Source organism: Bradyrhizobium sp. 930_D9_N1_4 (assembly GCF_052076015.1).
Classification (GTDB): Bacteria; Pseudomonadota; Alphaproteobacteria; order Rhizobiales; family Xanthobacteraceae; genus Bradyrhizobium.
The window spans coordinates 1-115,343 of sequence record NZ_CP197236.1; the positions used below are offsets into that span (position 1 = coordinate 1).

At 65.0% G+C, this 115,343-nt stretch carries 99 protein-coding genes and 1 tRNA gene; 66 read left to right on the forward strand and 34 right to left on the reverse strand.

Annotated features, from left to right (window positions below; genetic code table 11):
* The 11 genes from dnaA to AB7532_RS00055 form a co-directional block, all read left to right on the forward strand.
* On the forward strand, positions 1-1,413 hold a 1,413-nt coding region (gene dnaA, locus AB7532_RS00005; RefSeq protein WP_441232803.1), incomplete at its 5' end, for a chromosomal replication initiator protein DnaA.
* A gap of 360 nt (positions 1,414-1,773) precedes the next feature.
* Positions 1,774-2,892, forward strand: a complete 1,119-nt coding sequence (dnaN, locus tag AB7532_RS00010; protein ID WP_441232804.1) for a DNA polymerase III subunit beta — start codon at positions 1,774-1,776, stop codon at positions 2,890-2,892.
* 109 nt (positions 2,893-3,001) lie between these two features.
* The gene (gene recF, locus AB7532_RS00015) at positions 3,002-4,138 is read left to right on the forward strand and encodes a DNA replication/repair protein RecF (RefSeq protein ID WP_441232805.1); all 1,137 of its coding nucleotides are present in this window, start codon (positions 3,002-3,004) and stop codon (positions 4,136-4,138) included.
* Between the two features lie 90 nt (positions 4,139-4,228).
* The gene (locus AB7532_RS00020) at positions 4,229-4,987 is read left to right on the forward strand and encodes a hypothetical protein (protein WP_441232806.1); all 759 of its coding nucleotides are present in this window, start codon (positions 4,229-4,231) and stop codon (positions 4,985-4,987) included.
* 124 nt (positions 4,988-5,111) lie between these two features.
* Positions 5,112-7,274 (forward strand): hypothetical protein, encoded by a 2,163-nt coding sequence (locus AB7532_RS00025; RefSeq protein WP_441232807.1) that lies wholly within the window; start codon positions 5,112-5,114, stop codon positions 7,272-7,274.
* Positions 7,275-7,720: 446 nt separating this feature from the next.
* A complete protein-coding gene (gyrB, locus tag AB7532_RS00030) occupies positions 7,721-10,156 on the forward strand; it encodes a DNA topoisomerase (ATP-hydrolyzing) subunit B (RefSeq protein WP_441232808.1) in 2,436 nt (811 codons plus the stop codon).
* Positions 10,157-10,420: 264 nt separating this feature from the next.
* Positions 10,421-10,888, forward strand: coding sequence for a hypothetical protein (locus tag AB7532_RS00035; protein WP_441232809.1), 468 nt, complete (start codon positions 10,421-10,423; stop codon positions 10,886-10,888).
* Between the two features lie 224 nt (positions 10,889-11,112).
* On the forward strand, positions 11,113-12,408 hold the full coding sequence (murA, locus tag AB7532_RS00040; protein WP_441232810.1) for a UDP-N-acetylglucosamine 1-carboxyvinyltransferase: 1,296 nt from the start codon (positions 11,113-11,115) through the stop codon (positions 12,406-12,408).
* 217 nt (positions 12,409-12,625) lie between these two features.
* Entirely contained in the window at positions 12,626-14,020 is a 1,395-nt protein-coding gene (locus AB7532_RS00045) for an MATE family efflux transporter (protein WP_441232811.1), read from the forward strand.
* On the forward strand, positions 14,017-14,502 hold the full coding sequence (locus AB7532_RS00050; protein WP_441232812.1) for a DUF2867 domain-containing protein: 486 nt from the start codon (positions 14,017-14,019) through the stop codon (positions 14,500-14,502). Before AB7532_RS00045 ends, AB7532_RS00050 begins: the two co-directional genes overlap by 4 nt.
* A complete protein-coding gene (locus AB7532_RS00055; protein ID WP_441232813.1) occupies positions 14,499-15,149 on the forward strand; it encodes a 2-hydroxychromene-2-carboxylate isomerase in 651 nt (216 codons plus the stop codon). The genes AB7532_RS00050 and AB7532_RS00055 overlap by 4 nt, the downstream gene beginning before the upstream one ends.
* Before the next feature lie 34 nt (positions 15,150-15,183).
* On the opposite strand, the gene AB7532_RS00060 is transcribed toward AB7532_RS00055, so the two are convergent.
* Together AB7532_RS00060 and AB7532_RS00065 are read right to left on the reverse strand one after the other, a co-directional pair.
* Positions 15,184-15,597: a barstar family protein gene (locus tag AB7532_RS00060; RefSeq protein WP_441232814.1), complete on the reverse strand. Its 414-nt coding sequence runs from the start codon at positions 15,595-15,597 to the stop codon at positions 15,184-15,186.
* A 22-nt stretch (positions 15,598-15,619) separates the two neighbouring features.
* Complete coding sequence (locus tag AB7532_RS00065; protein WP_441232815.1) at positions 15,620-16,735, reverse strand: FUSC family protein; 1,116 nt, start codon at positions 16,733-16,735, stop codon at positions 15,620-15,622.
* Between the two features lie 124 nt (positions 16,736-16,859).
* On the opposite strand from AB7532_RS00065, the gene AB7532_RS00070 reads away from it, so the two are divergent.
* Positions 16,860-18,227 carry an MmgE/PrpD family protein gene (locus tag AB7532_RS00070; protein WP_441232816.1) on the forward strand — a complete coding sequence of 456 codons (1,368 nt, stop codon included), beginning with the start codon at positions 16,860-16,862 and terminating at the stop codon, positions 18,225-18,227.
* A 175-nt stretch (positions 18,228-18,402) separates the two neighbouring features.
* On the opposite strand, the gene AB7532_RS00075 is transcribed toward AB7532_RS00070, so the two are convergent.
* Both AB7532_RS00075 and AB7532_RS00080 read right to left on the reverse strand, forming a co-directional pair.
* Complete coding sequence (locus AB7532_RS00075; protein WP_441232817.1) at positions 18,403-19,827, reverse strand: serine hydrolase domain-containing protein; 1,425 nt, start codon at positions 19,825-19,827, stop codon at positions 18,403-18,405.
* Between the two features lie 145 nt (positions 19,828-19,972).
* Complete coding sequence (locus AB7532_RS00080; protein ID WP_441232818.1) at positions 19,973-21,034, reverse strand: helix-turn-helix domain-containing protein; 1,062 nt, start codon at positions 21,032-21,034, stop codon at positions 19,973-19,975.
* Between the two features lie 280 nt (positions 21,035-21,314).
* Between AB7532_RS00080 and AB7532_RS00085 the strand changes: the two genes are divergently transcribed.
* The 3 genes from AB7532_RS00085 to AB7532_RS00095 all read left to right on the forward strand — a co-directional run bounded on the left by AB7532_RS00085 (position 21,315) and on the right by AB7532_RS00095 (position 25,826).
* A complete protein-coding gene (locus AB7532_RS00085) occupies positions 21,315-22,232 on the forward strand; it encodes a pirin family protein (protein ID WP_441232819.1) in 918 nt (305 codons plus the stop codon).
* A 61-nt stretch (positions 22,233-22,293) separates the two neighbouring features.
* Positions 22,294-23,208 carry a phosphoribosylaminoimidazolesuccinocarboxamide synthase gene (locus tag AB7532_RS00090; RefSeq protein ID WP_441232820.1) on the forward strand — a complete coding sequence of 305 codons (915 nt, stop codon included), beginning with the start codon at positions 22,294-22,296 and terminating at the stop codon, positions 23,206-23,208.
* Positions 23,209-23,609: 401 nt separating this feature from the next.
* Positions 23,610-25,826 carry an SLC26A/SulP transporter family protein gene (locus AB7532_RS00095; protein ID WP_441232821.1) on the forward strand — a complete coding sequence of 739 codons (2,217 nt, stop codon included), beginning with the start codon at positions 23,610-23,612 and terminating at the stop codon, positions 25,824-25,826.
* Between the two features lie 112 nt (positions 25,827-25,938).
* Here AB7532_RS00095 and AB7532_RS00100 read toward each other — a convergent pair whose 3' ends face one another.
* Both AB7532_RS00100 and AB7532_RS00105 read right to left on the reverse strand, forming a co-directional pair.
* Positions 25,939-27,432, reverse strand: coding sequence for an NAD-dependent succinate-semialdehyde dehydrogenase (locus AB7532_RS00100; RefSeq protein WP_441232822.1), 1,494 nt, complete (start codon positions 27,430-27,432; stop codon positions 25,939-25,941).
* A gap of 119 nt (positions 27,433-27,551) precedes the next feature.
* Positions 27,552-27,872 (reverse strand): hypothetical protein, encoded by a 321-nt coding sequence (locus AB7532_RS00105; RefSeq protein WP_441232823.1) that lies wholly within the window; start codon positions 27,870-27,872, stop codon positions 27,552-27,554.
* 338 nt (positions 27,873-28,210) lie between these two features.
* Here AB7532_RS00105 and AB7532_RS00110 point away from each other — a divergent pair, with 338 nt between their 5' ends.
* Both AB7532_RS00110 and AB7532_RS00115 read left to right on the forward strand, forming a co-directional pair.
* The gene (locus AB7532_RS00110) at positions 28,211-29,404 is read left to right on the forward strand and encodes a serine hydrolase domain-containing protein (protein ID WP_441232824.1); all 1,194 of its coding nucleotides are present in this window, start codon (positions 28,211-28,213) and stop codon (positions 29,402-29,404) included.
* Positions 29,405-29,555: 151 nt separating this feature from the next.
* The gene (locus AB7532_RS00115; protein ID WP_441232825.1) at positions 29,556-31,250 is read left to right on the forward strand and encodes an AMP-binding protein; all 1,695 of its coding nucleotides are present in this window, start codon (positions 29,556-29,558) and stop codon (positions 31,248-31,250) included.
* Between the two features lie 156 nt (positions 31,251-31,406).
* Here AB7532_RS00115 and AB7532_RS00120 read toward each other — a convergent pair whose 3' ends face one another.
* Positions 31,407-32,408, reverse strand: coding sequence for an adenosine kinase (locus AB7532_RS00120; RefSeq protein ID WP_441232826.1), 1,002 nt, complete (start codon positions 32,406-32,408; stop codon positions 31,407-31,409).
* 125 nt (positions 32,409-32,533) lie between these two features.
* On the opposite strand from AB7532_RS00120, the gene murJ reads away from it, so the two are divergent.
* The 4 genes from murJ (at position 32,534) to AB7532_RS00140 (ending at position 36,619) form a co-directional block, all read left to right on the forward strand.
* A complete protein-coding gene (gene murJ / locus AB7532_RS00125; RefSeq protein ID WP_441239160.1) occupies positions 32,534-34,066 on the forward strand; it encodes a murein biosynthesis integral membrane protein MurJ in 1,533 nt (510 codons plus the stop codon).
* A gap of 91 nt (positions 34,067-34,157) precedes the next feature.
* Complete coding sequence (gene trpS, locus AB7532_RS00130; RefSeq protein WP_441232827.1) at positions 34,158-35,210, forward strand: tryptophan--tRNA ligase; 1,053 nt, start codon at positions 34,158-34,160, stop codon at positions 35,208-35,210.
* Between the two features lie 107 nt (positions 35,211-35,317).
* Complete coding sequence (locus AB7532_RS00135) at positions 35,318-35,812, forward strand: universal stress protein (RefSeq protein ID WP_441232828.1); 495 nt, start codon at positions 35,318-35,320, stop codon at positions 35,810-35,812.
* Between the two features lie 237 nt (positions 35,813-36,049).
* The gene (locus tag AB7532_RS00140; RefSeq protein WP_441232829.1) at positions 36,050-36,619 is read left to right on the forward strand and encodes a NifU family protein; all 570 of its coding nucleotides are present in this window, start codon (positions 36,050-36,052) and stop codon (positions 36,617-36,619) included.
* Between the two features lie 89 nt (positions 36,620-36,708).
* Here AB7532_RS00140 and AB7532_RS00145 read toward each other — a convergent pair whose 3' ends face one another.
* Positions 36,709-38,355 carry a PAS domain-containing protein gene (locus tag AB7532_RS00145; RefSeq protein ID WP_441232830.1) on the reverse strand — a complete coding sequence of 549 codons (1,647 nt, stop codon included), beginning with the start codon at positions 38,353-38,355 and terminating at the stop codon, positions 36,709-36,711.
* Positions 38,356-38,719: 364 nt separating this feature from the next.
* Here AB7532_RS00145 and tsaB point away from each other — a divergent pair, with 364 nt between their 5' ends.
* The 12 genes from tsaB to trmB all read left to right on the forward strand — a co-directional run bounded on the left by tsaB (position 38,720) and on the right by trmB (position 49,682).
* Positions 38,720-39,412, forward strand: coding sequence for a tRNA (adenosine(37)-N6)-threonylcarbamoyltransferase complex dimerization subunit type 1 TsaB (gene tsaB / locus AB7532_RS00150; RefSeq protein ID WP_441232831.1), 693 nt, complete (start codon positions 38,720-38,722; stop codon positions 39,410-39,412).
* Positions 39,409-39,894 (forward strand): ribosomal protein S18-alanine N-acetyltransferase, encoded by a 486-nt coding sequence (gene rimI / locus AB7532_RS00155; RefSeq protein WP_441232832.1) that lies wholly within the window; start codon positions 39,409-39,411, stop codon positions 39,892-39,894. Before tsaB ends, rimI begins: the two co-directional genes overlap by 4 nt.
* Positions 39,895-39,932: 38 nt before the next feature.
* A complete protein-coding gene (locus AB7532_RS00160; protein WP_441232833.1) occupies positions 39,933-40,388 on the forward strand; it encodes a Fur family transcriptional regulator in 456 nt (151 codons plus the stop codon).
* A 79-nt stretch (positions 40,389-40,467) separates the two neighbouring features.
* Positions 40,468-41,151 carry an HAD family hydrolase gene (locus AB7532_RS00165; RefSeq protein ID WP_441232834.1) on the forward strand — a complete coding sequence of 228 codons (684 nt, stop codon included), beginning with the start codon at positions 40,468-40,470 and terminating at the stop codon, positions 41,149-41,151.
* A gap of 180 nt (positions 41,152-41,331) precedes the next feature.
* A complete protein-coding gene (gene miaB, locus AB7532_RS00170; RefSeq protein WP_441232835.1) occupies positions 41,332-42,726 on the forward strand; it encodes a tRNA (N6-isopentenyl adenosine(37)-C2)-methylthiotransferase MiaB in 1,395 nt (464 codons plus the stop codon).
* A gap of 4 nt (positions 42,727-42,730) precedes the next feature.
* A complete protein-coding gene (locus AB7532_RS00175) occupies positions 42,731-43,789 on the forward strand; it encodes a PhoH family protein (RefSeq protein ID WP_441232836.1) in 1,059 nt (352 codons plus the stop codon).
* A 79-nt stretch (positions 43,790-43,868) separates the two neighbouring features.
* Positions 43,869-44,357, forward strand: a complete 489-nt coding sequence (gene ybeY, locus AB7532_RS00180; protein ID WP_441232837.1) for an rRNA maturation RNase YbeY — start codon at positions 43,869-43,871, stop codon at positions 44,355-44,357.
* Between the two features lies 1 nt (position 44,358).
* Positions 44,359-45,477: a hemolysin family protein gene (locus AB7532_RS00185; protein ID WP_441232838.1), complete on the forward strand. Its 1,119-nt coding sequence runs from the start codon at positions 44,359-44,361 to the stop codon at positions 45,475-45,477.
* The gene (gene lnt / locus AB7532_RS00190; RefSeq protein WP_441232839.1) at positions 45,474-47,087 is read left to right on the forward strand and encodes an apolipoprotein N-acyltransferase; all 1,614 of its coding nucleotides are present in this window, start codon (positions 45,474-45,476) and stop codon (positions 47,085-47,087) included. The genes AB7532_RS00185 and lnt overlap by 4 nt, the downstream gene beginning before the upstream one ends.
* Positions 47,088-47,318: 231 nt before the next feature.
* The gene (locus tag AB7532_RS00195; RefSeq protein ID WP_008131807.1) at positions 47,319-47,732 is read left to right on the forward strand and encodes a helix-turn-helix domain-containing protein; all 414 of its coding nucleotides are present in this window, start codon (positions 47,319-47,321) and stop codon (positions 47,730-47,732) included.
* Between the two features lie 85 nt (positions 47,733-47,817).
* Positions 47,818-48,975 (forward strand): M20 family metallopeptidase, encoded by a 1,158-nt coding sequence (locus tag AB7532_RS00200; protein WP_441232840.1) that lies wholly within the window; start codon positions 47,818-47,820, stop codon positions 48,973-48,975.
* On the forward strand, positions 48,972-49,682 hold the full coding sequence (gene trmB / locus AB7532_RS00205) for a tRNA (guanosine(46)-N7)-methyltransferase TrmB (RefSeq protein ID WP_441232841.1): 711 nt from the start codon (positions 48,972-48,974) through the stop codon (positions 49,680-49,682). Before AB7532_RS00200 ends, trmB begins: the two co-directional genes overlap by 4 nt.
* On the opposite strand, the gene AB7532_RS00210 is transcribed toward trmB, so the two are convergent.
* Positions 49,679-50,761, reverse strand: a complete 1,083-nt coding sequence (locus AB7532_RS00210; RefSeq protein ID WP_441232842.1) for a DUF2336 domain-containing protein — start codon at positions 50,759-50,761, stop codon at positions 49,679-49,681. The two genes, trmB and AB7532_RS00210, sit on opposite strands and share 4 nt — an antisense overlap.
* A gap of 371 nt (positions 50,762-51,132) precedes the next feature.
* Here AB7532_RS00210 and rimP point away from each other — a divergent pair, with 371 nt between their 5' ends.
* From rimP to AB7532_RS00255, 9 genes are all read left to right on the forward strand, one after another.
* On the forward strand, positions 51,133-51,885 hold the full coding sequence (gene rimP, locus AB7532_RS00215; protein WP_441232843.1) for a ribosome maturation factor RimP: 753 nt from the start codon (positions 51,133-51,135) through the stop codon (positions 51,883-51,885).
* A gap of 2 nt (positions 51,886-51,887) precedes the next feature.
* A complete protein-coding gene (nusA, locus tag AB7532_RS00220; protein ID WP_441232844.1) occupies positions 51,888-53,498 on the forward strand; it encodes a transcription termination factor NusA in 1,611 nt (536 codons plus the stop codon).
* Positions 53,499-53,520: 22 nt separating this feature from the next.
* The gene (locus tag AB7532_RS00225) at positions 53,521-54,204 is read left to right on the forward strand and encodes an RNA-binding protein (protein WP_441232845.1); all 684 of its coding nucleotides are present in this window, start codon (positions 53,521-53,523) and stop codon (positions 54,202-54,204) included.
* 69 nt (positions 54,205-54,273) lie between these two features.
* Complete coding sequence (gene infB / locus AB7532_RS00230; RefSeq protein ID WP_441232846.1) at positions 54,274-56,979, forward strand: translation initiation factor IF-2; 2,706 nt, start codon at positions 54,274-54,276, stop codon at positions 56,977-56,979.
* A 156-nt stretch (positions 56,980-57,135) separates the two neighbouring features.
* Positions 57,136-57,570: a 30S ribosome-binding factor RbfA gene (gene rbfA, locus AB7532_RS00235; RefSeq protein ID WP_441232847.1), complete on the forward strand. Its 435-nt coding sequence runs from the start codon at positions 57,136-57,138 to the stop codon at positions 57,568-57,570.
* Positions 57,567-58,688 carry a tRNA pseudouridine(55) synthase TruB gene (gene truB / locus AB7532_RS00240; RefSeq protein ID WP_441232848.1) on the forward strand — a complete coding sequence of 374 codons (1,122 nt, stop codon included), beginning with the start codon at positions 57,567-57,569 and terminating at the stop codon, positions 58,686-58,688. The genes rbfA and truB overlap by 4 nt, the downstream gene beginning before the upstream one ends.
* A 2-nt stretch (positions 58,689-58,690) precedes the next feature.
* Complete coding sequence (rpsO, locus tag AB7532_RS00245) at positions 58,691-58,960, forward strand: 30S ribosomal protein S15 (RefSeq protein WP_426612322.1); 270 nt, start codon at positions 58,691-58,693, stop codon at positions 58,958-58,960.
* A 465-nt stretch (positions 58,961-59,425) separates the two neighbouring features.
* Positions 59,426-61,582, forward strand: a complete 2,157-nt coding sequence (gene pnp, locus AB7532_RS00250; RefSeq protein ID WP_441232849.1) for a polyribonucleotide nucleotidyltransferase — start codon at positions 59,426-59,428, stop codon at positions 61,580-61,582.
* 199 nt (positions 61,583-61,781) lie between these two features.
* Positions 61,782-62,516, forward strand: a complete 735-nt coding sequence (locus tag AB7532_RS00255; protein WP_441232850.1) for a superoxide dismutase — start codon at positions 61,782-61,784, stop codon at positions 62,514-62,516.
* Positions 62,517-62,590: 74 nt separating this feature from the next.
* On the opposite strand, the gene katG is transcribed toward AB7532_RS00255, so the two are convergent.
* Positions 62,591-64,750, reverse strand: coding sequence for a catalase/peroxidase HPI (gene katG, locus AB7532_RS00260; protein WP_441232851.1), 2,160 nt, complete (start codon positions 64,748-64,750; stop codon positions 62,591-62,593).
* A 114-nt stretch (positions 64,751-64,864) separates the two neighbouring features.
* On the opposite strand from katG, the gene AB7532_RS00265 reads away from it, so the two are divergent.
* The 4 genes from AB7532_RS00265 (at position 64,865) to AB7532_RS00280 (ending at position 67,889) form a co-directional block, all read left to right on the forward strand.
* Positions 64,865-65,791, forward strand: coding sequence for a LysR substrate-binding domain-containing protein (locus AB7532_RS00265; RefSeq protein ID WP_441232852.1), 927 nt, complete (start codon positions 64,865-64,867; stop codon positions 65,789-65,791).
* Between the two features lie 7 nt (positions 65,792-65,798).
* Positions 65,799-66,263, forward strand: coding sequence for a GNAT family N-acetyltransferase (locus AB7532_RS00270; protein WP_441232853.1), 465 nt, complete (start codon positions 65,799-65,801; stop codon positions 66,261-66,263).
* A 92-nt stretch (positions 66,264-66,355) separates the two neighbouring features.
* On the forward strand, positions 66,356-67,186 hold the full coding sequence (locus AB7532_RS00275) for a hypothetical protein (protein WP_441232854.1): 831 nt from the start codon (positions 66,356-66,358) through the stop codon (positions 67,184-67,186).
* A 106-nt stretch (positions 67,187-67,292) separates the two neighbouring features.
* Positions 67,293-67,889, forward strand: a complete 597-nt coding sequence (locus AB7532_RS00280; RefSeq protein WP_441232855.1) for a glutathione S-transferase family protein — start codon at positions 67,293-67,295, stop codon at positions 67,887-67,889.
* A gap of 111 nt (positions 67,890-68,000) precedes the next feature.
* Here AB7532_RS00280 and fabI read toward each other — a convergent pair whose 3' ends face one another.
* From fabI to fabA, 4 genes are read right to left on the reverse strand one after another with little or no spacing between them, the layout of a single operon-like run.
* Positions 68,001-68,798, reverse strand: coding sequence for an enoyl-ACP reductase FabI (gene fabI / locus AB7532_RS00285; RefSeq protein ID WP_441232856.1), 798 nt, complete (start codon positions 68,796-68,798; stop codon positions 68,001-68,003).
* Positions 68,795-69,151 carry a hypothetical protein gene (locus AB7532_RS00290; protein ID WP_441232857.1) on the reverse strand — a complete coding sequence of 119 codons (357 nt, stop codon included), beginning with the start codon at positions 69,149-69,151 and terminating at the stop codon, positions 68,795-68,797. The genes fabI and AB7532_RS00290 overlap by 4 nt, the downstream gene beginning before the upstream one ends.
* An 8-nt stretch (positions 69,152-69,159) precedes the next feature.
* Positions 69,160-70,383: a beta-ketoacyl-ACP synthase I gene (gene fabB / locus AB7532_RS00295; protein WP_028155417.1), complete on the reverse strand. Its 1,224-nt coding sequence runs from the start codon at positions 70,381-70,383 to the stop codon at positions 69,160-69,162.
* A gap of 40 nt (positions 70,384-70,423) precedes the next feature.
* Positions 70,424-70,945 (reverse strand): bifunctional 3-hydroxydecanoyl-ACP dehydratase/trans-2-decenoyl-ACP isomerase, encoded by a 522-nt coding sequence (gene fabA / locus AB7532_RS00300; RefSeq protein WP_441232858.1) that lies wholly within the window; start codon positions 70,943-70,945, stop codon positions 70,424-70,426.
* Between the two features lie 355 nt (positions 70,946-71,300).
* Between fabA and irrA the strand changes: the two genes are divergently transcribed.
* Complete coding sequence (gene irrA, locus AB7532_RS00305) at positions 71,301-71,792, forward strand: iron response transcriptional regulator IrrA (protein WP_247505259.1); 492 nt, start codon at positions 71,301-71,303, stop codon at positions 71,790-71,792.
* Between the two features lie 141 nt (positions 71,793-71,933).
* Here irrA and AB7532_RS00310 read toward each other — a convergent pair whose 3' ends face one another.
* Positions 71,934-72,464 carry an SH3 domain-containing protein gene (locus AB7532_RS00310; protein ID WP_441232859.1) on the reverse strand — a complete coding sequence of 177 codons (531 nt, stop codon included), beginning with the start codon at positions 72,462-72,464 and terminating at the stop codon, positions 71,934-71,936.
* A 321-nt stretch (positions 72,465-72,785) separates the two neighbouring features.
* Between AB7532_RS00310 and AB7532_RS00315 the strand changes: the two genes are divergently transcribed.
* Entirely contained in the window at positions 72,786-73,787 is a 1,002-nt protein-coding gene (locus tag AB7532_RS00315) for a 2-hydroxyacid dehydrogenase (RefSeq protein ID WP_441232860.1), read from the forward strand.
* Between the two features lie 141 nt (positions 73,788-73,928).
* Here AB7532_RS00315 and AB7532_RS00320 read toward each other — a convergent pair whose 3' ends face one another.
* Positions 73,929-74,840: a LysR family transcriptional regulator gene (locus AB7532_RS00320; protein ID WP_441232861.1), complete on the reverse strand. Its 912-nt coding sequence runs from the start codon at positions 74,838-74,840 to the stop codon at positions 73,929-73,931.
* A gap of 118 nt (positions 74,841-74,958) precedes the next feature.
* Here AB7532_RS00320 and AB7532_RS00325 point away from each other — a divergent pair, with 118 nt between their 5' ends.
* Positions 74,959-75,966: an aldo/keto reductase gene (locus tag AB7532_RS00325; protein ID WP_441232862.1), complete on the forward strand. Its 1,008-nt coding sequence runs from the start codon at positions 74,959-74,961 to the stop codon at positions 75,964-75,966.
* Positions 75,967-75,975: 9 nt separating this feature from the next.
* Here the strand turns inward: AB7532_RS00325 and AB7532_RS00330 are convergent, their stop codons facing one another.
* Positions 75,976-76,779, reverse strand: a complete 804-nt coding sequence (locus AB7532_RS00330; RefSeq protein WP_441232863.1) for a HesA/MoeB/ThiF family protein — start codon at positions 76,777-76,779, stop codon at positions 75,976-75,978.
* 248 nt (positions 76,780-77,027) lie between these two features.
* Here AB7532_RS00330 and AB7532_RS00335 point away from each other — a divergent pair, with 248 nt between their 5' ends.
* Positions 77,028-78,386, forward strand: a complete 1,359-nt coding sequence (locus AB7532_RS00335; protein ID WP_441232864.1) for a serine protease — start codon at positions 77,028-77,030, stop codon at positions 78,384-78,386.
* Positions 78,387-78,576: 190 nt separating this feature from the next.
* Here AB7532_RS00335 and ggt read toward each other — a convergent pair whose 3' ends face one another.
* Positions 78,577-80,256 (reverse strand): gamma-glutamyltransferase, encoded by a 1,680-nt coding sequence (gene ggt / locus AB7532_RS00340; RefSeq protein ID WP_441232865.1) that lies wholly within the window; start codon positions 80,254-80,256, stop codon positions 78,577-78,579.
* Positions 80,257-80,499: 243 nt separating this feature from the next.
* Between ggt and AB7532_RS00345 the strand changes: the two genes are divergently transcribed.
* Positions 80,500-81,237, forward strand: coding sequence for a nucleotide-binding protein (locus AB7532_RS00345; RefSeq protein WP_441232866.1), 738 nt, complete (start codon positions 80,500-80,502; stop codon positions 81,235-81,237).
* Positions 81,238-81,488: 251 nt separating this feature from the next.
* Here AB7532_RS00345 and mutM read toward each other — a convergent pair whose 3' ends face one another.
* A complete protein-coding gene (mutM, locus tag AB7532_RS00350) occupies positions 81,489-82,370 on the reverse strand; it encodes a bifunctional DNA-formamidopyrimidine glycosylase/DNA-(apurinic or apyrimidinic site) lyase (protein ID WP_441232867.1) in 882 nt (293 codons plus the stop codon).
* Positions 82,371-82,451: 81 nt separating this feature from the next.
* Here mutM and ubiE point away from each other — a divergent pair, with 81 nt between their 5' ends.
* The 11 genes from ubiE to trxA all read left to right on the forward strand — a co-directional run bounded on the left by ubiE (position 82,452) and on the right by trxA (position 99,526).
* The gene (gene ubiE, locus AB7532_RS00355; RefSeq protein WP_441232868.1) at positions 82,452-83,213 is read left to right on the forward strand and encodes a bifunctional demethylmenaquinone methyltransferase/2-methoxy-6-polyprenyl-1,4-benzoquinol methylase UbiE; all 762 of its coding nucleotides are present in this window, start codon (positions 82,452-82,454) and stop codon (positions 83,211-83,213) included.
* Positions 83,210-84,784 (forward strand): 2-polyprenylphenol 6-hydroxylase, encoded by a 1,575-nt coding sequence (gene ubiB, locus AB7532_RS00360; protein ID WP_441232869.1) that lies wholly within the window; start codon positions 83,210-83,212, stop codon positions 84,782-84,784. Before ubiE ends, ubiB begins: the two co-directional genes overlap by 4 nt.
* Before the next feature lie 74 nt (positions 84,785-84,858).
* Positions 84,859-86,313 carry a bifunctional phosphopantothenoylcysteine decarboxylase/phosphopantothenate--cysteine ligase CoaBC gene (gene coaBC / locus AB7532_RS00365; RefSeq protein WP_441232870.1) on the forward strand — a complete coding sequence of 485 codons (1,455 nt, stop codon included), beginning with the start codon at positions 84,859-84,861 and terminating at the stop codon, positions 86,311-86,313.
* A complete protein-coding gene (dut, locus tag AB7532_RS00370; RefSeq protein WP_441232871.1) occupies positions 86,310-86,768 on the forward strand; it encodes a dUTP diphosphatase in 459 nt (152 codons plus the stop codon). The genes coaBC and dut overlap by 4 nt, the downstream gene beginning before the upstream one ends.
* 193 nt (positions 86,769-86,961) lie before the next feature.
* Positions 86,962-89,466 carry an ATP-binding protein gene (locus AB7532_RS00375; protein ID WP_441232872.1) on the forward strand — a complete coding sequence of 835 codons (2,505 nt, stop codon included), beginning with the start codon at positions 86,962-86,964 and terminating at the stop codon, positions 89,464-89,466.
* Positions 89,463-90,989: a tRNA (adenosine(37)-N6)-threonylcarbamoyltransferase complex ATPase subunit type 1 TsaE gene (gene tsaE / locus AB7532_RS00380; protein WP_441232873.1), complete on the forward strand. Its 1,527-nt coding sequence runs from the start codon at positions 89,463-89,465 to the stop codon at positions 90,987-90,989. Before AB7532_RS00375 ends, tsaE begins: the two co-directional genes overlap by 4 nt.
* Positions 90,990-91,066: 77 nt before the next feature.
* On the forward strand, positions 91,067-91,384 hold the full coding sequence (locus tag AB7532_RS00385; RefSeq protein WP_441232874.1) for a PilZ domain-containing protein: 318 nt from the start codon (positions 91,067-91,069) through the stop codon (positions 91,382-91,384).
* Between the two features lie 152 nt (positions 91,385-91,536).
* Complete coding sequence (locus AB7532_RS00390; RefSeq protein WP_441232875.1) at positions 91,537-92,259, forward strand: nucleotidyltransferase family protein; 723 nt, start codon at positions 91,537-91,539, stop codon at positions 92,257-92,259.
* A 229-nt stretch (positions 92,260-92,488) separates the two neighbouring features.
* Positions 92,489-95,635 carry a double-strand break repair protein AddB gene (gene addB / locus AB7532_RS00395; protein WP_441232876.1) on the forward strand — a complete coding sequence of 1,049 codons (3,147 nt, stop codon included), beginning with the start codon at positions 92,489-92,491 and terminating at the stop codon, positions 95,633-95,635.
* Positions 95,629-99,138, forward strand: coding sequence for a double-strand break repair helicase AddA (gene addA, locus AB7532_RS00400; RefSeq protein ID WP_441232877.1), 3,510 nt, complete (start codon positions 95,629-95,631; stop codon positions 99,136-99,138). Before addB ends, addA begins: the two co-directional genes overlap by 7 nt.
* Positions 99,139-99,205: 67 nt before the next feature.
* Positions 99,206-99,526, forward strand: coding sequence for a thioredoxin (trxA, locus tag AB7532_RS00405; RefSeq protein WP_008540017.1), 321 nt, complete (start codon positions 99,206-99,208; stop codon positions 99,524-99,526).
* A 64-nt stretch (positions 99,527-99,590) separates the two neighbouring features.
* Here trxA and AB7532_RS00410 read toward each other — a convergent pair whose 3' ends face one another.
* The 14 genes from AB7532_RS00410 to aroA all read right to left on the reverse strand — a co-directional run bounded on the left by AB7532_RS00410 (position 99,591) and on the right by aroA (position 112,923).
* Entirely contained in the window at positions 99,591-100,331 is a 741-nt protein-coding gene (locus AB7532_RS00410) for a metallophosphoesterase family protein (RefSeq protein ID WP_441232878.1), read from the reverse strand.
* A gap of 144 nt (positions 100,332-100,475) precedes the next feature.
* Positions 100,476-101,819, reverse strand: coding sequence for a bifunctional folylpolyglutamate synthase/dihydrofolate synthase (locus AB7532_RS00415; RefSeq protein WP_441232879.1), 1,344 nt, complete (start codon positions 101,817-101,819; stop codon positions 100,476-100,478).
* Positions 101,816-102,757 (reverse strand): acetyl-CoA carboxylase, carboxyltransferase subunit beta, encoded by a 942-nt coding sequence (gene accD / locus AB7532_RS00420; protein WP_441232880.1) that lies wholly within the window; start codon positions 102,755-102,757, stop codon positions 101,816-101,818. The genes AB7532_RS00415 and accD overlap by 4 nt, the downstream gene beginning before the upstream one ends.
* A gap of 172 nt (positions 102,758-102,929) precedes the next feature.
* The gene (gene trpA / locus AB7532_RS00425) at positions 102,930-103,766 is read right to left on the reverse strand and encodes a tryptophan synthase subunit alpha (protein ID WP_441232881.1); all 837 of its coding nucleotides are present in this window, start codon (positions 103,764-103,766) and stop codon (positions 102,930-102,932) included.
* Positions 103,763-104,980 carry a tryptophan synthase subunit beta gene (gene trpB, locus AB7532_RS00430; protein ID WP_441232882.1) on the reverse strand — a complete coding sequence of 406 codons (1,218 nt, stop codon included), beginning with the start codon at positions 104,978-104,980 and terminating at the stop codon, positions 103,763-103,765. Before trpB ends, trpA begins: the two co-directional genes overlap by 4 nt.
* Positions 104,977-105,636: a phosphoribosylanthranilate isomerase gene (locus AB7532_RS00435; protein WP_441232883.1), complete on the reverse strand. Its 660-nt coding sequence runs from the start codon at positions 105,634-105,636 to the stop codon at positions 104,977-104,979. Before AB7532_RS00435 ends, trpB begins: the two co-directional genes overlap by 4 nt.
* A 65-nt stretch (positions 105,637-105,701) precedes the next feature.
* The gene (locus AB7532_RS00440; protein ID WP_441232884.1) at positions 105,702-106,094 is read right to left on the reverse strand and encodes a lipopolysaccharide assembly protein LapA domain-containing protein; all 393 of its coding nucleotides are present in this window, start codon (positions 106,092-106,094) and stop codon (positions 105,702-105,704) included.
* Positions 106,095-106,167: 73 nt separating this feature from the next.
* Positions 106,168-106,473, reverse strand: coding sequence for an integration host factor subunit beta (locus AB7532_RS00445; protein ID WP_007598410.1), 306 nt, complete (start codon positions 106,471-106,473; stop codon positions 106,168-106,170).
* 171 nt (positions 106,474-106,644) lie between these two features.
* Positions 106,645-107,625: a signal peptide peptidase SppA gene (sppA, locus tag AB7532_RS00450; RefSeq protein ID WP_441232885.1), complete on the reverse strand. Its 981-nt coding sequence runs from the start codon at positions 107,623-107,625 to the stop codon at positions 106,645-106,647.
* 348 nt (positions 107,626-107,973) lie between these two features.
* Positions 107,974-109,677: a 30S ribosomal protein S1 gene (gene rpsA / locus AB7532_RS00455; RefSeq protein WP_441232886.1), complete on the reverse strand. Its 1,704-nt coding sequence runs from the start codon at positions 109,675-109,677 to the stop codon at positions 107,974-107,976.
* 264 nt (positions 109,678-109,941) lie between these two features.
* Positions 109,942-110,580 carry a (d)CMP kinase gene (cmk, locus tag AB7532_RS00460; RefSeq protein WP_441232887.1) on the reverse strand — a complete coding sequence of 213 codons (639 nt, stop codon included), beginning with the start codon at positions 110,578-110,580 and terminating at the stop codon, positions 109,942-109,944.
* Position 110,581: 1 nt separating this feature from the next.
* Entirely contained in the window at positions 110,582-110,992 is a 411-nt protein-coding gene (locus tag AB7532_RS00465; protein WP_441232888.1) for a hypothetical protein, read from the reverse strand.
* Positions 110,970-111,575 (reverse strand): hypothetical protein, encoded by a 606-nt coding sequence (locus AB7532_RS00470; RefSeq protein ID WP_441232889.1) that lies wholly within the window; start codon positions 111,573-111,575, stop codon positions 110,970-110,972. Before AB7532_RS00470 ends, AB7532_RS00465 begins: the two co-directional genes overlap by 23 nt.
* A gap of 10 nt (positions 111,576-111,585) precedes the next feature.
* Positions 111,586-112,923, reverse strand: a complete 1,338-nt coding sequence (gene aroA, locus AB7532_RS00475) for a 3-phosphoshikimate 1-carboxyvinyltransferase (RefSeq protein WP_441232890.1) — start codon at positions 112,921-112,923, stop codon at positions 111,586-111,588.
* A gap of 172 nt (positions 112,924-113,095) precedes the next feature.
* Between aroA and AB7532_RS00480 the strand changes: the two genes are divergently transcribed.
* The 3 genes from AB7532_RS00480 to AB7532_RS00490 all read left to right on the forward strand — a co-directional run bounded on the left by AB7532_RS00480 (position 113,096) and on the right by AB7532_RS00490 (position 114,185).
* Entirely contained in the window at positions 113,096-113,506 is a 411-nt protein-coding gene (locus AB7532_RS00480; protein ID WP_441232891.1) for a TIGR02300 family protein, read from the forward strand.
* Positions 113,507-113,602: 96 nt separating this feature from the next.
* A tRNA-Ala gene (locus AB7532_RS00485) sits at positions 113,603-113,678 on the forward strand.
* Between the two features lie 270 nt (positions 113,679-113,948).
* Positions 113,949-114,185 (forward strand): GIY-YIG nuclease family protein, encoded by a 237-nt coding sequence (locus AB7532_RS00490; RefSeq protein ID WP_441232892.1) that lies wholly within the window; start codon positions 113,949-113,951, stop codon positions 114,183-114,185.
* A 5-nt stretch (positions 114,186-114,190) separates the two neighbouring features.
* On the opposite strand, the gene AB7532_RS00495 is transcribed toward AB7532_RS00490, so the two are convergent.
* The gene (locus tag AB7532_RS00495) at positions 114,191-114,649 is read right to left on the reverse strand and encodes a MarR family winged helix-turn-helix transcriptional regulator (RefSeq protein ID WP_441232893.1); all 459 of its coding nucleotides are present in this window, start codon (positions 114,647-114,649) and stop codon (positions 114,191-114,193) included.
* 153 nt (positions 114,650-114,802) lie between these two features.
* Here AB7532_RS00495 and AB7532_RS00500 point away from each other — a divergent pair, with 153 nt between their 5' ends.
* Positions 114,803-115,228, forward strand: coding sequence for an organic hydroperoxide resistance protein (locus AB7532_RS00500; RefSeq protein ID WP_007598424.1), 426 nt, complete (start codon positions 114,803-114,805; stop codon positions 115,226-115,228).
* The last annotated feature ends 115 nt before the right edge of the window (positions 115,229-115,343 follow it).

Below are 115,343 nucleotides of genomic sequence, written 5' to 3' on the forward strand. Positions count from 1 at the left end.
ATGACGACATCGGAACAGGATCGCTGGTCACGCGTGAAGAGCCGGCTGCGCTCGAACGTTGGCGAGGACGTCTATACGAGCTGGTTCGCTCGCATGGATCTGGAAGGCGTGCAGGAGGAGAGCGTGCGGCTCTCGGTGCCGACCCGCTTCCTGAAGAGCTGGATCCAGGCCCATTATGCCGAGCGCGTGCTGTCGTGCTGGCAGGCCGAGATGCCCGAAGTGCATCGCATCGACCTCACCGTGCGCTCCGCTGTGCGTCCGGTGTTGCAGCAGAAGGAGGCGCCCGCGCCGGTCGAAACGCGCCGCGCGCCTGCGCCGGAATTGCGCTCGACTGCGACCGCGCCGGTCTCCGCCAATCACGATGCGCTCGGCGGCTCGCCGCTCGACCCGCGCCTGACCTTTGCAAGCTTCGTCGTCGGCCGCTCCAACACGCTGGCCCATGCCGCCGCGCGTCAGGTCGCAGAAGGCCGCCGCGGCGACCCCGTGATGTTCAACCCGCTCTACATCCATGCTGGCGTTGGCCTCGGCAAGACGCATCTGTTGCAGGCGGTGACCTGGGCCGGCAATTCCGGCAACGAGCGCAAGGTGCTGTATCTCACCGCTGAAAAATTCATGTACGGCTTCGTCGCCGCGCTGAAGACGCAGACGGCGCTGGCCTTCAAGGAAGCGCTGCGCGGCATCGACGTGCTCGTGATCGACGATCTGCAATTCTTGCAGGGCAAGTCGACGCAGGCCGAGTTCTGTCACACGCTGAACGCGCTGATCGACGCCGGCCGCCAGGTCGTGATCGCGGCCGACCGTCCGCCGTCCGATCTCGAAAGCCTGGACGATCGCGTGCGCTCGCGGCTGGCCGGCGGTCTCGTGGTCGAGATGGGCTCGCTCGGCGAGGAGCTGCGCCACGGCATCCTGAAGTCGCGCGTTGCAGCTGCCCGTGCCCATCATGCGACCTTCGAGGTGCCCGAGGAAGTGCTGGCCTATCTGGCCCGCGCCATCACCCATAACGGCCGGGATCTCGAAGGCGCGATCAACCGCCTGCTGGCGCACTCGAAACTCAACAACCGGCCGGTGACGCTGGAAATGGCCGAGCACGAGGTGCGCGACCTGATCCGGCCGCAGGAGCCGAAGCGGATCAAGATCGAGGACATCCAGCGCGTGGTGGCGCGGCAGTATAATGTCAGCCGCTCCGACCTGCTGTCCTCGCGCCGCACCGCCAACGTGGTCCGCCCGCGCCAGGTGGCGATGTACCTCGCCAAGACGCTGACCCTGCGCTCGCTGCCGGAGATCGGCCGCCGCTTCGGTGGCCGCGACCACACCACGGTGCTGCATGCCGTGCGCAAGATCGAGGCACTGGTTTCCAAGGACAATGCGCTGTCCGAGGAAGTGGAGTCGCTGAAGCGCCAGCTTCAGGAATAAACGCCTATTCTCTCAACTTCGGCAGAGATCGTCATGCCCGGGCTTGTCCCGGGCATCCACGTTCTTTGTTCCGAGTGGCAAACCGTGGATGGCCGGGACAAGCCCGGCCATGACGCGTGGAGATGCCAGCGCCCCCGACGAGAGCGTCGAGTTTCGGCACGAATGCAGCGGTAAATCGTGGGGAACTGGTCCCCGATCCCTTGAATCCGGGGGCCATCCAAGCCACCTTGCGCGACCCTGACGGCTTTGGTCATATCGGCTGGATGATCCGGCTTTCCGGGGTCTTCGGTGCCGTGGCGCGCTTTTCGGCCGCCCGGCTTTTCCAACGTTATGTTTCCTTGGGATCGGGCGAGTAGTGCAATGAAGGTTACGGTCGAACGCGCGCAACTCCTGAAGTCGCTGGGCCATGTCCACCGCGTGGTCGAGCGCCGCAACACGATTCCGATCCTCGGCAACGTGCTGGTCCGCGCCGAGAATGCCAAATTGTCGCTGAAGGCGACCGACCTCGACCTCGAGGTAACGGAAACGCTGCCGGCGGAAACTGCCACGGCCGGCTCCACCACCGTGCCGGCCCACATGTTCTACGACATCGTGCGCAAGCTGCCGGATGGGTCGCAGATCGTGCTGGAAGCCGACGGCGACCGCGCCGTGCTGGCAATCCGCGCCGGCCGCTCGCGTTTCACGCTCCAGACCCTGCCGGAGAATGATTTCCCGGATCTGGCCGCCGGCGACATGTCGCACTCGTTCAATCTCGCCGCCAAGGACGTCAAGCGGCTGATCGACCGCACCCAGTTCGCGATCTCGACGGAAGAGACGCGCTATTATCTCAACGGCATCTATCTGCACGCCGCCGGCACCGCCAAGGCCGCCACGCTGCGCGGCGTCGCCACCGACGGTCACCGACTTGCCCAGCTCGATCTGGTGCAGCCCAAGGGCGCCGACGGCATGCCCGGCGTGATCGTGCCGCGCAAGACGGTCGGCGAGGTGCAGCGCCTGATCGAGGACGCCGAGGCCGAGGTCACGATCGAGCTGTCGCAGGCCAAGATCCGCTTCACCATCGGCAACGTCGTGCTGACCTCGAAGCTGATCGACGGCACCTTCCCCGACTACGGCCGCGTGATCCCGCAAGGAAACGACAAGGAACTCGTCGTCGACAAGAAGGACTTCGAGAACGCGGTCGACCGCGTTTCCACCATCTCCAGCGAGCGCGGCCGCGCGGTCAAGCTGTCGCTGTCGCCGGGCAAGCTGGTGCTGTCGGTGACCAATCCGGATTCCGGCAGCGCGACCGAAGAGCTCGAGGTCGAATACGCCTCCGACGCCCTCGATATCGGCTTCAACTCCCGCTATCTGCTGGACATCGCCGCCCAGATCGAAGGCGACGTCGCCACGCTCCGGCTCGCCGACCCCGGTTCGCCGACCCTGGTGCAGGACAAGGACGACAAGAGCGCGCTGTATGTGCTGATGCCGATGCGGGTGTGAGGTCTACCGCCTCTCCACGCATTGACTACATGCGTCATGGCCGGGCTTGTCCCGGCCATCAACGTCTTGGAAGCCTACGAACGTAGGCATCCGGCAATGACAGAGTGACATGACCCCCTCCCGCATTCATCGCCTGACGCTGACGCATTTTCGCAATTATCGGGCGGCGGGGCTCGAGACGGCGGCTGACATGGTGGCGCTGGTCGGGCCGAACGGGGCGGGCAAGACCAATTGCATCGAGGCGATCTCGTTCCTGTCGCCGGGGCGCGGCTTGCGGCGGGCGACGCTGGAGGACGTTGCCGACAACCAGGGCGACGGCTCCTGGGCGGTCTCCGCGCAAGCCGAAGGCGCGCTGGGGCTCGCCACGCTCGGGACCGGCATCGATGCGCCGCGCGCCGACAGCGCGGTGAGCCGGCGCTGCCGCATCGACCGCGAGCCGGTGAATTCAGCAACGGCGTTCGGCGACCACATCCGCATGGTGTGGCTGACGCCGGCGATGGACGGGCTGTTCATGGGCGCGGGCTCCGAGCGGCGTCGCTTCTTCGACCGTCTCGTGCTCGCCATCGACAATGAGCATTCCAGCCGCATCAACGCGCTGGAGCGTTCGCTGCGTTCGCGCAACCGCCTGCTCGAGACGCGCAATTACGACGACCATTGGTGTGACGCGATCGAGCGCGAGACCGCGGAGCTTGCCGTCGCGGTCGCGGCGACGCGCGGCCAGACCGCGGCGCGCCTGACCGGCATGCTCAATGCGCGCGCGCAAGCCTCCGCATTTCCCTCCGCACAGATCGCGCTCGACGGCTGGATGGAGAATGCGCTGCTGACGGAGACCGCGACATCGGTCGAGGACCGCTACCGCCAGATCCTGCGCGACAACCGCCCGCGCGATGCCATCGCCGGCCGCACCACCGACGGGCCGCATCTCACCGACCTCCAGGTGATCTATGCGCCGAAAAGCATGCCGGCGCGCGATGCCTCGACCGGCGAGCAGAAGGCGCTGCTGATCGGCCTCGTGCTGGCCCATGCGACGCTGGTCGCCGAGATGACCGGCATCGTGCCGCTGCTGCTGCTCGACGAGGTCGTCGCGCATCTCGATCCCAACAGGCGCGCGGCGCTGTTCGACGAGCTACGCAAGCTCGGCGCGCAGGTCTGGCTGACCGGCGCGGACCCGGCAGCCTTTGCCGAGATTGGCGCAGGCGGCGAAGTCTTTGACGTCGAGAGCGGACGAGTCTCCGCCCGGCGCTAGACCTCAGCGTTGAACCCCGTTGTTTGCCGCCGCGACTAGCTTTTTGAGGCCGCGCGACGAGGTGACGCGCGAATTCCCTGGAGAAGCGAGATGCGGATGGCAAGGACCGGGGCGCGAGTCCCGGCACGATGGCTGGCGTTTGCCTGCGGCTTCGTCCTGCTCGCGATCTGCATGCTCGCAGCGAGCGCGAGCGCCTGGGTGCCGCATCTGCCGCCGCTGTTCTCCGCGGCGCTCACGCCCGATCCCGATGCCAGACTGCCCGCGCCGACCCGCTACAGCTATCGCGAGACCGGCATCACCACGATGCTCGACGTCGAGGCTCCGCTCCGGACCAGGCTGATCGCCCGCATCCCCGCGGACCTCAACGACGTGCTCGCGTTCTATCGCACCGAGCTCGGCAAGCTCGGCTGGCAGGAGCAGCACGACGGCGCGGTGATCTCGGCCGATCACGTCCAGCTCGCCTTCGTCTCCCCACTGGGACCGGCGGCGCTGGAGCTCAACCGCAAGGACAGCAACACCTCGGTCAATCTGGTACAGAAAAACCAGGATGCCGCGACCCGGGCGCAGATCATGCCGAGGCCCGGCCGCGCGGCGCTGATGTTCACCAATCTCGCCGACAAGGACGCCGTGTTCATCATCGACAACCGGACCGTCACGCTCCCTGCGCGCGCCGGCAAGGAACGCCCCGAGGCGCCGCTGTTCAATATGCCGCCCGGCAAATACCCCTACACACTGAAGGTGGAGGGACGTCCGGACCGCGACACGACGATCGATCTCGTGGCCGGCGATGCCTGGGACGTCACGGTCGGGCCCGATGGCAATCCGTGGTCGCCGATCCAGCTCTACTGACCTCCGGACCCTTTGAACCTGCCCGGTTTCTGCCGCGACTTCTGGTCTGAGGCCGCGCCGACGGTGTCGCAGCCGGCAAATGCGCGCGAGCCCAAGCGGCGCGCAACATCCTGGAGATCTGACGATGTTTTTGATCCCGCGCGGGACACAAGTCCCGACCCGGCTGCTTGCCTGCGGCCTGGCCCTGATGGCGAGCTGCGCGATCGCGGCGGCTGCCGACGGAGGCGTCGTCGATGTCCATGCGCTGCCGAAGCTGGAGGGTGCGGTGGAAGACACCTCGCGCCCCGAATCCTGGCGCCTCGAATATCGCATGCCGACGCCGGAAGCCGTGACATTGCCGGCCGTGAAGAAGCTCCTGAGCGCCGACGGCTGGGTGCCCTATCTGCGGCCGCTGGAGGAGAAGAATACCACGCTGAACTTCAAGAAGGGACGGCAGGGCCTTTCGGTCTATCTCACACAGGGTCTCGGCCGGCCCGACCAGTCCGTGGTCCACTACTCCTCCGATCGCATTTACGGCAACGTACCGTTCCCCGATGGCGCGAGCGACATCATGTTCGACGGCACGAGGCCCTATCTCGGCTGCATCGCGCCCGGCACGCTCGATGCGACGTCGGATTTCTTTGGCCGCGAGATGGCTGCGATCGGCTGGCAGAAGCTCATACCGGAGACCGCCGCGCGCTGGACCACCGGCCTGGACGAGACCGTTGCCAACGGTTTTCGCGCGTTCTATGCGCACGCCGACAGCAAGGAAGGCGGCTTCTACCAGCAGAAGCCGGTCATGCTGACGCTGACGCGCCGCGACGATGGCCGGACCAATGTGGACATCCGGGTCGCGCCCTTCGCCTTGCCCGGCGAGCTCAAGGCCGATGGCGATCTTGCCGGCCTGCCGCGGCCGAATCCGACCAAGACGGCGAGAGGCCTCGGCAGTGCCGACTCCAACAAGCGCGAGATGTCGGCCGCCGCGATGGCCGAGCTGCCCGCGGTGCTCGCCTTCTATCATCGCGAACTCGCCGCGCGCGGCTGGCAGGAGGACGGCAGCGCGCCGCTCGGCCCCGGCGACGAGGTCGCGATCAAGGTCTCCAACACTGATGAAACCGGCGTGCTCAGGCTCGGCCGCAAATATGATTTCACCATGATCAGCCTGAACGTGCAGGTGAAGGAGTCGGCGCTTGCCGCCCGCGCCAGGGCGAAGAAGGACGCCGATGCGAAGTTCCTTGGCGATGCGCTGGGTGCGGCCCAGCAGCTCATCGCCGCCGACGAAGTCCGGCGCAAGACGCAGGCGGCCGCACTATCCGACGCGCCGCTCAACGCGCTCGCCGACAGCAAGACGCCGGTGCCGCTGCCCGAAAGCGCCGAGGACGTGACCTTCGAAGGCAGCGCCGGCCGGCTCGAATTTTCCGCGACCTCGAGTGTGAAGGCGCTGGGCGCGTTTTATCGCGCGACGCTGAAGAGCGCGGGCTGGAAGGAGCAGCCCTCCGTCATCAACCAGCCCAACATGGCGGTGATGGAATTCTCCAAGGGCGGCAAGTCGATCTCGATGACCGTGATGCAGATGGGTCCGAAGGTGAATGTCAGCGCCAACGGCTCCGGCCTGATCGTGGCCGCGGCAAAGCCGGCCGAGACCAAATCGGCTGAATCCAGGCCGGTGCAGACGAAATCGGCCGAGCCGCTCAAGCCCGATCCCGATTCCGCCCTGCCCGTACCGACGCAGCGCTCATCCAGCGGGATCAGCTCGACGAAATTCCCCGGCAGCGACCAGTCGTTCCGCAAGGAGCTCGAAGCCAGCATTCCCGCCGAGCTGTCGGACGTGCTCGCCTTCTATCGCGCCGAGCTGACCAAGCGCGGCTGGCAGGAAAAGAGCGACGGCGCGACTGTCACCGCGGATCGGGCGGAGCTCGCATTCACCTCGCCGGAGGGACCGGCCGTGCTGAAGCTCGGCCGTGCCCGGGACGAAACCAGTGTCAGCCTGGTGCAGCGGAATCCGCAGGCCGCAACCAAGGCCGACATCATGCCCAAGGCGGGACAGGCGAGGGTGATGTTCGGCAATATCGGCGCGAAGGAAGCCACGCTGACGATCAACAAGCAGACCGTGAAGATCGCAGCCGGCGCCGGCGGACCGCAATCGCCGAAAGGCCCGATGCTGGATCTGCCGCCCGGAAAGTATCAGTACGCGCTGCGCATGCCCGGCCAGCCCGCCCGCACCGACACCCTGACCGTCGCCGCTGGCGATGCCTGGGGCCTGCTGGTGGGGCCTGACGGGGCCGTGCTGCCGTTGCAGATGTATTGAGGCCACGCATTAGGTGCGCTCCCTCTCCCGCTTGCGGGAGAGGGTTGGGGAGAGGGTGCGTCCGCAATGGGACACTCCCCAAGAGCAAAAAGCCCCCACCCGGCGCTTCGCGCCGACCTCCCCCGCAAGCGGGAGAGGTTGCAGCGAGCCCGTGGCCCGACCAATTTCAACAAAGCTCGAATGCTCTGGCCCGTGTCTCGGAAGGCCATCCCCGCCCCGCAAAAACCACGCCTTCCGGAGCTCCAAAACACCCCTTTGAATCGCGCTTTTTTCGAGCCTCCGAATCGGCCTCCGGAAGCCTTGAAAACTCGCTAAAAAATCCTATCTGATCAAAGGGTTGCCGGAAGATACTTTGCGCTAGGCGCAAACCCTCTTTCATGGCACAAATAGCTTTGAAATCAGCGCCTTTTGCGCCGCTGATTCGGGCGACATCTCGAAGGCCTCTCATGACAGAACCTGCTCGGCAGACGCCTGCCGAAAACGAGCCCTCAAATCCGAGCGATTACGGGGCGGAATCGATCCGCGTGCTCAAGGGTCTCGATGCCGTCCGCAAGCGTCCGGGCATGTATATCGGCGACACCGATGACGGCTCCGGCCTGCACCACATGGTCTACGAGGTCGTCGACAACGCGATCGACGAAGCCCTCGCCGGCCACGCCTCGCGCGTCGATGTCGTGCTCAACGCCGACAATTCCGTCACCGTGCGCGACGACGGCCGCGGCATTCCCGTGGACATCCACAAGGGCGAAGGCATTTCGGCGGCCGAGGTCATCATGACCCAGCTGCACGCCGGCGGTAAGTTCGACCAGAATTCCTACAAGGTCTCCGGCGGTCTGCACGGCGTCGGCGTCTCCGTCGTCAACGCGCTGTCGAGCAAGCTTGGCTTGCGCATCTGGCGCGACAACAAGGAGCACTACATCGAGTTCGCCCATGGCGATGCGGTGGCGCCGCTGGTCGTCGTCGGCGACGCGCCCGGCAAGCGCGGCACCGAGGTGACGTTCCAGGCCTCGACGGAAACCTTCAAGAACATCGAATATGATTTCGCCACGCTGGAGCACCGGCTGCGCGAGCTCGCCTTCCTCAATTCCGGCGTCAACATCGCGCTGTCCGACATGCGTCACGCCGTCGAGAAGCGCGAGGAGATGCACTATTCCGGCGGTGTCGAGGAATTCGTCAAATATCTCGACCGCAACAAGAAGGCGATCGTGCCGGCGCCAATCATGGTGCGCGCGGAAGCCAACGGCATCGGCGTCGAGGCCGCATTGTGGTGGAATGACAGCTACCACGAGAACGTGCTGTGCTTCACCAACAACATCCCGCAGCGTGACGGCGGCACCCATCTCGCCGGTTTCCGTGGCGCGCTGACGCGCCAGGTCAACGGCTATGCCGAGGCCAATGCGAAGAAGGAAAAGATCGCGCTGACCGGCGACGATTGCCGTGAAGGCCTCACCGCCGTGCTGTCGGTGAAGGTGCCCGATCCGAAATTCTCGTCGCAGACCAAGGACAAGCTGGTGTCCTCAGAGGTGCGACCCGTGGTCGAGAACGTCCTCAACGAGGCGCTCCAGGCCTGGTTCGAGGAGCACCCGTCGGAAGCCAAGATGATCGTCGGCAAGGTGATCCAGGCCGCCGCTGCCCGCGAAGCCGCGCGAAAGGCGCGCGAGCTGACGCGCAAGAGCCCGCTCTCGGTCTCCTCGCTGCCCGGCAAGCTCGCCGACTGCCAGGAGAAGGATCCGGCCAAGTCAGAACTCTTCATCGTCGAGGGTGACTCGGCAGGCGGCAGCGCCAAGCAGGGCCGCAACCGTGAATTCCAGGCCGTCCTGCCGCTGCGCGGCAAGATCTTGAACGTGGAACGCGTGCGTCCCGACAAGATGCTGGGGAGCGAGCAGATCGGCACGCTGATCACCGCGCTCGGCACCGGCATCAGCGACGAGTTCTCGATCGAGAAGCTGCGCTATCACAAGATCATCGTGATGACGGACGCCGACGTCGACGGCGCCCACATCCGCACGCTGCTGCTGACCTTCTTCTACCGGCAGATGCGCGACATCATTGACGGCGGCTATCTCTATATCGCCCAGCCGCCGCTCTATAAGGTCAACCGCGGCAAGTCCGAGCAATATCTGAAGGACGAGCGGGCGCTGGAAGATTATCTGATCGATACCGGGCTCGACGATTGCCTCTATATCCCCGGTAACGGCGGCGACCGTACCGGCCGCGACCTGCGCTCGCTGGTCGACGACGCCCGCGCCGTCCGCGGCATCCTGCGCAGCCTGCACACCCGCTACAACCGCAAGGTCATCGAGCAGGCCGCCATCACCGGCGTGCTCAACAAGACGATCTACGGCGATCCGGAGAAAGCCGCCGCGGCCGCGCAATACATCGCGGCCCGTCTCGACACGCTCGCCGACGAGGTCGAGCGCGGCTGGGTCGGTCAATATGTGGAAGGCCATGGTTTCCAGTTCGAGCGCACGGTACGCGGCGTCAAGGAAGCCGCCGTCATTGACGACGCCTTCCTCGGCTCGGTCGAAGCGCGCAAGCTCGACGAGTACACGATGAAGCTGCAGGACGTTTATGCCCGCCCCGGCAAGCTGCGCCGCAAGGACGTCGAGCACATGGTCTACGGCCCGGTCGACCTGTTCGAAGCCGTCACCGACGCCGGCCGCAAGGGCATCACGCTGCAGCGCTACAAAGGTCTCGGCGAGATGAACCCGGAGCAGCTCTGGGAAACGACGCTGGACATCAATGTGCGCTCGCTGCTGCAGGTGAAGGTCAAGGAGGTCGACGAGGCCGACGACATCTTCACCAAGCTGATGGGCGATGTGGTCGAGCCCCGCCGCGACTTCATCCAGGAACATTCGCTGAGCGCGACGATCGATATTTGAGGCCTGCGGCGTAAGCCCGGATTAACGAGCGCTCCTCCGCAGCCATCCTTCGAGACGCCCGCTTCGCGGGCTCCTCAGGATGAGGTCTGGCTTCGTGGCGCAGCTCTCAACCCTCATGGTGATGAGCGCCGCTCGCGGCGCGTCTCGAACCACGAGGCCGAGATGTCGCGGCGCTCGTGCGGCGCTCCCCTGAACCTCCCCACCTGCCATCGCGACGAAACGGCATGAACCCGCCAGGCCAATCCGGCCAGGAAACGCCACGCCATGATCGCCTCTGCAACCACCAGCCCTGCCCTTCCCTCCCGCCGTCTCGGCGTGATCGGCAGCATCGTCGGTGTGCTGGCGCTGATCGCGGCCGTGTTGCCGCATTGGGTCATACCGGCGCTCTACCCGCCACCGCCGGCAGACAAGGTGATTGTCGACACCGGCCATCGCCTGAAGGATCGCCTGATCGCGCGCGTCAAGGGCGTCGAGTACCAGGCCCCGCCGCGGGAGAAGTCGACCGGGAGCCAGTTGAGGGAGGCGTCCTCGATCGGTGCAATCTCGCTCGGCCTGCTCGCCATCCTGCTTTCGGTCCTCGCCCTCGTGTTTCGCGAGGAGAGGCTGCTGGCGGGCGTTGCGGCCGCACTCGGGGCCGGCGCCATTGCCGTCGAAATCTCCTTCCTGGCCATGGGCGTGCTGGTGCTGATCGTCATCCTTTATGTGGTGGCGAATATCATCGGTCTGTTCTAGGGCTGCCACACACACCACCCTCATCCTGAGGAGCCCGCAAAGCGGGCGTCTCGAGGGATGGCCGCGGGCGAGAGCGGGGCCTTTCATGGTTCGAGATGCGCGTTCCGCGCTCCTCACCATGAGGGTCTCAGACCTTCATCGGGGCCAGCACAATTGCCCCCCTGCTCAATTCTCTGTAGTTTCCGCCCGAAACCGCCCCACCCAACAGCACAGCGAGAATCCACTTGGCGCCCATCCAGTACATCGTCGAGGGCGGTCACCGGCTCTCGGGCTCGATCGAGCCGTCCGGCAACAAGAATTCGGCGCTGCCGATCATCGCCGCAGCCCTGCTCACCGAGCATCCGGTGACGCTGGAGAACGTGCCACGGATCCGCGACACCGAGACGCTGGTCGAGCTGATCCGCTCGGTTGGTGCGGCAGCGGAATGGACCGCCCGCAACACGCTTCACATCCACGCCAAAAGCATCCGCGCCGCCGACCTCGACCCGGAGCTGTGCGTCCGCATCCGCGCCTCGATCCTGCTCGCCGGCCCCCTGCTCGCCCGCTGCGGCGAAGTGATGCTGCCGCCGCCCGGCGGCGACGTCATCGGCCGCCGCCGCCTCGACACCCATGTGCTGGCGCTGGAACAGCTGGGCGCCAAGGTCACCGCGACAGACCGGCTTGAGTTTCGCGCGGCACGGCTCGCGGGGGCCGACGTGTTCCTGGACGAGCCCAGCGTCACCGCGACAGAGAATGCACTGGTCGCGGCTGTCGCCGCCGACGGCGTCACTTATCTGCGCAACGCGGCGTCCGAACCGCATGTGCAGGACCTCGCCAATTTCCTGGTCGCGCTCGGTGCGAAGATCGAGGGCATCGGCACCAACACCATGATCATCCATGGTCCGGCGACGCTCGGTGGAACGACCTACCGGATCCAGCCCGACCACATCGAGGTCGGCTCGCTGATCGGGCTTGCCGCCGTGACGCGCTCGCAGCTCCGCATCACGCGCGCCGGTGTCGAGCATCTGCGCTCGATCCGCATGGGGTTCGAGCGGCTCGGCATCGTCTGCCGCGTCGAGGGCGACGATCTCATCGTGCCCTCCAATCAAACATTGAAGATCCAGGACGATTTCGGCGGCCACGTGCCGAAGCTGGAGGACCAGCCCTGGCCCGCCTTCCCCGCCGACCTGATGTCGATCGCGATCGTCACCGCCACGCAATGCGAGGGCGTGATCCTGATGTTCGAGAAGATGTTCGAATCGCGGATGTTCTTCGTCGACAAGCTGATCGCGATGGGCGCGCGCATCGTGCTCTGTGATCCTCATCGCGCCATCATCGCCGGCCCCAGCCGCCTGCGCGGGGCATCGATGATCTCGCCCGACATCCGCGCCGGCATGGCCATGCTGCTCGCCGCGGTCTGCGCCGAAGGCACCTCCACGATCAACAACGCCGACCAGATCGAGCGCGGCTACGAACGCATCGACGAGCGGCTCAACGCGCTGGGCGCGAAGATCAGGCGCGTGCCTGAGAGGAAGGGCTGAGGCTCTTCGCCTCTCAATCCGAGAATGGTCTCGTGCCCCGGACGCAGCGCAGCACCTCAGTGATGCGCTGCTGAGCCGGGGCCCATGTGGCCGAAAGCTTTTTGCTGTCGAGTTCTGGGTCCCGGCTCTGCGCAGCACCGCTTCGCGCTGCAGCGCGTCCGGGACACGAGAGCGCAGGCCCTGTTTTCGACGCGTCCCTGTGCTATTGCAGCGGCCCATGCTCGACACCACCCAACATCGATCGCAGCCGCAAGCCGGCGTGCCACCAAATCATCTCGCCGAGGAATTCGTCGAGACGCTGCGGCTGGCCGTGCCGATGATGCTGACGCAGCTCGGGCAGATCGCGATGATCACGACCGACCTCGCGCTGATCGGGCGGCTCGGCGAGGATGCGGTCGCGGCGGCCGCGCTGGCGCATACGGTCTATTTCGTCAGCTTCACCTTCGGCCTCGGATTGATGTCCGCGGTGTCGCCGCTGGCCGCGCAGGCCTTCGGCGCCGGCGATGTCGGGCGCATCCGCCGCTCCCTGCGCGTCGGGTTGTGGGTCGCATTGCTGATCTCGCTGCCGATGATGGCCTCGCCGCTCTATGGCGAGCACATCCTGCTCACCCTCGGCCAGGCGCCGCAATCGGCCGCGCTCGCGCAGCGCTATCTGAACGGACTCGCCTGGGGCATCGCGCCGGCGCTCGGCTTCATCGCACTGCGCAGCATGATGAGCGCCGTGAACCGGCCGCAGGCGCCGCTGTGGATCACGCTCGCGGCGATCCCGATCAATGCCGCGCTGGTCTACGCGCTCATCCACGGCCTGTTCGGCCTGCCGGAACTCGGCCTGTTCGGCGCCGGGCTCGCAACCACGCTGGTCAATCTCGGCACATTCCTCGCCGTGCTCGCCATCGCCGCGTGGCGCAAGCCTTTTGCGGACTACCATCTGCTCGCGCATCTCTGGCGGATCGACTGGCCCTTGATGCGCGAGCTCATCGCGCTCGGTGCACCGATCTCGTTTTCCCTGTTGCTGGAATATGGCCTGTTCTCCTCAGCGGCGTTGCTGATGGGGCTGATCTCGATCGCCGCGATCGCCGCGCATCAGATCGCGCTCCAGGTCACGGCCGTGCTGTTCATGGTGCCGCTCGGCATCGGCATGGCGGCGACGGTGCGGGTCGGCCACGCCTTCGGCCGCAATGACCCGGCCGCCGTAAAGCGCGCAGGCCTGGTCGCGGCTCTTCTCGGGATCGTGCTGGTTTCCGCGCTGACGGTCGCCATCATCCTCGGCCGCTACCAGCTCGGACGATTGTTCTTCGGCACCGGTGAGGCCAGCGCGGCAACCATCGAGCTGACGGCGACACTGCTGGTGGTCGGCGCGACCTTCTTCATCGCCGACGGCCTCCAGACCATCGTGGGCGGCGCGTTGCGCGGCATCAACGACACCAGGATGACGCTCGTGTTCGCGGCGATCGGCTATTGGGGCATCGCCTTTCCCGTCGCCTGGGTGCTGGCCTTCAACGCCGGCCTCGGCGCGATCGGCGTCTGGATCGGGTTCTCGGTCGGGACCTTCGTCTATGCGGGCCTCCTGATCTTGCGCTTCCGCATGCTGACGCGCAGACTGGCGGGATGAACCCCGTTCGCGAAGTCACCCCAAACGTCGACGCCGACGCAGTGCTGGCGGGTGCGCAGTTCATCGACGCGTTCCGCGTGGAGATCGGCGCAGCGACGGTCAGTGCGCGCGAGGCCTGCACACGGATGGTCTTGAACGGGCCACGCTGGGTCGATGCGCTGACGCGCCTGCGCAACATTCTGGTGACCCCGTTCGGCCTGAAGACGTCGGGCGAAGGCGCACCGGCCCCGGGCGGCTTGATCGGGCTGTTTCCGGTGCTGAGCGAAACGCCGGAGCGGCTGGTCGCGGGCTTCGACGATTCTCACCTCGACTTCCGTCTCGTGGTTGACGTGGCGGGCGATGATACGAACCGGCAGGTGACCTCGACCACGCTGGTGCGGACGAACAATTTGCTTGGCCGCACTTACCTCACCCTCATCACGCCCTTCCACAAGCAAGTGGTCCGCAGCATGATGGCACGCATCGCGGAGCCGGCCCGATGACGCTGTCAGTCGATCTTTTCTACTCTTATCGCAGTCCCTACAGCTATCTGGCGCTGCCGAAGACGCTCAAGCTCGTCGCGGCGTACGATCTCGCGGTGAATTTGCGGCCGGTCTATCCGATCGCGGTGCGCGTGCCCGGCTTCTTCAAGAAGGCCAGTCCGCAATTCGCGCGCTACATCGTGCTGGACAGCCGCCGCGTCGCCGAACACGAGGGCATTCCGTTCCGCTTTCCCAGGCCCGATCCGATCGTGCAGGACATGACGACGCTCGATGTCGCGGCCGAGCAGCCCTACATCCACCGCCTGACCCGTCTCGGCGCCATGGCGCAGCTCGAGGGGCGCTCGCTCGCATTCACGCATGCGATCGCGCCCGTGCTGTGGGACGGCTCGGTGACGGGCTGGAACGAGGGCGACCATCTCGCGCGCGCCGCCGACAAGGCCGGCTTCGATCTCGCCGCGATGGATGCAGCCATCAGCGCTGACGCGGATCGCTACGAACAGGTGATCACCGAGAACGAAAAGGACCACGCGGCCTCAGGCCATTGGGGCGTGCCGACCTTCGTATTCGAGAACGAGCCGTTCTTCGGCCAGGACCGCATCGACCTGCTGGTCTGGCGGATGCAGAGCAAGGGCTTGGAAAAACGCTGATTGGGCGCACAGTCGCGAATTGACCGAGGTCCTGTCATCGAAGCGTGAGTTCGATGCCATCCTCCGCTTCGTCGCCACCAGGACAGTGGCACCGGATGATCTCGATAAGCCAGTCGAATACCGTGGGCCCTTCGTGTCTCAGCGCCTCTGCCAGGTCATTTTCGACGGAACCTATGTTGGAGGGGTGACATCGCTCGAGCCTCTTCCGCAATTGGCGAGCGGTCTCATCATATCCAAGATTCTGTTTCGAGATTTCGTGATCGTCCCAGCAGAAGACGAAGCCCTCATCGGGCGTGCCAAAGCCACCTCGCAGAATGTCGTTGAAGGCTTCGAGATTTCTGCCCCACTCGGCGCCCGGAATAATGCGAAGGCCGACCTGATCGTAAAATCCTTCCAATGTCGAAAATTCGGACCCGTCGATGCGTAGCTCCGGCTTCGAGGCCGTCATGATTACCCTCTGATCCTTTGACTCATTCCGCCACGCGCGCGGACTTGTCGGACGAAGCCTCCGACCATTCGCCGACGACGCGATCGAGATCGCAGAGATTCTGGTGCATCTGCTCCAGCGAGAAGCCGATCGCGAAGAAGCGCTCCGCGGTGTCGCCGGGGTGGCCGCGGATCAGGCCGTCCTGGCGCACAGCGGCGACCGCTTCGGCATAATGCTGGAGCGCGACATGCACGGGATGGATCGGCGGCGCACCGGCGCCTTCGCGCAGGGCCACGGCGGCGGAGCGCAGGAAGCGCGCGATCACGGTCGAGACTTCCGTCAAGGGCGCTGCGAGCCGCATCTGCACCTCGACCGGCAGCGGCACCACCGTGGCGCGGCCGATCATCACGACGTCATGGCGCAGACGCAGGACCGTGCGCAGCAGCGGGCCGGTGTCGGGGCCGCTCGACAGCCGCGCGGAGCGCTCGCGTTCGGCTTCGGCGCCGATCGCGTTCATGCCGACCATCGCGGTGCCGATACCGTCCTGGATCCGGTGTAGCGCGTCGTTGTCGCGGCCGCGCGTCAGGCCCGCAAGCAACTCGGTGAAAGCGTCGGCGATCAGCTCGAGCAGCGTGGCCGCGCTGGCGCGGATCTGCCGCACCGCGCGCGAGGGCAGCACCAGGAACGAGACGAGCAGCCCCGTGATGGCGCCGACCCCGACTTCGCTGACGCGATCGATCGCAGACGTCATGGGATCGGAGTGATGCATGGTCGGAACCAGCAGCACGATGATTGCCGTCACCGTCGCCGCGTTGAGGCTTGGGTTGATCGCGGCGACGAAGGCGAGTGGCGCGACCGCGAGCACCAGCAGACCCAACAGGCCCGCCTCGGTGGAATAAGGGATCAGGATCGCGATGGCGCCGCCGTAGATCGCACCGCCGATGGTCCCGAGCACGTAGTCGCGCGTCGCCTTCAGCGAGCGGCCCACGCTCATCTGGGTCACGATCAGCGAGGTCAGCACCGCCCAGAGCGGCAGCAACAGATGCAGCGCCGTGGCGATGGCATAGGCCGCCACCGCGGCCACGGTGACCCGGATCGCCAGCCCGAGTTGGGTTCGCCGCCCGTGGACCCGGTCGAACAGCTGTTTCGCGAATGCCATCGTCGAATGTCCCGGTCCGATCCACGTGAAGCGAGCCAAAAGCATGGCTGATGCCCGCGGCCCCAAGGCCGCTTGAAAGGCCAAATCAGCCCGCCTAACTTGCGCGCCAAAACGAGGAAACACGATGGCCCACGAAACCGCAACGCTCGCCGCCTACGTCTTTAACCTGACCTTTCAGGATGTTCCGGCGGAAGTGCTGGACCGCGCCAAGGTGCTGACGCTGGACTTCCTCGGCAGTGCCATCCGGGCGCGGAGCGAAGCGGAATCGACCCCCTCGATCCTGAAGATGCTGGAGGCGCTCGCGCTCGACACCAAGGGCGAATCCACCGTGTTCGGCGACAGCAAGACCTGGACCCCGGCGGTCGCAGCCCTCCTCAACGGCGCGTTCGGCCATTCCCTCGATTTCGACGATACACATGCCGATTCCTCGCTGCATCCGAGTGCGCCGGTGGTTCCGGCCGCATTCGCCGTCGGCGAGATGGTCGGCGCATCGGGCCGCGACGTGCTGACCGCGATCGTCGCGGGCTACGAGGTCTGCTGCCGGCTCGGCAACGCGCTCGACCCGACCTCGCATTATGCGCGCGGCTTCCATCCGACCGCGACCGCCGGCACCTATGGCGCGGCGGCGGCGGCCGGCAAACTGTTCGGCCTGTCCGAGGCGCAGATCGTCTCGGCGTTCGGCGTCTCCGGCAGCCAGGCCGCGGGCTCGCTGCAATTCCTGGTCAACGGCGCCTGGAACAAGCGCTACCAGGTCGGCGCCGCCGCGATGAACGGCGTGATCGCCGCAACGCTCGCCCGCAACGATTTCGTCGGCTCGTCGGAATCCGTCGAGGGCAAGCACGGCCTGCTCGCCGGCTACACCGACGATGCGCATCCCGACAAGGCTGTCGCCGAGCTCGGCAAGACCTATGAGACGATGAAGATCGGCGTGAAGCCGTATCCGAGCTGCCGCTACACCCACGCCGCGATCGACGCGCTGATCGCGATGCGGCGCGAGCACAATCTGACGCCCGACCAGGTCAAGCGCGTCGAGATTGGTTTGCATCGAAACGGCATCACGCTGACCGGCGATGCCGCCACCAAGCGCCATCCGACCTCGATCGTCGGTGGCCAGTTCTCGATGTTCTTCACCGGCGCGCTCGCACTCGACCAGGGCTCGTTCGGCTGGGACGACTACAATCGCCTTGGCGATGCCGCGATCGACGCCCTCGCCGACAAGTTCGACGTGGTGCAGGACGACCGGCTCGAGGTTGGCCGCACGCATCCGTTTGGCGCCCGTGTCAGCATCACCACGGACGACGGCGTGCATGAGCGGCTCTACGCCGATCCCTCGGGAGAACCGGCCTCGTTCCCCGACGCGCAGGCGATGCAGCAGAAGTTCCTGACGCTGGCCCGCCCGGTGCTGAACGCGCGCGCGGAGAAGTTTGCCGATGCGATCATGACGCTGGAGCGGTTCGATCGCGTGGCCAAGGCGACGGAGCTGGGGAGGTAGTCGATCCTTCGCCTCTCCCCGCTTGCGGGGAGAGGCCGGAATTCAAGCGCAGCTTGGATTCCGGGTGAGGGGGGCTCTCCGCGAATCCAACTCTCACCTCCCCCGCGGAGATTTCCCCTCACCCCAACCCTCTCCCCGCAAGCGGGGCGAGGGAGAAGAGGCGGCGCTTCGCTCCTCAATTCACCCCCGCGATTTTCCCTTTCTCGCGCGTCGCCGCCACCACATCCCGCACGAGATCGAATACGCCATCCGCTTGTGGCGGTGCATTGGGCGAGCGGCCGAGCCGCACGATCACCAGCTTCTCCGACGGAATCACGATGGTGTATTGCCCGATCGTGCCCTTGGCGAAGAAGGCATCGCGCGGCCAGCCATGCTTCACGCGAACATTCGCGCCAAAACTGTCGCCCTGGTTGGTCCAGAAGCCGGCGCCGATACCGACCCAGGCATTTGGCGTGGCGGTTGCGGAATAGTTCACCCAGCCCTCGGGCAGGATACGCCTGCCGCCGGCGACGCCGTCATTGAGATAGAGCTGGCCGAAGCGCGCCCAGTCGCGCGCGGATGCGAGCATTTTACTGGAGCCTTCGATCGTGCCGGCGCCGTCGAGCTGGAGCGTGACGTGACGCATGCCGAGCGGCGCGAACAATTCACGGCGCGCAAAGGCCAGCGCATCGGCGGGCTTGCCGCCGGCGGCGTTGCGGATCAGATGCGCGAGCAGAATTGTGTTGCCGTCATGATAATTCCACACCGTGCCCGGCGCGGTCGCAAGCGGCATGCTCGCGGCATAGGTCGCCATGTCGTCTTCGGTGAACTTCATGGCGTTGACCGGCTCGAGCACGGAGCCGAGCGAAGCTTGCAACGAGCTTCCGAGTGCTATGCCCGCGGTGTGACGCAGCAAATGATCGATGGTGATGGCATGACGCGGATCATCCGGATTTTGCCAGGCCGCAATCGGCGCGCGCCCGTCGAGCTTCAGCTTGCCCTGGCGCACGAGAATGCCTGTCAGCGCCGACATCACCGACTTTGTCATGGAGAAACCGAGCAATTGCGTCTCGGGCCCGATGTTTTCGGCATAGCGCTCGGCGACGATGCGGCCGGACTTCATGACGACAATCGCACGGGTGCGGCGATAAGGCGGCTGCGCAGGCTCGGCGAAAGCGCGGTCGAGCGCGGCTGCCAGACCCTCACTCTGTGGCGGCACGAGCCCCGGGCCGGCGATCTCGGGGAGAGCCGCGGGCGGCCTGTCGTCCGGCGGCAACGCGACATCGGCGATCCCCTGACCGTGCTCGAGCGTGCAGCCGAGCCCCTCGCGATAGACGGCACGGCTGCGGCCGATGCCGAGCAGCGTCACCGTGACATCCTTGCGGGCGCGATCGATCTGCAAATTCATCGCCCAGGTCAGGAGGCCGGTGCCCGGCATCGCGTCGGTGGTCTCGGCGAGGTTGCGTTGAGGATCCAGGCCGGAGACGAACGTCTCCGAGCAGAGCGTGTCCGCGATGAAGCCGGTGGCAATCTGGGGCACGTCACGCGCCCGCGCCACGCCGAGCGCGAGGCCGCAGGCGATGGCGGTGGTGAGGAGGGCGATCTTACGGCGACGGGTCACTGGCTTTCTCCGGCTTCGGGACGAGTGCGGGAGAGCAGGCCGGATGCGGGCGATAGGCGCTCGCCGGATTTGAAAAACGACCTCGTCGAAACTGATCGAGGCTGGTCGATTCTGGAATTCTTGTGTGATTTCAAAGGCCTGAAATCTAAGCCGCATCGACCCTCAGCCGCCGATATTCGGTCGGAGTCACCCCGGTCACCGCCTTGAAGGCGCGGTTGAACGGACCGAGCGACTGGAAGCCGGCGTCCATCGCGATGGTGATCACGGGGACCTCGGCCTGCGCGGGATCGGCGAGCGCGGCCTTGGCTTCCTCGATGCGGTGGTTGTTCAGGAACACATTGAAGTTGCGATAGCCGAGCCGCTGGTTGATCAGCCGCCGCAATCGGTATTCCGGGATTTTCAGCCGGCCCGCCAGCACGCCGATGGTGATGTTCTCCTGCCGATAGATCCGCTCGTCCGCCATCAGCCGCATCAAGGCGTCGATGAGCTTCTGATCGGCGGCATCATCGGCCGCAGGCTGACTGAAAACGCTGGGCGGTGCGGGCTCCACTGCTGCCGGAAACAGATCCACCCCGTCAATGCGCATCATCGCATAGACGATCGCCGCGACGGTGCAGGCGAGCACGCCGGCATTGATGGTTTCGGCGACATCGCCGACGTGGTAGCCGGCGACGGCGATCTGGAGCACCGCGTTCAGCCCGCCATAGAGCGCGATTGCGCAGACGATGAAGACACGAACGCGACGGCGGCGCTCGACCAGGTCGGCTTGCCAGGAGGCGACCATCTGTCCGACCGCGAGCGCGATGAAACCGAGCACGATCAGATTGACCATAGTGACCGAGAACCGCACATGGCCGCTGGGTGCAATCCAGACACAGCCCGCGAAGCTGAAGGCCGTCACCAGCGCCCAGACCCATCCGTGCCACAAGCGGAGGCGAAACTCGTCGTCGAACAGGGAGCGTGTGAACAGCCAGAACACCACCATGGTGCCGGTCGACAACGCAATCAGCGGCGCATGCAAGAGCGGGATCCGCGACGTGACATCCACCGAGTAGCTCACCGCATGCGCGGCCGCGCCCAGCGCGAAGGCTGCGCCGAGGCGAGCTGCGAGCACTCTGCGAAAATCATGCAACAGCGACGCCGCCAGCATCAGCAGCAGCGCGACGCTAGCGGCGCGAAAGGCGAGTTCGGTTGCGGCGAGGGTCATCGGACGATGCGGTTGGATGCGATTAGAGACAGCCGAACATCGTTTGTTGGGACTGTTTTTTCAAGGACCATCCGTGCCACAGGTGTCATCGCCCGGCTTCATAGATCGTAGGGTGGGCAAAGCGCAGCGTGCCCACCGCTTCGTCTCGATCGGAGAATGGTCGTGGGCACGGCGCTGACGCGCCTTTGCCCACCCTACGGCCCGGCATTCGCGTAGCACCGCGACGTCACTACAAAATCCTGCTACGATCAGGCTCGCTAAAATACGGAAGGACTCCCCCATGAGCTGGCAACCCTCGAACGATCCCGTGCTCGGCGATCCCATGTCCTGCGATGCGCTCGATCTCGTCATCGTGCCGCGCACGCGCGACCTCGGCGACGGATTCGCGGTGCGGCGCGCGCTGCCGCACGGCAAGCGGCAGATGGTCGGGCCGTTCATCTTTTTTGATCATTTCGGGCCGGTGCAGTTCGTCTCGGGCAAGGGCATGGATGTGCGGCCGCATCCGCATATCGGGCTCGCCACCGTCACCTATCTGTTCGACGGCGCGATCATGCATCGCGACAGCGAGGGCAACGTTCAGGAGATCCAGCCGGGCGCGATGAATCTGATGACGGCCGGGCGCGGCATCGCGCATTCCGAGCGCACGCCGGATGTGCAGCGCGCTGCGGGCCAGAAAATGCTGGGCTTGCAAAGCTGGATCGCTCTGCCGGCCGGCTCGGAAGAGATCGCGCCGTCATTCCAGCATTATGGGGCCGGCGATCTGCCTGTCATCTCCGAGCGCGACTTCACCGCGAAGGTGATCGCGGGGTCGTCGTTCGGCATCACCTCGCCGGTGACAATGGCGTCGCCCTGGTTCTACACCGAGGTCACCGCCGTGGCGGGCGCTAGCGTGCCGCTCGATCCTGACCATGAGGAGCGCGCGATCTACATCGTCGACGGCGAGGTCGAGATCGCAAACGAGCGCTACGAGGCACCGCGGCTGCTGATCTTCCGGCCCGGCGACCGCATCACCGTGAAGGCGCTCAAGGCAACCCGGATGATGTTTCTCGGCGGCGATGCGCTGGAAGGACCGCGCCATGTCTGGTGGAATTTCGTCTCCTCCAGCAAGGAGCGGATCGAGCAGGCCAAGCAGGACTGGAAAACCGGCCGCTTCGCCGCGGTTCCGCAGGAACATGAGTTCATTCCGCTGCCGGAATAGGCTAATCCGGTTCCGGTCGCGCTATCCGGCGCGGCCGGATGTCCTGTCGTAAGGCCTGAAGATGACCACCATGCTCTCCAGCGACCTGCCCCTGACCAAGATCGGCCGCGGCAAGGTGCGCGATATCTACGCCGTCGACGACGACCGCCTGCTGCTGCTCACCACCGACCGCATCAGCGCCTTCGACGTCGTGATGGGCGAGACCATCCCGATGAAGGGCGCGGTGCTCACCCAGATCAGCGCGTTCTGGTTCGATAGGCTCGAAGGCGTGGTGCCGCATCACATGATCAGCGCCGACACCGACGAGATCATCGCCGCCGTGCCGGCCTTGAAGCCGCACCGCGCCGATATTCTCGGCCGTGCGATGCTTTGCCGTCGCACCACCGTATTCCCGATCGAATGCGTGCTCCGGGGCTATATTTCGGGCTCGGCCTGGAAGGAATATGCGTCAAGCGGCACGCTTGCTGGGGAGCAGCTGAAGGCCGGCCTGGTCGAGAGCGAAAAGCTCGAGCCCGCGATCTTCAGCCCGGCGACCAAGGCCGAGACCGGCCATGACGAGAACATCACCATCGCGAAGATGCGCGCAGTGGTCGGCGACGAGACGGCTTACACGCTCGAGAGCATGACGCGCGCGATCTACACGCTCGGCGAGGAACTGGCGCGCGAGCAGGGCATCATCATCGCAGATACCAAGTTCGAGTTCGGCCGCGACAAGGACGGCCGCATCATCCTGATCGACGAGGTGATGACGCCGGACAGTTCGCGCTTCTGGGCGGTCGATGCCTACAAGCCCGGCCAGCCGCAGGCGAGCTTCGACAAGCAGCCCTTGCGCGACTATCTCGACGTCGAGCGCCGCGCCGGCCGCTGGAACGGCGACGCCCCGCCGCCCCCGCTTCCCGCCAGCGTCGTGGACGCGACCAGCAAAAGGTATCTCGAAGCGTACCGGCGCGTGACGGGGAAAGAGCTGAAGATTTAGGCCGGGGAGGATTTAAGGCGCGCCGTTCCGTCTCGCTCCGTCATTGCGAGGAGCGCTTGCGACGAGACAATCCAGCATCCCTCCGCGGATACATTTCTGGATTGCTTCGCTCCGCTCGCAATGACGGGGGGAGGCCAGTGCCTTCCCTCCGCTGTCGTCCCTGCGAACGCAGGGACCCATACCGCGCGATTCATCGATTGCGGATGGTGGGAGTACCGGACTCCGAATCTTCGCCAAACTGCGGCCTCCCGTCTCAACCATATGGTTGAGCATTCACACGCCGTGAACGGGAATCCTCAGCCCGAAACTGTCGGATACTTCATCGTCACAAGAATCCTGTTGCGCTAAGCCCGTACTCGTCTACGTCTCAGAGGGCATTTTCCAGGGGCGAGCGCAACGGCGTGTCCGATCCAGCAATTGTTTTCAGTCCGGCGCCGCGTTTCAATCCGGCCCTCAAGCGTGCGCTGAATGATATATTGGGTGGCAGCGCCGCCAGCATCCTGACCGTCACCTTCGGACTGTCCTATTCGCTGCTGATCTTCGCCGGTCCGCTGTCGCCCTATCTGTCCTACGGGATCACTGCGACCTTCCTCAGCTCCGCGGTCCTCGCGATCGTCATCGGGCTGTGGAGCTCCCTGCCCTTTGCGGTCGCGGCGCCCGACAGCTCGACTGCCGCCGTGACGGGTATCCTGGTGGCTTCGTTGGTCGAGCGTATCGAGACAGCGAATTTGGCCACTCCGCTGCTCCCGCCGGTCCTGATCACGCTCGGCCTGTCGACAGTGCTGACGGGATTGGTGTTGTGTGGATTGGGCCTGACGCGGCTCGGCCGCGCCATCCGCTACGTGCCCTATCCCGTGGTCGGCGGCTTTCTCGGCGCCACCGGACTTCTCATCGCGCTCGGCGCGGTCCGCGTCATCACCGACCACCCGCTGCAGCTTTCGACGCTGCCGTATTTTGCCAACCCCACCATTTTGCTGGAGCTGGGGGCCGCCTGCGCGATGGCGCTGGTGCTATATCTCACCTGGCACCGCTCGCGCAGCCCGTTCGGGCTGCCGATCATCCTGGTTGGCGGCGTGCTCACGGCGCACCTGGCCTTCTGGATCACCGGCATTTCGTTCGACCATGCGCGGACCCTGGGCTGGACATTTCAGCCTCCGCCGCAAGCAGTGTTCATGCTGCCCTGGCATACCGAGAATCTCGCCCGCTATCCCTGGTTTGCCCTGCCTGATCTGATCGGCAACGTCGTCGCCGTCATCTTCGTTACGGCCTCCTGCACGCTGTTCAACACCACGGGCATCGAGGTCGCCGTGCACCGCGAAGCCAATCTGGAGCGCGAGCTGAACGTCACCGGCATCGCCAATGTCCTGACCGGCCTGCTCGGCGGTTATGCCGGCTGCAGCTCGACCAGCCGCTCGATCCTCAATTACAGCAGCGGCGGGCGCGGGCGCCTGTCCGGGCTCACCGTCGCGGCACTGTCACTGCTGATGCTCGCAGTCGCGCCCGAGCTGCTCGGCTTCATCCCGAAATTCGTGCTCGGCGGCCTGCTGCTCTATCTCGGCGCCGACCAGTTGCACCGATGGATCATCGAGTCGCGCAGGCGGCTTTCGAAGCTTGAATATCTCTCGCTGATCGCCATCATCGCGATCATCGTCACCTGGGGCTTCGTGCCGGGCATCCTGATCGGCGTGGTCATCGGCTGCGCGACGTTTGCCTTCAGCGCGGCGCGGGTGGAGTCGATCAAGTACAGCTTCGACGGCTCGGAATATCGCTCCTCGCTCGACCGCTCGCGCGACGACCAGGAGGTGCTGCTGGCGCATGGCGGCAATATCCAGGGCCTCAATCTCCAGAGCTATCTGTTCTTCGGCTCGGCCAACCGGCTCTACCAGCACGTCAAGCAGCTGCTTCAGGAGCGACCGGAGTGCCGCTATCTGCTGTTCGACTTCAAGCTCGTCACCGGCGTCGATTCGTCAGCGGCTTACAGCTTCGCCCAGATCAAGCGCAGCGCGCATGACCTCGGCGTCGAGCTGATCCTGGTGCATCTGTCGGCCGCGGCCGAGAAGGTGCTGCGCTCCAGCGACTTCGTCGGTGAAGGCGTCACCATCATTCCCGAGCTCGATCACGCGCTGGAATGGTGCGAGAACGAGCTCATCTCGCAGCATCAGGGCCTGGCGCAGGAGGAAGCCAGCCTGCATGACTGGTTCACGCGCATTCTGGACAGCGAGGACGACGCCGACCGGCTGATCCACCGCTGCCAGCGCATCGAGGTTGCGGCCGGCGACATCATCGTGCAGGCCGGCGATCCCGCCGATTCCATGCACTTCATCCTCGAAGGCCGCGTCGGCATCATGATCCCCGCCGACGACGACCGCACCACGCGCGTGCGCAGCCTCGGCCGCTACACCACGATCGGCGAAATGGGCCTGGTGTCGAACACGCCGCGCAGCGCGACGATCCAGGCCGAGGTCGACAGCGTGCTCTACGTGCTGAACACGCACCAGTTCGACGCGATCAAGGACGAAGACCCCGCACTCAGCCACAAGCTGCTGACGTATTTCGTGTCGGTGATGGCGGAGCGGCTGACGTTTGCAAACCGGACGATTGCGGTGCTGCGGCGGTAGTCCGTAGTCCCGTCATTGCGAGGAGCTCTCACGACGAAGCCATCCAGACTGTCTCTACGGAAAGATTCTGGATTACTTCGTTCCGCTCGCAATGACGGAGAGAGAGCCCGGCCTACAGCCCCGCCATCATCACGTATTTGATCTCGACATATTCTTCCATGCCGTGACGGGAGCCTTCGCGTCCCAGGCCGCTTTCCTTGACGCCGCCGAAGGGCGCGACTTCCGTGGTGATGAGGCCGGTGTTGACGCCGACCATGCCCGATTCCAGCGCTTCGGCGACGCGCCAGACGCGGCCGAGATCGCGGGAGTAGAAGTAGGAGGCGAGACCGAACGGCGAGGCGTTGCACATCGCGATGACGTCGGCTTCGTCCTTGAAGCGGATCACCGGCGCGAGCGGGCCGAAGGTTTCCTCCTGCGACACCAGCGAATCCGGATTGACGTCGGCCAGCACCGTAGGCTCGAAGAACGAGCGGCCGAGCTCGCTGCGCTTGCCGCCGGTGACGACCTTGGCGCCGCGCTTGACGGCATCCGCAATGTGGCGCTCGACCTTGTCGATGGCCTTCATGTTGATCAGCGGACCCTGGGTGACGCCGCTCTCGGTGCCATCGCCGATCTTCATCGCCGCGACCTTCGCCGACAGCTTCTGAACGAACGCGTCGTAGATCTTGTCCTGGGCGTAGATGCGGTTGGCGCAGACGCAGGTCTGGCCCATGTTGCGGTATTTCGAGACGATCGCGCCTTCGACCGCGGCGTCGATGTCGGCGTCGTCGAACACCACGAACGGCGCGTTGCCGCCGAGCTCGAGGCCGAGCCGCTTCACGCCGACCGAGGCCTGCTGATAGAGGATCTTGCCGACAGCCGTCGAGCCGGTGAAGCCGACGAAGCGTACGGCCGGATGCTCGCACAGCACCTTGCCGATCGGCGGCGCGTCACCGGTGATGATGTTGAGCACGCCCTTGGGGATGCCGGCCTTCTCGGCGAGCACCGCGAGCGCCAGCGCCGAGAGCGGCGTTTCGTTGGCGGGCTTGAGCACCACGGTGCAGCCCGCGGCCAGCGCCGGCGACACTTTGCGCGTGATCATCGAGTTCGGGAAATTCCACGGCGTGATCGCGCCGCAGACGCCGATCGGCTGCTTGATCGCGAGCAGGCGCGCATCGGGCCGCTGGCTCGGAATGGTCTCGCCATAGACGCGGCGGGCTTCTTCCGCGAAGAACTCGATATAGGCGGCGCCGATATCGACCTCGCCGAGCGCTTCGGAGAGCGGCTTGCCCTGCTCGGAGGTGAGGATCAGCGCCAAATCCTCGCGGTTGGCGGTGATCTGCTCGAACCATTTGCGCAGAATGTTGGAGCGCTGCTTGGCGGTGTGCTTGGCCCAGGCCGGGAAGGCCCTCTGAGCGGCTTCAACCGCCCTCGTCGTCTCGTCCGCGCCAAGCTGCGGGACTTTTGCGATCTCGGCGCCGGTTGCGGGATTGTTGACGGCGAACACCGGGCTGCCGACCCAGGCGCCGTCGATATAGCAGGCCTCCTTCAGCAGCGACGGATCCTTCAACCGGTCGCGCAGGGTGGCGGAGGTGTGCTGGGCGCGTGCGGCGGCGGTCGGGGTCATGGCGTTGCTCCTCGGACGATCAAGTGGGGGCGATCGGATCGGTCCGGAATATAGGGACAAGGTGCACGCAATGCACCGCCCCGCAACGCAAAGCTGCCTGTAACTAAATGGGAGCGGCCTTAGGCCGCGCCGCTCATGTAGGTCTCGCGCCGGCCGATCATGCGCTCGGCCGCGGCCTTGGCGTCGGCCTTCGAGGAGGTCGCGCAGGTCCGGTATTCGAGATCAGGCACGTCGGACGCGTTGCGGCGGCCGAACCAGTTCTTCGAGCCGACCGGCAGCAGCGCCAGCGATTGCGCGAGATTGTCCACCGCGCCGAACGAATAGAGTGCGCCGGTACCGGCAATGCGGACCTCGTAAATACCAGGCGCGATCGGCGCCTCGAGGTTCTCGCCCCGTCCGGGACGGGGATAGCGCTTCCATTCGCTCCAGGTCGAAATCATGTGAGGTCCCCCGCGGCGGGTCAGGCCGCTAACTTTTGCGTCAACTCTTAACGTCGGCCGCGACTGGGCCATAGGCCGAACGTCGCAGCGCACAAAATGTTTCAAAGAATTCCTGAAACATATCGCCGGAGCCCATCCGAGGTCACGGCGAAGTGCGGCCATCCACCGTAGATTGTGACGGGGTGTTGCAGTTCGGCCTCCCTGTCGTCCTGCGTGAGCCGGGGATGGTCAAGTCACGACATCGCGACCGGCGCGGGCATCTGGACGCGCTTGCCGCGCGGAGCGTGCAGGAGGACAATCGATCGCGTCTAACAATAATCAAACCGGAGGAAACGCCTATGCAAAGCCAAGCCCAGATCGATGAGATTCTGCGCAAGACGAGCGACGCCAGGGAGATTCCCGGCGTCGTCGCCATCGCCGCCAGCGGTAACGACGTGCTGTACCAGGGTGCATTCGGCAAGCGCGATCTGTCGAAGCCTGATGCGATGACCGCGGACAGCGTGTTCTGGATCGCCTCGATGACGAAGGCGGTGACGAGCGCGGGCGCGATGCAGCTGGTCGAGCAGGGCAAGCTGTCGCTGGATGCGCCGATCGGCGAGGTACTGCCTGATCTCGCCAAGCCGCAGGTGCTGGAAGGCTTCGATGCCAAGGGTGAGCCGAAACTTCGCCCGGCGAAGCGCGACATTACGCTGCGTCAATTGATGACCCACACCGCCGGCTTCGCCTACAACATGTGGAACGGCGAGCTCGCAGTTTACCTGGAGAAGTCCGGCATTCCCGCCATCACCACCTGCCAGAACGCGGCGCTGAAGACACCCATCATGACCGATCCCGGCACGCGCTGGGAATACGGCACCAATATCGATTTCGTCGGCAAGGCGGTGGAAGCCGTCAGCGGCAAGCGGCTCGATGCTTATCTGCGCGACAATCTGTTTGCTCCGCTCGGAATGTCCGACACCGGCTTCAAGATCACCGACGACATGCGCAAGCGCCTGGTCGGCATGCATGCGCGCGGCGAGGACGGCCAGCTCGCGGCGATCCCGTTCGAGCTCGAGCAGAACCCGGAATTCCACATGGGTGGCGGCGGCCTCTATGCGACTGCGGCCGACTACATCAAATTCACCCGGATGATCCTCAACAAGGGCCGCGGCAACGGCAATCAGGTGCTGAAATCAGAGACGATCGCCGCCATGAGCCAGAACCAGATGGGCGACATCAACATGGGCAAGCTGACGACCGCCGCGCCGATGTACACCAACGACGTCGACCTCTATCCGGAGCAGGTGAAGAAATGGGGCCTCAGCTTCATGATCAACACCGCGAAGACCGCTGAAGGGCGCAGCGCCGGCAGCCTCGCCTGGGCGGGCCTCGCCAACACCTATTACTGGATCGATCCCGCGCGCGACATCACCGGCGTGATCCTGATGCAGGTGTTGCCATTCGCTGACGGAAAGTGCCTGCAGGCGTTCGCGGGCTTCGAGCGCGGTATCTATGCCGGGCTCGATGCGGGCAGCGGGAAGAGGGCGGCGTAAGGAGCACCCGCTCTCACCACACGTCATGGCCGGGCTTGTCCCGGCCATCCACGCCTTATCTTGCGCACGAAGAACGTGGATGCCCGGGACAAGCCGGGCATGACGAACGAGAGAGACGGCGCCGACGACCTTTGAGGAGAGGATTTTCAATTTGTCAGATAAAGCCGACAGCTATGTTTGCGGCGTCTCGGACACGCCGCTGCTCGGCGACACCATCGGCCGCAGCCTCGATCACGCCGTGCGACGCTGGGGAAATCGCGAGGCGCTGGTCTCGCCCAGCCACGGGGTACGATGGACCTGGCAAGAGTTTTCCGAGCGGGTCGACGCGCTCGCCGCCGGCTTTCTCGCGCTCGGCCTCGAACGCGGCGAGCGGATCGGGATCTGGTCGCTGAACCGGCCGGAATGGACGCTGACCCAGTTTGCCGCCGCCAAAGCCGGCCTGATCCTGGTGACGATCAATCCCGCTTACCGGCTCAGCGAGCTGGAGTTCGCGCTGCGCAAGGTCGGCTGCGCCGCGATCGTCACGGCGACCGTGTTCAAGACCAGCAACTACATGGAGATGCTCAACACGCTGTTGCCGGAGCTGGCGGGCGCCACGCCGGGGAGGCTGAAGGCAGCGCGGCTGCCGGACTTGCGGATGGTGATCCAGATCGGCGGCCCCGCGGCATCAGGCACGATCCCGTTCGAAGAGATCGCGCGCATGGGCGGAGCGCAGCATCGCGAGCGGCTTGATGCGCTCGGCGCGGCGCTTCAATTTGACGATCCCGTCAACATCCAGTTCACCAGTGGCACCACGGGATCGCCAAAGGGCGTGACGCTGACGCACCACAACATCCTCAACAACGGCTATTTCACCGGACGTGCGATGCGCCTGACCGAACAGGATCGCATCTGCATCCCGGTGCCGCTGTATCATTGCTTCGGCATGGTGATGGGTAATCTCGCCTCGGTCACGCTCGGCACCACCATGGTCTATCCCGGCGAGGGCTTTGATCCGCTTGCGACGTTGCGGGCGATCGAACAGGAGAAATGCACCGCGCTGTATGGCGTGCCGACCATGTTCATCGCGGAGCTCGATCATCCCGAATTCAAGAATTTCAATCTGACATCGCTGCGCACCGGCATCATGGCTGGCGCGCCCTGTCCGATCGAGGTGATGAAGCGCGTCAACACCGAGATGAACATGGGTGAGGTCACCATCGCCTACGGCATGACCGAGACCAGCCCGGTCAGCTTCCAGAGCGCGACCGACGATCCGCTTGAGCGGCGCGTCTCCACCGTCGGACGAATTCATCCGCATGTCGAAGTGAAGGTCGTCGATCTCGAAGGCCGGATCGTCAAGCGCGGCGAACGCGGCGAGCTCTGCACCCGCGGCTACAGCGTCATGCTGGGCTATTGGGAGGAAAAGGAAAAGACGGGCGACGTGCTCGACGCCAATGGCTGGATGCACACCGGCGATCTCGCCACCATCGACGTATCAGGCTATTGCAACATCGTCGGCCGCATCAAGGATCTGGTGATCCGCGGCGGCGAAAACCTCTACCCGCGCGAGATCGAGGAGTTCCTGTACCGTCATCCCAAAATTCAGGACGTGCAGATCTTCGGCGTGGCGGACAGCCGCTATGGCGAAGAGCTCTGCGCCTGGATCCGCGTCAGGCCGGGCGAGACGCTGACGGCTGAAGAGGTCCGCGCCTTCTGCGACGGCCAGATCGCCCACAACAAGATCCCGCGCTATGTCGAATTCGTCGACGAATTCCCGATGACCGTGACCGGCAAGATCCAGAAATTCGTGATGCGGGAGGCGGTGGAAGAGCGGCTGGGATTGAAGGCGGCGAAGACGGCGTGAGGTGGTGAACACTCTCACCACCCGAAGACTGTCATCCTCCGCGAAAGCGGGGGATCCAGTACGCCGCAGCCTTTCGGCAAACCACAGACGTCTCGGAGTACTGGATCGCCCGGTCCTAGTGCGCAATTGCGCACTGGCCGGGCGACGACAGTGGCCTTAAACCGTCAGCCCGCGCTGCTGGGCCAGCTCCTTCAGCGACACCTGCGGACGCGCGCCGATGTGCTGGATCACTTCGGCGGCCGCGAGTGCGCCTAGCTCGCCGCACTGCTTGTGCGCGAGGTTGCGCGAAAGACCGTACAGGAAGCCGGCCGCGAACAGATCGCCGGCGCCGGTGGTATCCACCAATTGCTTGATCGGCGAAGCCGGCGCGGCGACCGCGTCGGTCGGCGTCACCACCACGCAGCCCTTCTCGCTACGCGTGACGACGCCGAGCTTGACGTCGTTGCGCAGCTGCTTCAGCGCGGTGTCGAAGTCCGAAGTCATGTAGAGCGAATGCAGCTCGGACTCGTTGGCGAACACGATGTCGACGGTGCCGTTGCGCATCAGTCCCAAAAACTCGTCGCGGTAGCGGTCGACGCAGAACGAATCCGACAGCGTCAACGCCACCTTGCGCTTGGCCTCATGGGCGATTCCGGCCGCCTTGACGAAGGCGTCCTTGGCGTTCTTGGGATCCCAGAGATAGCCTTCGAGATAGACGATGCCGGCGGCTGCGATCTCGGCCGGGTCGATGTCGGCGGGCGACAGATCCTGCGCCGCACCGAGATAGGTGTTCATGGTGCGCTCGCCGTCTCCGGTGACCAGGATGTAGGAGCAGCCGGTGGCGGGGCCGTCTTTCGCGGCGGGCGTGTTGAAGGCGACGCCGGCCGAGCGGATGTCGTGGACATAGAGCTTGCCGATCTGGTCGTCCTTGACCTTGCCGACATAGGCGGCGCGTGCGCCGAGGCTGCCGATGCCGACGATGGTGTTGGCGGCCGAGCCCCCCGAGACTTCCGTCGCCGGACCCATGTCCTTGTAGATCGCGGCGGCCCGCGCCTCGTCGATCAGGGACATGCTGCCCTTGGCCATGCCGTGCCTGGCCAGAAAGGCCTCATCGGTCTTGACCAGCACGTCGAACAGCGCGTTGCCGATCCCGAGAACGTCATATTTCACGTCAGCCATTCACCTTGATCCTGTTTGCCGGATTGCGATTGCCGCAGAAATCCGCTTCCTGTCGGCCTGAAATCTGGCTCGCGGCCTATCACGACCGGCCCCAAGCGGGCAAGCAACGGTATTATGTCGGCGCAATGATCCGCTCCTTCCTGACAGTTTCGACGGGAACACTGGCCTCGCGGCTGCTGGGCTTTGCGCGAGATTCCCTGATCGCGGCGCTGCTCGGCACCGGCGCCGTGGCGGATGCGTTCCTGGCGGCGTTCCAGCTCGTCAACGTGGTGCGGCGGCTGCTCAGCGAGGGGGCGCTGAATGCCGCGCTGATCCCGGCCTGGCTGCGCGTCCGTGACCGCGATGGCGCAGACGCTGCGGCCGCGTTCGCGGGACGCGTGCTCGGCACGGTCAGCGTGGCGCTGATCGCGATCTCGCTCGTCATTGCGCTTCTGATGCCGCTGATCATCACGGTGATCGCGCCCGGCTTCCTCGGCAGCGGCACGCTCGATCTCGCCGTCGCAAACGCGCGGCTGATGCTGCCCTATCTCGCCTTCGCCGGTCCCGTCACGGTGCTGATGGGGTTGTTGAACGCGCAAGGGCGCTTCGCACTCACCGCGTTCTCGCCGCTGCTGTTCAACATCGCCTTGATCGCCGCGATCGCGATGCTGCTTGTCTGGCACGCCGATGCAGCCTTTGCCGCCTGGATGCTGGCGGCGACTGTCGGCATCGCCGGACTGCTGCAACTCGTGATGCTGCTGTCGCAGCGAAGCGCACAGCTCGCGACACCGTTGCGCGTAAATTTCGACAAGGAGATGCGCGGCTTCTTCGCCAAGGCGATCCCCGGCATGATCGCAAGCTCCGGCCCGCAATGGCTGATGGTCGCCGGCGCGATCATCGCATCCGCCACGCCGTCCGCTGTGTCCTGGCTCTATTTCGCCAACCGCCTGATCGAGCTGCCGCTCGGCATCGTCGGTGTCGCCATGGGCACCGTGCTGGTGCCGGAGCTGACGCGCGCAGTCGGCAGCGGTGATCGCGACGCCGTGGCGCATGCGGAATCACGCGCGTTGGAACTCGCAACCGGACTGGCGCTGCCGGCGACGCTCGGCCTCGTCGTGCTGGCCGAGCCGATCGTGCGGCTGCTGTTCGAGCATGGCGCCTTTGGCGCGGAGGACAGCACGGCAACCGCGCATGCGCTGATGTGGCTGGCGCTGGGCCTGCCCGCGCACGTGCTGATCAAGGCGCTGTCGCCGGCCTTCTTTGCCCGCAGCGACACGATGACGCCGCTGCTCGCCACGCTCAAAGGGTTTGTGGTCGCGATCGCCCTCGCCGTCCTGCTCGGCCATTTCTTCGGCGCAAGCGGGATCGCCGCGAGCATCGCGGCCGGTGCCTGGAGCAGCGCGATCTCGCTGCTCCGGAAAGGCACCGGCGAGTTCGGCTTCTCGGTCGACGCCGCCGCCCGCAAGCGGCTGCCGCGGATCGTGCTCGCCGCTGCCACCATGGGCGCCCTGCTCTGGCTGACGGCGGGTCTCATCCCTGGCGAGGCGCATGGTCTCATCCGCTTCATCGTGCTGGGCGTGCAGATCGGGGCCGGGATCGCCGTCTATGGCCTGCTGCTGCAAATCCTCGGCGCGGCGTCCTGGCGCGAGGCGGTTAACGCCTTGAAGCGACCCGCTTAAACGGGCCTCGCCGCGCAAGTCCATCGAATTACCCTTGACGGGGCAGCGCCGCTGTTGGAAACGACGCCCCGTATCTTGCAGGAAAGCTGCCATGCCATTCGTTGAACGGGTTTTTTCGGGCGTCCAGCCGACGGGCAATCTGCACCTCGGCAATTACCTCGGCGCGATCGTCAACTTCGTGAAGATGCAGGAAACCCACAACTGCATCTATTGCGTCGTCGACATGCACGCGATCACGCAGGGCGTCGACGTCTGGGGCGGACCGGTCGAGCTCGCGCGCAACACCCGCGAGGTGACCGCCGCGTTCATCGCCGCCGGCATCGATCCGAAGAAGCACATCGTATTCAACCAGAGCCAGGTCTCCGGCCATGCCGAGCTCGCCTGGATCTTCAACTGCGTCGCACGCATGGGCTGGCTCGGCCGCATGACCCAGTTCAAGGAGAAGGCCGGCAAGGATCGCGAGAACGCCTCGGTCGGCCTGTTCGACTATCCCGTGCTGATGGCGGCCGACATCCTGCTGTACCGCGCCACCCACGTTCCGGTCGGCGAGGACCAGAAGCAGCATCTCGAGCTTTCGCGCGACATCGCGCAGAAGTTCAACAATGATTTCGGCGATTCGATTCGCGCCCAGGGCGCCAATGACGGTCTGTTCTTCCCGCTGCCGGAACCGCTGATCACGGGCCCGGCAACGCGCGTGATGAGCCTGCGCGACGGCACCAAGAAGATGTCGAAGTCGGATGCGTCCGACAATTCGCGCATCAATCTGACCGACGACGCCGACACCATCGCGCAGAAGGTCCGCAAGGCGAAGACCGATCCGGAGCCGCTGCCGTCAGAGGAAAAGGGCCTGGAAGCACGCCCCGAGGCCGACAATCTCGTCGGCATTTTCGCGGCGCTCTCCGGCCGCACCAAAGCCGACGTGCTCACAGAATTCGGCGGCGGCCAGTTCTCCGCCTTCAAGAATTCGCTGGTCGAGCTGTGCGTCACGAAACTGGCGCCGATCGCCGGCGAGATGAAGCGCCTCGTCGCCGACCCCGGCCATATCGACACGATCCTGAACGACGGCGCCGACCGCGCCCGCGCCATCGCCGACGAGACCATGAACCTCTCGAAGGACATCGTCGGCTTCATCCGCCGGCGCTGATCCTCGCATTCGCGAACCACGGCCTGCGCCTCAGCGCCGGCCGCTTCTCCTCTCCCCAACGTTGCGGGAGTGTGGCAGCATGTCGTTCGTGCACATTCCGGGACATCATGACCAGCAAGCGACTTTGCTTCGAGCCGGGTCACAAGCCCAAATGCCTCGTCATCGTCGATGACACCGCCGAATGGGATCGCGCGGTCTATTACGCCAGCCGTTGGGCGATCCGCGCTGGCGGCGGCGTGGTGATGCTGCGCATCATCGAGCCTGAACAGCAGACCCAGGAATGGCTGGGGGTTGCCGAGATCATGCGCGCCGAAGCGCAGGAGGCGGCGGAAGCAGCGCTAGACCGCGCCGCCGGCCGCGCCAACGGCATCGCCGCGATCACGCCGGAACGGGTGATCCGCGAGGGCGCGGCGATGGAACAGCTGCTCGCCGTGATAGATCAGGATCCTGATATCGCCATGCTGGTGCTCGCCGCCAACCCGGGCGCGGAGGGACCGGGGCCGCTGGTCTCTCTGCTCGCGCATGCGCTGGGCACGTTCCCGGTGCCAGTCACGATCATCTCGGGGGCGCTGAGCGACGAAAGCGTGGATTCGCTGTCGTAGTTTCCGTACTCGTCATGCCCGGGCTTGTCCCGGGCATCCACGTTTTGGCGCCACAAAGCAAGGCGTGGATGGCCGGGACAAGCCCGGCCATGACGGCGCAGAGGCTTTTGCCGCTCTCTAACCTGCTGATATGACAATGAAACGCCCTCCCCACCCCTTGACCGTGCGTTCGCCGTCGCCATCTGCTACTGGATAGCTTGCGCGCCGGCCTTGAACCGGCGACGTCTGGAGAAAACCATGTTCATTCAAACCGAAGCCACCCCCAATCCCGCCACGCTGAAATTCATTCCCGGCCGCGTCGTGGTCGATGGCGGCCCGATGGAATTTGCGAGCCGCGAATCGGCCGTGCGCTCGCCGCTGGCCGAAAAGCTGTTCGACGTGCCCGGCGTCACCGGCGTGTTCTATGGATCGGACTTCATCACTGTGACCAAGGCGAACGGGGAGTGGCAGCAGCTCAAGCCCGCGATCCTCGGCGCCATCATGGAGCACTACATGTCCGGCGCGCCGCTGCTCGCCGACGGCGTGGCTGCGAGCGATACCGATCTCGACGACGAGGACGAGTTCTTCGACGAGTCCGATGCCGAGACGGTCGACATGATCAAGGACCTGATCGAGACCCGCGTGCGGCCGGCGGTCGCCAATGACGGCGGCGACATCACCTTCCGCGGCTTCAAGGACGGGATCGTCTATCTCAACATGAAGGGCTCGTGCGCCGGCTGCCCGTCATCGACCGCGACGCTCCAGCACGGCATCCAGAATTTGCTGAAGCATTTCGTGCCGGACGTGGTCGAAGTCCGGCCGATGTGACGAGGTAGGGTGGGCAAAGGCGCGTTTGCGCCGTGCCCACGAAAAGAGATGGTGGGCACGCTTCGCTTTGCCCACCCTACGAGACCTTCCTACGCCGCCTGACCAATACTGGCCGCTTCTTCCGCCGCCTTGCGCATGCTCGCGGACATCTCGTTCGTCACCGTGCTCTGCTCCTCGACGGCAGCAGCCGTTGAAGAGACGTATTCGCTGACGCCCTGGATCGCACCCTTGATCTGCTCCAGCGCGGCGACGACGTCGACCGAGATGCCGTTGAGATTGCTGATCTCCTGCTCGATCCGGTCGGCTGCCTGCTTGGCCTGGTTTGCGAGATTCTTCACTTCGGACGCGACCACCGCAAAACCGCGACCGGCTTCGCCGGCACGCGCGGATTCGATGGTGGCGTTCAGCGCCAGCAGGTTGATCTGCCCGGTGATGTTGCCGATCAACTGCACGATCATGCTCATCGACTCCGCCGCCTGCGTCAGCCGCTGCGCCTGCTGATCCGCCACCTCGACGCGATCGACTGCGGTGGAGGCCGTTTCGCGCGAGCGCGTCATCGCTTCCGCGATCTCGCGCACCGAGGCGTTGAGCTCCTCGGCACCGGCGGCGACGGTTTCCATCATGTCGCGCACCTTCTCGCTGCGCTTGCGTGCGATCACCTGCGCCGTGGTGTCGGAGGCGTATTTCACGACCTTGAACGGCTTGCCGTTGAGATCGCGGATCGGATTGTAGGAGGCCTGGATGAAGACCTGCCGGCCGCCTTTGCCGAGGCGCTGATATTCGCCGGACTGGAATTCGCCGGCGTTCAGCCTGGTCCAGAAGGCGCGATAGGCTTCGCCCTCGCGCTCCCCGGCACTCACGAACATGCTGTGATGCTTGCCGACGATCTCGGACAGCGCGTAGCCGAGCGCGCCGAGGAAGTTCTCGTTGGCGGTCAGCACCTTTCCGTCCATGTCGAACTCGATCACCGCCTGCGACTTGCCGATCGCCTCGATCTGTCCGGCGAAGTTCGCATTCGACAGCTTCTGCGCGCTGATATCGGTGGCGAACTTCACCACCTTGAACGGCTTGCCGGACTCGTCGAGGATCGGATTGTAGGAGGCGAGGATCCAGACTTCCTTGCCGCCCTTGCCGAAGCGCTTGTACTCGGCCGACTGGAATTCGCCGCGGGAAAGCTTCGCCCAGAACTCGCGATAGGCGGCACTGTCGCGCTCGCCAGCGCCCACGAACATTTTGTGATGCTGGCCCTGGATCTCGTCGAGACGGTAGCCCACCGTCGCCAGAAAATTCTCGTTGGCGGTGATGATGGTGCCGTCGAGATTGAATTCGATCACGGCTTGCGCACGCCCGATCGCGGAGATCTTGCCGGCATCCTCGAGGCTGCGAATCTTGCGCGCGGTGATATCGGTCGCGAACTTGACGACCTTCACCGGCTTGCCGGCTTCGTCGATGATCGGGTTGTAGGACGCCTGGATCCAGATCTCGCGGCCGCCCTTGCCGAGCCGCTTGTACTCGGCGGACTGATACTCACCGCGGCTTAGACGTGCCCAGAACTCGCGATAGGCCGCGCTGCCCCGCTCCTCCGGTACCACGAACATGCTGTGGTGCTTGCCGGTGATCTCGTCGAGCCGGTAGCCCATCGCATCCAGAAAATTCCGGTTGGCGGTAAGGATGGTGCCGTCGAGATCGAATTCGATCACCGCCTGGGATTTCGAGAGTGCATTGACCTGGGCCATGGCCTCCCGGGCCGAAGAACCGCTTCGCCAAAAAGACATTAATAAATTCCTTCCCAAAAAGCGGGAACGCACACGGCCTGATGCGCCAAAAATGCATTGCCCGAGTCGTCGTTGACTCGCTTTTCCGCGCCGAGAAGGTCTCATTTGATTGCTAATGCATCCTTAATCACACATACTTTCAATGGCTTAGGCTTCTCTGAGGTTGCATTTGCCTTGTCTACACCGAAACAAATGAACCCGGATTGCATGCTTTTCCCGAACACGTAAAAATACGGAAAGGGTCGGACTGTCGCGCTCCGCGCGAGTTGTGCAACGCGCAAACTTGCTCTGGTTCAAGCTGCTCCGAAACGACTAGATTGCCGCCATGCTGATCCTTGCCATCGATACCGCGCTGGAGGCGTGCGCGGCCGCCGTTCTCGACACCGATGCCGGCCAGCTCCTTGCGCAGGAGCAGGTCTTGATGAAGCGCGGCCACGCCGAAGCGCTGATGCCGCTGATTGCGCGCGTGATGCAATCGGCCGATCTCGCCTTCACCTCGCTCGACCGCATTGCCGTCACCGTCGGTCCCGGAAGCTTCACGGGCCTGCGCGTCGGCATTTCGGCGGCGCGCGGCCTTGCGCTCGCGGCGAAGCGCCCCGCCGTCGGCCTGACGACGTTGTCCGCCTATGCCGCAACCATCGTCGGCCAGAGCGGAACGGTGCCGGTGATTTCGGCGATCGACGCACGGCACGACCACGTCTATTTCCAGATCGTCGCCGGCGACGGCAGCCAGCTGGTGCGGCCGAGCGTCGCGTCCATCGACGAAGCGATCGCGGCCTCGCAATTCGGCGCGCCGCATCTGGTCGGCAATGCCGCCAGGATCCTCGCCGATCGCTGGCCGAAGGATGGCCCGCAGCCGGTCGCGGTCGACGCGCAGCCCGCGCCCGACATCGGCTGGGTCGCATGGCTTGGCGCCGCGGCCAATCCTGAGACCACACCGGCGCGACCGTTCTATCTGAAGGCGCCCGACGCAAAGCCGGCCGCATTGCCACCGTTCGCACCAGCCGCAAGCTCATGATGAGATGGTTTTCGGAATGGTGGCGCGGCGGCACGGCCGCCGTCGAGCCCGCCACCGTACGCGACGCCGCGCGGCTGGCGCAGCTTCACGGCGAATCCTTCGCACGCGGCTGGGGCGAAGGCGAATTCGAGAGCATGGTCAGCGAGCGCAACACGCTCGTGCATCGGTTGCGGCTCGGCCGCAAGACCGTCGGATTCGCGGTGTCGCGGATCGGCGCCGACGAAGCGGAAATCCTCTCCATCGCGGTCGACAAGTCCCAGCGCGGCCGCGGCCTGTCCCGCACGCTGCTGATGACGCATCTCGGCCACCTCGCCGGGCGCGGCGTGCGCACGATATTTCTCGAAGTCGAGGAAAATAACCAGCCGGCGCGGCGGCTCTATGACCGGACCGGATTCATGGTGGTCGGGCGCCGCGAACGCTACTATAAGCAGCCCAACGGGGAACAATTGAACGCACTTCTGATGCGACGTGACTTGTCGTAATATTGATGGCAGAAAGCGCCCCGTCAGGCAGACAACACATGAGTGGACTTAAAGCTTCCGCCGCATCCAAGGCCTCCGGTATCGAGGCGCGCTGTGCCGCCACCGGCATGCGCATGACCGAGCAGCGCCGCGTCATCGCGCGCGTTCTCGCGGAATCGGTCGATCATCCCGACGTCGAGGAGTTGTACCGGCGCTGCGTCGCCGTCGATGACAAGATCTCGATCTCGACCGTGTATCGCACCGTCAAACTGTTCGAAGATGCCGGCATCATCGAACGCCATGATTTCCGCGAGGGCCGCGCACGTTACGAGACGATGCGCGACAGCCATCACGACCACCTCATCAACCTGCGCGACGGCAAGGTGATCGAGTTCACCTCCGAGGAGATCGAGAAGCTTCAGTCGGAGATCGCCCGCAGGCTCGGCTACAAGCTGGTCGACCACAGGCTCGAGCTCTATTGCGTCCCGCTCGACGACGACAAGCCGACGTCTTAAGTGGCATGATCTCCGCGCAAATGCCTTCCGCATTTGTCGCGCGGGAAAACCGCTCCACCCTTTTCCGGATCATGCCTTCGTGCCCATAGATCTCATCATCTTCGATTGCGACGGCGTGCTCGTGGACAGCGAGGTCATCTCCTGTCGCGCGCATGCCGATGTGCTGACGCGGCACGGCTATCCGATCACCTCGGAGCAGGTGCTGGTGCGCTTCCTCGGCGTCTCCGAGAAAGATGCCCGGCGGATGGTCGAGCAGGAGATCGGCCGCAGTCTCCCCGACGATCTCGAGCAGCAGGTGAGTGCGGCCACGCTGCAATTCTACGCCAGCGATCTGCAGCCGATCACCCATGTGGCCGCAGCGATCGCCGCGATCGATGTGCCCAAATGCGTCGCGTCGAGCGGCACACCGGAGAAGATCCATCACGGCCTGACTTGCTCCGGGCTCTACGACCTGCTTGCGCCGAACATCTATTCCGCAAGCCAGGTCGCGCGCGGCAAGCCAGCGCCGGACCTGTTCCTGTTTGCCGCCGAACAGATGAGAGTCGCGCCGGAACGGTGCCTCGTGATCGAGGACAGCGTCCCCGGAGTGACCGGCGCGCACGCCGCCGGGATGACCGTGCTGGGCTTCCACGGCGGCAGCCACTGCCCGCCGGGCCACGCCGAAAGGCTCCGCGCTGCAGGCGCCAACCTGACGTTCGACGATATGCGGCACTTGCCGGAGTTGGTCCGGCAGGTCGGGCGGGCGGGCGCTCTGACGAGCTAGCCGTTTGCCCTCATTCCAGGGCAATGCGCAGCATCGATCCGGAATCTCGTCCAAAACCTCTGGATTCCGGGGTCGTCTGCGGTGCGAGCGCCCCGGAATGACCTTTTGGGGTCCATTCGCTGGATTTTCGGCGCTCCAGCCTATATCTGAGGGCCGTCCTCCACCTCAATTTCGGGTTCCATGACGCCGCCGCGCAAGCTGCACATCAAATCATATGGCTGCCAGATGAACGTCTACGATGCCCAGCGCATGGTGGACACGCTGGCACCGGAAGGATTCGTGGAGACGACCAACGCCGAGGACGCCGACCTCGTCATCCTCAACACCTGCCATATCCGCGAGAAGGCCTCCGAGAAGGTCTATTCCGAGCTCGGGCGCCTGCGCGTCGCCAAGGACGAGGCTGCGCGCGGCGGCCGCACGATGCAGATCGCGGTCGCGGGCTGCGTGGCGCAGGCTGAAGGCGGAGAGATCACGCGCCGCGCGCCTGTCGTTGACGTCGTGGTCGGCCCGCAGAGCTATCATCATTTGCCGGAGCTTCTGAAGCGGGCGCGCGACCAAGGCCGTGCGATTGAGACCGAATTTCCCGCGGCCGACAAGTTCGGCTTCCTGGCCCAGCCGAAGCCCGATGCGATCCGTGCGCGCGGCATTTCCGCTTTCGTCACGGTGCAGGAAGGCTGCGACAAGTTCTGCACGTTCTGCGTCGTGCCCTACACGCGAGGCTCGGAAGTGTCGCGTCCCGTCGCGAAGATCGTCGACGACGTCAAGCGGCTTGCCGACAACGGCGTGCGCGAGCTCACGCTGATCGGGCAGAACGTCAATGCCTATCACGGCGAGGGACCGGAGGGAAAAGCCTGGCCGCTCGGCCGGCTGCTCGAGCATCTGGCCAAAATTCCCGGCATCGCGCGGCTGCGCTATTCGACCAGCCATCCCGGTGACGTCGATGACAGTTTGATTGCAGCCCATCGCGATCTCGGTGCCTTGATGCCGTTCGTGCACCTCCCGGTGCAGTCGGGTTCGGACCGGATTCTGGCCGCCATGAACCGGAAACATACCGCCGATGATTATCGCGATGTCATCGACCGTTTCCGGTCCGCGCGCCAAGACATTGCTTTTTCATCAGATTTTATCGTCGGTTTCCCCGGCGAGAGCGAGCAAGATTTTCTCGCGACCCTCGCGCTTGTCACGCAAATCGGCTACGCTGCGGCGTATTCGTTCAAATACTCCGCCCGGCCGGGAACGCCGGCCGCGGATATGCAGGAGACGGTGTCCCCCGCCGAAATGGACCAGCGATTGGAGCGGCTCCAGGAACTGATCGACAGCCAGCAATCGGCCTTCAACAAGGCTGCGATTGGCTCAACGGTCGACGTACTGTTCGAACGTCCGGCGCGCAAGGACGGCCAGATCGTCGGCCGCACCGCATTCCTCCAGCCCGCTCATGTGATGGCTTCTCCCGACATCATCGGACAGATCCTGCCGGTGCGGATCGACAGCCTCGAGCGCTACAGTTTCCTCGGCGAGCTCGTGACGCCGCGCAACGCGCGCGAGCCCGCTTTATCGCAAGCCAGTGGAGCCTGAACCCTTGCCAAAAAGTGCATCGGATTCGTCTTCTTCTATCGCTCCCAGCCGCAAATTTGACCGCGACATGCAAGTTCCGCCCGAGACCCAGGTCGTCATCGACTTCGACGACAACCGCGCTGCATCCGCGCTGGTCGGGCCTTATGGCCAACACCTCGCGCAGATCGAGCGGCGGCTCGGCGTCGTCGTGGACTCCAAGGGCAATCACATCACGATCGGCGGCTCGCGCGACGGCTGCGATGCCGCGCGCCGCGTGCTGGAGACGCTGTACGCGCAGGCCGTGAAGGGACAGGATCTCGACCAGGGCGAGGTCGAAGGTGCGATCCGCGCGGTGATCGCGCAGGGCTCCCTGTTCGAGTTCGACGCCAAATCGGCCAAATCCACTTTCGACAGCATCAATCTCCGTAAGCGCCCGGTGCGCGCGCGCACCGCCGCGCAGGACTCCTATATCCGCGCGCTGAAGCGCCATGAGTTGGTGTTCGGCATCGGCCCCGCCGGCACCGGCAAGACCTGGCTCGCGGTCGCACATGCCGCGCAATTGTTCGAGCGCAAGGAAGTCGACAAGATCATCCTGTCGCGTCCGGCGGTCGAAGCCGGCGAGCGGCTCGGCTTTCTGCCCGGCGATCTCCGCGAGAAGGTCGATCCGTATCTGCGCCCGATCTACGACGCGCTCTATGACCTCATGGATGCGCGCATCGTCGAGCGCGCACTGCAGACCGGCGAGATCGAGATCGCGCCGCTCGCCTTCATGCGCGGCCGCACGCTGACCAACGCCGCGATCATCCTGGACGAGGCGCAGAACACCACGTCGATGCAGATGAAGATGTTCCTGACCCGTCTCGGCGAGAACAGCCGCATGATCGTGACGGGCGACCCCTCGCAGATCGATTTGCCGAACGGCCAGACCTCGGGTCTCGCCGAAGCGACACGTCTGCTGAGCGGCGTCGAGGGCATTGCGCAAGTTCATTTCAAAGCCGAGGACGTGATCCGCCACGAGCTCGTGGCGCGGATCGTCTCTGCCTATGAAGGGCAGCCGCAGCGGCCGGCCGCCGGTAAATCCTGACGGGACAACAACCGGATCCCGGGGCGCGAACACGGCGTCCTCGTTCCGAACACACAAGATGTCACATCCGAACCTTCCCATGACCGAGGTGCTCGTCGTTGCCGATTGCTGGCAGCGCGAACCCGATTCCGAAGCCGTGATCCAGCGTGCCGTTGCAGCCGCCGCCGAGAGTGTCGACGAGGACGTCGCGGACGCCGAAGTGGCCGTGATGCTGACCGATGATTCCGGCATCCGCACCCTCAACAGCAATTGGCGCGGCATCGACAAGCCGACCAACGTGTTGTCGTTCCCCGCGCTCCAGCCGGAGGGCGAATGGAAGCCGGGCGATGCGCCGCGCATGCTCGGCGACATCGCAATCGCCTACGAGACCATGCGGCGCGAGGCGGACGAGGAACACAAGCCGTTCGATCATCATTTGAGCCATCTTGCCGTGCATGGTTTTCTGCATTTGATCGGCTACGACCACGAGAACGACGACGACGCCGAGGAAATGGAAGCGTTGGAGACCGAGATCCTCGCCCATCTCGGCATCCCCGATCCCTACGCCGACCGCGCGGGGGCGCACTGAAATGCCGGACTCCGAACCTACCCACGACAATCCGCGCCACACGGCCAATCTGCCGGCCGTGGTGACGTCAGGCGAGGTGCTGCGGCCGACCGCGGACGGCTGGCTGCTGCGCGCGATCCGCACGCTGTTCGGCTGGAAGGCAGGATCGGTGCGCGACGATCTCCAGGTCGTGCTCGACGCCACGACGCCTGACGATACCGGCTTCTCGACCGTCGAGCGCACCATGCTGCGCAACATCCTCGGTCTGCACGAGCGCCGCATCGCCGACGTCATGGTGCATCGCGCCGACATCATCGCCGTGAAGCGCGACATCCCGCTTGGCGAGCTGATGGACCGCTTCGAGAGTGCCGGTCATTCGCGCCTCGTCGTCTACAACGAGACGCTCGACGATCCCGTCGGCATCGTCCATATCCGCGATTTGCTCGCCTTCATGACCGCGCGTGCCCGCGTGTCGGAGGCCACCAAGACCAAGCGCAAGAAACCGCTGCCGGCCGGGCTCGATTTGAAGGCCGTCGATCTCGCGCTGCCGCTCGAGGACGCGCGCATCATCCGCAAGCTGCTCTACGTGCCGCCGTCGATGCGCGCGATCGACCTGCTCGCGCAGATGCAGGCGACACGCATTCACCTGGCGCTGGTGGTCGACGAATATGGCGGCAGCGACGGACTGGTTTCGCTGGAGGACATCGTCGAGCAGATCGTCGGCGAGATCGACGACGAGCACGACAGCGACGAGCCGCCGTCGATCGTCCGCTTGCCCGACAACGCCTTCATCGCCGATGCGCGCGCCAGCCTCGAGGACGTCCGTACCGTGATCGGCGAGGATTTCGTCACCGGCGAGGCCGGCGAGGAGGTCGAGACGCTGGGCGGCTATCTCGTCAGCCATGTCGGCCGCCTGCCGGTGCGCGGCGAGGTGATTTCGGGCCCCGGCAATTACGAGGTCGAGGTGCTCGACGCCGATCCGCGCCGCGTCAAACGGCTGCGCATCTCGACGCGAAAAGAACGCCCGGCACCGCGCACCCAGCGTGAGAGCCGCCGCCGCGAGACCACGCCGGAGAGCGGCCAGCCGCCGTCCGGCGACACGCCCACCCCGCCGCCAAGCGACGGGACCGGCCCGCAGTGAGCGCCTTCCAGCGATTTCGGCAGATTGCGCTTGCCGTCATCCTGACCTGGGGATGGAAGCGCGCGCTCCTCGCGATGGGATGCGGCGCGCTCTCGGTGCTGGCGCTGGCGCCGTTCAACATCTTTCCGGTGCTGTTCCTCACCCTGCCCGTGATGGTCTGGCTGATCGACGGCGCCGGCGCCGGACGCTACAATGGCGTTCCCGCCGCAGCGCTGACCGGCTACTGGTTCGGGCTCGGCTATTTCGTGCCTGGCCTGTACTGGATCGGCAAGGCCTTCTTCGTCGACGCGGACATATTCGCCTGGTTGACGCCGTTCGCCGTACTCGGCTTGCCGGCCTATCTCTCGATCTTCACGGCAATGGGCTTTGCGCTGGCGCGCCTGCTCTGGACCAAGGACGCCACACGCATCCTCGCGCTCGCCGCAAGCCTCACCATCGCCGAATGGCTACGCGGTCATCTGCTGACCGGCTTTCCCTGGAACGCGTACGGCTATGCTCTGTCCGAGCCGCTGCCGCTGGCGCAAACGGCGTCGCTGATCGGCCTGTGGGGCATGACGTTCCTCAGCATTGCGATCTTCGCAAGCCCCGCGGCGCTGATCGACCGCACGCCCGATCGCCGCCCGGCGTGGCGCGCGCCGGCGGCTGCGATTGCGCTTCTGATTGTCATGAGCATTTTTGGCGGGATCCGGATGTCGCTGCATCCGACCACGATGGTCGCGGGCACCAAGCTGCGCCTGATGCAGCCGGACCTCCAGCAGGACGCGAAATTCAACTACGCCGCCAAGGCGGAGGTGATGAAGAAATACCTCGCGCTGTCGGACCGCGCCTCCGGGCCGCAATCGACCGGCGTGCGCGATGCCACCATCCTGATCTGGCCGGAATCGGCGTTCCCGTTCTTCCTCACCCGCGAAGCCGACGCGATGGCGCAAATCGCAGAGCTGCTGCCGAAAGGCACTACGCTGATCACGGGCTCGGTCCGCGCGCCCGATCTGCCACGTGGCACGCCGGTCACGCGCGCCTATAACTCGATCTACGTGATCGATCACGAGGGCAACGTGCTCTCGGTCTACGACAAGTTGCACCTGGTGCCGTTCGGCGAATTTCTCCCCTATCAAGACCTGATGGAGAAGCTCGGCTTCGAGCAGCTGACGCGCATGCGTGGCGGCTTCATTCCCGGAACCGTGCGGCACGCACTCACCGTACCGGGCGCACCAAGCGCGCTGCCGCTGATCTGCTACGAAGCCATCTTTCCGGGCGAGGTCGCCGGCCGCAACGAGCGTCCGGGCTGGATCGTGAACCTCACCAATGACGGCTGGTTCGGCATCTCGACCGGTCCCTATCAGCATCTCGAGCAGGCGCGGATGCGCGCGATCGAGCTCGGACTGCCGCTGGTCCGCTCCGCCAATACCGGCATCTCCGCCGTGATTGATCCGGTCGGACGCACGATTGCCAGTCTCGGCCTCGGCGTCGAAGGCATTTTGGATGCAAGCTTGCCCGCCGCGATCCCGCCGACTGTCTATGCGCGGGTGGGCGACGTGCCCGCAGCCATGCTCGTCGCGCTGGCCGTGTTTCTGGCGGTCCGCCGACGTGTTGCCAAACGGCACCCGTGATCCATAGCCGCTAGCGGTTTTCGGTCGAAACGGCTGGAATCCTTTGACAACCGTAGTCCCACGGTTGACAGACTGCACGCGGCCTCCTCATTCTGCACCCGCTGCAAAAGACAGTGGGCATTGCTAAATTTCTCCGCAATGTTTCCCAATAACAGGGTTTGATTTTGACGATGCTGACACCGGAGGCATTCTCGACGATTGCGCCGAAGGTGATGTTTGGAGGCTGAGGAAATGTCGAAAGCGCCCAACCCTGTTGACAAATATGTCGGCAGCCGCGTGCGTATGCGCCGCATCATGTTGGGCATGAGCCAGGAAAAGCTCGGTGAGGCTTTGGGCCTGACTTTCCAGCAGATTCAGAAGTACGAGAAGGGCACGAATCGCGTCGGCGCGAGCCGCATCCAGCAGATCGCCGAGATTCTCCAGGTGCCGGTGTCGTTCCTGTTCGAGGGCGGCCCGAGCGGTGTGGCAGGTCCGGACGGCTTCGCCGAAGGCGCCTCGCCGTCCTATGTCTCGGACTTCCTCGCAACCTCCGAAGGTCTCGCCTTGACCAAGGCGTTCACGCGAATCACTGATTCGAAGATGCGCCGCTCGATCGTCGATCTCGTCGAGCAGATCGCGGCCCGCGAAGGTCCCGACAAGCGCTGACGCGCCCTCTCGATCCGATTTGAGACTGCGTCAAATCTGGCCTATGTCGTCATTTGCGGCCGCGCATTGATGCGCGCCCTGTTCGATGATGCAGTTCAAAGGCACAGATGCGTCCATGACCAACGCCAACTGGTTCGATTCCCAAACTATTCTCGATGGTATCCGCCGCTGGGTAGAGATCGAGACGCCGACGGAAGCGCCTGAACAAGTCAACAGACTGGTCTCCGTGGTCGCGGAGCAATATCGCGATCTGCCCGTTACGCTCGAACGCATCGCCGGTGTCGATGGCTGCGGCGACCATCTGATCGCGCGCTCGACCTGGGGCCAGGACAGCCCGGGCATTCTGGTGCTGAGCCACCTCGATACCGTTCACCCCATGGGTTTCATCGAGCGCCTGCCGTTCAAGGTCGAGGGCGACAGCGCGTTCGGTCCCGGCATCTACGACATGAAGGGCGGCGCCTATATCGCCCATCACGCCTTTGGCGCGCTTTGCGCGACGACCGACCGTTCGCCCCTCGGCATCACCCACATCTTCACCTCCGACGAAGAGATCGGCAGCCCGACCTCGCGTGCGCTGATTGAGAAGGAAGGGCGCAAGGCCAAATACGTGCTGGTGACGGAGCCCGCGCGCGACGGCGGCAAGATCGTCACCGGACGCAAGGGCGTCGGACGCTTTCGCGTCTTCATCAAAGGCGTGCCCGCACATGCCGGAACGCGCCCCGAAGACGGCCGCAGTGCCGTCCGCGAGCTCGCCAACGTGATCCTGGCGCTGGAAGGGATGAACGATCTGAAGCGCGGCGTCACCGTCAATGTCGGCGTGGCGCGCGGCGGCACGCGCCCCAACGTCACGCCGGAAGAAGCCTATGCGGAAGTCGATCTGCGCGTGATGAGCTTCGCCGACGCGGAAGAGTTCGTCGGCAAGATCCTCGGACTGACATCGAAGACCCAAGGCGTCACCGTCAAGGTCACCGGCGAACTCAATCGTCCGCCTTACGAGAAGGGCAATGCAGGTGCCTCGCTGTACGAGCATGCGAAGACGCTCGCCACCGAGATCGGCTTCGAACTGATCGACACCCACACCGGCGGCGGCTCGGATGGCAATTTCACGGCCGCGCACACCGCGACGCTTGACGGGCTCGGCGTCGACGGCAAGGGCGCACACACACACTATGAGCAGCTCTACGTCTCGTCGCTCGCGCCGCGCGCGCGGCTGCTCCATCGCCTGTACCAGACGCTGCGATGAGCGAACGCAAATCAGATCCCGATCGCGATGACAGCGAGCGCGCGTTCTTCGGACGCCGCAAGGGTCACAAGCTCAGGCAGCACCAGGCCGAGCTGGTCGATCATCTGCTCCCGCATCTTGCGCTCGACATCGAGAGCGAGAAGCCGGCGAACGCCAACGAGATCTTCGATCCCGCGGTGGACGATGTGCGGCTCGAGATCGGCTTCGGTGGCGGCGAGCATCTCGCGGCGGAAGCGCAGAACTTCGCCACGACCGGCTTCATCGGCTGCGAGCCCTATGTCAACGGCATGGCAAAGATCCTCGCGCAGATCGAGGCCGCCAACATCGCCAACATCCGCCTGTTCGCGGGCGATGCCGCCGAGCTCCTGGCCTGGCTGCCACCGTCGTCGCTGTCGCGGATCGACCTGATCCATCCCGATCCCTGGCCGAAGCGACGGCACTGGAAGCGGCGTTTTGTGCAGGACCGCACCATCGCGGCGATGGCGCGCGTGCTCAAGCAAGGCGGCGAATTCCGTTTCGTCTGCGACATCGACGATTACTGCGCCTGGACGCTGTCGCATCTTGCGCGCTCGCAGGACTTCACCTGGCTTGCGGAGCGCGCCGACGATTTCCGGCAGCCATGGGCCGGCTACACCATGACGCGCTACGGCCGCAAGGCCACGCGCGAGGGACGGAAGACGACGTATCTGCGGTTCAGGCGGGTTTAGATCGTCTGGCGGTTGCGCCAGAATTTCACGACGCGCTCGGCCGTCGCCGGCATCAGCCGTGTGAAGTTCACGCGCGCCTGCTCGATGTCCGCATCGGCCGGCGTGCGCTGCGGGCCATACCACATCAGGACCAGCGCGCGCACCGTGGGCCAGCCGAGATTTTGCATCCGTCCCAGGATCAGAATCGGATCGTAGCGGTCACCCGCCATCAGGCGGTCGAGGATCGAGAGGCGGATGCCGGCCATCGCCGACAGCGCCGCGATCGATTCCTCGTATTTGTGCGCCTTGGCGAAGCCGAGCAGCGCGCTCTCGCCGAGATGACCTTCGCGATGCAAGGCGAGCACCGTGCGCTGCGCCGCCGAGAAATCGCGACGCGGCCCGGGCGGCAGCGTGGCCTCCTCGATGGCGGCCATGGCGCGCTTGATCTCGACCTGGCGCGTCGGATTGACCACGATGGAGAGACGCCGGCGAATGACGTCGAGCGTGCCGTTGAGAAGCTCTTTCAGATGATCGCCCGAGAGATCGTTGCGCTGGCCGATCTTCAGCGTCAGCACGCCGTCCTGCGACGCGCGCTTGATCAGCTCGGAATAGCTGCCAGGCGAGAACACCGCACCGGCATTGCCGGCGGCGCGACGCACCACGTCGCGATCGCCACGCTCGACCAGCACGTCAGTGACGACCGACGACAAGACGGGACGCTCCGTCATCGCCAGCAAATGGCCCTGGCCCTTCAGCCGCGCGATCTCCACCAGCGCTGTTTCGTCGAGCACGGGCGAACGGCGCAGCACGGGGCCCGCCACCGCGATCTCGTTTTCGCGCGCGAGCTGAGTGACGAGATGCGGCGGCGCGTTGTTGAGGTGCGAGAAGCGCTCGGCCAGATCGACGCGCGAGGCCAGTTCGGCATGCGGGACGAGATCGATCAGCAGATTGTCGAAGAGGTCGACGAGATCGGGCCGGAGCTTCTCGGCGTCCTGGAAGAATAATTGGGAGATGGCGCGCGCGATCTCGCCGCGACGCCGGGGGTCGCCGCGTTTGACGATATCGTCCAGTCCGGGAATGAGCGACGTGGCAACGGTCATGAAAACGCAAACTCGTATAGGGCACGCCGCGGGTGCGCCCTTGGTCCAAGCCGCCCCACAATCAGGGAATTTAGGCCTCGGAGGTGAAGGAAGCGTTGCGCGGGTGGCCCCCGCCCGGGCGCAAAAAGCCTCGCTTGGGCTGCGATGGGCCTTGTCCGGCTGGGCAGAAAGGGCTATATCAGCGCCAATTCATCTTCTCATACGATCCGCGTAGTGAGAGTGGGCCCGAAAGGACCCGCTCTTTTTTATTACCTGAACGCGGCTTGGCGGAAGATGCGGCCCGACGATCTGTCGGGAGAGTTCCGAAGCGGGCTTTGCAGTCTTAACCAAGCCTTAACCCAAGCATTAACCAACGCGCCTTGACCCCTGATATGACCGAACCGAACACTGGTTCCACCGATGCCGAGTTGCTGGCCGAGCCGAGGCTCGTGGTCGAGCCGGGCGCGGCGGCACGTGTGTCCGCGGTCGCGGGTCCGGTGCTCGAGGGCATGGGTTACCGCCTGGTGCGGATCCGCATTTCCGGGGAAGCCGGCTGCACCGTGCAGATCATGGCCGAGCGGCCGGATGGCTCGATGCAGCTCGAGGATTGCGAGGCGATCTCGCGGGCGCTGTCGCCCGTGCTCGATGTCGCCGACCCCATCGAGCGCGCCTACCGGCTGGAAATCTCCTCCCCGGGGATCGACCGTCCGCTGGTGCGCCGCTCCGATTTCGAACGATATTCCGGCCATCTGGTGAAGATCGACATGGCGGTCGCCCATGAAGGGCGCAAGCGGTTCCGCGGCATGTTGGGCGCTGTCGAAGGCGATCGCGTGCATCTGCGCCGTGATGACTTCAAGGCCGGCGACGATGCCGAGGTTCTGCTGACGATGGAAGATATCGGCGAGGCACGGCTGGTGCTGACCGACGAGCTGATTGCGCAATCCATGCGTCGCGGCAAGGCCGAGGCGCGCGAGATGCGCCGCGATCTCGGCCTCGAGCCGCCGAAGGCGCCGCACGCCGAGATCAGCGAAAAAACCACCAAGAACACCAAGCCGAAAAAGAAGCCGGCCCCGACCAATACCAAGAAACATCGCCTTGCCGCCGACCGCGCGCGGCGCGGTGAGATCGAGCCTGAAGGAGACTAGCCATGGCAGTCAGCGCCAATCGACTCGAATTGCTCCAGATCGCGGACGCCGTCGCACGCGAGAAATCGATCGACCGCGGCATCGTCATCGCGGCGATGGAGGACGCCATCGCCAAGGCGGCGCGCGCCCGTTACGGCAGCGAGACTGACGTTCACGCCGAGATCGACCCGAAGAAGGGCGAGCTGCGGCTGTCGCGCCACATGCTGGTGGTCGAGAAGGTCGAAAACCATTCCAACCAGATCTCGCTGGTGGACGCACAGCGCGCCAATCCGGGCGCCCAGGTCGGCGACACCATCGCCGACACCCTGCCGCCGCTGGAATATGGCCGCATCGCCGCGCAGTCGGCCAAGCAGGTGATCGTGCAGAAGGTGCGCGAGGCCGAGCGTGACCGGCAATATCAGGAATTCAAGGACCGCATCGGCGACATCGTCAACGGCGTCGTCAAGCGCGTCGAATATGGCAGCGTGATCGTCGATCTCGGCCGCGGTGAAGCCATCATCCGCCGCGACGAGATGCTGCCGCGCGAAGTGTTCCGCAACGGCGACCGCGTCCGCGCTTACATCTTCGACGTCCGCCGCGAGACCCGCGGCCCGCAGATCTTCCTCTCGCGCACCCATCCGCAGTTCATGGCGAAGCTGTTCGCGCAGGAAGTGCCTGAGATCTATGACGGCATCGTCGAGATCAAGGCGGTGGCCCGCGATCCCGGCTCGCGCGCGAAAATCGGCGTGATTTCCCGCGATTCCTCGGTTGATCCGGTCGGCGCCTGCGTCGGCATGCGCGGTTCGCGCGTGCAGGCGGTGGTGAACGAATTGCAGGGCGAGAAGATCGACATCATTCCCTGGTCGCCCGACATCGCGACCTTCGTGGTCAACGCGCTGGCGCCGGCCGAAGTCTCCAAGGTCGTCATCGACGAAGACCGCGAGCGCATCGAGGTCGTGGTGCCCGACACCAACAACCAGCTCTCGCTGGCGATCGGCCGTCGCGGCCAGAACGTGCGTCTGGCCTCGCAGCTCACCGGCTGGGACATCGACATCCTGACCGAGCAGGAGGAATCGGAGCGCCGCCAGGCCGACTTCGAGAACTCCACCCGCGTCTTCATGGAATCGCTCAACGTCGACGAAGTGGTCGGCCAGCTGCTGGCGTCCGAAGGCTTCACCTCGGTCGAGGAACTCGCCATGGTGGACCTCAAGGAGCTCGCCGGCATCGAAGGCTTCGACGAGGAGACCGCGCAAGAGCTCCAGAACCGTGCCCGCGAATATCTCGAGCAGCAGGAGGCCGAGATCGAGGCCCGCCGCAAGGAGCTCGGTGTCGAGGACGCCGTCAAGGACGTGCCGGGCGTCACCTCGAAGATGCTGGTGAAATTCGGCGAGAACGACATCAAGACCGTCGACGACCTCGCCGGCTGCGCCACCGACGATCTGGTCGGCTGGACCGAGCGCAAGGAAGGTGGCGAACAGACCAAATTCCCGGGCGCGCTCGACGGTATCGAGATTTCCCGTGACGATGCCGAAGCCATGATCATGCAGGCCCGCGTCAAGGCCGGCTGGATCACCGAGGCCGATCTCGCCAAGCCGGCCGAAGAGGCTGAGGCGGCTGAAGATCAGCCGGCTTAAGGGCAAGGAGAATGTCGCCCGGATGCTCGCAGATACTGCCCCCGAACTTGACCATGGACCGCGGACCGAAAGGTCCGCGACCATGCGCATGTGCGCGGTCAGTCGCGAGGTCCGGCCGATCGACGAGCTGATCCGCTTCGTCATTTCGCCGCAAGGCGCTGTAGTTCCCGATCTCAAGCGCAAGCTGCCTGGACGCGGCATGTGGGTCACCGCCTCGCACGAGGTGGTTGCGGAAGCCGTGCGGCGTCACCATTTTGGCAAGGCCTTCAAGCGCGAGCTGCGCATTCCCCAGACGTTTGCTGCCGACATCGAGGCGCTCCTGGTCCGGAGCGTGACCGAGGTCCTCGGGATTGCCGCCAAGGCGCGCCAGATCGTCGCCGGTTTCGGCAAGGTCGAAAGCGCCCTTCGGGAAGGTACGGTCGAGGTCCTGATCCACGCCAGCGACGGGGCCGCGGACGGAATCCGCAAATTGGACATGCTGGCGCGTCAAAATGACGGAAATGGCGGCTCCAGGCCGCAGATTCCCGTCGTCACCGCACTGAAATCGATAGAATTGGATTTGGCACTTACCCGGTCAAATGTGATACATGCTGCCCTGCTCGCGGGCCCGGCGAGCAAGTCATTCCTGTCACGTAGCCAGATGCTGGTCCGATACCGGATGGCGGACGCTGACAAGACTGCCGAAAAGCCCGGCCAGGATTTCTGAGAGACAACGACCCCCGATAGGATGGTGCGGCAACGCACAACACTGAAAAATCAGGATTAGGACTGCTGAATGGTTGATACCAAGACCCCTGACGACAAGAAGCTGAGCGTTCCGAGCAAGACGCTATCGCTCAAGCCGCGCGTCGAAACGGGCACTGTCCGCCAGAGCTTCAGCCATGGCCGCAGCAAGCAGGTCGTGGTCGAGAAGCGCGGCAAGCGCCGCGTCGACGGCAGTCCCGAGCCGCAGGCTCCCACGGTTGTTGCGAAGCCGGCACCTGCCGCACCTGCACCCGCTCCCGCGCGCCCGGCTCCGCCGCGCAACGCCGGCTCCGGCGTGGTGCTGCGCACGCTGACCGAGGACGAACGTTCCGCCCGCGCCAGCGCGCTGGCCGATGCCAAGGTGCGCGAAGTCGAAGAGCGCCGCGTGGCCGAGGAAGAGGCCGCGCGCCGCGCTGTTCGCGAAGCCGCCGAACGCGCCGACCGCGAGGCCGCCGAATCCCGTCGCAAGGCCGAGGAAGAGCGCCACCGTCACGAGGACGAAGCCAAGCGCAAGGCCGAGACCGAGGCCAAGAAGCGTTTTGGCGAAGGCGAGCAGCCGTCCGCTGCCCGCCCCGCAGTTGCGGCGGCCCCGGCCGCTCCCGCGCCGCGCCCCGGCGCGCCCGCAGCACGCCCCGGCACCACCACGACGGCACGCCCGGGAACAACGACCGCACGCCCGGGAACGACCACCGCGAGGCCGGGAGGCGGCCCGTTGGGTCGCGCGCCTGCGGTCGCAGCCGGACCGGACGAGGATGACGGTCCGCGCCAGATCCGCCGCGGTCCCGGCGGAGCCGCGCGTCCTGTGATCCCCCCCAAGCCGACCCACAAGCCCGGCCCGCAGAAGGAGCGCGGCCGCCTGACGGTCGTGACCGCATTCAATGCTGACGACGTGCGCGAGCGCTCGATTGCCTCGTTCCGCCGCCGCACCCAGCGCCTGAAGGGCCATGCCGCGAACGAGCCGAAGGAAAAGCTCATCCGCGAGGTGGTCATTCCGGAAGCGATCACCATCCAGGAGCTCGCCAACCGCATGGCCGAGCGCGCGGTGGAAATCATCCGCATGCTGATGAAGCAGGGCGCGATTCACAAGATCACCGACGTGATCGATGCCGACACCGCGCAACTGATTGCCGAAGAACTGGGGCACACCGTCAAGCGCGTGGCCGCGTCCGACGTTGAAGAAGGTCTGTTCGACGCCATCGACGATTCGACCGACACCGAGCCCCGTTCGCCCGTCGTGACCGTCATGGGTCACGTCGACCACGGCAAGACCTCGCTGCTCGACGCGCTCCGTCACGCCAACGTGGTCTCCGGCGAAGCCGGCGGCATCACCCAGCATATCGGCGCCTATCAGGTGCTGTCGCCCGAAAGCGGCAAGAAGATCACCTTCATCGACACGCCCGGCCACGCCGCGTTCACCGCGATGCGCGCCCGCGGCGCCAAGGTGACCGACATCGTCGTGCTGGTGGTTGCGGCCGATGACGGCGTGATGCCGCAGACGATCGAAGCCATCAACCACGCCAAGGCGGCGCGGGTGCCGATCATCGTTGCCATCAACAAGATCGACAAGCCCGACGCGAAGCCCGAGCGCGTGCGCACCGAGCTGCTCCAGCACGAGGTGCAGGTGGAATCCTTCGGCGGCGAAGTCGTCGACGTCGAGGTGTCCGCCAAGAACAAGACCAATCTCGACAAGCTGCTCGAGATGATCGCACTCCAGGCCGACATCCTCGACCTCAAGACCAATTCGGATCGTCCGGCCGAAGGCACCGTGATCGAAGCCAAGCTCGATCGCGGCCGTGGTCCGGTGGCGACCGTGCTGGTCCAGCGCGGCACGCTCCGTGTCGGTGACATCATCGTCGCCGGCGCCGAAATGGGCCGCGTCCGCGCACTGATCTCGGATCAGGGCGAGACCGTGCAGGAGGCAGGTCCGTCGGTGCCCGTCGAGGTGCTCGGCTTCAACGGCCCGCCGGAAGCCGGCGATCGTCTGGCGGTCGTCGAGAACGAAGCCCGCGCCCGCCAGGTCACCAGCTACCGCGCCCACCAGAAGCGCGAGAACGCGGCTGCCTCGATCTCCGGCATGCGCGGCTCGCTCGAGCAGATGATGTCGCAATTGAAGACGGCGGGCCGCAAGGAATTCCCGCTGATCATCAAGGCCGACGTGCAGGGCTCGCTGGAAGCGATCCTCGGCTCGCTGGAGAAGCTCGGCACCGACGAAGTCGCCGCCCGCATCCTGCATGCCGGCGTCGGCGGCATCTCGGAATCCGACGTGACGCTCGCGGAAGGCTTCAACGCCGTGATCCTCGGCTTCTCGGTTCGCGCCAACAAGGAGGCCGCTGCCGCCGCCAAGCGCAACGGCATCGAGATCCGCTACTACAACATCATCTACGACCTCGTGGACGACATAAAGAAGGCGATGAGCGGTCTGCTCGCGCCGACCTTGCGCGAAACCATGCTGGGCAATGCCGCGATCCTGGAGATCTTCAACATCTCCAAGGTCGGCAAGGTTGCCGGCTGCCGCGTCACCGACGGCACCGTGGAACGCGGCGCCAATGTGCGCCTGATCCGCGACAACGTCGTCGTGCACGAAGGCAAGCTGTCGACGCTGAAGCGCTTCAAGGACGAAGTGAAGGAAGTCCAGTCCGGTCAGGAATGCGGCATGGCCTTCGAGAACTACCACGACATGCGCGCCGGTGACGTGATCGAGTGTTACCGCGTGGAGACGATCCAGCGCTCCCTGTAAGTCCAAATCTTACCGAAGCGTCCGGATCTTTTTGAGCTGACATTGCGGGAGTGCGATGGCCGGATTTATTCCGGCCATCGCGCCGCATTCGTTTCAACAAGACAAATGACAATGCTCGTGTCCCAAACGCGGGCACGACGAGGTGATTTTCAAAAGATGCCCCGCCATCATCAGAAGAAAAGTTCCGCACCAGGCGGAGGCTCGCAACGTCAGTTGCGCGTCGGCGAGCAGGTTCGCCACGCGATAGCCGAGATTCTGGCGCAAGGCAGCGTGCATGATGCCGACCTCGAAGGTCACATCATCACCGTGCCGGAGGTGCGGATGTCACCCGATTTGAAGCTCGCAACAGTCTACGTGATGCCGCTCGGTGGCCGCGACACCGAGGTGGTTCTCGCTGCGCTCGAGCGCAACAAGAAGTATCTGCGCGGCGAGGTCGCGCATCGCGTTAACCTGAAATTTGCACCCGATCTTCGCTTCCGCGTCGACGAGCGATTCGACGAAGCGGAACGGATCGAGAAGCTTTTGCGAACGCCTGCGGTGCAAAGAGACCTGGAACAGGATCCGGATACGGATCGGGAAGAAGAACAATGACGATGGACCCGGCTCACGGCACTATCGGCGGCGAAGACGCCGATCAGCGCGACGTGCAGAAAAATAATTTTGCGGATCTTGGCGGCGATTCCCAGCCGCATCAGGAGCCGCGCCGCGTCAACAACGATCCCCGCGCCAACAACAAGCAGAAGGGTCAGCAGCCGCGCCGCGACCGCCGCGACGTCCATGGATGGGTCGTGCTCGACAAGCCGATCGGCATGACCTCGACGCAGGCCGTCGCCGTGCTGAAGCGCCTGTTCAACGCCAAGCGCGCGGGCCATGCCGGTACGCTCGATCCGCTCGCCTCGGGCGGTCTGCCGATTGCGCTTGGGGAAGCCACCAAGACGGTCCCGTTCGTGATGGACGGCCGCAAGCGCTACCAGTTCACCGTGTGCTGGGGCGCGGAACGCGACACCGACGACATCGAGGGCCAGGTCACCGCGACCTCCGACCAGCGTCCGACCCGGGAGGCCATCCTGGCCCTGCTGCCCCGCTTCACCGGAGTGATCCAGCAGACCCCGCCGCGCTATTCCGCGATCAAGGTCCAGGGCGAGCGCGCCTATGACCTCGCCCGCGACGGCGAGGTCGTGGAACTGGCCCCCCGCCCGGTCGAGATTCACCATTTATCCCTTGTAGATCAACCAGATAACGATCGGGCCGTATTCGAAGCCGAGTGCGGCAAGGGCACCTATGTCCGGGCGCTGGCCCGGGATATGGGGCGGATTCTCGGCACTTACGGCCATATCTGCGCGCTCAGGCGGACCCTGGTCGGCCCATTTGACGAGAACGACATGATTCCGCTGGATCAGTTGGAGGCTTTATGCGATAGAGCCGCGTCCGGCGAGGGCAGCCTCGCCGACGCGCTGATGCCCGTTGAGACCGCGCTGGACGACATCCCGGCACTGGCCGTCACTCGGGCTGATGCGGCAAGGCTCCATCGGGGCCAAGCCGTTTTATTGCGCGGACGGGATGCGCCCACTAGTAGCGGCACAGTCTATGTCACGGTGGCAGGCCGTCTTTTGGCGCTTGCTGAAGTCGGCAATGGCGAAATCATCCCCAAGCGTGTGTTCAACCTGACCGGCTTGACTGCCTCAACCGGTCGCAACGAGAGAATTTGACGATGTCGATTGCCGCAGAACGCAAAGCGGAAGTCATCAAGACGAATGCCAACAAGGCCGGCGACACCGGCTCGCCAGAGGTTCAGGTCGCGATCCTGTCGGAACGCATCACCAACCTCACCAGCCATTTCAAGACCCACGTGAAGGACAACCATTCGCGTCGCGGCCTCTTGAAGCTGGTCTCGACCCGCCGCTCGCTCCTCGACTATGTGAAGAAGAAGGACGAGGCGCGCTACAAGGCGCTGCTCGAGAAGCACAACATTCGTCGCTAAGTGTTCCCACGCGCGCCATTGGCGCGCGTTTTCGTGCGCGGTTTCGAACGAAAGCGTTTGTAAAAAAGGTTTTTGATCGAGACTGCGTGCGCGTCGGGTGCGAGCCCAAAGCGCGATTAGAATCGCACTTTGGATTATTGTTTGAGCATGATCTTTTCGGAAAACCGCTTCGCACTTTTCCGGATCATGCTCAGGTGACGGCAAGCATCCGAGGCATGAGGGGCGAAGACCGCAATCCGGTGTTCGCGTTCGTGCCGACTGACAGTCCAGCAGCAATCCGGCGGCTGGGCACAACGGGCAAGGCGCCCGTATGACCCGAAAGGATGGACGCCATCCGAAATCCAAAAACCATGGCAGGATCGCAGGATGCTGATCGCCCGCTTCGATCAGCATCCCGCAATCTTGCGCATGGTTTTTGTTTTTCGAGCCGTCTTTTCTTTCGAGAACCCATGAAAGAAGACCTCTATGTTCAATAAGCATTCCGTCGAGATCGACTGGGGTGGACGCCCCCTCAAGCTCGAAACCGGCAAGATCGCACGCCAGGCCGACGGCGCCGTCGTCGCCACCTACGGCGAGACCGTGGTGCTCGCCACCGTCGTCGCGGCGAAGTCGCCGCGTGAAGGCGTCGACTTCCTGCCGCTGACCGTCGACTACCAGGAGAAGACCTACGCAGCCGGCCGCATTCCCGGCGGCTATTTCAAGCGCGAGGGCCGTCCGACCGAGAAGGAGACGCTGGTCTCCCGCCTGATCGACCGTCCGATCCGTCCGCTGTTCGTCGACGGCTGGCGCAACGAGACCCAGGTGATCGTCACCGTGCTCTCGCACGACATGGAAAATGATCCCGACATCGTCGCGCTGGTGGCTTCGTCTGCCGCGCTGACCCTGTCCGGCGCGCCCTTCAAGGGCCCGATCGGCGCGGCGCGCGTCGGCTTCGCCAATGACGAGTTCATCCTCAACCCGACGCTCGACGAGATGGTCGAGACGCAGCTCGACCTGGTCGTCGCCGGCACCGCCGACGCCGTGCTGATGGTGGAATCGGAAGCCAAGGAGCTGAACGAAGAGATCATGCTCGGCGCGGTGATGTTCGGTCACCGTCACTTCCAGCCGGTGATCAAGGCGATCATCGAGCTCGCCGAGAAGGCCGCCAAGGAGCCGCGCGAAGTCACCGTCATCGACAATTCCGCGCTCGAGAAGGAAATGCTCGGCCTCGTCGAGCAGGAGCTGCGCGCCGCCTACGCCATTCCGGTCAAGCAGGATCGCTACGCCGCGGTCGGCAAGGTCAAGGAAAAGGTGATCGCCCATTACTTCCCCGAAGGGCAGGAGCCGAAATTCGACAAGCTGCGCGTCTCCGGCGTGTTCAAGGAGCTCGAGGCGAAGATCGTTCGCTGGAACATCCTGGACACCGGCAAGCGCATCGACGGTCGCGATAGCAAGACCGTCCGCAACATCGTCGCCGAAGTCGGCGTGCTGCCCCGCGCCCACGGCTCGGCGCTGTTCACCCGCGGCGAGACCCAGGCGCTGGTCGTGACCACGCTCGGCACCGGCGAGGACGAGCAGTACATCGACGCGCTGTCGGGAACGTACAAAGAGACGTTCCTGCTGCACTACAACTTCCCTCCCTACTCGGTCGGCGAGACCGGCCGCCTCGGCGGCACCAAGCGTCGCGAGATCGGCCACGGCAAGCTCGCCTGGCGTGCGATCCACCCGGTGCTGCCGCCGCATCACGAGTTCCCCTACACCACACGCGTGGTGTCGGAGATCACCGAGTCGAACGGTTCGTCCTCGATGGCTTCGGTCTGCGGCGCCTCGCTCGCGCTGATGGATGCCGGCGTGCCGTTGAAGCGGCCGACCGCGGGCATCGCGATGGGCCTGATCCTCGAAGACAAGCGCTTCGCGGTTCTCTCGGACATCCTCGGTGACGAAGATCATCTCGGCGACATGGACTTCAAGGTCGCCGGCACCGAGCAGGGCATCACCTCGCTCCAGATGGACATCAAGATCGAGGGCATCACCGAAGAGATCATGAAGGTCGCGCTCGGTCAGGCCAAGGATGGTCGCATCCACATCCTCGGCGAGATGGCCAAGGCGCTCACCAACGCCCGCGCCGAGCTCGGCGAATATGCGCCGCGCATCGAGACCTTCAAGATCGCCACCGACAAGATCCGTGAAGTGATCGGCACCGGCGGCAAGGTGATCCGCGAGATCGTCGAGAAGACCGGCGCCAAGGTCAACATCGAGGACGACGGCACCGTGAAGGTCGCTTCCAGCGACGGCGAAGCCATGAAGGCCGCGATCAAGTGGATCAAGTCGATCGCTTCCGATCCGGAAGTCGGCCAGATCTATGAAGGCACCGTCGTGAAGGTGATGGAGTTCGGCGCTTTCGTGAACTTCTTCGGCTCCAAGGACGGTCTCGTCCACATCAGCCAGCTCGCTTCGGCGCGCGTGCAGAAGACCTCCGACGTCGTCAAGGAAGGCGACAAGGTCAAGGTCAAGCTGCTCGGCTTCGACGATCGCGGCAAGACCCGCCTTTCGATGAAGGTCGTCGACCAGACCACCGGCGAAGACCTCGAAGGCAAGGGCGGCGAGGGCGAGAAGGCCCCGCGCGAAGCGGCCGGCGAGTAATCGCTCTCACGATGCAGAAACACGAAGGGCGGCCGAGAGGCCGCCCTTTTTGTTTGCGCGCTGTAACCATGCGCGATTCCGCCGCAGCGTCAGAATGCCTTTGGCTGAAACCGGCCATGCGCCGTGACCCGTAACTGAACGCACTGCCCGCGCCGCGTTCCGCCGGCGTCGTCACCCACCTGAAGCGAAGGAAGATCAGATGTCATCGATGTCCAGGCGCCATCTCATGCTGGCCGCCACCGGCATTGCGGCGATCGCCGCCGCCCCGCGCGTGTTCGCGCAAGCCGCAGCGCCGGCCGCAGCAGCGGGTCCGTTCATGCTGCCGCCGTTGACCTATCCGACCGCGGCGCTCGAACCGCATATCGACGCCAAGACGATGGAAATCCACCACGACCGGCATCACCAGGCCTTCATCACCAACCTCAACAATTTCGCAAAGGACAATCCGGGGATTGCCGACAAGCCGCTCAGTGAGGTCCTCGGCAATCTCGCTGCCGTGCCCGACGCGATCCGCACCGGCGTGCGCAACAATTTGGGCGGCCATGCCAATCACACGATGTTCTGGCAGATCATGGGACCGAACGGAGGCAAGCCGGAAGGCGAGGTGCTGGCCGCGATCGACCGCGACCTTGGCGGCGTGGAGAAATTCACGACCGACTTCAACGCCGCCGGCGGACGGGTGTTCGGCTCGGGCTGGGTGTTCGTCACCGTCGACAAGGACGGCAAGCTGGCGATCGAGACGCGCCCGAACCAGGACAATCCGATGATCGACGGCAAGCGCGCCTTGCTCGGCAATGACGTCTGGGAGCACGCCTATTATCTGAATTATCAGAACCGCCGCGCCGATTATCTCAAGGCGTGGTGGAACACGGTGAGCTGGAGCAAGATCAGCGAGCGCTACGCCGCAGCGAAGGCCGGCACGCTCGGGGTGTAGGCACGGGACGTCCGGACGAAAAAAGGGCGGCCGCTCGGCCGCCCTTCCTGTTCGTCGCTTGGTAGACTCCGAGATCAACCCGCGATGTCGTACCGGTCGAGGTTCATCACCTTGGTCCAGGCCTTGGCGAAATCCTGCACGAACTGCTGCTTGGCGTCCGACGAGGCATAGACCTCGGCGAAAGCGCGGAGCTGCGAGTGCGCGCCGAAGATCAGGTCGGAGCGCGTGCCGGTCCACTTCACCGCGTTGGTCTTGCGGTCGCGGGCCTCATAGGTGCCGTCAGCCGCCGGCGTCCACTGCGTGCTCATGTCGAGCAGGTTGGCGAAGTAGTCATTGGAGAGCGTACCCACCTTCGCGGTGAGGACGCCATGCTTCGAACCGTTCGCATTGGCGCCGAGCACACGCAGGCCACCGACGAGCACGGTCAGCTCGGGACCGGACAGCTTCAGAAGCTGCGCGCGATCGACGAGGGCTTCCTCCTGCTGGAGGAACTGATGCCGCTTGCTGATGTAGTTGCGGAAGCCATCGGCGCGCGGCTCCAGCGGAGCAAACGAAGCGGCATCGGTCTGCTCCTGCGAGGCATCCATGCGGCCCGGCGTGAAGCCGACCTTCACATCGACGCCGGCATCCTTCGCGGCCTTCTCGACCGCGGCGGTGCCGCCGAGGACGATCAGGTCGGCGATCGAGACCTTCTTCGCACCTGCGTTGAACTCCTTCTGGATCGCTTCGAGCTTGCCGAGCACCTTGGAGAGCTGAGCCGGCTCGTTCACCTCCCAATCCTTCTGCGGGGCAAGACGGATGCGCGCGCCATTGGCGCCGCCGCGCTTGTCGGAGCGGCGGAACGTCGAGGCCGACGCCCACGCCGTCGAGACCAGCTCGGACACCGAGAGACCCGAGGCCAGGATCTTCGTCTTCAGCGCAGCGATCTCCTGATCGCTGGCCAGCTCGTGATTCACCGCCGGGATCGGATCCTGCCAGATCAGCGTTTCCTTCGGCACCAGCGGGCCGAGATAGCGCTGGATCGGGCCCATGTCGCGATGGGTGAGCTTGAACCAAGCGCGGGCAAAGGCGTCCGCGAACTGATCGGGGTTTTCCAGGAAGCGGCGCGAGATCTTTTCGTAGGCCGGATCCATGCGCAGCGAGAGGTCGGTCGTCAGCATCGTCGGGCGATGCTTCTTCGACTTGTCGAAGGCATCGGGGATGATCGCGTCGGCGCCCTTGGCCGTCCACTGGTTCGCACCACCCGGGCTCTTCGTCAGCTCCCATTCGAAGTTGAAAAGATTCTCGAAGAAGTTGTTGCTCCACTTCGTCGGCGTCGTGGTCCAGGTGACTTCAAGTCCGCTGGTGATGGCATCACCCGAGTGACCCGACGCGTGCTTGCTCTTCCAGCCGAGGCCCTGGTCTTCCAGTGCGCCCGCTTCCGGCTCCGCTCCGACCAGCGACGGATCGCCGGCGCCGTGAGTCTTGCCGAAGGAGTGGCCGCCGGCGATCAGCGCGACGGTCTCTTCGTCGTTCATCGCCATGCGGGCGAAGGTCTGGCGGATGTCCTTGGCCGCGGCGACCGGATCCGGCTTGCCGTTCGGGCCTTCCGGATTGACGTAGATGAGGCCCATCTGCACCGCGCCGAGCGGCTCGGCGAGCTCGCGTTCGCCGCTGTAGCGCTCATCGCCGAGCCAGGTGCCCTCGGGACCCCAATACAGCTCTTCCGGCTCCCAGACGTCGGCGCGGCCGCCGGCGAAACCGAAGGTCTTGAAGCCCATCGATTCCAGCGCGACGTTGCCGGCGAGAACCATCAGGTCGGCCCAGGAAATCTTGCGGCCGTACTTCTGCTTGATCGGCCAGAGCAGGCGACGGGCCTTGTCGAGGTTGGCGTTGTCGGGCCAGCTGTTGAGGGGCGCGAAACGCTGCTGACCGGCACCGGCGCCACCGCGGCCGTCCGTGGTGCGATAGGTGCCCGCGCTGTGCCAGGCCATGCGGATCATGAGGCCGCCATAGTGACCGAAATCGGCGGGCCACCATTCCTGCGAATCCGTCATCAGAGCGGTCAGGTCCTTGATGACCGCGTTGAGATCGAGCGTCTTGAATTCCTTGGCGTAGTCGAAGTCCTTGCCCATCGGATCGGAGAGGCCGGAATTCTTGTGCAGCATCTCGATGCTGAGCTGTGTCGGCCACCAGTCGTGGTTCGCCGGCGCGCGTTTTCCACCCGAAAACGGGCACTTCGAAGAGTCGTCCATGAATACCTCCTCTGGTGGCGTCGAACTCGCGCCTTTGACCAGGTAGAACCACTCTAAGCGTCCCACTCCATCAGGGGAAGTTGACTTTAATGATCGCTGCGATAGGATTTTCTGATGGCCAACGTAACAATGCGCCAGCTCCGGTATTTCGACGCGCTGGCGCGTCACGGCCATTTCGGCCGTGCGGCCGAGGCGAGTTCCATCTCGCAACCGGCCTTGTCGATGCAGATCAAGGAGTTGGAGGAGGCGCTCGGCGGCTTGCTGCTGGAGCGCAGTGCCCGGCAGGTCGCCCTGACCCGGTTCGGCGAAGACCTGGCGCCACGCGTCCGCGACATCCTGCGCTCGGTCGATGAACTCGGCGATTTCGCCCGCGCCTCGCAGGACCGTTTCTCGGGCCGCCTGCGCATCGGCATGATTCCGACGATCGCGCCCTATCTCCTGCCCACGATCACCAAGAATCTCACGCGCATGCATCCGGAGCTCGACATCCGGGTGCGCGAGACGATGACGCCGCGGCTGATCCAGGAGCTGGTGGAAGGCCGGCTCGATACCGCCATCGTCGCGCTGCCGGTGTCCGAACCGTCGCTCACCGAGGTCGCGCTGTTCGACGAGAAGTTTTTGCTGGTGCGGCCGGGCTCCGATGAGGGCACACCGGCACCATCGCGCGAGATGATGCGGGAGATGCGGCTGTTGCTGCTCGAAGAGGGGCACTGCTTCCGCGATCAGGCGCTGTCGTTCTGCAACATGCAGTCGGCGCCGCCACGCGAGATGCTGGACGCGAATTCACTGTCGACGCTGGTCCAGATGGTCAGCGCCGGCATCGGCGTGACTCTCATTCCGGAAATGGCCGTGCCGGTGGAGACGCGCTCCGCCTCGGTTTCGCTGGCGCGCTTCCGCGATCCCGAGCCGTCGCGCACCATCGGCATGGTCTGGCGCAAAACGAGTCCGCTGGCGCGTCAGCTCCTGCAAATTTCAGAAGTGGTGTGCCTGTCGGCCGGCAAGGTGCGCGCGAAACAATCGTTGCGCAGCCAGCCGGCCTGAGCTCCCGATGTCTCAGCCGATGATCCGCCCTGCCCGTGCCGACGAATATGACGAGGTCGGCCGCGTCTGGATGGAGAGCTGGGTCTCGAGCGGGCTCGGTGACGCCAGCGGCTTCCTGCTCGCCAATTTACGTGCACGCATAAGGCGCGAGATCGCGGACGGCTGGAGTCTGTTCGTCGTCGACGACAACGGCACCATCGCCGCGATGCTGGCGCTGCATCTGCCAAAGCTCTATCTCGACATGCTGTTCGTCGGGCCCGCCTATCAGGGGCGATCGCTCGGACGACAACTCCTCGCCTTCACGCGCACGCAGATGCCCGACGAGATGTACCTGCGTTGCGTCCGCGAAAACGAAAAGGCCTGGCGCTGGTACGAGCGCGAGGGGTTTGTGTTCGAGAAGGAAGAGATCGAGCCGTCGAACGGATTCATGATGAAGTATTATCGATGGAAGCGGCAGCGGCCGACCGGATAGACGGTGAGCTCCGGGTGCATCTTGCGGTTGTCGCACGGCCAACCTAGTGTGATGCGTCCGCTGTCCTCCTGCCCCTGATCCCCTTGGAATTCATGTTTCGATTTGCTGCTTCGGCGCTCGTCCTGCTGTGCTTTCTGGCACCAGCAGCGGCACAAACCCCTCCCGCAACCACCACTCAGACTCCAGCACCGGCAAAGCCGGCTGTCAAAAAGGCAGCGCCGAAAGCCAAACCGGCTGCGAAGCAGCCGGTCGCGATCGAGAGCGGGCCGTGCCGGCTCGGCGTGATCTCAGTGATCGGAGACCGCTACGCCGTACAGAAATTCGGCCTCACGATCTTCGAGAACGAGGCAAGCGAGGTCCCGATCGACTGGGGACTCGATGACCTCGTCTTCTCGCACGTGCGCGCGGCAACGGGCAACGATCCCACGGTGCGCAGGATTGCCTATCCCAAGGGCGTCTTCGAGCCGTTCTATCATCCGAAAACGATCCTCATCCGGGATCCCGGAGAGCGCCTGCCGACGATTGTGCGTAGCTTCACGACGAATGCGAACTGCGATCGCTATCTCGTCGCAACCACGTACAAGGCGGAGCTGCCGAACACGCACATGACGTTGAACGGCATAGGCACCTACAATCAGGGTCTCGGCGGCATCCTTCGGCACTCGCATCTTTTCGCCAATATTGCGATTACGCTGGTCGACGGTCGAAGCTACGAGGAGATCAAGCGCCCCTTTGTGAATTTCGGCGCCAACTTCGCTGCGGGTCTGCGACTGACCGAAGACCCACTCAACAAGCTCGACAACTCGCTATTTCCCGACCCACCCGCGGCAGCTTCCGCCAGCGCGGCGCTGCGCGAGAGGACGCGCGCGCTCATCACCGACAGGCTCGACCGGGGTCTGCCGGGCTATCTCAAGGAAGACTGAGCGGAGTTCGGACGGTTTGTTCCGAGGCATCAAGCGTTGCGTCTTCGATGCAGACACGTCATGAATCTGGTCCGGCCCGCCTCGTGCCAATGAAAGGTCCGCTCCCATGATCAAGCTCTATTGGTCGCGCCGCTCGCGCTCGTTCACGACGCTCTGGCTGATGGAGGAGAGCGGCCTGCCCTATGAGCGCGTGCTGACCGACATCTCGACCGGCGCGCAGAAAGCGCCGGATTATCTGAAGGTCAATCCGATGGGCAAGGTGCCAGCGCTCGCCGACGGCGATGCCGCGCTCGGCGAAGCTGCCGCGATCTGCGCCTATATCGCCGATCGCTATCCCGAGACCAAGCTAGCGCCTGACGTGACCGATCCGCGCCGCGCGCGCTATCTGCAATGGCTGTTTTTCTCGCCGGGCTGCATCGAGCCGGCCATCATCCAGATCTTCACCAAGATCGAGATCCCGACCTCGACCGCCGCCTGGGGCAGCGCGACGCAGGTCTTCGACGTGCTGGAGGCTGCGCTCGAGAAGGGACCGTGGATTCTCGGCGATGAATTCTCGGCCGCCGACATCACGATCGGATCGGGGATAAATTTTGCCGTGCGGCGATTCAAGATGGTGCCGTCGCGGCCCGCCTTCGACGCTTATCTTGAACGTTGCATGGCGCGGCCGGCGTTCCAGCGCGCGGAAACAATCGCGGCAGGTTAAGCCAGCTCTCGTAGGGTGGGCAAAGCGAAGCGTGCCCACGATCTGGTCGCGATTATTGGGAGCTGGTGGGCACGTCGCTTGCGCTCCTTTGCCCACTCTACGGAGTCTTAGCTATTCCGTCTTCAAATCGTCCGGCCTCGGCATAAGGACGATGTTGTAGCCGGAATCGACATAATGAATCTCGCCGGTCACGCCGCCGGAGAGATCCGACAACAGATACAGCGCCGAGCCGCCGAGCTCGTCGAGCGTGACGCCGCGGCGGAGCGGCGAATGCTTCTGCATGTAGGCGAACATCGCGCGCGCCTCGCCGATGCCGGAGCCGGCGAGCGTGCGGATGGGACCGGCGGAGATCGCGTTGACGCGGATGCCGCGCGGGCCGAAATCGGAGGCGAGATAGCGCACCGAGGCTTCCAGCGCCGCCTTGGCCACGCCCATCACGTTGTAATTCGGCATCGACCGCTCCGAGGCGCCGAAGGTCAGCGTGATCATGCTGCCGCCGTCGCTCATTAGCTCGGCGGCGCGTTTTGCCACTTCCGTGAACGAGAAGCAGGAGATCACCATGGTGCGCGAAAAATTCTCGCGGCTGGTGTCGGCGTAGCGGCCCTTCAGCTCGTTCTTGTCGGCAAAGCCGATAGCGTGGATGACGAAATCGAGCTTGCCCCATTTTTCGCGGAGCACGTCGAAGGTGGCATCGACGCTGGCGATGTCCTCGACGTCGCAAGGCAGCACCAGCTCGACGCCGAGTTGCTCCGCCAGCGGCTTGACGCGCTTGCCGAGCGCCTCGCCCTGGAAGGTGAAGGCCAGCTCGGCACCATGGGCATGCAGCGTCTTCGCCATGCCCCAGGCGATCGAATGATCATTGGCGATGCCCATGATCAGACCGCGCTTGCCCTTCATCAACAAAGTCATGTGGTGGATTCCATCAGTCGGAAAGATCCAGCTTCAACTTCGATGGTTCCGCCAAACAGGCAGACCACGAGAATTTCCGTATCGGCCGTGAATTCCATGCGTAACAGGTCGATGTTTCCGCTGGATCGATTCTTGAGAAGCCGCCCGATGTCGCCGCTCATGACGAAACGCGAGACGTTCGTTCCAATGCAGTGATATCGGCGGCGCTGGGAGAATCTGTCGTTATCCGGATACAGATCGACGACAAGGTTGAATTCCTGCTGGCCCTCCGCAAATCCCGAAAGTCGAAGGTCAACGAGAACCCCGTCGTGCCAGTTGATCTCATATGGCCCATCATCCGTCGGGGCCGGCAAGGCAGAACTCACACGTCCAGCCGGCTGAACACCAGCGTGGCGTTGGTGCCGCCGAAGCCGAAGGAGTTCGACAGCACGGTGCCGATTTTGACGTTGTCGATGCGCTTGCGCACGATAGGCATGTCGGCGAACACGGGATCGAGCTCCTGGATGTGCGCGCTCTCGCAGATGAAGCCGTTGTTCATCATCAGCAGCGAGTAGATCGCCTCCTGCACACCGGTTGCGCCGAGCGAGTGACCGGTCAGCGCCTTGGTCGCCGAGATCGGCGGGCATTTCTCCCCGGCACCGAACACGCGGCGGAGCGCGTCGATCTCCGGCGGATCGCCGGCCGGTGTCGAGGTCGCGTGCGGATTGATGTAGTCGACCTTGGTCTTCACCGTCGACATCGCCATGCGCATGCAGCGCTCGGCGCCTTCACCCGACGGTGCGACCATGTCGTAGCCGTCCGAGGTGGCGCCGTAGCCGACGATCTCGCCGTAGATGCGCGCGCCGCGCGCCTTGGCATGCTCGAGCTCTTCCAGCACCAGCACACCGGCGCCGCCGGCGATGACGAAGCCGTCGCGGTTGACGTCGTAGGGACGCGAGGCGGTGGCGGGCGTGTCGTTGTACTTTGACGACATCGCACCCATCGCGTCGAACAGCACCGAGAGCGACCAGTCGAGCTCCTCGCAGCCGCCGGCGAAGATGACGTCCTGCTTGCCGATCTGGATCGTCTCATAGGCATTGCCGACGCAGTGGTTCGAGGTCGCGCAGGCCGAGGAGATCGAATAGTTCACGCCCTTGATCTTGAACCAGGTCGCGAGCGTCGCCGACGCCGTGGACGACATCGCCTTCGGCACTGCAAACGGCCCGACGCGCTTCGGTCCCTTGGTACGGGTGATGTCGGCGGACTCGACGATGGTGCGGGCGGACGGGCCGCCGGAGCCCATGATGATGCCGGTGCGGATGTTGGAGACTTCGTCAGGCGACAGACCGGAATCCTGGATCGCCTGCTCCATCGCGATGTGATTCCACCCGGCACCCTGGCCGAGGAAGCGCATTGCACGGCGGTCGACGACCGTCGCAGGATCGATCGTCGGCGCACCTTGCACCTGCGAACGGAAGCCGAGCTCGGCATATTTTTCAGCCCGCGAAATGCCCGACTTCGCCTCGTGGAGGCTCGCAAGCACTTCCTGGGTGTTGTTTCCGATGGAGGAGACGATGCCCATCCCGGTGACCACAACCCGCCTCATGACAGCCTCGCCTTAATCGTTGTCTTCGTGGTGATGCCGCTCAGCCCAGGCTCGTGCCCTGCTTGAACAGGCCGACCTTCAGATCCTTCGCGCGATAGATAATCTGGTCATCGACCGAAAGCCATCCATCGGCGATCCCGAGCACGAGCTTTGAACGCATCACGCGCTTGATATCGACGTTGTACACAACCTTGCGGGCCTCAGGCAGCACCTGACCGCTGAACTTCAATTCGTTCAGGCCAAGCGCGCGGCCGCGACCTTCGCCTCCGGTCCAGCCCAGAAAAAAGCCGACCATTTGCCACAGCGCATCGAGGCCGAGGCAGCCGGGCATGACGGGGTCGTTCTTGAAGTGGCAGCCGAAGAACCAGAGGTCCGGCTTCACGTCGAGCTCGGCGCGCACCACACCCTTGCCGTACTCGCCGCCATTGTCGTTGATCTCGGTGATGCGGTCGAACATCAGCATCGGCGGCAGCGGCAGCTGGGCATTGCCCGGGCCGAACATCTCGCCGCGGCCACAGGCCAGCAGATCTTCATATTCGTAACCGTTGCGCCTGTTCAGCATGCGGAAGCCTCTGTTCTAACCCCGATTGAGCGGCGTTTCTGGCAAAATTGGGCCCCGTTCTGTTCGGAAAGCAACGCCTTTTGCGGTCGTCAGCAGGCGCGAATGCCGAGAGTCCGGATGGACGTGCGAACCCGGCCTCAATGCCCGGCCGCGCCAAAATGGCTAATCGGAACCGCGGGCTCTCTAACACAGGCATTTCGGGTGGCAAAGCGATCTCATGAAGGTAAAATGACCAGGTGCTCGCCCGGTTCCAAGTCTGATTAGAACCTCTCTAGTTGCGAGAAACTTGCATCTACATCTATCTGTCCATATATTGCAGATAGATACAGTGTCCACGCGTGCCCGAAATCTGGAAATGAGCGAGAATACAGCGCATCATCACGACGACGACGCCCATACCGCGGCCCTCCTGTCCGGCCGCCAGCCGGCCCTGACCGGCTGCCCGTGGCACGACGTCAACGAAATGCTCCAGTCCGCCGGTCTCCGCCCGACGCGCCAGCGCATGGCTCTCGGGTGGCTGCTGTTCGGCAAGGGCGCGCGCCACCTCACGGCTGAAATGCTCTACGAGGAAGCGACCTTGGCCAAGGTGCCGGTGTCGCTGGCGACCGTCTATAACACGCTGAACCAGCTGACCGATGCCGGCCTGCTGCGTCAGGTCAGCGTCGACGGCACCAAGACCTATTTCGACACCAACGTCACCACCCATCACCACTACTACCTCGAGAACAGCCATGAGCTGGTCGACATCGAGGATCCGCATCTGGCGCTGTCCAAGATGCCGGAGGTGCCGGAGGGTTACGAGATCGCCCGCATCGACATGGTCGTGCGCCTGCGCAAGAAGCGCTGAGATCGCACGTTGGCGTCATCCCCGCGAACGCGGGGATCCATACCGCGTGATCCCTCAATGAGGCACGCTGGCTGACACCTTCCAAAACAACCAGACCCTGTGGTTATGGGTCCCCGCGTTCGCGGGGACGACAGAAACGCGTCAGTTGACCGGCTCGTCGGCGTAGACACCCCACAGGCGTTCCTGCTGGATCCAGCCGTCGAACCCGTTGCCGGTGACGCGGCACCAGTTTGCGGTGCACTTCTTCACTTGGGTGACAACGCCAACCTGGAGTTTTGCTGCAACCGCGCTGTCTGCGTCGGCACGATCGTAGATCGGCGCGAGGTCGTCCTTGTGCTTCATGGTGACGACCGCGGTCCGGCGGCCCGACAGCAGCGAATGATAAACCCAGCCCTCGGCGCCCTCGGAATCGCGCACCCGGCGCCAGTTCTCGAACTCGGCGGTGATTTCGACCGGCAGGCCTGACCGGGTGTAGACCCAGGCCACGTCATTGTCCTTGGTCGGACCGGCGCGGACGTTCACGTGATCCGATTTGAGGCTGACATAGCGCGGCACCGGCAGGCCGCTGGCGGTCTGGGGGGTACTGTCCTTCGCCGAATGCGAGGGGCTGACCGAGGCGCTCAACCAGGTGCACACGAGCGCCATCACCGAACAAAAACGCCCCAACGCCATCAACCCGTCTCCTGTGGAGGATCCCAAGCCGGATCCTCACCCCGAATTCCAAAACCCGCCGCGACAACCCCTTTCCCGCCCCACGCGGGTGTTCCGCCAAGCAAAACCCGTGGTTCTTGTCTTGGCCCGGCCTTCTGCTAGAGAGGACGGACTTCTGAACAACCAGTTTGCCCGATTTTCCGGCCGGAAATGTCGGGAGAGCTTGAAGGAAACGCCGGGGAAGACACGGCAAAGGGCAGTGTCGAACAACCGGGTTAATGAGGCCTCAACGGCCGGCCTTTGGCGACAGAGGCGGCCTGCAATGCCTCATGAGGGCAGGACATGACGGTGAAGAAAAAGCCCCTCGTCGTGGTGACGCGCAAGCTGCCGGACTCGATCGAGACCCGGATGCGCGAGCTGTTCGACGCGCGGATCAATCTCGAGGACACGCCGCTGTCGGCCGAGCAGATCGCCGAAGCCGCGCGCACGGCCGACATCCTGGTTCCGACCGTCACCGACCACATCACCGCCGATATCGTCAACCAGCCCGACTGCAAGCTGAAGCTGATCGCGAATTTCGGCAACGGCGTCGACAATATCGACGTCGAGGCGGCGCATGCCCGTGGCATCACCGTCACCAACACGCCGAAGGTTCTGACCGAAGACACCGCCGACATGACCATGGCGCTGATCCTGGCCGTGCCGCGGCGGATGATCGAAGGCGCGTCGATCCTGACCGAAGGAAAACCGTGGGCGGGCTGGTCACCGACCTGGATGCTCGGCCACCGCATCGGCGGCAAACGCCTCGGCATCATCGGCATGGGCCGCATCGGCCAGGCGGTCGCGCGCCGCGCCCGCGCCTTCGGCCTCCAGATCCACTATCACAACCGCCGTCCGGTCGCCCCGAAGATCGCCGAAGAGCTCGGCGCGACCTATTGGGAAAGCCTCGACCAGATGCTGGCGCGGATGGACATCATCTCGGTGAATTGTCCGCACACGCCCGCGACCTATCACCTGCTCTCCGCGCGGCGGTTGAAGCTGATCCGCAAGGACGCCTATATCGTCAACACCGCGCGCGGCGAGGTCACCGACGAGGACACGCTGATCAAGCTGATCGAAGGCGGCGAGATCGGCGGCGCCGGCCTCGACGTCTACGAGCACGAGCCGGCGGTGAATCCGAAGCTGGTGCGGCTCGCCAAAGCCGGCAAGGTGACGCTGCTGCCGCATATGGGCTCGGCCACGATCGAAGGCCGCGTCGAGATGGGCGAGAAGGTCATCATCAACATCCGCACCTTCCTCGACGCCCACAAGCCGCCGGATCGCGTGCTGCCGAGCATGCTCTGAGTTCTCAATTTAACTGCGTGACAAGCCCTCCACCCTCATCCTGAGGAGACCGCGCAGCGGTCGTCTCGAAGGATGGCCATCGGCGAGAGCCGGGCCTTTCATGGTTCGAGACGGCGCTTCGCGCCTCCTCACCATGAGGGTCTAGGTTCGCGATGTGCTTCGCTTGCGCCAGTCCGCAACGAAATCGATGAACGCCCGCAGCGCTGGCGGCGTCTGCCGCCGGCTTGGATAGTACAGGAACGGTCCGGGAAACGACTCGCACCAGTCTTCCATCAAGCTGACCAGCGCGCCGGATTTCACGGCTTCACCGACATAGCCGTCGAGGCTTGCCCAGATGCCCGCGCCGGCGAGCGCGGCGTGCATGGCAAGATTCATATTGGTCGAGATCAGTTTGGCCGGCGGATCGACCTTCACGACCTGGCCGGCTTTCTCGAACTCCAGGTCATGCATGACGCCGCTCGAATAGCGCGCGCGGATGCAATCGTGATCGAGCAGATCCTTCGGATGCCGGGGCTTGCCGCGGCGCGCGATGTAATCCGGCGAGGCGACCACGACATAGCGCTGCGGGCCGCTCAGCGGAATCGCCACCATGTCCTGCGCGAGATGCTCGCCATAGCGCACGCCGGCATCGTAGCCCCCGCTCACAATGTCGACGAAACCGCTCTCGGAGACGATATCGAGATCGACCTGCGGATAGGCACCAAGGAACGGCCCGACCATGGGCGCCAGCACGAGATCCACCGCCGGCGGCGGCGCGTTGATGCGGAGGCGGCCCGAGGCGACCTCGCGCAGGCCGCGGACCTGATCCAGGGCGTCGCCGACATCGCGCAGGGCCGGGGCGATCCGCGACAGCAGGAGCTCACCCGCCTCGGTCAGGGCGACGCTGCGGGTGGTGCGGTTCATCAGGCGGACGCCGAGGCGCTCCTCCAGGTCCCGTAGCCGCTGGCTAAGGCTCGACACCGACACCCGAATTTCGATCGCCGCCCGCCGAAAATTGCGGGTGCGGGCCACCGCCACGAAGACGTCGAGATCGCGCAGATCGGGTTCAGCCATTGTTCGTTAATGTGAACAAGTCATTCTGGATTGTCCAGCTTATCGGCGTAATCAGCCGAGCGCATATCTGGCCTCGTCACGCGGCGCAATCAGCCTGCCGCTTTTGAGGAGAGCCATCATGGAACAGCGCAAACTCGGTTCGACCGGCCCGGCCGTCTCCGCCCTAGGCCTCGGCTGCATGGGCATGTCGGAGGTCTACGGCCACGCGGATCGCGGCGAGGCCATCGCCACGGTGCATGCGGCGCTCGATGCCGGCATCACCCTGATCGACACCGGCGACTTCTACGCCATGGGTCACAACGAGATGCTGGTGCGGGACGCGCTCAAGGATGTGCCGCGCGACAATGTGCAGATCAGCGTGAAGTACGGCGCGCTGCGCGGTCCGGCCGGCGAGTTCGCGGGCATCGACACGCGGCCGGCCGCGACCAGGAACTTCCTCGCTTATTCGCTGCAGCGTCTCGACACCGACTATGTCGACGTCTATCGCCCGGCGCGTCTCGACCCGAACGTTCCCATCGAGGAGACCATCGGCGGCCTCGCCGATCTCGTGAAGGCTGGCTATATCAGGCATATCGGCCTGTCCGAGGTCGGCTCCGACACCATCCGCCGCGCGCATGCGGTACATCCGATTGCCGATCTCCAGATCGAGTACTCGCTGATCGAGCGCGGCGTCGAGCGCGACATTCTCGACACCTGCCGCGAGCTCGGCATCGGCATCACCGCCTACGGCGTGCTGGCGCGCGGCCTGATCAGCGGCCATTGGTCGAAGGACAGCGGCAAGGCCGGCCGCGACTACCGGTTGATGACGCCGCGCTTCCAGGGCGCAAATCTCGACACCAATCTTGCACTGGTGGAGCAGCTCCGCGCGATCGCCACAGAGATCGGCGCGACGCCGGCGCAGGTCGCGATCGCCTGGGTGGCGGCACAGGACAAGGCGATCGTGCCGCTGGTCGGCGCCCGCACCCGCAACCGTCTCACCGAAGCACTCGGCGCAACGAAGGTGAATCTGACGCAGGCTCATCTGGCAGCGCTGGCAAAAGCCTTCCCGCGCGATGTGGCCGCCGGCACGCGCTACGCCGCCGAGCAGATGGCGCATCTCGACAGCGAGAAACCGGCCACGGCCTAACGGCAGCAATCAGGTGCGATGGGCGCTGAGGTCGGTGATCACAGGCCCGTCGCCATTGAGCGGATTGGCCGGATCGCGCGCGTAACGCAGCGTCTCGAAGCGCATCGCGCGCGCATCGATCATCAGGAGACGGCCGACGAGGCCCTCGCCGAAGCCGACGATCTCGCGGATCGCCTCCAGCGCCATCATCGAGCCCATCACGCCCGCCAGCGCGCCCATCACGCCGGCCTCGGCGCAGGCCGGCACCGTGCCGGGCGGCGGCGCTTCCGGAAACAGGCAGCGATAGGTCGGATTGAATTCGCCCTGCTCGTTCTTGTCATGCGCGCGGATGGTGGTGAGCGAGCCGTCGAAGGTGCCGAGCGCCGCGGTGATCAGCGGCCGCTTCGCGAAGAAGCACGCGTCAGAGACGAGATAACGCGTCGAGAAATTGTCGGAACCATCGAGCACGAGATCGTAGTCGCCGATCAGGCTGAGCGCGTTGTCGGCATTGAGCCAGGTGGCGTGGCCGACGAAGCGGACATGCGGATTGAGCGCCGAGATCCGCTCGGCCGCGCTCTCGACCTTGTGCCGGCCGATATCGGGCGTGGTGTGGATGACCTGGCGCTGGAGGTTGGACAGCGACACCAGATCGTCATCGACCACGCCGAGCGTGCCGATGCCGGCGGCGGCCAGATACATCAGCGCGGGTGCGCCGAGCCCACCGGCGCCGATCACCAGCACGGAAGCCCGCTTCAGCGCAGCCTGGCCGGGGCCACCGACATCGCGCAGCACGATATGGCGGGCATAGCGTTCGAGTTCGTCCGGGCTCAGCATCGTCGTACGTCACTCCTGCTACGCCCTCGCCCCAACTCCTCATGGTGAGGAGCGCGGAACGCGCGTCTCGAACCATGCAGGCCCGGCTCTCGCCCGTGGCCATCCTTCGAGACGCAGCCTTCCGGCCGCTCCTCAGGATGAGGATCTGAGTTCGAGGCTTCTATGCCACCTGAACCACCCCAATAGTGTTCGCGACCAACGAGATGTGCTTGAATGGCAGCACGTTCAATGGGCTGGCTGGATTTGTCATGAGATCGATGCTTGCGGCAACACTGATGTTTGCGGCTGCCACGGCTGCGAACGCCCAGATGACGACGCCACCGATCCCCGGCACCAAGCCGAAGGTCGTCCAGACCGTTCCGATCAAGCCGCCCGCGCTTCAGACGCCGTCGGAGACGGCAGACGGCATGACGCAAGGAGAGCGGCTGGCGCTCCAGTCCGACCTCGCCTGGGTCGGCCAGTACAACGGCGCCATCACCGGCGACGTCAGCACGCGGATGGTCGAGGCCATCAAGGAATACCAGAAGCTCAAGGGCGGCAAGCCGACCGGCGTGCTCAATCCGCAGGAGCGCGCCGCGCTCGCCGAGACCGCGCGGCGCAAGCAGGACAGCGTCGGCTGGAAGATCGTGACCGAGATGACCAGCGGCGCGCGGCTCGGTATTCCCGGCAAGCTCGTGCCGCAGCAGGCGACCGACGCCAGCGGCTCGAAATGGACCTCGCCGACCGGCACGGTGCAGGTGGTGCTCAGCCGACGCAAGGAGGCAGGCCCGACCACGGCAAAGCTCGCGGACGCGGAGAAGAAGGAGCCGAACCGCAAGGTCGACTACACCGTGGTGAAGCCCGACTTCTTCGTGCTTTCAGGGTTACAGGGCCTGAAGAAATTCTACGTGCGCGGCACGTTCAAGGGCGACGAAGTCCGCATCATGACGATCCTCTATGACCAGGCGACCGAGAACACGGTCGAGCCCGTCGTGATCGCGATGTCGAGCGCGTTCAATGCGTTTCCGACGGGGCCGCAGGCCGGACCGCCGCCGCGCAAGACCGTCGAATACGGCACCGGCATCGTCGTCAGCGACGACGGCGCGATCGTCACCGACCGCCTCGTCACCGACAGCTGCCTCGCCATCACGATCGCCGGCTATGGCAGCGCCGACCGTCTCGCCGAGGACAAGGAACACGATCTCGCGCTGCTGCACATCTACGGCGCACGCGGCCTGAAGCCGCTCAGCCTCGCAGGCGGCGCGGCAAAGACGAACGTCGATGTCGTCGGCATCGCCGATCCCCAAAGCCAGGGCGGCGCGGCGGGCATCTCAAACCTCAAGGGCGCACTGGCGCCGGTCACGTCAAGCGATTCCGCGCTGTCACCACCACCGGCGGTCGGATTTTCCGGCGGTCCGGCGATCGATGGCGACGGCAAGTTCGCCGGCGTCGCGCTGCTCAAGCCGACGATGGTCGCGGGCCCCGCCACATCGGTACCGGCGTCGCAGGCGGTGATGGTCTCGGCGGAAACCGTGCGCGATTTCCTGAAGGCGAAGGGCGTTGCGGCGAACGGCACGTCGACCGATGCGAAGGCGGCGGTCGTCCGCGTGATCTGCGTGCGGAAGTAGACGCCGCACAGAAAGTGCGCCCCCTCGCCCGCTTGCGGGAGAGGGTTGGGGAGAGGGTGTCTCCCCAACGAGACACTCCCCAAGAGGAAAGAACCCTCACCCGGCGCACGGGGCGCGCCGACCTCTCCCGCAAGCGGGAGAGGTTAGACCGAGCCCGCAGCTGGTTGCTCGCGCTCCATTTCAACGTGCTTTAGCTCAGCCTGAACCTGATCCCGCTCTTCGCGAGCCCGCCTGAAATCCCCACCGGCGTGCCGTCCGCGCGCCAGCAGGCGGCGCCGGTCATGGTGCCGTCGTCGTGGAAGGCAATGCCGTTCATGCCGCCCGCGACCGTCGCGACGGGCTGGACCTTGTGGCCAAGCGCCGCGAGCTTTGCACGCACGCTCTCCGGCACCGCCTGTTCGACCTCGAGCGCGTTGCCCTCGGTCCAGACGCGCGGCGCCTCGACCGCCTCCTGCAAGCTCATGCCATGGTCGATCAAATTGACCAGTGCCTGCATCGCGCTCGGGAAGATGCGTTTGCCACCGGGCAGGCCGAGCGCATAGCGCAGCTTGCCGTCGCGTATCGCCATCATCGGCGACATCGAGGTCGTCACGCGCTTGCCCGGCGCCAGCGACAGCGCATGGCCGGGACGCGGATCGAACAGGTTCATGTAATTGTTGGCGATGGCGCCCAGGCCCGGGATCATGATCTTGGCGCCGAACAGATTGTTGATGGTCTGCGTCGTCGCGACCACGTTTCCAAAAGAATCTGCCGCCGTCATGTGCGTGGTGTGCGCGCTTTCGAGCTGCGACACGCCGGCGCCAAAAGCCTGCGCCCGCGACGGATCGATGGCGCGGCGGCGCTCCTCCGCGTAGGCCTTGGACGTCAGCTTTTCCACGGGCACGCCGACATAATCGGGGTCACCGCTGGCCGCGGCGCGATCGGCAAAGGCGATCTTCAGGACCTCGGCGAGATAGTGGATGGTCTCCGATGTGCCGAAGCCGAGGCCGCCGATATCGTAGCCTTCCAGGATGTTGAGCATTTGCGCGATGTGCACGCCGGAGGCCGCGGGCGGCGGCGGGCCGAAGATGGTCCAGCCGCGATAGTCGGCGCGGATCGGCTGCCGCTCGACGGTCTTGTAAGCCGTGAGATCGTTACGGCGGATGAAGCCGCCGCTCTTCTCCATGTAGTCGGCGAGGATGTCGCCGAGCGGGCCCTCGTAGAGCGCCTGCTCGCCATGATCGGCGATATAGCGCAGCGTCTCGGCGTATTCGGCCTGCACCACGCGCGCGCCGACTTTCAAAGGTTCGCCGTTCGGCAAGTAGATCGCCGCGATCGGCTTGTCCTTCCGCATCTCGGCGGCGCTCTCGCTGATACATTCGTGCAAATAAGGCGTCGCCGCATAGCCGCGCGCGGCGTGCTTGATCGCCGGCTGCATGACGTCTGCGAGGCTCATGGTGCCGAACCGGCGCAGCGTCTCGCACCAGGCTTTCAGCGACCCCGGCGTCGCGACCGCCTTCGTCCCATTGAGGTTCTCGTTGCCGACGGTGTCGAACACGTCATGCGCCGAGCCCGGCTTCGAGCTGTAGGTGGTGTCGCGCACCGAAGCCGGCACCGTGCTCTGGCCGTCGATGAAGCGGTGGCTGCCGTCGGCGAGGCGGATATGCGCCATGCCGCCGCCGATGATGCCGACCATCATGGGCTCGACCACGGTCAGCGTGAACAGGGTCGCGATCGCGGCATCGATGGCGTTGCCACCGGCCGCCAGCATCTCGGCGCCGGCGCTGGACGCCAGCGGATGGTTGCTCACCACCATGCCGCGGCTCGAAACCGCCGGCATCTTCTGGCATTCAAAACTCGTTGCCGTCCGGTCGCGCCAGTTGCCGCTCATGCCGCTCGTCCCTCTTGTTCACGGCGGCGAGCACATCATAGGCACAATTACGGGTCCAGTAGTGGTACGGATTAGCTGGCATTCCCGATTCTGCCATCATCGTTAGCGTTGATTCGGACATCCGCGGTCCCCTTTGGATCGGGCAGGGCACGTCCTGAGCGAGAAGAGCTCAGCATCGAGAAGCGATGCACGTTCGCGTGGCGTTTCCCCTAGACCCTGGCACTCCAAAGGATTCATCTTCCAATGCACACGATCGTACTGGCCACCCAAAAGGGCGGCAGTGGCAAGAGCACGCTCGCCATCGGCCTCGCGCTGGCTGCCAAGCAGGCCGGCTTCACCGTCCGCCTTATCGAAACCGACCCGCAGGGCACCCTGTCCAACTGGGCCCGCCGTCGCAACAATGACGATGTCGTCGTCGAGCCGATCTATCATGCCGCCGACATCGAACCGCGCATGAAGATGCTGGCCGACAGCGGCCTCCAGCTCGCGATCGTCGACACCGCGGCCGGCCTGAGCGCCGCGACCACGGCTGCGATCCGACATTCCGACCTCTGCCTGATCCCGGCCCGCCCGAGCGTCGCCGACATCGAGGCCACCGTCTCGACGCTGAGCGTCGCCCGCGCCTGGAAGCGTCCCTACAGCTTCGTGCTGAACCAGACGCCGATCCGCGGCCAGCGCATCGACAACGCCGCCAACACCCTCGCCGAGGAAGCTGCGCTCGATCTCGCCGAGGTGCTCGCGCGCCCGCTGATCGTGATGCGCAACGACCATCAGGACTCGCTCGCCTCAGGTCTCGCCGTCAGCGAATTCGCGCCGAACGGCAAGTCGGCGGACGAGATCCGTGGCCTCTGGCGCTGGGTCGAGACCCGGCTCGAGCTCGAAGCCACCACCAATGTGCTGATCGACCAGGTCATCTCGGCCGCGGACGGCATGCTGCACGTCGCCACCGAGCTTGCGGCAGACGAAACACTGGCGTCCTGAGCGGGCATCGCTCAGACGACAGCCGGCCCTTCGCCATCCGGAGGGGCCGCTAGCGACGAAGCAATCCGGCCGCCAGCCCGGCCGGATTGCTTCGTGCTTTTTCGGACGTTCCATCCACCCGTCATTGCGAGCGCAGCGAAGCAATCCAGAGTCTTTCCGCGGAGGGATTCTGGATTGCTTCGCTGCGCTCGCAATGACGTGGTGGGTCTGTTGTCCCACCGGGACTCACAGCCTCCCGGCTGCTATCCCTCTCACTTCTGACATTTCGGGCACCAGAAGGTCGATCTGCCGTTCTGGGTGAATCGCTTCACCGTCCCCCCGCACTTCGGCGTCGTACATTTCTCGTCTTCACGGTCATAGACCTTGAACGAATGCTGGAAATAGCCGAGCTCGCCGGAGGTCTGGCGATGGTCGCGCAGTGACGAGCCGCCGGCCTTGATGGCGTCGTTCAGCACGGTGTGGATCGCACCGACCAATCGCTTGGCATGATCCGTGGGCTCGCTCTTCTTGGTCGACAGCGTCGCGGCGATCCGTCGCGGCGACAGATGCGAGCGGTGCAGGGCCTCACAGACGTAGATGTTGCCAAGCCCCGCCACCACGCGTTGGTCGAGCAGCGCCGCCTTCAAGTTGGTCTTCTTGCCCTCGCAGGACCGCGCCAGCATCGCCGCGTCGAATTCGTTGCCGAGTGGCTCGGGACCGAGGCCGCGCAGCAGCGGCTCGTCCTCGATCGCGTTGCGCGCGATCACTTTCATGTAACCGAAACGGCGCGGGTCGTTGAAGACGATGTCGGCACCGGAGGACATCCGGAACAGCACGTGGTCGTGCGTGGAATCCTTGCCCTTCGGATAGTGAAACTCACCGGGCGCCGCCTCGTTGTCCGGCTTGATGACGCGGAACGAGCCCGACATGCCCAGATGCATCAGCAGCACGTCGCCGGAGGCGAGATCGGCCATGAGATATTTTGCACGGCGGCCGAGCCCAGTGACGACCTGGCCCTGGAGCCGGGCCACGAAATCCGGCTGGAACGGGAAGCGCAGATCCGGCCGGCGGGCCTCCGCGACCAGGATTTTCGCGCCCTCCATGACGGGCTGAAGGCCGCGGCGGACGGTCTCGACTTCGGGCAATTCGGGCATGGTCGGGCATTCACCTTATGAGGGCGGTGTGATAGCGCCATTGCGGCGGGCGGGCTATGGTCCGCCCAGTGGAGTAGAGTAATGGATCGGCCGGGCGAAACCACGCATTTTGGCTTCAAAGACGTTCCCCTGGGGGACAAACAGACGCTGGTGAACGATGTGTTTCACAGCGTGGCGTCGCGCTATGACCTGATGAACGATTTGATGTCCGGGGGCCTGCACCGGGTCTGGAAGGACATCATGATCAACGCGCTGAACCCGCCCAGGGGCGACCGGCCGTTCGCGTTGCTCGACGTGGCCGGCGGCACCGGCGACATCTCGTTCCGCGCCGCCAAGGCGGCAGGCTCGGGCTTCCATGCCACCGTCTGCGACATCAATTCCGGGATGCTCGACGTCGGCCGCGAGCGCGCCGCCAAGCGCCATCTCGACACCCAGGTCGATTTCGTCGAAGGCAATGCCGAGGCGCTCGCCTTCGCCGACCGCAGCTTCGACGCATATACGATCGCTTTCGGCATTCGCAACGTGCCGCAGATCGACAAGGCGCTGGCCGAGGCCTATCGCGTGCTCAAGCCCGGCAGCCGCTTCCTGTGCCTGGAATTCTCGACCGTCGAGATGCCCGGGCTCGACCGGATCTACGATCTGTTCTCGTTCAAGGTGATCCCGCCGCTCGGGCGCATGGTCACGGGAGACGCCGAGTCCTACCAGTATCTCGTCGAGTCGATCCGCAAGTTTCCCAAGCCCAATGCCTTCGCCGACATGATCCGCGACGCCGGCTTCGCCCGCGTGAACCACCAGATCTTGTCCGGCGGCATCGTCGCACTGCATTCGGGCTGGCGTTTGTGATCTCTGCCATCACCCACACTGCGCGCCTGATCCGCGCCGCGTTTGTCTTTGCGCGCGAAGGCGTGTTCGGCTCGGTCGATCCGAGCCTGGTGCCGGCGCCCGGACAGCTTGCGCTCAAGCTTGCGCGCCTCGTCGAGCGGCGCGGCCCGAAGCACGGCCCGCGGATCTCGCGCGCGCTGACGCGGATGGGCCCGGCCTATCTCAAGCTCGGACAATTCCTGGCGACCCGGCCCGACGTCGTCGGCGTCATGATGGCGCGCGACCTCGAAAGCCTGCAGGACCGCCTGCCGCCGTTCTCGCAGGCCGAAGCGGAAGCCGCGATCGCGACGTCGCTGGAACGGCCGCTGACGGATGTGTTCGCGAGCCTCAGTCCGCCGGTCGCGGCGGCCTCGATCGCACAGGTTCATCGCGGCGAAGTCTTGCGCGACGGCATCCGCAAGGCGGTCGCCGTCAAAGTGCTGCGGCCCAACGTGGCCACGCGCTTCCGCCGCGATCTCTCCGATTTCTTCTTCGTCGCGCACAAGGCCGAGGCCTATTCGTCCGAGGCGCGGCGCCTGCGCCTGATCGAAGTCATCAACACCATGTCGCGCTCGGTCGCGATGGAGATGGACCTGCGGCTGGAAGCCGCGGCGCTGTCGGAGATGGCCGAGAACACGCGCGACGACCCTGATTTCCGTGTGCCGACCGTCGACTGGGACCGCACCACGCACAACGTGCTGACGATGGAATGGATCGACGGCATCGCGCTGAACGATCACAAGCGCCTGGCGGAGTCGCAGGTCGATCTGCCCGATCTCGGCCGCAAGGTGATCCAGAGTTTCCTGCGCCACGCGCTGCGCGACGGCTTCTTCCACGCCGACATGCATCCGGGCAATCTGTTCCTCGATGACGCCGGCCGCCTCGTCGCGGTCGATTTCGGCATCATGGGCCGGCTCGGCATGAAGGAGCGGCGCTTCCTCGCCGAGATCCTGCTCGGCTTCATCACCCGCGATTATCGCCGCGTCGCCGAGGTGCATTTCGAGGCGGGCTATGTGCCCGCGCATCACTCGGTCGAGAACTTTGCGCAAGCCATCCGCGCCATCGGCGAGCCGATCCATAATCGCACGGCCGAAGAGATTTCGATGGCGCGGCTGCTGACGCTGCTGCTCGAGGTCACCGGCCTGTTCGACATGACGACGCGGCCGGAGCTGATCCTGCTCCAGAAGACCATGGTGGTGGTCGAAGGCGTGGCGCGCGGCTTCGATCCCAGGCTCGACATCTGGAAAGTCGCCGACCCCGTCGTGCGCGAATGGATCGAGCGCAATCTCGGCCCGATCGGCCGGGTGCAGGGCGCGTTTGCCGGCGGCGGCGACCTTGCCCGCGTGCTGATGCGCCTGCCCGACATCGCGCAGCGCTCCGTCCTGGTGCTCGAACAGCTGGAGACCATGACGCGGGAGGGCATCCGCCTGTCGCCGGAGAGCATCGCCGCGATGGGCCGCAGTGAAGGCCGCAAGAACCGCTGGCGCACCGTGGCGCTCTGGATCATCGCGGCGACCTTCATCGGAATCCTGATCGCCGTCCGGAATCTCTGATTTTCCAGATGATTTGATTGCAGTGCAATCAAGCGAATGATAGCATCGCTATCATTCCGTGCTGGAGGGGCGTCATGGCAAGCCTGACCATCCGTAAGCTCGACGAGGGCGTCAAAACCTATCTGCGCCTGCGCTCGGCCAAGAACCACAGGTCGGTCGAGGAAGAAGTCAGAGTCATCCTGCGGGAGCTGATCGAGGGCCGCGAGGAGCCGCTGACACCATTTTCGGCGCCACCCGCGGCATCCACCGCCCCCACGCCCCAGCGCACCGGCGCGGTCCCCGAAGCCAGTGTCACCCTGATCATCGGCGGCGGCATCGCCGCTTTCAAGTCGCTGGATCTGATCCGTCGACTAAAAGAGCGGCGGATCGAGGTTCGCTGTGTGCTGACCAAGGCCGCCCAGCAGTTCGTCACCCCGCTTTCGGTCAGCGCCCTCTCTCATGAGCGCGTCCATACCGATCTGTTCGACCCCCAGAGCGAGTTCGATGCTGGCCACATCCGCCTGGCGCGCGAGTGCGACCTGATCGTGGTGGCGCCTGCGACCGCCGATCTGATGGCCAAGATGGCCAACGGTCATGCCGACGATCTCGCCAGCGCCATCCTGCTCGCGACCAATCGCAAGGTGCTAATCGCACCGGCGATGAATCCACTGATGTGGAACAACGCGGCGACGCGCCGCAACGTCGCGCAGCTTCAACGCGACGGCGTGGTGCTGATCGGACCGAATTCCGGCGAGATGGCCGAAGCGGGTGAAGCCGGTGTCGGCCGCATGTCGGAAGCCATCGAGATTGCCACCGCCACCGAGCGGCTGCTGCGGCCGCCGGTGCCGCGTCCACTCGCCGGCAAGCGCGTGCTGATCACCGCAGGTCCGACGCACGAGCCGATCGATCCGGTGCGCTACATCGCCAATCGTTCTTCGGGCAAGCAGGGCTTTGCCATTGCCGCCGCCGCACAGGCCGCGGGCGCCGAGGTGATTCTGGTGAGCGGTCCGGTCGATCTCGACGATCCCGCCGGCGTCACCGTCAAGCACGTCGAATCCGCACGGCAGATGCTGGAGCAAGTGCAGGCCTCCCTTCCTGCCGACATCGCGATCTTCGCGGCAGCCGTTGCCGATTGGCGCGTCGTCAATGAAGGTGAGCAGAAGCTGAAGAAGAACTCGGCCGGCATGCCGCCGCTCCAGCTGGTCGAGAACCCCGACATTCTCGCGACCATCTCGAAGCTGACCGACAAGCGCCCGCCGCTGGTGATCGGCTTCGCCGCCGAGACCGAACATCTCATCGACAACGCAAAATCAAAGCTCGCCCGCAAGGGCTGCGACTGGATCGTCGCCAATGACGTCTCGCCGGCCACCGGCGTGATGGGCGGCGACCGCAACACCGTGCATTTGATAACCCGCAAGAATGGTGAGATCGCCGTTGATTCCTGGCCGGTGATGACCAAGGAACAGGTCGCCATCGAGCTGGTCGCGCATGTCGCAGAGAGCGTGACCGGCAAATCCCTCGACGACAGAGCCCCGGAGCCGGCATCTTGAGCACGAAAGTCACGGTCGAACTCCAACAGCTGGCCCACGCCGAAGGCCTGCCGCTGCCGGCCTATCAGACCGCCGAGGCTGCCGGTCTCGATCTGATGGCCGCGGTGCCGGACAACGAGCCGATGACGCTCGCCCCCGGCCAATATGCGCTGGTGCCGACGGGGCTGGCGATCGCGCTGCCGCCGGGGCACGAGGCGCAGGTGCGGCCGCGCTCAGGGCTCGCCGCCAAGCACGGCGTCACCGTGCTGAACTCGCCGGGCACGATCGACGCGGACTATCGCGGCGAGATCAAGGTGATCCTGATCAATCACGGCCAGGCAACCTTCGTGATCAAGCGCGGCGAGCGCATCGCGCAAATGGTCATCGCGCCCGTGTTGCAGGCCGCGCTGGTTCCCGTCGCGACATTGTCCGCGACCGATCGCGGCGCCGGCGGTTTCGGCTCGACCGGCCGCTAACACACGGTACCGCCAACCGAATCACCCGCGGAACTACGTGAGCCGGGAACGCCTCTCCCTGCATTTTTTTCGGGCCGCCTTTGCGTTCACGATCTGGACTCTTACCGCTGGAGTCACGGTGAGGGTATTGTCGTTTGATTCGCGCGCGTGACGGGGGTCGTCGCGCGTAAATCTGTGCGGTCTTGGGGCAACTATGTCAGGCGTGATCGTGTCGATGCGTCGGACGCTGTTGTCGTGCACCTCGTTGGCACGCAACGGCCTGCTGGGAGGCGCTCTCGCAGCGCTGCTGCCGGCTGCGCCGGCCGAGGCCGCCGATTTCATCGACACACTCTCGATAATGCTGGACTTCAACCGGCAGGAACTCGCGGTGCTCGCCACCGCGCTGGCGCTGCTCGGCTTCTCGGTCGTGGCCGCGATCCTGCTGATGCGCACCCGCGTGCGCACGGCGAAGAACGAAGCGCGGCTGCGTGCGCGCGTCCGGGAACTCCAGCTCCAGTCCGATCGCTTCGGCGCGCTGCTGTTCGCCGAGCCGCAAATCCTGATCTCCTGGCCGGCCGGCGATAACCGCGCGCAGATCTCCGGCGACATCGCCCTGGTGCTGCCGCGCGATCCGACCCCGCAGCGCGTGCTCGCGTTCGGAACCTGGCTGCCGCCGGAACCTGCGCTGCAGATGGACCACGCGGTCGATGCGCTGCGCGAGCGCGGCGACGGGTTCCAGATGACGCTGACCACCGCGCATGGCCACACGCTGGAGGCCATCGGCCGCGCCATCGGCGGCCAGGCCATTGTCAGGATTCGCGAACTCTCGGGGCTCCGTCGCGATCTGGCCGAGACCAATCTGCGCTACAAGGCGCTGTCCGACGAGACCGAAATGCTGCGCGGCTTTGCTACCGCCGCGCCCTGGCCGATCTGGGCCAAGTCCGAGAACGGTGCGCTCACTTTCGCCAATCCGGCCTATGTCCGCGCGACCGAGGCCAGCAGCGTCGCCGACGCGCAGGAGCGCAAGCTCGAGCTGCTCGACAGTGCCGACCGCACCGCGATGGAGCGGGGCCTGAAGGACGCCGCCAATTTCACCTCGCGACTGCCGATCGTGATCGGCGGCGAGCGGCGCATCTATGACGTGCGCGCCGTCAATGTCGGCAGCGGCAGTGTCGGCGTCGCCATCGACGCCAGTGAAGCGGACGGACTGAGTTCGGCGCTGGTGCGGATGGCGGAAGCGCATCGCCGCACGCTCGACCAGCTCTCCTCGGGCGTTGCCGTGTTCGACGGCCAGCGCCGGCTCGCCTTCTACAACGATTCCTACCGGCGGCTGTGGGACCTCGACCGCACCTTCCTCGATGCCCATCCCGATGATTCCAGCGTGCTCGACCAGCTGCGCGCCGGGCGCAAATTGCAGGAACAGCCGGATTTCCGCACTTGGAAGGCCAAGCTGCACGAGGCCTATCGCGCGGTCGAGGCCGCAAAGGACACCTGGTATTTGCCGGACGGCCGCGCCATCTCGGTCGTTACCACGCCGAACCCCGAAGGCGGGGTCACCTATCTGTTCGACGACGTCACCGAGAGCCTCCAGCTCGCCCGCCGCTTCGACGGCATGCTCCGGGTCCAGCGCGAGACGCTGGACAGCCTCGCCGAGGGCGTCGCGGTGTTCGGCAGCAACGGCAAGGCGCAACTGTTCAACCCGGCCTTCGTCCGGATGTGGAAGCTGTCGAGCGATGCCATGCGCGACGAGCCGCACATCCAGACCGTCGAGGGCTGGTGCCATCAGCTGTTCGACGAGCCCGCGGTCTGGCGCCAGATCCGCGAAGCCATCACCACGATCGAGAACCGCGCCGACGTGCCGCTGAAGCTGGAGCGCAAGGACGGCAGCGTGCTCGACGGCATGATCCGGCCGCTGCCCGACGGCGCGACCATGCTGACGTTCCAGGACATCACCGACACCGAGAACGTCGAGCGCGCGCTGCGCGAGCGCAACGAGGCGCTGGAGACCGCCGACCAGATGAAGGTGGATTTCGTCCACCACGTCTCCTACGAGCTGCGCTCGCCGCTCACCACCATCATCGGCTTCGCGCATTTCCTCAGCGATCCCTCGACCGGGCCGCTGACGCCGAAGCAGGCGGAGTATCTCGACTACGTCACTAAATCGACCAACGCGCTGCTGGCGCTGACCAACAACATCCTCGATCTCGCCACCATCGACGCCGGTGCGATGAAGCTGGAACTTGGGCCCGTCGACGTCAGCAAGACCATCGAGCTCGCCGCCGAAGGCATCCAGGACCGCCTCGCCACCGATCGCATCCGCCTCAAGGTCGAGATCGCGCCCGATGTCGGCAATTTCGTCGGCGACGAGAAGCGCGTGGTGCAGGTGCTCTACAACCTCCTCGCCAACGCCGTTGGGTTTTCTCCACAGGATTCCACCGTCGGCATCAGCGCGCGCCGAACTGAACGCAGTGTGGTCTTCACCGTGACAGATTCCGGGCCTGGAATACCTGCCGACATGAAGGACAAGGTGTTCAACTGGTTCGAAAGCCGCTCGCAGGGCTCGCGTCACCGCGGCGCCGGGCTCGGCCTGTCGCTGGTGCGCTCCTTCGTCGAGCTGCATGGCGGCAAGGTGCGGGTGGATTCGATCGTCGGCCGCGGCACGGTCGTGATCTGCGATTTCCCGACCGACCAGGCGGCGCATCGCGACGCCGCCGAATGATCGCGCCCACCACATTCTCCGTCGCGCTTCACAACGAGACGGCGACTGCGCAATTGATGGCCGACCTCGCGCTGCTGGTGGGTCCGGGTGACGTCATCACGCTGACCGGCGATCTCGGCGCGGGCAAGACAGCCGGCGCCCGCGCCATGATCCGCTACCTCGCCGGCGACGATGAGCTGGAGGTGCCGAGTCCGACCTTCACGCTGGTGCAGGGCTATGAGTTGCCGCCATTCCCTGTGATGCATGCCGACCTCTACCGCGTCGAGGACGAGAGCGAGCTCGAGGAGATCGGCCTGTCGCCGCTCCCCGATGCCACGCTCGTGCTGATCGAGTGGCCGGAGCGCGCGCCATCGGCAATGCCGCAAGACCGCATCGACATCGCGTTGACGCACCGGCCCGCACTGGGCTCGAATGCACGGGCCGCCGACATCACCGGTCATGGCAAGGCCGCCGCCATTGTCGCGCGGCTGAAAGCTCTGCGTGAATTCCTCGACGCATCCGGCTACATCGATGCCACGCGCAAGCGCATGGCCGGCGATGCCTCGACGCGCTCCTATGCGCGGCTGCTGCGTGACGACGGAATCGTCATCCTCATGAACTCTCCGCAGCGGCCCGATGGCGCTGCGATCTACGACGGAAAGTCCTACAGCGCCGCCGTGCATCTGGCCGAGAACATCAGGCCGTTCGTTGCCGTCGACGAAGGCCTGCGCGCGCAGGGACTCTCTGCGCCGAAAATCCATCATTCCGATCTCGACCACGGCTTCCTGATCAGCGAGGACTTCGGCAGCGAAGGCGTGATCGAGGGCGATCCGCCGCGTCCGATTCCCGAGCGCTACGAGGCCGCGATCGACGCGCTGGCGCTGCTGCATGGCAAGACGCTGCCGGAGACGCTGCCGCTGGCGGATCAGACCTACGCCATTCCGGTCTTCGACACCGACGCGCTGCTGATCGAAATCGGATTGATGCCGGAATGGTACCTGCCGGACCGCAACGCGCCGCTGAGCGACGACAAGCGCGACGAATTTTTCGCGATGTGGCGCGAGCTGCTGAAGAAGCCGCTGGCGGCGCCGAAGACGTGGATCATCCGCGACTATCACTCGCCCAATCTGATCTGGCTCGCAGACCGCACCGGCATCGCGCGGGTCGGCGTGATCGATTTCCAGGACACCGTGCTGGGTCCGCAATCCTACGACGTCGTCTCGCTGCTCCAGGACGCGCGCATCGACGTCCCCGAAAACATCGAGCTGACGCTGCTGTCGCGCTACATCAAGGCGCGGCGCGCGGCCGATGCGAGCTTCGATGCCGCCGGCTTCGCCGAGCTCTACGCCATCATGTCCGCGCAGCGGAACACGCGTCTGCTCGGCACCTTCGCCCGGCTCAACCGCCGCGACGGTAAGCCGCATTACCTGCGTCACCAGCCGCGAATCTGGACCTACCTCCAGCGCTCGCTGGCGCATCCCGCGCTTGGCTCTTTGCGCGACTGGTATCTCGCCAACGTCCCGCCCCCCAAATCGGGAACCTGATTTACCGGCTGTTAGCCATCGCATCGGTATCATCGCCCGCAGGCCGCCGGACAAATACGGGGCTGGAGCAGAGGCAGATGGCGGTCAAGACGGACCAGCGTGGCAACAGCCGGGTTGTTTTCGAACGCGGGATTGCGGCCCAGATGATGGGGATCGACGGCACCTGGCGACGCGACTGCACCATGGAGGACGTCTCCGAGAGCGGCGCCAAGCTGACCATCGACGGCTCGGTCGAGGGCCTGCATCTGAAGGAGTTTTTTCTGCTGTTGTCGTCCACCGGACTTGCGTACCGGCGCTGCGAACTGGCCTGGGTCAATGGCGACCAGATCGGCGTCAATTTCCTCAAGATCGGGGACAAGAAGAAAAAGTCGCGCTCCACAGCCGTCGGGGCGTGAGCGCAACACTCGTCGTACAACCGTCACCGCAGGCGGTTAAGGCGGTTAAGACGCGGTGCGGCTGATTACGGTCCGTGCTAGATTGCTGCGAACGCGAAATCCAAATGTTCTGAGTCGAAAGGCTGAGAAAGACTGATCCGAGAAGGCAAACGATGTCCGTCAAACCGACCAAAGCCATGGTGCTCGCCGCAGGGTTCGGCCTGCGCATGCGTCCGCTGACGGACAAGATGCCGAAGCCTCTCGTGCCGGTGGCGGGCCAACCGCTGCTCGACCACGTGCTCGACAAGCTCGGCGATGCCGGCGTGACCGAGGCGGTGGTCAACGTCCACTACCTGCCCGACCAGATCATCGACCACACCGCATCCCGCCAGCATCCGTGCGTGACCATCTCGGACGAGCGCGACCAGGTGCTCGGCACCGGTGGTGGCGTGGTCAAGGCGCTGCCGCTGCTCGGCGATGCCCCGTTCTACCACGTCAATTCCGACACGCTGTGGATCGACGGCGTGCGCTCGAATCTTGCCCGGCTTGCTGAAAATTTCGATCCCGCGCGCATGGACATCCTGCTCCTGATGGCGCCGACAGCGACCAGCATCGGCTATAGCGGCCGTGGCGATTACGGCATGCTGCCCGACGGCGCCCTGCGCAAGCGCAAGGAAAAAGAGGTCGTCCCGTTCGTTTACGCGGGCGCCGCAATTCTCTCCCCCTCGATTTTCACCGACGCCCCTCAGGGCGAGTTCTCGCTGACGAAAATGTTCGATCGCGCCAACGAGCAGGAGCGGCTGTTCGGCCTCCGCCTCGACGGCGTCTGGATGCATGTCGGCACGCCCGATGCGGTTCATGCCGCAGAAGAGGCGTTTCTGGAGAGCGTGGCGTAGGGCCAGCCTCGAAGACGGTGCCGTAGGGTGGGTTAGCTTGCGGTCGCGCGAAGCGCGATCCGCGGGCGTAACCCACCTCTTCTGTCACCGCGAAAACCAAAGAGGTGGGTTACGCTGACGCTAACCCACCCTACGAAGGCCGCGAACAGCGGGGACTATCTCCCCTCCACCCATATCCATTTGAATCCGCCTCCCTATATTGGCGCCTGATCCCCGAATCAGGCAAGCCATGCGCGTTTTCAGCGTTCCCCTCTCGGTTCCGTTCCTGCGCACGATCGTCTCGGCCCTGCTGGACGGCCGGCTGGTCGACGGATTCGAGGCGCGCAAGGAGCCGGCGCGGCTGGCCGACGCCACGCTGTATCTGCCGACAAGGCGCGCCATGCGCGTCGTTCGCGAGATCTTTCTCGACGAGATGAAGGCGGATGCCGTCGTGCTGCCGCGCATCGTCGCGCTCGGCGACATCGACGAGGACGAGCTCGCCTTCGCCGACGAAGGCGAGCAGTTTTCCGGCGCAACGCCGCTCGACATCCCGCCGCGGCTTGGCGAGCTCGAACGGCGGCTGACGCTCGCGCAGCTGGTCGCGACCTGGGCCAAGGGCCCGGTGCTGTCGCCGCTCGTGGTCGGCGGCCCCGCATCGACGCTGGCGCTGGCCGGCGACCTCGCCCGCCTGATCGACGACATGGTCACGCGCGGCGTCGACTGGAGCGCGCTCGATGGCCTCGTGCCTGACATGCTCGACCGCTACTGGCAGCACTCACTCGAATTCTTGCGCATCGCGCGCATCGCCTGGCCCGGCCATCTCGCCGAGATCAACCGGATCGAGCCTGCCGCGCGGCGCGACCTGCTCATTGCAGCGGAAGCCAGGCGGCTGACTGCGCATCCCCATGGCCCGGTGATCGCGGCCGGCTCGACCGGCTCGATGCCGGCCACCGCAAAATTCCTGCATGCGGTCGCATCCCTGCCGCACGGTGCCGTGGTGCTGCCGGGGCTCGACACCGATCTCGACGACGACGCCTGGCGCAGCATCGGCGGCGTGCGCGACTCGCTCGGCAAGTTCGCGGAGCATCCGGCGTCGAACCATCCGCAATATGCCATGCACGCGCTGCTGGATCGCTTCGGCATCAAGCGCGGCGACATCGAGCTCCTCCAGCCGCCGGCCGAAGGCGGCCGCGATCTGCTCGCGTCCGAATCGATGCGGCCGTCGTCCCAGACGGAAGTCTGGCACGACCGGCTGAAGCAGCCCGATGTCGCCGTCAGAATCGCGGGCGGCATGAAAAACCTCGCCGTCGTAGAAGCCCCGAACCCTGAGATGGAAGCACTTGCGATCGCCATTGCGATGCGCGAGGCGCGGCATCTCGACAAATCCGCTGCACTGGTGACGCCCGATCGCGCCTTGGCGCGGCGGGTGATGGCCGCATTGACCCGATGGGATCTCGTATTCGACGATTCCGGCGGCGACGTGCTGATGGAAACGTCCGCCGGCGTTTTCGCGCGGCTCACGGCTGAAGCGGCGACCAGGGGATTGGAGCCGCCGACCCTGCTGGCGATGCTGAAGCATCCGCTGTGCCGGCTCGGCCAACTGCCTGGCGCGTGGAAAGCCGCCATCGAGGATCTCGAGCTTGCGGTGTTGCGCGGCACACGTCCGCCTGCGGGCACCGGCGGACTGCTGCGCGAGTTCAACCGCTTTCGCGACGAGTTGACGAAGCTGTGGCGCAAGGAGGTTTCCGCGCTCCACAGGGCCGAGCCGCGTGCACGCCTCAAGGCCGAGGACCTCGATCGCATCCAGGCGCTGATCGACGCCTTGCAAAAGGCGCTGGCGCCAATCGAAAGCCTCGCATCGTCAAAGCCGTTCGACTTCGCCGAGCTCGCGCACCGGCATCGCGAAATCATGATCGAGCTGTCGCGCGACGAGCAGGGCATTCCGCTGGCATTCGAGGAGCGCGAAGGCATCGCGCTCGCCAGCGCTTTCGACGATCTGCTGCGCGGCGGCACCACCAGCGGCTTGATGGTGACGCTGCCCGACTATGCCGACGTCTTCCAGACCGCGTTCGGCGACCGCGCGGTGCGGCGGCGTGACAAGCCGGGCGCGCGGCTCCAGATCTACGGCCCGCTGGAATCGCGCCTGATGCAGGCCGACCGCATCATCGTCGGCGGCCTGATCGAGGGCGTGTGGCCGCCCGCACCGCGCATCGACCCCTGGCTGAGCCGGCCGATGCGGCACGAGCTTGGTCTCGACCTGCCGGAGCGCCGTATCGGCCTTTCCGCCCACGACTTCGCGCAGCTGCTCGGCGGCGATGAGGTGATCCTCACGCATTCCGCCAAGGCCGGCGGCGCGCCGGCGGTGGCCTCGCGCTTCCTGCATCGGCTGGAGGCGGTCGCAGGCGACGATCTCTGGAAGGCGGCCGTTCGCGCCGGCGAAAAATACGTGCAGTTCGCAGGCGCGCTCGACCAGCCCGCCGAGGTCACGCCGGTCAAGCAGCCGGAGCCGCGGCCGCCGCGTGCGACGCGGCCGCTGGTGATGTCGGTGACCGCAATCGAGGACTGGCTGCGCGATCCCTACACGATCTACGCCAGGTTCATACTGAAGCTCGACCCGCTCGATCCCGTCGACATGCCGCTCTCGGCCGCCGATCGCGGCTCGGCGATCCACGAAGCGCTGGGTGAGTTCACCGAGACCTACGCCACACGCTTGCCCGACGATCCCGCCCGCGTGCTGCGCGCGATCGGCGAAAAACATTTCGCGCCGCTGATGGAACGGCCCGAGGCACGGGCGCTATGGTGGCCACGCTTCCAGCGCATCGCGCGCTGGTTCGGCGAGTGGGAGACGGCGCGGCGCGACGTGATCGAAGCCATCACCGCGGAGACGCGCGGCGAGATTTCGATTCCGCTCGATCCTGAACGCAGCTTCAAGCTGTCCGCCCGCGCCGACCGCATCGAGCGGCGCCAGGGCGGCGGCTACGCCATCCTCGACTACAAGACCGGCCAGCCACCGACCGGCAAGCAGGTTCGCATGGGCCTGTCGCCGCAGCTCACGTTGGAAGCCGCGATCCTGCGCGAGGGTGGCTTTCGCGACATCGATGCCGGTTCGTCCGTCAGCCAGCTGGTCTATGTCCGCCTGAGCGGCAACAATCCGGCCGGCGAGGAGCGCATCCTCGAACTCAAATACAAGCAGGGCGATGAGCCACAGCCGCCTGACACGGCAGCCGCGGAAGCACGGGCCAAATTGGAGGCGCTGATCCGGGCCTTCGACGACGAGAACCAAGCGTACACCTCGCTGAACCTGCCGATGTGGACCAACCGCTACGGCACCTATGACGATCTCGCGCGGATCAAGGAATGGTCCGCGGCCGGCGGTCTGGGGATCGAGGAATGGTGAAGCTGCCCCGCCCTATCCCGGATGAAGTGCGTGCGCGGCAGGCGCGTGCGTCCGATCCGACCGCGTCGGTCTTCGTGTCGGCCAATGCCGGCTCGGGCAAGACGCATGTGCTGGTGCAACGCGTGATCCGTTTGCTGCTGTCAGGCGTGCCGCCGGAAAAGATTCTCTGCATCACCTTCACCAAGGCGGCCGCCGCCAACATGGCCGAGCGCGTGTTCACCACGCTGGGACATTGGGTGACGCTTGACGATACCGGGCTCGATGCCGCGATCCGCGCGGTCGGCATCCCGCATCCGAGCGTAAAAATACGCCGCGACGCGCGAAAACTGTTCGCCTGCGCGCTGGAGACGCCGGGCGGCCTGAAGGTGCAGACCATTCACGCGCTGTGCACGCGCCTGCTCCAGCAATTTCCGTTCGAAGCCAATGTGCCCGCGCGCTTCGCCGTCATCGACGAGCGCGACCAGACCGACATGATGGAGCGCGCCAATCTGAAGGTGCTGCTGGAGGCCGCGCGCGATCCGGAGAGCATCACCGGCCGGGCGCTGCTGACCGCGATGGCGAGCGCTGCCGACGTCACTTTCAAGGAAGTGGTGCGCGAGGCTTGTCTGAGCCGCGACCATTTCATGGCCTGGACCGACGAGGCCGGCAATGCCGGAGCGGCCGCCGATCAGATGGGAGCCGTGCTGGGCGTCGAGGTGGGCGATCGCGTCGAGGACGTCGAAACCGAGATTCTCGACGGCCCGTATTTGCCGCGCGCGCGCTGGGACGACATCGCCTTCGCGCTGGAGGACGGCAGCAAGTCGGACAACGATCAGGCGGGCCGGTTCCGCGAGGCAAAAGTGTTTTCCGGCGCCGCGCAGGTCGATGCCTATCTCTGCGTCTTCCTCACCGACGAAAAACTGCCGCGCAAGGCAGTGCTGACCAAGAAGTTCGGCGAGCACAACCCGTCCGTCGCCCGCTTGTTCGAGAACGAGGCGCAGCGCCTCATCGGATTGATCGAGAAGCGCCGCGCGGTGACCATGCGCGACCGCACCGCGGCCCTCTTGCATATCGCGACGGCCGCCGCCGCGAACTATCGCCGCGAAAAGCAGGAGCGCGGGCTGCTCGACTATGACGACCTCATCGACAAGACGCTGGCGATGCTCAACCGCGTCGCCTCGGGCTGGGTGCATTACAAGCTCGACCGCGGTGTCGATCACGTCTTGATCGACGAGGCCCAGGACACCAGCCCGCGGCAATGGGACATCGTCGTACACATCATCTCGGAGTTCACGGCCGGCGAAGGCGCGCGCGAGGGGCTGAACCGCACCGTCTTCGCGGTCGGCGACGAGAAACAGTCGATCTTCTCGTTCCAGGGCGCCGACCCCCATGAATTCGATACGCGCAAGCGGGAGCTGGACCGCAAGTTCACGGCGGCCGGGCTGAAATTCGATCCCGTGGCCTTCACCTATTCATTCCGCTCGGGCGCCGCGATCCTGCATTCAGTCGACCACGTCTTCCGCGAGCAGGAGATCTACAAGAGCATCCATTCGGTCGAGATCGGTCATCCCCTGCACAACGCGCTCGCCGATGCCGGCCCGAGCGTGATCGAGCTGTGGGATCTGGCCGTCGCCGACGACCGGCAGGACATCGAGGGCTGGCGCGCGCCATTCGACGGCGTCGCCGCCACCAGTCCCGAGGTCAAGCTCGCGCGCCGCATCCAGACCGAGATCAAGCGGCTGGTCGAGAGCGGCACGCTGACCGGGCACGAAGGCGAGCGCCGTCCGCTGCGTTATGGCGACATGCTGATCCTGGTGCGCCGGCGCGGCAATGCATTCGACGCCGTGATCCAGGCGCTGAAGCACGCCAACGTGCCCGTTGCCGGCGCCGACCGCCTCAAACTCACCGAGCATATCGGCATCATCGATCTGATGAACCTGGCGGACGCGCTGCTGCTGCCGCAGGACGACCTTGCGCTCGCAGTGGCGCTGAAGAGCCCGCTGTTCGGGCTCGATGACGACGATCTGTTCCAGTTGGCCCATGGCCGCAAGGGATCGCTGCGCAGCGCGCTCACCGAGCATGCGGCCGAAGGCGAGAAGTTCGCCACAGCGCTGCGAAGGCTCGACGCCTGTGCGATGCGTGCGCGCGAGGAGACGCCGTTCGCGTTCTACGCCTGGCTGCTCGGCGGCGACGGCGGACGTGCGCGCATCCTGCGCCGGCTCGGCCACGAGGCCAACGACGCGCTCGACGAGTTCCTGGAGCTGGCGCTGAACTATGAGCGCAAGGCGCCTGCCTCGCTACAAGGCTTCATGGCCTGGCTGCGCTCGGCCGATACCGAGGTGAAGCGCGACATGGAGATCTCGCGCGACGAGGTGCGGGTGATGACGGTGCACGGCGCCAAGGGCCTCGAGGCTTCCGTCGTGTTCATGGTCGACACCACGTCCTCGCCCGCGGACTCGCAGCGGGTCCGGCTGATCCACGTGCCACGCGGCAATGGCGGTGAGGTCGTGGTCTGGGCCGGACGCAAGGCCGATGACCCCAAGCCCGTCGCCGATGCGCGCAAGGCCATGATCGAGGAGACAGAGGACGAATATCGCCGCCTGCTCTATGTCGCGATGACGCGCGCGGCCGACCGGCTGATCGTCGGCGGCTGCATGCCCGGCAATATGAAGACGGTGCGCAAGCTGAGCTGGTACGACCTCGTCGACACCGGGCTCACCGGCTCGGGCCTCGACAAGGAGACGATCGAGACGCCGCTCGGCAAGGTGACCCGATTCGCCCGGCCGGAGGATGTGGTGGCGCTGGGGACGCCGGCAACGTCGGTGGACCAGACGATCGCGCTGCCGGACTGGTTGCGGACGCGAGCGCCAATCGAACTGATCGAGGACGATCCGGTGCGCCCGTCCGGGCAGCCGACCGAGGAAGGCCGCGCCGTGCGGACCGGCGAATCGGTGCAGTCGCGCGCACTGGCGCTGCAACGTGGCACGTTGGTGCACAGGTTGCTGCAATCCCTGCCCGACATCACCATCGAGCGCCGGCGCGAGGCCGCGCTCGGCTTCATGGCGCGCAACGCCGCGGATTGGACGGAAGCCGACCGCACCGCGCTGGCCGACAAGGTGCTCGCCTTGATCGCCGAGCCGCGCTTTGCACCCGTGTTTGCCGAGGGCAGCCGGGCGGAAGTCGCCATCGTGGGCAAGCTTGACCGGCCGGGACGCCCGCCGGCGCTGGTGTCGGGGCAGATCGACCGGCTGGTCGTTCGTCCGGACGAGATCCTGATCGTCGATTTCAAGACCAACCAGGCGGCGCCCAAAAGCGCCGCGGCGGCGCCGGCCGTCTATGTCCGGCAGCTCGCGCTATACCGGGCGGTGCTCGCCCGGCTTTATCCCCAAAAGCCCATCAGGGCCGTCCTGCTCTGGACCGAGGCCCTTGAATATATGGAGATTTCAGCCCCCGCGCTGGACGCGGCGCTGGCATCCCTTCATCTCGGTGTGAGCGTCCTTGACCCGGCAAGGGGCCGTTCATAGGTTGACGCCATGATCCCGGGCGCGATTCCCATCCGCGCCGATTCTTTCAACCGAGTGAGGTACTCCAATGGCCGTTAGCAAGGTTTCCGACGCCGATTTCGAAGCCGAAGTGCTCAAGGCGAACGGCCCCGTGGTCGTCGATTTCTGGGCCGAGTGGTGCGGCCCCTGCCGCATGATCGCACCCGCCCTCGACGAGATCGCCGGCGCGATGGGCGACAAGGTCAAGATCGTGAAGCTCAATGTCGACGAGAGCCCGAAGACCGCGTCGAAGTACGGCGTGATGTCGATCCCGACCCTGATGATCTTCAAGGGCGGCGAGATGGCCTCCCGCCAGGTCGGAGCGGCGCCGAAAGCGAAGCTCCAGCAGTGGATCACGTCGGCGGTCTGATCCGCAGGCGCGCGTAACGAGTTGTGCAACGGCCGGCATCACGCCGGCCGTTTTGTTTTGACAGCTACTTGATCCAACCCGTCGCGAGCGCGTTCGCCAGTTCCGGCTGGCCATTGCGATGCGCGAGCGCGGCCATCGTCTCGTGATCGTAGGCGAGCTGGCGGAACGTCACCTGCCAGGCACCGTCTGCCAGTTCGAGGATCGCATAGCGCGCGTGTGGCGTGCCGGCCTCGACGACATGCGGAAACGGATGCACGTCGCGATAGCCGGGGCTGCCGACGCTGCCGGGATTGACGACCAGCCGGCCGTCACGAAGCCGCACCGCGCGGGCAAGATGCGTATGAGCGCAGAGGATCAGCGATTGCGTGATGCCTTGCGCGAATTGGTCGATACGGTCGAGCGGCGATAGCGCCACCGTACCGTCGGGGTGCACGGTGTCGAGCCAATAGACTTCGTCGTTCTCGGGCGTCGCGTGGCAGAGGAACACTTGCCCGCGAAACACGCGCGTCATCGGCTGCGCACGCAGCCAGTCGAGTTGCGCTTCATTGAGCGCTTCGTAGGCGGGACGGTCCCACGAGCCCATCTTCTCCGGCGGACGGTCGAGCAGATAGCGGTCGTGATTGCCGAGCACATGCGCGGCATCGAGCTGCATCAGGATCTCGATGGTCCTGGCAGCATCGAGCGGGCCGCTCAGCATGTCGCCGAGGTTGACGATGTCGGCGATCCCCAACGCGCGGATGTCGGCAAGCACCGCCTCCAGCGCGAGGTGATTTCCGTGAACGTCGGCAATCGCGGCAAAACGCATTGGCGTTCTCATCACTCTCGTGCCCCGGACGCTGCGCAGCACGAAGTGATGCGCTGCAGAGCCGGGGCCCACCTAACAGCATTCTGGGTCCCGGCTCTGCGGAGCAGCGTTGCACGCTGCACCGCGTCCGGGACAAGAGACCGACTATGCAGGTGGCGTGCCGTTGAGCCCCAGTACGTGGCCGGCAAGATAGAGTGAACCGGTAATCAAAATGCGCGGCGGCACTTCATAGGCAAGCTTCGCCAGCCCGCGCAGCGCGGCTTCGATGCCGGGCGCGGTTTCGACGCGCATACCGAGGCTGCGCGCGGCATCCGCGAGACGATCGACCGGCATCGCGGCCTCGGTGTCGGGAATCGGCACGGCGATGATATGACGGGTAAGGCCGGCGAAATTGGCCAGGAACGCTTGCGCATCCTTGTTGGCCATCATGCCGGCGATGACCACCAGCGGCCGCGACACCCGCTCTTCGAGATCGCCGAGCGCAGCCGCGGCGACACGCCCGCCTTCGGCATTGTGCCCGCCATCAAGCCAGATCTCAGACCCCTGCGGCCCCCAGCCGAGCAATTCGCCCGCGGTGAGGCGCTGCATCCGCGCCGGCCATTCGGCACCGACGATCCCGGCCTCGAACGCCGCCTGATTGACCTTGAAGGTCGGAATCGCGCGCAGCGTCGCGATCGCAAGGCCGGCATTGTCGAACTGGTGGCGGCCGAACAGGCGCGGCGCCGTGAGATCCATCAACCCGCGCTCGTCGGAATAGACCAGGCGCCCGTGCTCAACATTGACGTGCCAGCTCTCGTTTGCCGCAAACAGCGGCGCGCGCATGCGGCTGGCCTGCGCCTCGATCACCGTCATCGCCTCGCTTGTCTGCTCGGCACAGATCACGGGCACGCCGCGCTTGATGATCGCGGCCTTCTCGCCGGCGATCGAGGTCAGCGTGTCGCCGAGGAAGTCCATATGGTCCATGCTGACAGGCGTGATCACGCAGGCCGCCGGCGTATCGACCACATTGGTCGAATCGAGCCGGCCGCCGAGGCCGACTTCGAGCAGCACGACGTCGGCCGGGTTCTGCGCGAACAGGTGGAAGGCGGCTGCGGTCTTCAGCTCGAACACCGTTGCCGCTTCACCGGCATTGACGCGCTCGACCTCTTCCAGCGCCGCGCGCAGCTCATCGTCGCCGACCAGCACGCCGCCACCGACGCGGCCGAGACGGAAACATTCGTTGATGCGGACCAGATAGGGCGAGGTGTAGGCATGAACCCGCAGGCCCGCGGCTTCGAGCGTCGCGCGCAGATACGCCAGCGTCGAGCCCTTGCCGTTGGTGCCGGCGATGTGGATCACCGGAGGCAGCTTGCGTTCGGGATGGCCGAGCCGTTCGAGCAGGCGGTGCATCCGCTCGAGCCCGAGATCGATGCGCTTCTGATGCAGGGCCGACAGCCGCCCGATCAATTCATCGAGCGGCGGCTTTGCGCTGTCAGAGGAGGCGTTCACGCGTGCGGCGCAGCCGGCGCCGTCTCAGCGGCCGATACGATCTGCGCCGGGCTGACGACCGGCTGAACCGATTTCGATGCGCCTTCCTGCGCCGGTGCCTTGGTCAGCAGGCGGCAGAGCCGCGCCAGGGTCGGACGCAGCTCGTGGCGATGCACGACCATGTCGACCATGCCGTGGTCCTTCAGATACTCGGCCCGCTGGAAGCCTTCCGGCAATTTCTCGCGGATGGTCTGCTCGATCACGCGCGCGCCGGCGAACCCGATGAGCGCACCGGGCTCGGCGATCTGGACGTCGCCCAGCATCGCATAGGAGGCGGTGACGCCGCCGGTGGTCGGGTTGGTCAGCACGACAATGTAGGGCTGCTTGGCTTCGCGCAGCATCTGGACACCAACCGTGGTGCGCGGCATCTGCATCAGCGACAAAATGCCTTCCTGCATGCGCGCACCGCCGCTCGCGGCGAACACGATGAACGGCGACTTCTTCTCGACCGCGAGCTCCAGCCCGCGCACGAGGGCCTCGCCCGCGGCCATGCCGAGCGAGCCGCCCATGAAATCGAAATCCTGCACGGCGACGACGACGGCCGCGCCTTCGAGCTTGCCGTAGCCGACCTTGACCGCGTCGTTGAGGTTGGTGCGCGCCCGCGCATCCTTGATGCGGTCGGCGTATTTCTTCTCGTCGCGGAACTTGAGCGGATCCGGTGTCACGTCGGGCAGCGCGACGTCGTACCAGGTCTCGTTGTCGAAGATCGACTTCAGGCGCGCCACTGCGCTCATGCGCATGTGGTAGTTCGAGCCGGGAATCACGAACTGGTTGGCCTCGACGTCCTTGTAGAACACGAGCTGTCCGGAATCCGGGCACTTGATCCACAAATTCTCCGGCGTCTCCCGCCGCAGCATGTTGCGGATCTTCGGCCGGACCACATTGGTAAGCCAGTTCATGGTTTGCTCCGATGTGCGCACCCGCTGGGGGCCGCCTGAAAGGATATATGGCGGCCGGGCCCTCGCCCGGCAAGCCGCCGTGTCGTCCGCCTTAGAGCATGATCCGGAAAAGTGTGAAGCGGTTTTCCGACCAGATCATGCTCAAACTAAAGAGCTAAAGCGGAATTATGGCCTATTCCGCTGCCTGCGGCGCGGACTTGACGCCCTTGGCGAGGGCCGCCGTCAGCTCAGCCACGGCGTTAACGGTTTTGGCGGTCGCCCGCCCCTCGGCATCGAGGCTGTTCTTGAGTGCATCGACCAGCGCGGTGCCGACCACCGAACCATTGGCCTTCTCGGCAATGGCGCGCGCCGCCTCCGGCGTGCGGATGCCGAAACCAACGCAAATCGGCAATTTGGTGTGCCGCTTGATGCGCGCGACAGCTTCACCGACGGCATTCGCGTCCGCCGCCGCTGCACCGGTGATGCCGGCGATAGAGACGTAATAGACAAAGCCCGATGTGTTCGCGAGCACCGCGGGCAGGCGCTTGTCGTCGGTGGTCGGGGTCGCCAAGCGAATGAAGTTCAGCCCCGCCTTCAGCGCGGGAATGCAGAGCTCGTCGTCTTCCTCCGGCGGCAAATCGACGATGATCAGGCCGTCGACGCCTGATGTCTTCGCATCAGCCAAGAACTTGTCGACGCCGTAAATGTAGATCGGATTGTAATAGCCCATCAGCACCAGCGGCGTGACACTGTCGTCCCTGCGGAAGTCGCGCACGAGATCGAGCGTCTTCTTCAGCGTCATGCCGACCTTGAGCGCGCGCAGCCCGGCGGCCTGGATTGACGGACCATCCGCCATCGGATCGGTGAAGGGGATGCCGAGCTCGATGACGTCGGCGCCTGATTTCGAGAGCGCCTTGACGATCTCGAGCGATGTCGCCGGATCGGGATCGCCGGCCATCACATAGGTGACGAAGGCCGCGCGGCCCTGCTTTTTCAGCTCGGCGAAACGGGTGTCGATACGCGTGGTCACTTGCTCTTGCCCCTCAGGATGTCGCCGACCTGCGGGACGTCCTTGTCGCCGCGGCCGGAGAGATTGACGACCATCAGGTGATCCCTGGGCCGCTTGGGCGCGAGCTCCATCACCTTGGCGATGGCATGTGCGGGCTCGAGCGCCGGAATGATGCCTTCGAGCTTCGAGAGCAGCTGGAATGCGGCGAGCGCCTCGTCGTCGGTCGCGGAGAGATAATTCACGCGGCCGACTTCATGCAGCCAGGAATGCTCGGGACCGATGCCGGGATAGTCGAGGCCGGCCGAGATCGAATGCGCGTCCTGGATCTGGCCGTCAGCGTCCATCAAGAGATAAGTGCGGTTGCCGTGCAGCACGCCGGGACGGCCGCCCGCGATCGACGCCGCATGCAATTGCGTCAGCCCATGGCCCGCCGCTTCGACGCCAAAGATTTCGACAGAGGGATCGTCGAGGAAGGGATGAAACAGGCCCATCGCATTCGAGCCGCCGCCGATGCAGGCGACCAGCGAATCCGGCAGGCGTCCCTCGATCTCCTGCATCTGCGTCTTGGTCTCGTTGCCGATGATCGACTGGAAGTCGCGCACCAGCGTCGGATAGGGATGCGGACCCGCCACCGTGCCGATGCAATAGAAGGTATTGTGCACGTTGGTGACCCAATCGCGCAGCGCCTCGTTCATGGCGTCCTTCAGCGTGCGCGTGCCCGACTGCACCGGGATCACCGTTGCGCCCAGCATCTCCATGCGGATGACGTTGGGCTGCTGCCGCTCGACGTCGACGGCACCCATATAGACAACGCATTCGAGGCCGAAGCGCGCGCACAGCGTCGCAGTGGCCACGCCGTGCTGGCCGGCGCCGGTCTCGGCGATGATGCGCTTCTTGCCCATCCGCCGCGCCAGCATGATCTGGCCGAGCACGTTGTTCACCTTGTGCGAGCCGGTGTGGTTCAGCTCTTCGCGCTTGAGGTAGATCTTGGCGCCGCCGAGATGCTCGGTGAGACGCTCGGCGAAATAGAGCGGCGAGGGCCGGCCGACATAGTTCTTGAGATAGCCGTTCATCTCGCCCTGGAAGGCGGGATCGGCCTTGGCCTCGGTGTAGGCCTTATCGAGATCGAGGATCAGCGGCATCAGGGTTTCGGCGACGAAGCGTCCGCCGAAAATGCCGAAATGGCCGCGATCATCGGGACCGCTGCGATAGGAGTTTGGTTTGGCGATGTTCATCGGACGCTCAACTCTTGAGTAGCGCGCGCGGCGCGAATGAAGGCCTTGATCATCTCGGGATCCTTGACGCCGGGGGCGCTCTCGATGCCGGAGGACACGTCGACGCCACCGGCGCGGGTGACACGAACGGCTTCCGCAACGTTGTCGGCATGAAGCCCGCCCGAGACCATGTAGGGCAGTTTGAGATCGAGATTTTCCAGCAGGTGCCAGTCGAACGGCGCACCGAGGCCGCCGGGCCGTGTGGCATCCTTCGGCGCGCGCGCATCGAACAGGATGCGGTCGGCGACCGCTGTATAACCCGGCAGCACGGCGAGGTCGGCGGCAGTTGCGATCGGCACCGCCTTCATAACAGGGCGGCCGAACTTCTGCTTGATGTCGCGCAGCCGCGCCACGCTCTCCTGGCCGTGGAGCTGGAAGACGTCCGGCGCCAGCGCGTCCATGATGTTGTCGAGCGTGGCATCGTCGGCATCGACGGTGAGCGCGACCTTGAGCGCGCGCCGCCTCACCTGCCGGCCGAGGTCACGGCCGAGCTCCAGAGACACATGCCGCGGCGACGGCGGAAAGAACACGAACCCCACCATGTCGGCGCCAGCGTCGAGCGCGACGTCGAGCGTCTCGCGCGTGGACAGGCCGCAGATTTTGACGAGCAGGGACATGGTCTCAAAGCAGGTGAGGGCCGCAAGGTGCGGCCGGAAAACAGGATTTTCGGTCGGGGCCGCTTCTACAACGTCGCGCGCTGCTTGTCTCGCCCGACGGGCCCGTAAAGGCCGGCCCCTGACGGGACCGGGAGACGGCGGGAATCGGACGTTGCCGCGGCCGCCTGGGCCCGCAGATCGGCCAATTCGACCCTCGCGGCCCGGGCATCCGCGTCATTCCGCCGTGCCGCCCGCCGCCAGTGCCGCTGGCCGAACCAGACGGCACAGCCGCCCGCGACGACCCCGAAGGCGGCCACCAGGATCAGGAGAAGGAACAGCGGCATCGTGACTGCGAATGACGGGTCGCTGGACAGGAAGGGATCGAAGGAGACCGTCACGAAATGCCGGTTGGCGACGGCGAAGGTGACCAGGATCAGGCCCAGCGGAATCACGATCAGCGCGGTCAGAAACTTTCGCATCTCGCTTCGCTCGCGCTTTGAATCAAGCTTGCGGCCGCATCTTTCGCGACCGCGGAAAACCCTGACGCCGGCCTCAGTCTGGCGCGCCTGGATCCGGATGGTCGCGATTCAGCCGTTCACGCATTTCCTTGCCGGTCTTGAAGAACGGAACGCTCTTCTGATCGACAGGCACATGGGCGCCGGTGCGCGGATTGCGCCCTGCACGTGCAGGGCGATGCTTGACCGAGAAGGCACCGAAGCCGCGCAACTCGACGCGATCACCGCGCGCGAGAGCCGCTACGATCTCTTCGAGAATCGCATTCACAATGTTCTCGACATCCCGCTGATACAGATGCGGGTTGTGCTCGGCGATACGCTGAACAAGTTCGGATTTGATCATCGAGAGATAGGACCCGGAAGCGTGCGGATGACCATTTCCGTGAAAATACCGTGATCTGTCAAGACGCTAAATGAAGGTTGAGCGTCTCGAAAATACGTGACAAATGCCGAAAAAGCGGGCTGCCCCTCTACCCGCCAGACGGGAAAAGCCTCTGGGGCTCGCTTGGTTCCGTCAGTTTGACGCGGCCGGCTGCCACAGGGCCAGCATTCCATCCATTCCGAGGCGATCCACAGCCTGCGCGACGCCGGTTTGCGCGATCTGATGCGCAATCGAGCCTAAACCAAGTGCTTCCAGCGTTACGACCGCAGCTGTTTTGAGGAACGGCAGATCGCCAAAGCGCGGCTGAAGCTTGTAATCGCGCACGGTGAGACCCTTCTTGACGCCCTTCTGCTCGACCAGCCAGGTCACGGCGGTCTTCTCGTCGCCGAGCTGATCGATCAGCTTGAGATCGATCGCCTGGCGTCCGGTGAAGACGCGGCCATCGGCGACTTTTTCGAGCTGCGTGTCATCCATGCCACGCCTTTCCTTCACCAATCCCTTGAACCAGGCATAGGAATCCTTCACCAGCGCGTCGAGCGCGGCGCGCGCTTCCGGGCTGGTCGGCTCAAAGCCGTTGGGCGCAGCCTTCAGCGGCGAGGACTTCACCTCTTCGACCTTGACGCCGACGGTCTTCAGCAGCTCCGAGACGTTGGGAAACTGGAACAGCACGCCGATCGAGCCCACCAGCGAGCTCTGCTGGGCGATGATGTGATCGCTGGCGATCGCCGTGATGTAGCCGCCGGAGGCGGCGAGGCCTTCGACCACCACGACGAGCGGCTTCTTCGCCTTCAGCCTCACCAGTGAATCGTAGAGCTGCTCGGAGCCGGCGGTGGTGCCGCCCGGCGAGTTGATGTGGATGATGACGGCGGCAGCCTGCGAATTCTCCAGCCGCTCCAGCGCCTGGGTGCGATCGGAATCGCTGCGGATCAACCCTTCGATCTGGACCCGCGCGATCGAGCCTGATGATGCGAAGGTGCCACGCGCACCCGGCGTCGCGACCAGCGCGAAGCTCGCAATCGCCGCGATCGCGATCAGCGCGGCGACCACGCGCCAGAACGTCAGCTTGCGGCGGATCCTGCGGCGATCGACGATGATGTCCGAATCGAGCGACATCGGAATGTCTCCAAATGAAAGGCCGGCTGCGTTGTGCCGTCACAACGTGACCAATGGCTTGTCTGGATACATCAATTGCGGCGCAATTTGAAGAAAACAAGGCCGTGACTGCGTGGCCAAGTACGTCGCCACGCGCTCCGCTGTCGTCCCCGCGAAGGCGGGGACCCATACCCCTAAGGGGAAGTTGTCGCGCGAGTTGGCAACCACGAATCTTCGCCAATCTCGATCCTGTGGGTATGGGTCCCGGGTTCGCGCTTCGCGCGCCCCGGGACGACAGCGGAGTATGCCGCAACAAAAAAGCCCCGGCTCACGCCGGGGCTTCGATGTCTGGCGAAACGAACGTTTCGCTTACTTGTCGCGGTTCTTGAGCGCGGTGCCCAGGATGTCGCCGAGCGTCGCTCCCGAATCGGAGGAGCCGTACTGCGCGATGGCTTCCTTCTCTTCGGCAACTTCGAGCGCCTTGATCGACACCTGGACCTTGCGGGCCTTCTTGTCGAACTGGATCACGCGGGCATCGACCTTCTCTCCGACGGCAAAGCGTTCGGCGCGCTGGTCGTTGCGGTCACGCGCGAGCTCCGAGCGCTTGACGAAGGTGGTGAAGTCGGTCCCGGTGATCTTCACCTCGATGCCGCTTTCCTTCACTTCGAGCACTTCGCAGGTCACGACCGCACCCTTCTTGACATCGCCCGGCTCGGAGAACGGGTCGCCTTCGAGCTGCTTGATGCCGAGCGAGATACGCTCCTTCTCGACGTCCACATCGAGCACCACGGCCTTCACCATGTCGCCCTTCTTGTAGTTGTCGATCACCTGCTCGCCCGGCTGCTTCCAGTCGAGATCGGAGAGATGGACCATGCCGTCGACGTCGCCTTCGAGGCCCAGGAACAGACCGAACTCGGTCTTGTTCTTGACTTCGCCCTCGACGGTCGAACCGGTCGGGTGACCTTCGACGAAGACCTCCCACGGGTTGCGCATGGTCTGCTTGAGGCCGAGCGAGATGCGGCGCTTGACGGAATCGACTTCAAGCACCTGCACTTCGACTTCCTGCGAGGTCGAAACGATCTTGCCGGGGTGCATGTTCTTCTTGGTCCACGACATCTCGGAGACGTGGATCAGGCCTTCGATGCCCGGCTCGAGCTCGACGAACGCACCGTAGTCGGTGATGTTGGTGACGCGGCCGGAGAAGCGCGCACCCAGCGGGTACTTGGCTTCGATGCCCTGCCACGGATCGTCCAGCAGCTGCTTCATGCCCAGCGAGATGCGGTGCGTCTCGTGGTTGATCTTGATGATCTTGACCTTCACGGTCTGACCGATCGAGAGCACCTCGGTCGGGTGGTTGACGCGGCGCCACGCGATATCGGTGACGTGCAGCAGGCCGTCGATGCCGCCGAGATCAACGAACGCACCGTAATCGGTGATGTTCTTGACCACGCCGTCGATGACCTGACCCTCTTCGAGGTTCTGCACCAGCTCCTGGCGCTGCTCGGCGCGGGTCTCTTCGAGAACCGTGCGGCGCGACACCACGATGTTGCCGCGGCGGCGGTCCATCTTGAGGATCTGGAACGGCTGCGAGTTGTTCATCAGCGGCGCAACGTCGCGGATCGGACGGATGTCGACCTGCGAGCGCGGCAGGAAGGCCACGGCACCGTCGAGGTCGACGGTGAAGCCGCCCTTGACCTGGTTGAAGATGACGCCGTTGACCTTCTCGTTGTTCTGGAAGGCCTTCTCGAGCTTGCCCCAGCTCTCTTCGCGGCGCGCCTTGTCGCGCGACAGCACGGCTTCGCCGAGGGCGTTCTCGATCCGATCGAGGAACACTTCGACCTCGTCGCCGACCTTGATCTCGCTGTCACGGCCGGGGCCGGAAAATTCGCGCAGGGCGACGCGGCCCTCGGTCTTCAGGCCGACGTCGATGACGGCCATGTCCTTTTCAATTGCAACCACCTTGCCCTTGACGACGGAGCTCTCCTGCAGGTTGCCACCTGCGAAGGACTCGTCGAGCATCGCGGCGAAATCGTCGCGCGACGGGCTATAGGTATCAGCAGAAGTCGAAGCCATTTGTTCTCCAGTTGCGGAAGCATGCCGGCCGTTGGGTTCATGGGCACATCGCACGCGCAGTGTCGGAAGGTCCGCAAAACCTTCGAGCGACCGCTCGTTGCTCCGGCCGAAAGGCCAGAACAGCGGAAGCGGGCCGGCTGGGCCCGCGCGTTCGATGCGTGAAAATCTTTGTCCGGAGCCTGGATCGCGCCGGTCCCAAGCAGGGGATCGGGGTATCGACCTCAAAGAGCGGGAGCGGGCGCTTCCTCCAATGACGGCGGCGGCTTAACCCCGCGACCGGCCCGCTCGGACGGCCTCGATAATGTCGATGGCGGCCCGGACGCCGCCTTCTATATCCAGTTGGGAGTTATCTAGCAAGTAAGCATCCGCAGCCGGTTTCAGGGGTGCAATCGGCCGGTTTTTGTCGCGTTCGTCGCGCTGGATGATGTCGGCCAGCACGGCCGCCTCGTCGGCTGCCTCGCCCCTCGCCTTGGCCTCCATGGTCCGCCGGCGCGCGCGGACTTTGGGGTCGGCGACCACGAAAATCTTCACGTCGGCGTCCGGGCAGATCACGGTTCCAATGTCGCGGCCGTCCAGCACGGCACCGGGCGGATCGGCGGCGAATTGCCGCTGGAAATTGAGCAGGACCTCGCGAACCCGCGGGATCGCCGAAACGATCGAGGCGCCCTCGCCGGCCAATTGGGTCTTCAGGGCCGGATTGCCGAACTTTTCGGGATCGAGTTCCAGCGCGGCCGCAACCGCCGCCGCCTCGTCCCGGAGATCGTGGCCGGACTGCATCAGGGCGTAAGCCACGGCGCGATAGATCACGCCGGTATCGAGATGACGGTAGCCGTAATGATGGGCAAGCCGCTTGCCGAGCGTCCCCTTGCCCGAGGCCGCGGGACCGTCGATGGCGATGATCATTTTACTGGGTCTCGACTGCTTGAGGACCGCGCGCACGTCGCAGCGGTCGCTCTTCGGTAAAAATGTTGCGAGAGGCAAATTCGGCAGGGCTCGCAAAAGTGAGATATTCGCGCATCGCGTCGGATGGAGACGAAGCCGTGAACCAAGGTTCGGCAAGGCGCCGCGCCGGATCGCAGACCCACGCCGGAACCCGGCCCAGGCGGCGTTGCTTTGCCAGATATTCGGCGATCGCACCGACCAGGGCATCAAGCCGGTCGTTTCGCGTCAACGCCGGTTCGTCTTCGATCGTCTCGTATTGAGTCCGGCTCGCCTCAGCCAGGTCGAACGTGTCGAGGAATTCCGCCAACGTGGCATCCTGCGGCGCGCCGGCGCAAATGCGATCGACGGCCTCAGCGAGGGTATTTGGGCGCATCCGCTCCTCCCTCCAGGTCCATGTTCTTCAGCAGGAAGCGCTGCCTTTCCGAGGAAGCCGCGCTCACCGGAAAATACCGGCCGAGCAGCGCGATGGCTTCTTCCACGGTCGAGATTCCAACCACTTTCATCAAGTTCAGGATATCCAGCCTCTCCGTTTCTCCGCGAACGGGATCCGTGATCCGGAACGCCTTCAATTTGAGCGCGAGAAGATATGCAGCAGAGGGCACCGAGACCTCAAGCCCCGGCGGCGTGCCATCACGTGGGAAAGTGCCAAATTCAAGGTGATCCGCGGCGCGGTCCGCCAGTGGGCTGAGATGGAATACGACGTGATCGTTGAACCAATCGGCGTCCCATCCATTCCTTGCGGCAATTTCGGCCGTTGTCCTCTCCAGCCAATCCGGCAGCGGACGCTCCAGCTTCGAGACGTCGACAGCTTCGGTCGCAAAACGGAAATTACTGGCCAGCATAAGTGCCGAGCCGCCATAGACCGCGATCTGAAGCTTGGTCCCCGCTTCGGCCGCAGCGCGGCCGATCGAATCGAAAGCGTCCAGCAAAGCATCGCGGTCGAAGGCAGCGCTCATGGCCGCGGCCTCATGAAAACTCGGCCCCAAGCGAACGCATCATCGGAATGAAATCCGGAAAACTGGTGGCGATGAAGGCGGTGTCGTCGACGGTCACCGGCTGGTCGGAGGCGCAGCCCATCACCAGTGCGGACATCGCGATGCGATGATCCATGTGGGTGGCGACGGTGCCGCCGCCGGGGACATGGCCGCGGCCCTCGACGATCAGATCGTCGCCGGAGACCTCGACCTTCACACCGTTGACGCGGAGCATGTCGGCGGTGGCCTCCAGTCGGTCGGATTCCTTGACGCGCAGCTCTTGCAGACCGCGCATGATGGTCGTGCCTTCGGCGAAGGCGGCGGCTACGGCCAACACCAGATATTCGTCAATCATCGAGGGCGCGCGCTCCGGCGGCACCTCGACGCCGCGCAGCTTCGAGGCGCGCACGCGCAAGCGCGCCATCGGCTCGCCGGCGTCGCCGCGGACTTCGCTTTCCTCGATCGAGGCGCCCATTTCGCGCAGCGTGGTGAAAAGACCAGTGCGCAGCGGATTGGTCATGACGTCGGACAGGACGACATCGGAGCCTTCGACGATCAGCGCCGCGACGACCGGGAAGGCCGCCGAGGAGGGATCGGCGGGCACGATCACATTGGCGCCGTGCAGCTCGGGTTGGCCGACGAGCGTGATACGGCGGCCGTGCTGACCTTCCTGGACGGACGTGATGTCGGCGCCAAAATGCTTGAGCATCAGCTCGGTGTGATCGCGGCTGGCCTCGCTCTCGATCACGGTCGTGGTGCCCGGCGCGGCGAGGCCGGCCAGCAGCACGGCCGATTTGATCTGCGCCGAGGCGACCGGGGTTTTGTAGGTGATCGGCAGCGGATCGCGCGCGCCCTGGACCGTCAGCGGCAGACGCCCGCCTTCGCTGCCGGACACGACCTTCGCCCCCATCTTTTCGAGCGGATCGAGAATCCGGCGCATGGGGCGGCTGCGCAGCGAGGCGTCGCCGTCAAAAACTGCCGCGATCGGGCAGCCGGCGACGGCGCCCATGACCAGCCGGCAGCCGGTGCCGGAATTGCCGAAATCGAGCGGCTCCCTGGGCGCGGCAAAGCCGCCGACGCCCACGCCATTCACCTTCCAGGCGAAATCGCCGGTGCGCTCGACCCGGGCGCCCAGCGCCTGCATGGATTTGGCGGTGTTGAGGACGTCCTCGCCCTCCAGGAGGCCCGAAATCCTGGTCTCGCCGACCGCGAGCGCGCCCAGAATGAGCGCGCGGTGCGAAATCGACTTGTCCCCGGGCACCCGTACTTTCCCGGTCAGAGGACCGCTTGCGCGCGACTTGAGCGGCGTCGGCTTGTCGGAATGGGTCAAGATTATGTCCTTGGATAGGCCCGGAACGTCCCCGCGGGGCTCGCGGGGCAGGTACCACATGGTCTCCCCGCCGTCACCGGCATGTCTTTCTCCCGTAATGCGCTATTGACAGCGGCCCGCCAACTAGCCAAGTGAAACACCGCTTTTCCGACATTCCCAGGATTACTCTGCCGTGGCCAAGTCCGAACTCGGAACCAAACGTATTTGCCCGACCACGGGCAAGAAGTTCTATGATCTCAACAAGACTCCGGTGATCTCGCCCTATACCGGCGAAGTCGTGCCGATCGCGCCTGTGGCGCCGGCTCGCGTGCCTCGCGGCGCCGAAGCCCGCCACGCTGCAGCAGCAGCCGACACGACGCCGGAGCCGGCCGAGGTCGAGGAGGTCTCCCTCGAGGAGGCCGATGCCGAGGAGAACACCGGCAAGGTCAAGGCTGTCGTCCCCGAATCCGAGGACGACATCGAAGCCGACGAGACCATCGACGACGACGACGATGATGATTCGACCTTCATCGCCGACGACGAAGAGGGCGATGAGGACGTGACCGACATCATTGGTGACGTCGGAGGTGATGAAGAGACTTGAGATCAGCCCTGATCTGTGAAAAAGGGTGCACCGCGCGAGTCGCTTAGAGGCTCGCCGGCCGGGACGGATCCCCCAGGATCCTCCCATCTGGACTAAGGGGCCATAGCTCAGCTGGGAGAGCGCTTGCATGGCATGCAAGAGGTCGGCGGTTCGATCCCGCCTGGCTCCACCAGCCTTCGCTCGCTTCGCGAGCTACGGCTCGGCAAGCCTGGGGAAGTCCATCGTAGCGAAGTGAGCGAAGGCTGCCGCGCCGAAGCCCGCAGGGCGAAGGCGGGCTCCATCTAGTCATCGGAATTCGCGAGCTACGGCTCGGCAAGCCAGCTTCCGCTCTATCGTAGCGAAGCTAGCGAAGGCTGCCGCGGCGTAGCCCGAAGGGCGAAGCCGGGCTTCACCAGATAAAATGCGGATGTAAGCTCCTCTCTCGACAGCTGGGGAGCGTGCCGTGAAATACGTCTACATCCTCGAGAGCCTCGATTCCCTGCACTTCTATGTGGGCATTACCGACGACCTGCGCGCGCGACTGAAAAAGCACAATGCTGGCGAGGTACCGCACACCTCCAAATACGGGCCTTGGCGTCTCAAGACTTACGTTGCGTTCAGCAACGAGCAGCAAGCCGCCGCATTCGAGAGATATTTGAAGTCAGCGTCGGGTCGCGCCTTCGCTAAGAAGCGCCTCTAATTCCCCTATTCCCCGATCACCGCATTCAACCGATCCCTCAACGCGACGATCTCGTCCTTCATCGCGACCAGCTCCGACACCGAGCAGTCCGAGGCCGCCAGGATCGACTGCGGTACGGCGCGGGCTTTGTCCTTCAACGCATGGCCCTGCGGCGTCAGCGCGATCAGCACCTGACGCTCGTCCTCGCTCGAGCGCGTGCGCCTGACGAGGTGGGCGGCCTCGAGGCGCTTGAGCAGCGGCGTCAGCGTGCCTGAATCCAGGAACAGCTTTTCGCCGATGTCCTTGATCGGCACGTCGTCGCGCTCCCACAGCACCAGCATCACCAGATATTGCGGATAGGTCAGGCCGAGGCGGTCCAGCAGCGGCTTGTAGACGCGGTTGAAGGCGTGCGCGGCGGAATAGACCGCGAAGCAGATCTGGTTGTCGAGGCGTTGCGGATCGAGGGTCGACAGTTTCCGGGGCATTGAGAATCTCGTGAGGCTTTCCTCATTCTGGGGCCGGCCGCGGGCACATTCAATTGCGAACAATTAAATGTGAGGCATGCAAATTTCAATTGTGCGCAATCTAATTGTTTGCGATATACATCGCACCCCAACCGAAGACCCGAGGAGACGAAAATGTCCGTGAACGTCCTCTACAAGACCAGCGCAAAAGCCACCGGCGGCCGCGACGGCCATGCTGCGACCCTCGACGGCGCGCTCGACGTCAAGCTCACCACGCCGAAGGAGCTCGGCGGCGGCGGCGGTGCCGGCAACAATCCCGAGCAGCTGTTTGCGGCCGGCTATGCCGCCTGCTTCATCGGCGCGATGAAGTTCGTATCCTCGCAGGGCGGGCCGAAGGTTCCGGCCGACGCATCGGTGACCTCGACCGTCGGCATCGGCCCGCGTGCGGCCGGCGGCTTCGGTCTCGACATCGATCTCGCCGTCTCGCTGCCTGGCCTCGCCCGTGCGGAGGCCGAGGCGCTGGTCGAGAAGGCGCACCAGGTGTGCCCGTACTCCAATGCCACCCGCGGCAATGTCGACGTTCGCCTGACGGTCGTCTGATCACACGGCGGATTGGCTGGCCCGAGATCCCCCTCGGGCCGGCCGCTTCCGTTTGATTTGCCACGTTGCGGGATAGAAGCGCGGCACCGCATACGGCCCTACGCACCAAACCATT

Excerpts from the sequence above, each read along its gene's own strand:
- dnaN (WP_441232804.1), top strand. The coding sequence starts at position 1,774 with ATGAAGGTTACGGTCGAACGCGCGCAACTCCTGAAGTCGCTGGGCCAT.
- recF (WP_441232805.1), top strand. The coding sequence starts at position 3,002 with ATGACCCCCTCCCGCATTCATCGCCTGACGCTGACGCATTTTCGCAAT.
- AB7532_RS00020 (WP_441232806.1), top strand. The coding sequence starts at position 4,229 with ATGCGGATGGCAAGGACCGGGGCGCGAGTCCCGGCACGATGGCTGGCG.
- AB7532_RS00025 (WP_441232807.1), top strand. The coding sequence starts at position 5,112 with ATGTTTTTGATCCCGCGCGGGACACAAGTCCCGACCCGGCTGCTTGCC.
- gyrB (WP_441232808.1), top strand. The coding sequence starts at position 7,721 with ATGACAGAACCTGCTCGGCAGACGCCTGCCGAAAACGAGCCCTCAAAT.
- AB7532_RS00035 (WP_441232809.1), top strand. The coding sequence starts at position 10,421 with ATGATCGCCTCTGCAACCACCAGCCCTGCCCTTCCCTCCCGCCGTCTC.
- AB7532_RS00045 (WP_441232811.1), top strand. The coding sequence starts at position 12,626 with ATGCTCGACACCACCCAACATCGATCGCAGCCGCAAGCCGGCGTGCCA.
- AB7532_RS00050 (WP_441232812.1), top strand. The coding sequence starts at position 14,017 with ATGAACCCCGTTCGCGAAGTCACCCCAAACGTCGACGCCGACGCAGTG.
- AB7532_RS00055 (WP_441232813.1), top strand. The coding sequence starts at position 14,499 with ATGACGCTGTCAGTCGATCTTTTCTACTCTTATCGCAGTCCCTACAGC.
- AB7532_RS00060 (WP_441232814.1), bottom strand. The coding sequence starts at position 15,597 with ATGACGGCCTCGAAGCCGGAGCTACGCATCGACGGGTCCGAATTTTCG.
- AB7532_RS00065 (WP_441232815.1), bottom strand. The coding sequence starts at position 16,735 with ATGGCATTCGCGAAACAGCTGTTCGACCGGGTCCACGGGCGGCGAACC.
- AB7532_RS00070 (WP_441232816.1), top strand. The coding sequence starts at position 16,860 with ATGGCCCACGAAACCGCAACGCTCGCCGCCTACGTCTTTAACCTGACC.
- AB7532_RS00080 (WP_441232818.1), bottom strand. The coding sequence starts at position 21,034 with ATGACCCTCGCCGCAACCGAACTCGCCTTTCGCGCCGCTAGCGTCGCG.
- AB7532_RS00085 (WP_441232819.1), top strand. The coding sequence starts at position 21,315 with ATGAGCTGGCAACCCTCGAACGATCCCGTGCTCGGCGATCCCATGTCC.
- AB7532_RS00090 (WP_441232820.1), top strand. The coding sequence starts at position 22,294 with ATGACCACCATGCTCTCCAGCGACCTGCCCCTGACCAAGATCGGCCGC.
- AB7532_RS00100 (WP_441232822.1), bottom strand. The coding sequence starts at position 27,432 with ATGACCCCGACCGCCGCCGCACGCGCCCAGCACACCTCCGCCACCCTG.
- AB7532_RS00105 (WP_441232823.1), bottom strand. The coding sequence starts at position 27,872 with ATGATTTCGACCTGGAGCGAATGGAAGCGCTATCCCCGTCCCGGACGG.
- AB7532_RS00110 (WP_441232824.1), top strand. The coding sequence starts at position 28,211 with ATGCAAAGCCAAGCCCAGATCGATGAGATTCTGCGCAAGACGAGCGAC.
- AB7532_RS00120 (WP_441232826.1), bottom strand. The coding sequence starts at position 32,408 with ATGGCTGACGTGAAATATGACGTTCTCGGGATCGGCAACGCGCTGTTC.
- murJ (WP_441239160.1), top strand. The coding sequence starts at position 32,534 with ATGATCCGCTCCTTCCTGACAGTTTCGACGGGAACACTGGCCTCGCGG.
- trpS (WP_441232827.1), top strand. The coding sequence starts at position 34,158 with ATGCCATTCGTTGAACGGGTTTTTTCGGGCGTCCAGCCGACGGGCAAT.
- AB7532_RS00135 (WP_441232828.1), top strand. The coding sequence starts at position 35,318 with ATGACCAGCAAGCGACTTTGCTTCGAGCCGGGTCACAAGCCCAAATGC.
- AB7532_RS00140 (WP_441232829.1), top strand. The coding sequence starts at position 36,050 with ATGTTCATTCAAACCGAAGCCACCCCCAATCCCGCCACGCTGAAATTC.
- AB7532_RS00145 (WP_441232830.1), bottom strand. The coding sequence starts at position 38,355 with ATGGCCCAGGTCAATGCACTCTCGAAATCCCAGGCGGTGATCGAATTC.
- tsaB (WP_441232831.1), top strand. The coding sequence starts at position 38,720 with ATGCTGATCCTTGCCATCGATACCGCGCTGGAGGCGTGCGCGGCCGCC.
- rimI (WP_441232832.1), top strand. The coding sequence starts at position 39,409 with ATGATGAGATGGTTTTCGGAATGGTGGCGCGGCGGCACGGCCGCCGTC.
- AB7532_RS00160 (WP_441232833.1), top strand. The coding sequence starts at position 39,933 with ATGAGTGGACTTAAAGCTTCCGCCGCATCCAAGGCCTCCGGTATCGAG.
- miaB (WP_441232835.1), top strand. The coding sequence starts at position 41,332 with ATGACGCCGCCGCGCAAGCTGCACATCAAATCATATGGCTGCCAGATG.
- ybeY (WP_441232837.1), top strand. The coding sequence starts at position 43,869 with ATGACCGAGGTGCTCGTCGTTGCCGATTGCTGGCAGCGCGAACCCGAT.
- AB7532_RS00185 (WP_441232838.1), top strand. The coding sequence starts at position 44,359 with ATGCCGGACTCCGAACCTACCCACGACAATCCGCGCCACACGGCCAAT.
- AB7532_RS00195 (WP_008131807.1), top strand. The coding sequence starts at position 47,319 with ATGTCGAAAGCGCCCAACCCTGTTGACAAATATGTCGGCAGCCGCGTG.
- AB7532_RS00200 (WP_441232840.1), top strand. The coding sequence starts at position 47,818 with ATGATGCAGTTCAAAGGCACAGATGCGTCCATGACCAACGCCAACTGG.
- trmB (WP_441232841.1), top strand. The coding sequence starts at position 48,972 with ATGAGCGAACGCAAATCAGATCCCGATCGCGATGACAGCGAGCGCGCG.
- AB7532_RS00210 (WP_441232842.1), bottom strand. The coding sequence starts at position 50,761 with ATGACCGTTGCCACGTCGCTCATTCCCGGACTGGACGATATCGTCAAA.
- rimP (WP_441232843.1), top strand. The coding sequence starts at position 51,133 with ATGACCGAACCGAACACTGGTTCCACCGATGCCGAGTTGCTGGCCGAG.
- nusA (WP_441232844.1), top strand. The coding sequence starts at position 51,888 with ATGGCAGTCAGCGCCAATCGACTCGAATTGCTCCAGATCGCGGACGCC.
- AB7532_RS00225 (WP_441232845.1), top strand. The coding sequence starts at position 53,521 with ATGCTCGCAGATACTGCCCCCGAACTTGACCATGGACCGCGGACCGAA.
- infB (WP_441232846.1), top strand. The coding sequence starts at position 54,274 with ATGGTTGATACCAAGACCCCTGACGACAAGAAGCTGAGCGTTCCGAGC.
- rbfA (WP_441232847.1), top strand. The coding sequence starts at position 57,136 with ATGCCCCGCCATCATCAGAAGAAAAGTTCCGCACCAGGCGGAGGCTCG.
- truB (WP_441232848.1), top strand. The coding sequence starts at position 57,567 with ATGACGATGGACCCGGCTCACGGCACTATCGGCGGCGAAGACGCCGAT.
- rpsO (WP_426612322.1), top strand. The coding sequence starts at position 58,691 with ATGTCGATTGCCGCAGAACGCAAAGCGGAAGTCATCAAGACGAATGCC.
- pnp (WP_441232849.1), top strand. The coding sequence starts at position 59,426 with ATGTTCAATAAGCATTCCGTCGAGATCGACTGGGGTGGACGCCCCCTC.
- AB7532_RS00255 (WP_441232850.1), top strand. The coding sequence starts at position 61,782 with ATGTCATCGATGTCCAGGCGCCATCTCATGCTGGCCGCCACCGGCATT.
- katG (WP_441232851.1), bottom strand. The coding sequence starts at position 64,750 with ATGGACGACTCTTCGAAGTGCCCGTTTTCGGGTGGAAAACGCGCGCCG.
- AB7532_RS00265 (WP_441232852.1), top strand. The coding sequence starts at position 64,865 with ATGGCCAACGTAACAATGCGCCAGCTCCGGTATTTCGACGCGCTGGCG.
- AB7532_RS00270 (WP_441232853.1), top strand. The coding sequence starts at position 65,799 with ATGTCTCAGCCGATGATCCGCCCTGCCCGTGCCGACGAATATGACGAG.
- AB7532_RS00275 (WP_441232854.1), top strand. The coding sequence starts at position 66,356 with ATGTTTCGATTTGCTGCTTCGGCGCTCGTCCTGCTGTGCTTTCTGGCA.
- AB7532_RS00280 (WP_441232855.1), top strand. The coding sequence starts at position 67,293 with ATGATCAAGCTCTATTGGTCGCGCCGCTCGCGCTCGTTCACGACGCTC.
- fabI (WP_441232856.1), bottom strand. The coding sequence starts at position 68,798 with ATGACTTTGTTGATGAAGGGCAAGCGCGGTCTGATCATGGGCATCGCC.
- fabB (WP_028155417.1), bottom strand. The coding sequence starts at position 70,383 with ATGAGGCGGGTTGTGGTCACCGGGATGGGCATCGTCTCCTCCATCGGA.
- fabA (WP_441232858.1), bottom strand. The coding sequence starts at position 70,945 with ATGCTGAACAGGCGCAACGGTTACGAATATGAAGATCTGCTGGCCTGT.
- irrA (WP_247505259.1), top strand. The coding sequence starts at position 71,301 with ATGAGCGAGAATACAGCGCATCATCACGACGACGACGCCCATACCGCG.
- AB7532_RS00310 (WP_441232859.1), bottom strand. The coding sequence starts at position 72,464 with ATGGCGTTGGGGCGTTTTTGTTCGGTGATGGCGCTCGTGTGCACCTGG.
- AB7532_RS00315 (WP_441232860.1), top strand. The coding sequence starts at position 72,786 with ATGACGGTGAAGAAAAAGCCCCTCGTCGTGGTGACGCGCAAGCTGCCG.
- AB7532_RS00320 (WP_441232861.1), bottom strand. The coding sequence starts at position 74,840 with ATGGCTGAACCCGATCTGCGCGATCTCGACGTCTTCGTGGCGGTGGCC.
- AB7532_RS00325 (WP_441232862.1), top strand. The coding sequence starts at position 74,959 with ATGGAACAGCGCAAACTCGGTTCGACCGGCCCGGCCGTCTCCGCCCTA.
- AB7532_RS00330 (WP_441232863.1), bottom strand. The coding sequence starts at position 76,779 with ATGCTGAGCCCGGACGAACTCGAACGCTATGCCCGCCATATCGTGCTG.
- AB7532_RS00335 (WP_441232864.1), top strand. The coding sequence starts at position 77,028 with ATGAGATCGATGCTTGCGGCAACACTGATGTTTGCGGCTGCCACGGCT.
- ggt (WP_441232865.1), bottom strand. The coding sequence starts at position 80,256 with ATGAGCGGCAACTGGCGCGACCGGACGGCAACGAGTTTTGAATGCCAG.
- AB7532_RS00345 (WP_441232866.1), top strand. The coding sequence starts at position 80,500 with ATGCACACGATCGTACTGGCCACCCAAAAGGGCGGCAGTGGCAAGAGC.
- mutM (WP_441232867.1), bottom strand. The coding sequence starts at position 82,370 with ATGCCCGAATTGCCCGAAGTCGAGACCGTCCGCCGCGGCCTTCAGCCC.
- ubiE (WP_441232868.1), top strand. The coding sequence starts at position 82,452 with ATGGATCGGCCGGGCGAAACCACGCATTTTGGCTTCAAAGACGTTCCC.
- coaBC (WP_441232870.1), top strand. The coding sequence starts at position 84,859 with ATGGCAAGCCTGACCATCCGTAAGCTCGACGAGGGCGTCAAAACCTAT.
- AB7532_RS00375 (WP_441232872.1), top strand. The coding sequence starts at position 86,962 with ATGTCAGGCGTGATCGTGTCGATGCGTCGGACGCTGTTGTCGTGCACC.
- tsaE (WP_441232873.1), top strand. The coding sequence starts at position 89,463 with ATGATCGCGCCCACCACATTCTCCGTCGCGCTTCACAACGAGACGGCG.
- AB7532_RS00385 (WP_441232874.1), top strand. The coding sequence starts at position 91,067 with ATGGCGGTCAAGACGGACCAGCGTGGCAACAGCCGGGTTGTTTTCGAA.
- AB7532_RS00390 (WP_441232875.1), top strand. The coding sequence starts at position 91,537 with ATGTCCGTCAAACCGACCAAAGCCATGGTGCTCGCCGCAGGGTTCGGC.
- addB (WP_441232876.1), top strand. The coding sequence starts at position 92,489 with ATGCGCGTTTTCAGCGTTCCCCTCTCGGTTCCGTTCCTGCGCACGATC.
- addA (WP_441232877.1), top strand. The coding sequence starts at position 95,629 with ATGGTGAAGCTGCCCCGCCCTATCCCGGATGAAGTGCGTGCGCGGCAG.
- trxA (WP_008540017.1), top strand. The coding sequence starts at position 99,206 with ATGGCCGTTAGCAAGGTTTCCGACGCCGATTTCGAAGCCGAAGTGCTC.
- AB7532_RS00410 (WP_441232878.1), bottom strand. The coding sequence starts at position 100,331 with ATGCGTTTTGCCGCGATTGCCGACGTTCACGGAAATCACCTCGCGCTG.
- accD (WP_441232880.1), bottom strand. The coding sequence starts at position 102,757 with ATGAACTGGCTTACCAATGTGGTCCGGCCGAAGATCCGCAACATGCTG.
- trpB (WP_441232882.1), bottom strand. The coding sequence starts at position 104,980 with ATGAACATCGCCAAACCAAACTCCTATCGCAGCGGTCCCGATGATCGC.
- AB7532_RS00435 (WP_441232883.1), bottom strand. The coding sequence starts at position 105,636 with ATGTCCCTGCTCGTCAAAATCTGCGGCCTGTCCACGCGCGAGACGCTC.
- AB7532_RS00440 (WP_441232884.1), bottom strand. The coding sequence starts at position 106,094 with ATGCGAAAGTTTCTGACCGCGCTGATCGTGATTCCGCTGGGCCTGATC.
- AB7532_RS00445 (WP_007598410.1), bottom strand. The coding sequence starts at position 106,473 with ATGATCAAATCCGAACTTGTTCAGCGTATCGCCGAGCACAACCCGCAT.
- sppA (WP_441232885.1), bottom strand. The coding sequence starts at position 107,625 with ATGTCGCTCGATTCGGACATCATCGTCGATCGCCGCAGGATCCGCCGC.
- rpsA (WP_441232886.1), bottom strand. The coding sequence starts at position 109,677 with ATGGCTTCGACTTCTGCTGATACCTATAGCCCGTCGCGCGACGATTTC.
- cmk (WP_441232887.1), bottom strand. The coding sequence starts at position 110,580 with ATGATCATCGCCATCGACGGTCCCGCGGCCTCGGGCAAGGGGACGCTC.
- AB7532_RS00465 (WP_441232888.1), bottom strand. The coding sequence starts at position 110,992 with ATGCGCCCAAATACCCTCGCTGAGGCCGTCGATCGCATTTGCGCCGGC.
- AB7532_RS00470 (WP_441232889.1), bottom strand. The coding sequence starts at position 111,575 with ATGAGCGCTGCCTTCGACCGCGATGCTTTGCTGGACGCTTTCGATTCG.
- AB7532_RS00495 (WP_441232893.1), bottom strand. The coding sequence starts at position 114,649 with ATGCCCCGGAAACTGTCGACCCTCGATCCGCAACGCCTCGACAACCAG.
- AB7532_RS00500 (WP_007598424.1), top strand. The coding sequence starts at position 114,803 with ATGTCCGTGAACGTCCTCTACAAGACCAGCGCAAAAGCCACCGGCGGC.